Source organism: Erwinia sp. MMLR14_017, assembly GCF_033657285.1.
Classification (GTDB): Bacteria; Pseudomonadota; Gammaproteobacteria; order Enterobacterales; family Enterobacteriaceae; genus Erwinia.
The window spans coordinates 1-115,343 of the sequence record NZ_JAWVWP010000006.1 but is presented as its reverse complement, the minus strand read 5'-3'; the positions used below and the strand labels follow the sequence as shown (position 1 = coordinate 115,343).

The window sequence follows — 115,343 nt, the reverse complement described above, 5'->3', positions numbered from 1 at the left end:
CGACGTTTTGCTCTGCTTTGCAAAACGCCTCTGCTCCCATCAAACAGACGGCATAAGCCCTGAGCGAGAAAATCATGCCAAAGACCATTATTACACCACCGGGAACGGGTATCCCGATTGCACCTTTTGTCCCTGGCACGCTCGCGGATGGCATCGTGTATGTCTCCGGAACGCTGCCTTTTGATAAGGACAATAACGTTGTTCATGTGGGGAATGCCGCAGCACAAACCCGCCACGTTCTGGAGACCATCAAAAGCGTGATTGAGACCGCTGGCGGTACCCTGGATGACGTGACGTTTAACTCTATTTTTGTCACTGACTGGAGTAATTACGCCGCGATAAATAGTGTTTATGCGGAATATTTCCCCGGCGAAAAGCCGGCACGCTTCTGCATCCAGTGCGGCCTGGTTAAACCGGATGCGTTGATAGAAATCGCCAGCATTGCGCACATTGGTAAATAGCGGAGAACCCTATGCATATTGAGCTCTCTGGTTTGACTCACCCGGAAGCCACAACGCTGGTCCTCTCTGCCGGGCTTGGCGGTCTGGGGAGCTTCTGGCTGCCACAGATGAATGACCTGCGACAAAAGTATCGCGTGGTCACTTACGATCAGCGTGGAACCGGCCGCTCTCCCGATACGCTGCCGGAAGGATACAGTATGGCTGATATGGCTGCTGAACTGGCCACGGAGCTGGCCGCGGCAGGCATTGAGCGTTATGACGTTATCGGTCATGCATTAGGTGGCATGGTGGCGATGCAGCTCGCTCTGGACTATCCGCAGCGCGTTTCCAGGTTGGTTATCGTCAATGGCTGGCTGCGGTTAAATGCTCATACCCGCCGCTGCTTTAGCGTTCGTCAGGCGCTGCTGCTGAACGTTGGCGTAGAAGCCTATGTCCGTGCGCAACCGCTGTTTCTTTATCCGGCTGACTGGCTGGCAGAGAATCAGGCCCGTATTGAAGCTGAAGATGCCCTGCACGCTGCGCATTTTCAGGGGACAGAAAATCTGCTGCGTCGACTGAATGCGCTGATGGCCTGCGATTTCAGTCAGCTGGCCAGCCATATTACTCAACCTGTTCTGGTGATCTGTGCGCAGGATGACCTGCTGGTGCCCTGGCCCTGTTCGCAGGCGCTGTATGAAGCACTGCCGCAGGCGTGGCTGGAAAAAATGCCGTGGGGCGGGCATGCCATGAGCATTACGGATAGCGCACTGTTTAACCAATTGTTGGCGGCATGGCTGGAAGAGACCTCACCCGCTGCTACTCAGAGTCAACCTTCGCCGACAGAGCAGCCATGCCCTGTCTCCGTTGTTGCCCGCACGCTGTAATAAGGAACTGATTATGTCTCTGGCAACCCTGGCACCTGCTGTCACTGTGGGTGTGGAAAAACAAGATTTTCGTAACGCCATGGCGCGCCTGGGCGCAGCCGTCAATATCATTACCACAGACGGCCCGGCAGGCCGGGCGGGATTTACTGCTTCTGCCGTTTGCAGCGTCACCGATACCCCACCTACTCTGCTGGTCTGCCTGAACCGATCCGCTTCCGTTTATGAGGTTTTCAAAACCAATCAGCAGCTGTGCGTGAACACTCTGGCAGCGGGCCATGAATCCCTGTCAAACCTGTTTGGCGGCAAGACGCCGATGGCGGAACGTTTTATCGCGGCGGAATGGTCAACCAGCGTCACCGGCTCGCCTGTACTGGCCGGGGCCGTAGCCTCTTTTGACTGCAAAGTGACCCAGGTGATGAGCGTCGGCACTCACGATGTGCTGGTCTGTGAGGCGCAGGCGCTGATTTACAACGATCACACCCATGGCCTGATCTATTTCGATCGGGGCTATCACCGACTACAACGGCAGGAAGCCTGAAACGCCGCCCTGCGGTTAATGCTTTATTCACTTCTTTTGGAGAAGACGATGGCGAGTTCCTGGTTTCCTCAATGGCGTAAACAGTCCGCAACGGCGCAGGGTATAGTGGCGCCGGATGAAACATTACCGCTGGGACAAACGGTGATTATGGGGCTTCAGCACGCGGTGGCGATGTTTGGTGCCACGGTGCTGATGCCGTTACTGATGGGGCTTGATCCCAATCTTTCTATTCTGATGTCGGGTGTGGGGACGCTGCTGTTCTTCCTGATTACTGGCGGACGAGTGCCGAGCTATCTGGGGTCCAGCGCAGCATTTGTCGGTGTGGTTATTGCGGTTACCGGTTTCAATGGCCAGGGGATCAATCCCCATCTCGGCGTGGCGCTGGGCGGGATTATTGCATGCGGTCTGCTCTACATGCTGATCGGCTTTGTGGTGATGAAAGTGGGTACCCGCTGGATTGAAAAGCTGATGCCGCCAGTGGTGACGGGAGCCGTGGTAATGGCTATCGGGCTGAACCTGGCGCCGATTGCGGTACGCAGCGTTTCCGCCTCTATGTTCGACAGCTGGATGGCGGTAATGACCGTGCTCTGTATCGGTATTGTCGCCGTTTTCACCCGAGGCATGGTACAGCGCCTGCTGATTCTTGTCGGACTGATCGTGGCCTGTGCGATTTATGCCCTGTTGACCACTGGTCTGGGTTTGGGCAAAGCGGTAGATTTTAGCCTGCTTGCCGCCGCGCCCTGGCTGGGCTTCCCTACCACCACCTCGCCACTCTTCGACTCGCATGCCATGTTTCTGATTGCGCCGGTTGCAGTGATCCTCGTGGCAGAAAATCTTGGACATATTAAAGCCGTAGCCGGAATGACGGGTAAAAACCTTGATCCCTATATGGGACGCGCATTTGTGGGTGATGGTCTGGCAACGATGCTTTCTGGCGGCGTGGGCGGCAGTGGCGTCACCACTTATGCCGAGAATATCGGTGTGATGGCGGTGACGAAAGTTTACTCCACGCTGGTCTTTGTGGCGGCCGCGGTAATCGCCATTCTGCTGGGCTTCTCACCAAAATTTGGTGCGTTAATCCATACCATCCCCGCGCCGGTCATCGGCGGCGCATCCATTGTGGTGTTCGGACTGATTGCAGTGGCTGGCGCAAGGATTTGGGTGCAAAACAATGTCGATTTGGGGCAGAACAACAACCTGATTATGGTTGCGGTCACGCTGGTGTTAGGGGCTGGGGATTTCGCCCTGAAAATCGGTAGTTTCACCATGGGAGGCATTGGTACGGCGACCTTTGGCGCCATTATCCTCAATGCTATTCTGACCCGTCGCACTGCCGCGCTGAACAGCAGTGGCGTGGTGCATCAGGATAACTAGTTTACCTTTACGTCATCAGGCGAAGGCTGGTCCTTCGCCTTTTGTTTGCGCTTCAGCTTCAACTCGCTTATCAGCACGCCCAGAACGATAAGCGCTCCGCCCAGCAGCGCCGCTCCCGGAAGACGTTCACCCGCTATTCTACCCACAATACCCGCCCATACCGGTTCACCTGCATAGATAACCGTAGCCCGTGTGGGAGAAACGCTTCGCTGTGCCCAGTTCATGGTGACCTGAATAATCGCACTGGCAATGCCCAGTCCAACGGCGCTGACAAGTAAATAAGGCGAAAATAACGGCAGGGTTTCGCCGTTTGGCACCATCAGCATGAAAGCCAGTAACGATGCAAAGCCCAACTGGACCACGGTCACTCTTTTAACGTCTACCTTGCCGGCACTGGCGCTAATTAAAATGATTTCTGCTGCGATAGCCAACGTACTCAGCAGGGTAGCCAATTCACCTGCCCCAAAAGCCAGCGAGTCGCCCTCGGGGCCAGCCAGCAGCATCAGCCCGGCAAAGGCCAACGCCACGCCAATCCATGACATCACTCCCGGCAGCCGCCCAAGAAAGAACCACTGAAGCAGCGGGACCAGGGGGACATAAAGAGCGGTCAGAAAAGCGGATTTACTGCTGGTGATTGTTTGCATGCCGTAAGTTTGCAGCCCATAACCACAGCCGATAGCGGCCCCAATCAGGGCGCCTGCCTTAATTTCCTGCCATGTAATGCCTCGTAACGACCGCCAGGATACTGCGCCCAGCAACAGCGCAGCCGTTGCAAAACGCACGCCGACAAAAAAGAATGGACCACTGACACTCATTGCATGATGTACGGCCAGAAAGGTACCGCCCCAGATCATGGTGATGACAATCAGAATGATTTCCTGCGGCGAAAAAGCAAATTTATAGCGGGAGAGTAAGGCAGACATAGCAGGCTCAGATCGGAATTTAGCGTCAGTGTGCCGGGCAAGAGGGAGAGTGTCCAGACGTACCGCCGGAAAAACCGGCGGTTTCAGAAGGCGTTATGCATTATCGGAAGATTTAGTGCGACTTCCCCGGCTGTTACGCCCTCCTTTTTCACCCGCAAGAGAAGCGCGCTGAGGGTCATTTTTGAAATTTCCCCCGCTGGCTTTGCCCCCTTTGCGCCCTGCTTCTGATGCTCTTTTACGATCTTCAGCGAAATTTCCCGATCCACCACGATGTTCAGCCATTTCAACCCTCCAGATAGTTAAGAAATCATACTGCATTAGCACGGCCATTATCGTTCAGACCGCTTCAAAACAGAAGCGTGCGGGACGCTCTGCCAAGTGAATAAGCATAGATTATCCGCACTGACGTGCTAAGAAATTATACGGGAAAGCGTGCTTATGCTGTGGTGAAAAGCGCCAAACCCTCTGATGAATAATATTATTACCGCTAATATTTTTATTATTCACGAACGCCCCTCTGCTCAGCTTTCAGGCAAATGGACGGCATCCTTCTGCAGAGGCGGCAACCCTCTTCTATACTCTCTCAAAGGCTTACAAGCCATTTATGCACCAATGACGTTAGCGAGGGAACTGATGGCGAAAATTCTTGTGCTTTACTATTCCATGTATGGGCATATTGAAACCATGGCAAACGCGATAGCCGAAGGCGCTGGTCGCGTTAACGGTGCGGAAGTCACGATCAAACGCGTTCCCGAAACAATGGATGCAGAACGTTTCGCTCAGGTAGGGGGTAAAACGCATCAGGCTGCACTGGAAGCGACGCCCGATGAACTGCCGCAATATGATGCGATTATCTTCGGCACCCCCACCCGTTTTGGCAATATGGCCGGACAGATGCGCACCTTCCTTGACCGGACCGGAGGCCTTTGGGCTTCAGGCGCGCTGCACGGCAAACTCGCCAGCGTTTTCGCTTCAACCGGTACGGGAGGAGGCCAGGAACATACAATCTCTTCCACCTGGACCACGCTGGCGCACCACGGCATGCTTATCGTGCCGATTGGTTATGGTACCAAAGAACTTTTTGATGTTTCACAAGTACAGGGTGGAACCCCTTACGGCGCAACGACGATCGCCGGCGGCGATGGTTCCCGTCAGCCCAGTGAAGCGGAGCTGAATATCGCTCGTTACCAGGGTGAATATGTCGCCGGACTGGCCGTTAAGCTTAATTCATAACAGGAGATCATTATGGCAACGCAACAATCTAAAGAGCATCGTGTAGGCGAATGGGCAACCCTGCGGAATACTTCCCCTGAGATTGCTGAGGCCATTTTTGAAGTGGCCGATTATGATGAAAAGGTAGCAGAGGGCATTTGGGAACAGCAGGGAAGTGATGAAGTTCTTCTTCGCGCCTTTGATAAAACCGACAAAGATGTGCTGACCTGGGACAGCATCCCGGTTGAACGCAAAAACGTTTAACAGGTAAATTTGACAAAAAGGGCGGTTATTCCGCCCTTTTTGCCGTTTTAAGCGCCAGAAAAACGCCGATCAGCCCAGACGGTAACGTTGTGAAATTACAGGTTCTCTACCAGGCTTTAGCCATCTTTCTTTTTGCCTGAACGCCAGGCCGATTACACCAAGGAGCGAACTATGTCTTATCAGACAATAAATCCCGCAACTAATAAGTTGATTAAAACCTGGCCGGACCACAATGAACAACAGGTTGAGCAGGCGCTGAAAACTGCTGACGACCTTTATCATTCAGCCTGGTCTAAAGGCCCGATCCAGCCCCGTGTGCAGGTGCTGAAAAAGCTTGCCGATCTGATTGATGGGCGCGTTGATGAGCTGGCAAAAGCGGCCAGCGTCGAGATGGGTAAACTGATCAATCAGAGCCGCGGAGAAGTAAAACTTTGCGCGCAGATTGCCCGCTACTACGCTGAAAACGCAGAGCGTTTTCTTGCACCGACGCGCTATCCAAGCGATCTGGGTGAAGCATGGGTAGAGAATCATCCGATTGGCGTGCTGGTGGCGGTTGAACCCTGGAATTTCCCTTTCTACCAGTTGATGCGCGTGCTGGCGCCCAATCTGGCAGCGGGTAATCCGGTACTGGCCAAGCATGCAGCCAACGTACCACACTGCGCCACGCTGTTTGAAGAGCTGGTAACAGAAGCTGGCGCGCCAAAAGGTGCCTGGACCAATCTTTTCGTCAGCAACGATCAAATTGCTGCCCTGATAGCTGACGATCGGGTACAGGGGGCAGCCCTCACCGGTTCCGAACGTGCAGGCAGCGCCGTGGCACAGCAGGCTGGCAAATACCTCAAGAAAACCACGCTGGAGCTTGGCGGCAATGATGTTTTTGTGGTGCTGGATGACTGCGATCTGGATAAAGCCGTGAAGGCTGGCGCCGCTGCCCGTCTCAGCAACTGCGGACAGGTTTGTACCGCTGCCAAGCGCTTTATCGTGCATGAGAAAGTAGCCGATGCGTTCCTGGAGAAATTCAGCCAGGCGTTCCGCGAAATCAAAACGGGCGATCCGCTGGATGAAACGACCACGCTTGGCCCGCTCTCTTCCTCTTCTGCCCGCGATACGCTGGTGAAACAGGTTGATCAGGCTGTGGCGAAAGGTGCGAAGCTGCATCTGGGTGGGAAAGTTGTTGAGGGTGAAGGCTGTTTCTATGAGCCAACGATCCTCACCGGCATTACCCGCGATAATCCGGCTTATTTTGAAGAGTTCTTCGGTCCGGTTGCACAGGTCTATGTGGTTAAAGATGATGAGGAAGTGGTAAAACTCGCCAACGATTCTCACTATGGCCTGGGCGGTGCGGTATTTACGCAGAATATCGAGCGCGGTAAGAGTCTCGCCTCGCGTATTGAAACCGGTATGGTTTATATCAACTCTGCCAGCGATACTGCGGCCGAACTGCCGTTTGGTGGCGTGAAGCGTTCCGGTTACGGTCGCGAGCTTTCTGATTTGGGTATTAAAGAGTTTGTGAATCAGAAGCTGGTGGTTATCAGCGCCGATTAATCATCAGTAAAGAAAAAGCGGAGCGCCCTGCTCCGCTTTTTTTATGTCATAAAAATGGCGTGCTGCTGAGGGCTGAAGCTGAGGTAAAAAACCGCCCCAGAGCTGGGCGGTTTTAATGATTCCTCAGGCTGTCAGTTATTTCGCTTCACTGTTGCCTGCAGCAGCATTTTTGCTGCTGTCAGCTTTATCTGCATCAGCAGTTGCCGGAGCGGCATCGCTCTTTGGCTCTGCAGCAGAAGTTTTCTTCGCGTCAGCAGCTTTTTCGCTTACTGCGTTCTCCGCAGCCACCTTATCAACGCCAGCTTTCTCTTTCGCAGCCTGGCCGGCAGCCGCTTTGTCCGCTTCCGCTTTCGTTTTTGCAGCCTGCTCTGCTGCTGCTTTATCTGCAGCGGCTTTTTCTGCCGAGGCTTTAGCCTGTGCAGCTTTATCCGCAGCAGCTTTGTCAGCAGCGACCTTTGCCGCCGCTACTTTATCTGCGGCCGGTTCGCTGGTCTGTGTCGCTGCAGGCGCAGTGGCTGGCTGCGCGGCACTGACGGCCATTGGCGTGCCCTGAATCGCTTTATTCAGTACCTGAGTAAACTGATCCCATGAGCAGAAACCGTTGGCATCCGTTGGGCAACCGTTCATTTGCAGCGTGACACGCTCAGGTGGTGTATCCAGCGAAAGTGGCGTGGCATCACGTAACTGTTCGCTGCTCTGATAAACATATTCGACTTTGACCAGCTCACGATCGTTTTTCTTGTCATGCCAGCGCTGGAACTGGATCATCCCGCCAATAGGCGTGCGCTCATTCTGTCCTGGCAAAGTGTAAGGCTTGAAATCTAACGCTGTCAGCAGTGAAGCGATGTTGGAATCATGGCCAACCATCAGGGTTACCTTAGGCGCGCTGGCTTTATCTTCATCCACCAGCATACTGCGAATGTAGTCAACCAGCGGAGCCGCTATATCACGCGCCACTTCTGGCGAGGTGAACAGCGTATCCTGATAGCCATTTTTAATGGCAGAGAGTTCTTTCCACTGCTCAGGCGTTTTGATCTGGCCCCAGGCAACCTGATCCAGCGGCATACCTTCATAATATTGCAGAGTGAAGGCATCAACCAGCGAGTTGCCCACTTTCAGTGGGCCAGAGACGTTAGGCTCTTTGCCATTCTCAGCACTGAATTTGTTTTGATTGTCGCTGGAGAGATCGCACTGTTTCTTACCGTCACAGGCCGGGGCGTTTTTGTAATCGATGATCTTTTCAAGACGCTGGAAGGCGGGTTTCAGAGCCAGCTTCTCACCTGCGCCGTTCATTGCCGTCAACGCCTGTTTATTAAAGGTTTCGCTACCGTCAGTAATGACCGGATTAAACACCGGGTCCATCGTGCCCATCTCATCCTGATGCGAGACAGGAATATCGCAGCCAGGGAAAGCACCGGTAATAAAGAACTGAGCCGTAGCTACCGTGCGTTGCAGGCTGTTGGCATAAGCGTAAACTTCGTCAGAAGTCGGGCAAACATCCTGTTTCACCAGCCCCTGCTGAGCCAGCCATTCACGGGTATAGCGGCCCATATAGACTTCCAGCACGCCACCTTTAGTTGTTAACTGCCCACCCGGTACGTCCCATTTTGGCCAGGCCTTTTTGCTGGACTGCGCCAGAACGCTGCCATTATCGGCCAGCGGCGCACGCAGGTTGTGGCGGCTCATCATTAACACTTGCTCAAGCTGGTAATCGTCGTCAGCAGCGTAGGCTGAGGTCCCGGTCACTGCCGAGCAGACTGCTAACGCGCAAAGACTAAACTTTTTAATCATGTGTTTTTCCATTGATTCAAGGGTAAAGCACCCGGCCGTAAAATGGCGATGCGGTTGGAAAAAGGTTCGCAACGGCGTTCGCGACGGCGCCTGAAAAAGGAGCCAGGCATGGGCATTGGTGCTGAGAATATAGCAGAGTATCGCCTTTGACGTTCAGTCGCATCAGGAGATTGAAAAGAAACGATATGTTTTTTCGGAATGCTTAACCTGCAAGGAGTAGACAGCGATAACGGGCAGGAAAGAGACAAAGCAAAACGGGCCAGCTTACGCTGACCCGTCGAATTTGATGGTGGAGAGGCAGAGATTCGAACTCTGGAACGGTTTCCCGTCGCCGGTTTTCAAGACCGGTGCCTTCAGCCACTCGGCCACCCCTCCACGCTGTTACCAGCTGTTGTTATCGGGAAGTAGCTGACGCTTCCTGAACAACTGATGGCGCGCAGTATAGGGGATGCCGTTGGCTTTGCCAAGACTATTTTTAGCTATTTTGTTGAATCGATGCACTTTTATCCAACCCACAGGGAAAAGTTGACAGCTTCGCCTGTGGCGCTGTTTTTACCGCACATAGCAAAACGGGCCAGCTTATGCTGACCCGTCGAATTAGATGGTGGAGAGGCAGAGATTCGAACTCTGGAACGGTTTCCCGTCGCCGGTTTTCAAGACCGGTGCCTTCAGCCACTCGGCCACCCCTCCACAATGAGGCGAACTATAAACATCCTCCCAGGCGATGTAAAGTCTGTTTTGGATCGGTTGCCTGAAAAAGCAGCGAACAGGGTTTATTTGCTGTTAATATCACCATCCCGCTCACAGAAAAAGCAGCTGACCGCGTAAAGAAGGGTAAAACGCCTTCCCCCGCTTCGTTGCGCTCCTTATTCTCACAGGTAAATTGGTGACCCTGAGAGGCATTTTTATGGATCGCATTGTTTCAAGTACCCGCAGCAGTTCGTTAATTACGACCCACAAGGTGCTGCGCAATACCTATTTCCTGCTGGGGCTGACGCTGGCCTTCTCCGCCGTAACCGCAACCCTGAGTACCGTTTTCGCCCTGCCCGCACCCGGTTTTATTCTGATGCTGGCTGGTTTTTATGGGCTGATGTTCCTGACCTACCGTCTGGCTGACAGCCCTGGCGGTATTCTGGCGGCCTTCGCCTTTACCGGTTTCCTCGGTTACTGTCTGGGGCCGATGCTCAACTCGTTACTCTCGGCGGGCATGGGAGATGTCATTGGTCTGGCATTGGGCGGCACGGCGCTGGTGTTCTTTAGCTGTTCAGCCTATGTACTGACCACCCGCAAGGATATGTCGTTCCTCGGCGGCATGATGATGGCCGGTTTTGTGGTTCTGTTGGTTTCTGTAGTGGCCAACCTGTTCCTTAATATTCCGGCACTGCATATGGCCATCAGCGTGATGTTTATCCTGTTCTCATCAGGGGCTATCCTGTGGGAAACCAGTAACATTATCCACGGTGGTGAAACCAACTATATTCGCGCCACGGTCAGCCTGTATGTTTCGATCTATAACATCTTTGTCAGCCTGCTCAGCATCCTGGGTATGTCTCGCAGCAACTAAACCGTGCTTTATACACAAAAAAAGCCCCGCCTCTGCGGGGCTTTTTTTGTGTCACGTTCAGGCTCGTTTTATCATTCCTGTCGCCGGGACTATCCAGCTAATAAAACCCTTTGCTAAACTAGGGCGCTGAGTAAAACAACAGAGGCAATAAAGTGTTATTTCAGGGCAAAGAAATTGAACGTGATGCACAGGGTTATCTGAAATCCACTGCGGACTGGTGTGAAGAGATGGCGCCTCAGTTGGCCGAAGAAGAGGCCATTGAGCTGACAGAGGCTCACTGGGAAGTAGTGCGTTTTGTTCGCGCTTTCTATCTGGAATTCAATACCTCTCCGGCAGTCCGCATGCTGGTTAAAGCTATGGCGCAAAAATATGGCGAGGAAAAAGGCAACAGTCGTTACCTGTTCCGTCTTTTCCCCAAAGGTCCCGCCAAACAGGCTACCAAAATTGCGGGTCTGCCCAAGCCTGCAAAATGCCTCTGAACTTTTCAACACGGACCTGATAAGTACATTTTACTCCCTTCAGGGCAAAGTCTTTCCGATTTAACCAGTGGTAAATCTGTCCGGCATTTCCCGCGGTTTGTGTGGCTCTTCAAGCACTTTTTCAACATTTGCGCTTCGGGGGCCGCCTTCTTTCAGCCAGCTAATCAGCGCCTTTACCTCTTTTTCCTCGCCGCAGGCCAGCACTTCCACGCTGCCATCGTCCAGATTTTTAGCGTAACCTTTTACGCCCAGTTCCTTCGCCTGACGCTGAGTGCTGTAGCGAAATCCTACGCCCTGAACTGTGCCATGTACCCAGGCTCTTACGCAGACAGTAGTCATATTTTCTCTCCGATGTTGACGCAGATTGCAATTTACCGGCTTGCACCGGACAATAACCTCTGTTTTTCTGACTTTAAGCATAGCAAATATGACTGCTCGTTTGATTCTTGCCAAAGGACGTGAAAAGTCCTTACTCCGTCGTCATCCCTGGATCTTCTCTGGTGCGGTTGCCCGCCTGGAAGGAAAGGCCCACTCGGGTGAAACTATAGATGTTTGTGACAGCCAGGGAACCTGGCTGGCGCGCGCTGCCTGGTCCCCTGAATCGCAGATCCGTGCCCGCGTCTGGAGCTGGGAACAGGATGAGTCGATTGATGTCGACTTCTTTATCCGTCGTCTGCAGGCAGCACAGCCGCTACGTGACTGGCTCGCTGAGCGTGACGATCTTGACAGCTATCGTCTGATTGCCGGTGAGTCCGATGGCTTACCGGGGATTACTATTGACCGCTACGATAATTATCTGGTTCTTCAACTGCTGTCAGCGGGGGCAGAATATCAGCGCGCTGCGTTGATGGCTGCTCTGCAGCACTGTTATCCGGATTGTGCCATTTACGATCGCTCCGATGTGGCCGTTCGTAAGAAAGAGGGCCTTGAGCTGGTTCAGGGCGTGGTGCTGGGTGAGACGCCGCCAGAGCTGCTGCCGATTTCCGAACAGGGTATGAAGCTGCTGGTTGATATCCAGAGCGGCCACAAAACTGGCTACTATCTGGATCAGCGCGACAGCCGCCTGGCGACCCGCCGTTACGCCAAAGACCGCCGCGTACTGAACTGCTTTTCTTACACCGGCGGGTTTGCCGTATCCGCCCTGATGGGAGGATGTAAGCAAGTTATCAGCGTGGATACCTCACAGGGCGCGCTGGATGTCGCCCGCCAGAACGTAGAGCTGAACGGGCTGGATTTATCGAAAGCAGAATTTTTGCGCGATGATGTATTTAAGCTGCTTCGTCGTTACCGCGACAGCGGAGAGAAATTCGATCTGATCGTGATGGATCCGCCGAAATTTGTGGAAAATAAAAATCAGCTGGCCGGTGCCTGCCGGGGTTATAAAGATATCAATATGCTGGCGATGCAGCTGCTTAACCCGAACGGCATGCTGCTGACTTTCTCCTGCTCTGGTCTGATGCCAACTGATTTATTTCAGAAAATCATCGCCGACGCCGCGCTGGATGCCCAGCGTGATGTACAATTTATTGAGCAGTTCCGGCAGGCGGGCGATCATCCGGTGATCGCCAGCTACCCGGAAGGGCTGTACCTGAAAGGGTTTGCCTGCCGCGTACTGTGACTTGAAAACGCCGTTTCTGCCCCCACTTTGGTAGCAGAGCAATGTTTATCAGGAGGTCACGATGATAGCCAGCAAATTTGGACTCGGTCAGCAGGTGCGGCATAAGCTGCACGGTTTCCTTGGCGTGATAGTAGATGTCGACCCGGAATACTCTTTAGACGATCCGGAAATTGACGACGTAGCTGGCAGCGAATCGCTGCGGGATGCGCCCTGGTATCACGTCGTAATGGAAAATGAGGCGGGGGAAACTGTTCATACTTATCTGGCAGAAGCACAGTTATCCTGGGAATTGCCCGGCGATCATCCCGAGCAACCCTCAATGGACGAACTCGCTGCTTCAATCCGTGAACAGCTTCAGGCACCGCGTCTGAGAAATTAAATATAAAATCCCCGCTATGCGGGGTTTTTTTTCCCTTTTTTGCCGCCCCGGACGAGCTTTTTTACCTTTTATTCAGCCCCAGACGCGGTATCTCAATTTTTGGACAACGATCCATCACCACCTGCAACCCAGCCTCTCTCGCCAGCACCGCCGCCTGCTCATTAATGACGCCAATCTGTAGCCAGAGTGACTTTGCACCTACGGCTATTGCCTCCTGTGCCACTCCCCAGGCTGCTTCGGAGTTACGGAATACGTCAACCATATCGATGGGCTCAGGAATATCTTCAAGCTTCGCATAGACCTGCTGTCCCAGCAGAGTCTGCCCGGCCAGTTTTGGGCTGACTGGCGTGACTTTGTATCCCTGCGCCAGCAGATAGGCCATCACCCCATGACTGGCTCTGCCAGGTTTTTCGCTGGCGCCTACCAAAGCAATATGGCGGGTGGTGTTAAGGACATCAGCAATTATTTGGTCGTGCATACACTTCTCCTTTCAGGACGGATAATCCAGTGTATGCCGGTTTCAGGCAATGCCAGATTAATTCCCCTGAAGATGACAAATCCTTGAGATACAGCACGAATAAATATGTTAAAATGTTAATATTCTGCAATACTGAAAGACTTTGATACACTCGTTGTTATCGCGTCCCTGCCCCTCTGGAGAAAGAATGAAGCTGCGTTTGGTCATTGCAGGCGTTATGGCTCTGCTGGTTGCGGCAACTGCCCATGCAACCACGCTGAAGCTTGCCTCTGATATTGACCTGCTGGTGCTGGACGGCCGTAAAATTTCCGGTTCGTTACTGAAAGGTGCCGAAGGACTCGAACTTGAGCAGGGAGAGCATCAGCTGCTGTTTCGCGTCGAAAAAAGTCTGAATAAAGATGCGCAGAAGAGCACATCGTGGAGCTCCTCTCCCCTGATCGTTACTTTTACCACCCGGGCCAGAGCGATTACTATCACCCTTCCCCCGTTAACCACGGTTGCACAGGGAAAAGCGTTCGATAAGCATCCTGAATTTCAGCTTTTAAATGAGCATGGTGCGGTGATTGAGAGTCAACAAGATCGTCTGCTGACAAAGCCCGGAACCAATTACGAACAGGTGATGGTGATTTACAACCTGAAAGGCAACGTCGCTTCCGTGCCTCGTTTTGCCCAGCTGCATACCTCTGGCACATCCTCCGGTAGTGAGGGACAGGATTTCGCCAACGGCAACCTTCCGGGCAGCCGTATCCTGCAACTCTGGTATCAGCAGGTTGATTCCGCCACCCGTCAACGCTTTGTTATGTTAATGCGCGCGTTGCGTACCAGTTGATGTCCTCTCCCCTTTCAGCCTAAACTCGACTGGCTTTATCGGGCAGTTCCCTATTGGTTTGTGGTGAAATCAGGAAGCAGGCATGGATCAAACAACTCGCAGGATTCAGGAAAAAAAACATATTGCGCTGGTGGCGCACGATCATTGTAAAACCTCGCTGATGCAGTGGGTCGATATCCATAAAAATGTGCTGCAGGCGCATACGCTTTACGCAACCGGCACTACCGGTAACCTGATTCAGCGCGCTACTGGCCTGCCTGTAACCGCTATGCTGAGTGGCCCTATGGGCGGCGACCAGCAGGTTGGCGCACTGATATCAGAAGGCAAAATCGATGTGCTCTTCTTTTTCTGGGACCCGTTAAACGCGGTTCCGCACGATCCCGATGTCAAAGCGCTGCTCCGGCTGGCTACCGTATGGAATATCCCTGTAGCCACCAACCGCGCAACGGCCGATTTTATTATCCATTCCCCGCTGTTCGCTGAGCCTGTCGATATTATTATTCCCGACTATCAACGCTACTTGCAGGAAAGACTGAAATAAGCGTGCGCCTGCACGCTCTTTTTTATGGCTTTCGCAGAACCGGGACGCCCAATTGCTTAATCTCCTCAACAAATCCTGACGGATTCTCTTTATCAAAGAGCAGCCAGACCTGCTGTTTAGCGCGGGTCATTGCGACATAGGCGAGTCTGCGCTCCTCAGCATCGGGGAAGGTTTCTGGCTGAGGCAATAAAGCCTGCTCCATCACCGATTCTCTTGCCGCTGCAGGAAAACCCTCCTTCCCCGCCTGAAGCCCCAGCAACACCACATAATCTGCCTGCTGCCCTTTACTGGCATGGATGGTAGAGAAATCCAGCTTCAGTTTAGGCCAGCGCGTTTTGGCTTTTTCCAGCAGCGCCGGGCGCAAATAATGATATCGTGCCAGTAAAAGGACCCGCTCATCGGCTGTTGCGTAGCCGCTGATTTTATTCAGCAGCGCCTCCAGTTGCGCTTCAGGAAGCAGTGAGATCGACTTTTTATTGCCTTTGCTCAGACTGTTGAGCGGCTTTTTAAGCTGATAGGGGTTGCTCTGCACAAAGGTATTAGCAATCTCACCAATGCGATCGTTGAAGCGATAGGTGGTGTCGAGTACGCAGCGGTCCCCTTCGCCAAAATGGTGGTGAAATGCCGTGGTCAACGTCATCTCTGCTCCGCTGAAGCGGTAAATTGCCTGCCAGTCGTCCCCCACGGCAAACAGTGAGGTTTGTTTATTTTGCCTTCTCAGCGCGCTCAGCAGCAGCGCCCGTTGCGGAGAGATGTCCTGAAACTCATCCACTAAAATGTGTTTCCACGGACTGATAAACCGGCCTTTATCCAGAATATTGACCGCCTGATGGATCAGCCCGGAGAAATCTACCGCGCCTTCCTCTTTTAGCGCGTTTTTCCACGCCTTTAACAGCGGGGCCATTAATTTGACCCGTTTTGAGAAGAGCTCGCGCACCTCTTCGGGTGCAGAGTCAATCATCGCGGCCTGGGCACCGCCATGCATACGCATCAGCCCCAGCCAGCGTTCAAGGCGACTGGCGAGGCGTTTGGCAAGGCGCTCCTCTTGCCAGAAATCTCCTTCCCCCAGCTCCCATTCCAGCTCCTCCTTTAACCACTGACGCCAGCCATTGGCCTGAGCTTTCTTCTCACTGCATTGCTGACGCCAGGTCTCAATCAGCAGCTTATGCCGCAGTGAAGTATCCGTTTCCAGCTTACTGACTGAAGGCGATCTGTTGCTGCCCTGCTGGATAATGTGTAAAGCCAGTGAGTGGAAGGTACGGGCCTGGATGCCCTCGCTGTTCAGTCGCTGCTCATTGCGCTCATTCATCTCTTCTGCAGCCTGACGGCCAAATGCCAGCAGCAGGATCTGCTCGGGCGCTGCCTGCTTACGCAGCAGTAACCAGCCTGCCCGTGCCACCAGCACCGACGTTTTACCACTTCCGGCACCCGCAAGCACCAGTACCGCTTCTTCGCCATTAACCACGGCGGTGGCCTGAGATCTGTTTAACGGGGACGTTTCAATCGTGTTGAAGAAGTCAGCATAGTGGGCCACCATCTTCTCTGACCATTCTCTGTTACGTTTCTGCCGCTGAGCATCACTGCTCTCCAGCCAGGACAAACAGTAGCGGTAGGCCTCACGACAGTTTGCAAAATCATCCAGCCGTTCGACGGGCAGAGGCAAAGCGGAAAACGCTTCCAGGATCTCGCTACGCCATTCAGCTACATCGCGCCGTTTAAGCCACTTGTCCTGCCCTTCGCTCTCTTTTAACCTGACAACCTGCTGCTCCAGTACTCCGGCGGAGATTTGGCTCATCTCCTCGCTCCACTGCTGCCAGGCCTGATTCAGGTAGTGATAAAAACGCTGCGTTTCCTGCCATTCGGTACCATGCAGCCGCACCACTTTTTCCTCAGGCAGGGCAAATTCCAGCTCGCCCCAGACCATGCCACGTTTGCATTTGATGGCTAAGAGCTGATTGAACGGGATGAGATATTCATGCTTTTCACCGCTCACCTCGACGCCTGCCGTCAGCAGCCGCACCCGATTATAGGGATGTTGCGCCAGATGCTTACCTAACGACGTTGCTTTCAGTTCCATGTCCTGCCTCAGGCTGCGGTTATCTTTACTGTGGTAGTTTACCGGGCTGGAGTGTACCGCTCCAGACTTAAAACGCGCTACAATCAACGCATTGTATTATTGAGTTCCGCGCACTGTAAGGGAAGCGAACCTATGCGTACCGTTTTAAACATTCTGAATTTTGTTTTGGGTGGATTTTTAACGACCTTATCCTGGCTCTTTGCCACTCTGGTCAGCATCATCTTCATCTTCACCCTGCCGTTAACCCGCTCCTGCTGGGAGATCACAAAACTCTCTTTGCTCCCTTATGGGAACGAAGCGGTGCATGTGAATGAGCTGGAGCCAGGCAAAAAAAGCGTGTTGATGAATTCTGGTGGAACAGTGCTGAATATCATCTGGGTCATTTTCTTTGGCTGGTGGCTGTGCGTAATGCATATCATGACCGGTATTGCGCAGTGCATAACGATTATTGGCATCCCGGTCGGCATCGCCAATTTCAAAATCGCCGCGATTGCCCTCTGGCCCGTGGGTCGCCGCGTAGTGAGCGTTGAAGTGGCGCAAGCCGCACGCGAAGCTAACGCCCGCAGCAGGTATAACTGAGTTGATTTTATCGTTGAGTTCCGGCCTGCGGCGCTACGCCTACAACAGCGCCCTGCTCTACAACCTGCGCATCTTTATTGCGCTGTTGGGGAGTGCGGGTGTGCCCTGGTGGCTGGGGCAAATTACCTGGACCATTCCCCTGACTCTGGGGGTAGTGGCGGCAGCGCTGGCTGACCTTGACGATCGCCTCAGCGGCAGATTACGCAATCTGTTGATCACCCTGGTCTGCTTCTGTATCGCTTCAGTCTCTGTTGAATTACTTTCACCCTATCCCTGGCTTTTTATCGCGGGCCTGGCCGTTTCCACCTGGGGCTTTATTTTATTAGGGGCGCTGGGGCAGCGCTATGCCACCATCGCCTTCGGCGCGCTGCTGATCGCCATCTATACGCTTTTAGGGCTGGGCTTGTTCCCGCAATGGTACCTGCAACCCTTGCTCCTGCTGACAGGCGCTATCTGGTATAACCTGCTCACCCTGACCGGCCATGTGATTTTCCCCGTCCGTCCTTTACAGGAAAACATTGCGCGCAGCTTTGAGGGGCTGGCTCTCTATCTGGAGGCAAAAGCAGGCCTGTTCGATCCCGATACAGAAGAGAATGACAACGCCTCGCTGATTGAGGTCGCCATGGCTAACAGTAAGCTGGTTGCGATACTCAATCAGACTAAAATCTCTATCCAGTCCCGATTAAGAGGCGACCGTGGGCAGCGAAGCACTCGTCGGACGCTGCACTACTACTTTGTTGCCCAGGATATTCACGAACGTGCCAGTTCATCCCATGTGCAGTACCACGCACTGCGTCAGGAGTATCGTTACAGTGATATCCTTTTTCGCTTTCAACGGCTGCTCACGCTACAGGCAAAGGCGTGTCAACAGCTGGCAAACTGCATTCTTTTGCGAGAAACCTATCAGCATAACAGCCGGTTTGAGCGCGCTTTTGTCCATTTGAATGCGGCGATGGAGAGAGTTGCTGCCGCCAGACCAGGCAGCAGCGAAGTCAAAGCGATGCACTATCTGTTAAATAACCTTAAGGCCATCGACGCGCAACTGGCGACCATCGAGTCTGAACAGATCCTGGAAAATAATACGGAAAGTCACGATCAGACTCTTTCCAGCGAGGGACTGACCGGTTGGTCTGATATCCGCTTACGCTTCAGCAGGCATTTGTCGCCCGAGTCTCCCCTGTTCCGCCACGCTGTACGCATGTCGCTGCTGCTCTGTGCGGGCTATGGTTTTATTCAGTTAACCGGACTGGAACATGGCTACTGGATTTTGCTAACCAGCCTGTTTGTCTGCCAGCCCAACTACAATGCAACAAAACGCCGCCTGGCACTGCGTATCGCCGGGACGGTGGCGGGCATTATGCTTGGCCTTCCCCTGCTCTGGCTGGTTCCCTCCGTTGAAGGACAGCTGATTTTAATCGTCATCAGTGGCGTGCTGTTTTTCGCGTTCAGGCAGTCACAATATGCGCATGCAACCATGTTTATCACCCTGCTGGTGCTGTTCTGCTTTAATCTGCTGGGTGAGGGTTTTGAGATTGCCCTGCCGCGTATTATCGATACGCTTCTGGGTTGTGGCATCGCCTGGCTCGCCGTCGCCTTTATCTGGCCTGACTGGCGATTCCGGCGGCTCTCCTCGGTTGCAGAACGCACGCTGAATGCTAACTGCCGCTATCTGGATGCTATTCTGGTTCAGTATCATCAGGGCAAGGACAATCGTCTCGATTACCGGGTTGCGCGTCGTGATGCCCATAATGGCGATGCTGAGCTGGCCTCCGTGGTTTCTAATATCTCGGCTGAAAAGAATGCCACAGCAAGCTTAAAAGAAGCCGCTTTTCGCCTTATGTGTCTCAACCACTCCTTTCTTAGTTATATCTCTGCCCTGGGAGCACATCGCGAGAAAATAACGCGGCCCTCTATGCTGCAATTAATGGATGATGCGGTTTGTTACGTCGATGATGTGCTGCATATCGATGTGACAGATGAAACTAAGGCAAAGCGGTTGCTGGCCAATCTCTCTGAACGTTTAGCGGCAACGGAAGCCGACCCGGAAACGAAAGAACCTCTGGTATTGCAACAGGTCGGCCTGTTAATAGCGCTTTTACCGGAAATTGCCCATTTGAAAAAAAAAGTGCTGGCAGATTAGGTTTTACGGGGCTGACTCTGCGTCTGGTAGCGCATCGTTTCGTTGTACCAGACGCGTAACTCTTCCCTGGTAGCTACCGGCAGCGCTTCGTAATGCAATCCTTGTATAGCGCCGTGCAAGGCAAAGAGAATATTCACGCCCAAATTTCTGTTCATGGCATGCAGCTTGAGCCAGCAGCGTTTTGCCCCCTGCTGTTTGAGCATTTCTACGGTACAAATCCCGGCTCGTCTGAGTTGCACTTCCAGTTTCAGGGTGAGATTGGGAAGATCTTTGAGCCTGCGGATTTTATTTTGTTTGGCCCTCTCCTGGGCAGCCCCCTGTAAACATTTTTGCGAAAGCGCAATCAGCTCTTCGGGCTTCTGCCATAACGGTTCATCTACCCGATAGTATTCAAGCTCAACGGGGATCCCTCGTTTAGTGAACAGCAATGGCTTCATGTTGTGTTCAATAATATAAGGTCTGACTTCCTCACAAGCCCGCAGATAGAGTTCCCCTTCACTGACGAGCGCAAAGACCACGCTCTGGACCGACAGGCTGTATCCGCCAAACTGACTTCGGCTATTGATCTCCCCCAATGCTGAAAGCTGCTGTTTAGCGCTGGCAATTTTACTTTTTGAATCTCGCATAATCCGTCCTTTTCCTTGTAAATTACCCTGATAAATCCTCCATTTAGGAAATAAAAAAATAAGCAATCACTGTTACAAGTTCAATGAATAAATCCTCCTGCGCCGCTCTGCGTTGATATTTTGCGAGACGTTTCCAGGAAAAATAAGGTTGATCTTTGGACACCCGCGATATACTGTACATTCATACAGTAACCCCTGAGAGCGAAGCCATTATGCAAACGCATTCCCTGAAATCTTCTTCTGTTAAGGCGGGCCGTCGTCAGGCCGTGGATTGTGCGTCAGCACAGCCTGGTTCCATGACAGGATTAATCAGTGAGCTGATCTACAGCGAGGATCAGCCTGGTATGACACAGATGTTGTTACTGCCTCTGCTGCAGCAGTTGGGTATGCAGTCGCGCTGGCAGCTCTGGTTAACCCCGCAGCAGAAATTGAGTCGTGAATGGCTGATTCAGTCCGGCCTGCCGCTGGATAAAGTGATGCAGATCCATCAGCCGGGTGCTATTACTACGGTTGAGGCGATGATTAAAGCTTTGCAGACGGGTAATTACAGCGTGGTATTAGGCTGGTTGCCGGAAGATATTTCTCTGGCCGATCGGCAAAGGCTTCAGGCTGCTGCGGAGATGGGACAGGCTTTAGGGTTGATTATGCGTCCGGATCGGATCATCAGCGCCTCCTCCAGACCGTTTCGCGGGTTAAAAATTCACTCTACTTTGTATCATTAAGTAAAAATAAGATTTTTCTCATGAGAAAATTCTCCTGATGCCCGGATAACCCTCTGATTATGCTATGAGCCTGCGGGACAATGGCTTAGCGCCCTTTTTACCCCCTGGTTTTCAGACGGAACCTGTCTGAAGATGTGTAAATTTGTGTACGAAACGCTGTTTTTTTGCTGACCTCCATCACATCATACTTGTAAGTTTGCTGGTACGTTGTAGACTTTACGTCGCCAGGGTGCTCAATAATCTCCCTTTTTTGGATGAGTCATAATCGAGCGTCATAACCCGGCGAAGGATTAATCAAAGAGCTAATTAAAGCTCATTGCCTATTTGGATGATAACGAGGCGCAAAAATGAAAAAGACAGCTATCGCAATTGCAGTGGCACTGGCTGGCTTCGCTACCGTAGCGCAGGCCGCTCCTAAAGATGACACTTGGTATACCGGTGCAAAACTGGGTTGGTCTCAGTACCATGACACTGGTTACTACGGTAACAATTATGTCAACAACGACGGCCCAACCCACGAAAGCCAGCTTGGTGCTGGTGCGTTCGGTGGCTATCAGGCTAATCAATACCTGGGCTTCGAACTGGGTTATGACTGGCTGGGTCGTATGCCTAACAAAGGCAACAACGTAAACGGCGCATTCAAAGCACAGGGCGTTCAGCTGGCAGCTAAACTGAGCTACCCAATTGCTGACGATCTGGACATCTACACTCGTCTGGGCGGCATGGTATGGCGCGCAGATTCAACGCAGAACAACAACGGTACTCGTATCAGCGATCACGACACCGGCGTTTCTCCACTGGCAGCAGTGGGCGTTGAATATGCTCTGACTCAGAACTGGGCTACCCGTCTGGACTACCAGTGGGTTAACAATATCGGTGATGCACAGACCGTTGGTGCTCGTCCAGATAACGCCATGTTGAGCCTGGGTCTCTCCTACCGTTTCGGTCAGGACGAAGCTGCTCCAGCACCAGCGCCAGCGCCAGCACCTGCGCCAGTTGTTGAAACCAAGCGTTTCACTCTGAAATCAGACGTTCTGTTCACCTTCAACAAAGCTTCTCTGAAGCCAGAAGGTCAGCAGGCTCTGGATCAGCTGTACACCCAGCTGAGCTCCCTGGATCCTAAAGATGGTTCTGTAGTTGTTATGGGTTACACCGACCGTATCGGTTCTGACCAGTACAACCAGAAACTGTCTGAGAAACGTGCTCAGTCCGTAGTTGACTACCTCGTTTCTAAAGGCATCCCTTCTAACAAGATCTCTGCACGCGGTATGGGTGAAACCAGCCCAGTTACCGGCAACACCTGTGACAGCGTGAAAGGCCGTAATGCCCTGATCGATTGCCTGGCACCGGATCGTCGCGTAGAAATCGAAGTTAAAGGCATCAAAGATGTTGTAACTCAGCCACAGGGCTAAGTTCACTTTGATGAAAAAACCCCGCTAAGGCGGGGTTTTTTTATAGCTGTTGCCAGCAACAGCAGACTGTGAAAGCTGGCCTGGCAATCTTAATAGCGTCTTACTCTGGTTTACCCAAAATAGCTTTTAAATCCTGCTTAAGAGAAGACATCTGGTTAGCGTATTTCTCTTTACGTTCCGCATCTTCTATCAGCTGAACAATAGTTTCAGAAAGCGTGCTGTTACGGCGCTGCGCCAGGCCGGCCAGTCTTTGCCACACCAGATATTCCAAATCGATAGATTTTTTACGCGTGTGCTGATGTTCAGCATTAAAGTGGCGTTTACGGCGGGCACGAATAGTTTGCTTCATGCGATTTTCAAGGGCTGGATTAATATGTTGCACAATCCAGGCAAGCACATCTACCGGTCTGTTTTCCATTGCCAGCAGTTCATCAACCGCAACCTGAGCAGCGCTAAATTCCAGATAGCGCGTGATTGCTTCGCCCTCCCGGTGTTTTTTCACCAGGTATTTCCATTTCCAACCGCTTTCAAGATTTTCGAGTTGTTGATATTTCATCGGAATCTCATGCTGATTTCGTGACGCGTTTAGAATAACAGCTTTTATTGACCCTGCCGTAAAGAAAACGGGCAAACACCACATTCTGCGACTGAACCCAGGCTGATATGCATCTCTACGGTGCTTAACAGGCTGAAATCTTGTATAATGCCGCTTTTACTCCATCAGAAAAATACGATAACTTTGACCAACAATCGACTTGAATGGCGTGCCCTACAGCCCGATACAGAGAGTGTCCAGCCTCTTTGCCAGCAGACACCTGAAGAGGACTTAAGCTGCTTTGATGCCGTACAGGCGCGCCTGTTTAACGGCCTGAGTCTGCTGCTGCAAACGCCTGCTAAAATACCGTTGATGTTGATTAAAACTGCTGAAAACGTTGAATATCAGGCTTTACTGCAGAGTGTCCTGACTGAACTCTCCGAAGAGGCTGAGGTAACGCTGGCAGGAAGTCACTATCATGTGGACGGTTTTTCAGTCAGCCTGCGGCCTGCGGAAAATGCAGCGGATAATTTTGCCAGTACAGGCGGCGTGCATTGTGCAGACTGGATTGAAGCGGAGCAGCTGCTGGGTTGCGTTCGTCTGCATAACAATACTCTGGTACTTGAACCCGGGCTTGTGCATAAAGCTAATGGTGGAATCTTAATTCTTTCCTTGCGCACGCTGCTGGCTCAGCCGCTGTTGTGGTTACGCATCAAACAGATCCTCACTACCCAACGCTTTGACTGGCATTCACCGGACGAAACGCGCCCGTTGCCCGCCTCCATCCCTTCAATGCCACTTCATTTTCGTCTGGTCCTGACGGGCGATCGTGATGTGCTGGCCGATTTCCAGGAGATGGAACCAGAGCTGGCCTCCCTTTGCCTCTATGGTGAATTTGAAGAAAATATTCAGATTGTGGATGCTGAAGATTTCAGCCTGTGGGTGAAATGGCTGCTTTCGGTGGCTGCAACCGAAGGATATGGTCCGTTTAGTGATGATTTCTGGCCGGTGCTAATCCGGGAGGCGGTCCGCTATACTGGCGATCAGGATACGCTGCCGCTCTGCCCCTCCTGGATTATCCGTCAGTTGCAGGAGGCTTCCCTCTACAGTCCCGACAACTCTGTCAACGGTGAGCAGTTGCAAACGGCGCTGGAAACCCGTTTCTGGCGCGAAGGTTTCCTTGCGGAACGCGTGCGGGATGAGATCCTTCTCGACCAGATTGTGATCGAGACGGAAGGCGAAATGATCGGCCAAATCAACGCCCTGTCTGTGATCGAATTCCCTGGTCACCCGCGTGCCTTTGGCGAGCCTTCCCGCATCAGCTGCGTGGTGCATGTGGGTGACGGTGAGTTTACGGACGTCGAGCGCAAAGCGGAACTGGGTGGCAACATTCATGCGAAAGGCATGATGATTATGCAGGCCTGGCTTATTTCTGAACTGGAGCTGGAGCAGCAACTCCCTTTTTCCGCCTCAATTGTATTTGAACAATCCTATTCAGAGGTGGATGGCGACAGCGCCTCACTGGCCGAACTCTGTGCGCTGATCAGTGCGCTGTCGGGCCAGCCGCTGACGCAACAAATTGCCGTGACAGGTTCAGTCGATCAGTTTGGCCGTGTGCAGCCGGTCGGTGGACTGAATGAAAAAATTGAAGGTTTTTTCCATATCTGTCATCAGCGCGATCTCAACGGCAATCAGGGCGTGATTATCCCTCTTGCTAACGTTCGCCATCTCTCTCTGCAACAGGAGGTGGTGGATGCCGTTCGGGAAGGAAAATTCCATATCTGGGCAGTCAGCAGTGTGGAAGAAGCCCTGCCATTACTGACAGGCGCAGAGTGGGACAAGGAAGAAGGCCCTTGTCTGCTACGATTAATACAGGAGCGCATTGCGCAAATCACCCAGCTGGATGGGCGTCATCGCCCGTGGCCGCTGCGCTGGCTAAACTGGTTTAACCAGAGCTGATCGGACTTGTTCAGCTTACACCTGTTAGCTAACCTTCGTGATTCATTAAAATAAGGCTTATTGAAAACATGGTAGATAAACGCGAATCCTATACAAAAGAAGACCTGATCGCATCTGGTCGCGGTGAGCTGTTTGGTGCAGAAGGCCCGCCTTTACCATCAGGTAATATGTTGATGATGGACCGCGTGGTCAAAATGACCGAAGACGGCGGTAACTACGGCAAAGGTTTCGTTGAAGCGGAACTGGATATTAATCCGGATCTCTGGTTCTTTGGCTGTCACTTTATTGGCGACCCGGTGATGCCTGGCTGCCTGGGTCTGGATGCCATGTGGCAGCTGGTTGGCTTTTACCTCGGCTGGCTAGGCGCTGAAGGGAAAGGGCGTGCTTTGGGAGTAGGTGAAGTCAAATTTACCGGCCAGGTACTGCCAACGGCGAAGAAAGTCTCTTACCGCATTCATTTCAAGCGCGTAATTAATCGTAAGCTGGTAATGGGTGTGGCAGATGGTGAAGTGCTGGTAGATGGCAACGTAATCTATACGGCTACCGATTTGAAAGTGGGTCTGTTCAAAGATACTACGGCTTTCTGACGGTTCCTGAAATGGAAACCTCCGCTTCAGCGGAGGTTCTCTTCCTTTGATATTGAACAGGCTGATTACGCGGTAACCGTCCTGTCCTCCATGGCTTGTCGCCAACCTCCCAACCAGTGAGATCTCGCATCAATTAACTGATAGGGACACATCTCTTTTGAGCGTCCGGTAATACCGGCCTGATAACCCCTTGAATGTGCCCGTTCGAGCCGATCTCGTTTCTGTCTCTTCATCATGCCTGTAATCCCCTCTTCAGGTCAGGTGGAATCTGGTGGAAAGAAATCTGTGGTCATATAATGTGCAACCACTCTTAAGTTCTACCGCCTGTTGGCATAAAGATCAATGCACAAATTTCACGCCAATATCATATTACTGTACAAAAGTATGGTGTTGTCAGGCTGCGCAGAGCTTCTGTCGGACCTGTAACCTGCTGTTAAGAAAAAAAAAGCCCCTGATCGTGAAAGCGCCAGGCTGCCGACAATCAGAGGCTTGGTTTTAAATATTAATTTTACTTAATTAATACCACGTACAGCATTAGCCATATCCCCAGCTTCCTGCTGCCAGCCTTTAGCCAGCGTTCTGACTAATGCATCGTAACCATCTTCCGTTTGCGGTAGCGCCAGGGCGAAAGAACGTTTGATAATTTGCCCCTGATGTTCAAGAACCCAGTCTCCGCTGATTACCACATGCCCATCATAACGTCCGTGAAAACCGGTCACATTGACGTTCAGCGTGGCTTGCTGCTGGCCCAATGGCGTGGAAGAGACCAGCCAGCCTGGCAGCTCCTCACCGAGATTAGCGACCAGCGTCTGCTGCAACTGCTGATCCAGAGGGCTGGCCCACAGATTATTGCTGGCAATGACATATTTTACGTCGCTGCTCTGGTAAACCAGGCCGTTTCCGGCCAGGTAATCCGGAACTGAGACATGTTCCACAAACACTGCCGGACGCCCACTCTCCACCTGGCTGCTGGCAGAGCCGCTTTTACTGGCTGCCGGCAACTGGTAGTAAGTGGTATCCGTCGTGCTGCTACAGCCAGCGAGCGCCAGTGCCAGCGCAACGGGAATCCATTTCATCATTATTTCGCCCTCTTCGGCTGTGGGTCCTGGCCTGGTTTGGCTTCAAACACCAGAGCATTGCTCTTGCTGTTCAACGTTTTCAATACCGGTTGCAGTTCACGCATAACCTGATCCAGCCGCTGCATATCTCCCACCAGTTTGCTGTAGGCAGGCGAACCAGGCTGGAAGCCTTTCATGCTGCGGTTCAGCTCGCGAAGCGTTTTCTGCATATCCTGCGGCAGATCTTTCATCGACTGGCTGGAGGTGATCTGATTGATGTTATCCAGCGTTTTCTGCAGATCGCGCAGCGTCTGCTGACTCTGTTTCAGCGTTCCCGTAGCCTGATTAAGCAGCGGATTAAGCGGCAGATTGTTGACCTTATCCAGCACGTCCATCAGTTTCTGCTGGATCTGCGCCAGTCCACCGCTGGTAGTAGGGATCAGCTCATAACCAGCGAACTTCTGCGGCCCGGTAACAGGCCTGGCGTTCTTAATAAAATCGAGATCAATATAGAGCGAACCCGTCAACAAGTTTGCCGATTTCAGAGAAGCACGAAGCCCATTTTTGATGCCATCCCTGAGATGCTGTTCAATATTAAAATCTTTACCCAGCATGCTCTGGAAGCGGTCAGGTTCGATACGTATCAGGACCGGAATACGGTAGTCGTTATCCAACTGCTGAGCCACTTCTTTCGATTTATAGGGCACTTCTGCCACCGTGCCCAGGCGAATGCCGCGGAACTCAACGGGCGCGCCGGGTTGCAGGCCACGTATAGAGTCGCTGAAGAACATCAGGAAGTCTTTATGTACCGTGTAGAGCGAGTCCTGGATACTACGCTGATCGTCAAACAGCTTATATTCTGACTGATTCTGCGCGACCTTGCCTAATTCCCAACCATCCGGCACATCAAAGCTGACGCCGCCGCTGAAGAGCGTAGTGAGCGATCCCATCTCCACCCGCATGCCAGAAGCCGACATATCCACGGCGATGCCGCTGTCTTTCCAGAAGCGGACATTGGTGGTGACAAGACGATCGTATGGCGCAGCAACAAACAGTTGATAGGTCATCATGCGCTTATCTGCGTCAAAGTTACTGGTCTCAACGGAACCTACGCGGTAGCCACGGAACAGAACCGGATCGCCCGGATTGAGCTGCCCTGCTTTCGCGCTGTCCAGAGTAATGCGGATACCTTTAGCATCTGGCGGTGCCAGTGGCGGCGAATCCAGTAAGTCATACTGCTTTTTTTGCTCGCCTTTCGCGCCGGGCTGTAATTCAATGTAGGCGCCGGAGAGAAGCGTCCCCAGCCCCGTTACGCCTTCCTTACCGATGGCCGGTTTCACTACCCAAAAAGCGCTGTCGCTTTTTAGCAGCTTCTCCATACCAGAATTGAGCCGGGCGGTGATCTCCACATGGTGCAGATCGTCCGTCAGCACCGCACTCTCCACTACGCCAACATTTACGCTGCGGCTTTTAATCGCCGTTTTACCGCCCTCTATACCTTCGGCATTGGTGGTAATAAGCGTGACCAGCGGCCCCTGATGGCTGAAGTGGTAAAACAGGATCCATGCTCCAATCAGAATGGTGACAACAGGGATGATCCAGACCGGTGACCAGCGTTTGATTTGATCAACCGTCGCCACGCCGTGATTATTTTCCTTCAATGCTTGGCTCCTCAAGACTTTTTTCACGTACACGATCCCAGGTCAGACGAGGGTCAAAAGTCATCGCTGCAAACATGGTTAAAATCACCACCATCGCAAACAGCAGCGCCCCCGTCGCGGGATAAATACTCATTAATTGCCCCATGCGCACCAGCGCGGAGAGCACAGCGATCACAAAGACATCAATCATCGACCAGCGGCCAACAAACTCAACGACTTCGTAAATTTTATGCATACGTTCACTGTCCTGATGCCCCTCGCCTTTTCTGCTCGCGTCCCAGCACAGCCAGCCAATGGCCATCATCTTCAGCGAAGGCACCATGATACTGGCGATAAAGATAACCATCGCAACCGGATAGGAGCCATCGCCCCACAGCAACACTACCCCAGCCATAATCGTTGAGGTGGTCTTACTGCCCAGCGCATCGGTGATCATAATCGGCAGTAAGTTAGCCGGCACATAGAGCAATATCGAGGTGAACAGCAACGCCAGTGTCCATTGCAAGCTGTTTTTACGCCGCGCATGCCCTTTGGTGCCACAGCGTGGGCAGACAAGCTGATTAGCAGGAAGAATGGCGGTACAGCAGCTGCACGACCGTAACCCCTGATGAAGGCCACTTATGGCCGGCACGGGGTCAGCAGGTAACACCGGCATCGGCTGGATGCGGTTCCAGAGCCAGCGACGATCGACGCACTGAAATGCGCGTAACTGCAACACGCAAAACAGGCACCAGGGGACAAAGCTGGTGCCGATGCCGATATCGCCATAAGCCATTAGCTTGACGAAACTGACCAGGACACCCGCCAGAAAGATCTCTGCCATCCCCCAGGTTTTAATCTGGAAAAGCAGGCGCGCCATCACGCGTTTCAGCGGTAGCGCGATGCGGAACGGATTAACCAGCAGCAGAATGATAATCATACAGCAGGCAGGCACCGCCTGAACAAAAAGCATAAATAAGGTTGCCAGGCTACTGTAATCCTCAGAAACCATGACCTGAGGAATACGCATCAGGGTGATTTCACTGCTCAGCCCCGCTACATGCATATTGACGAACGGGAACAGGTTCGCCAGAACCAGCATAAACAGCGCGGCCAGCGCATAGCCAGTGGGCCGCTTCTGCGGCTCCACCCAGTTTGCTGTCAGCGTAGTATCGCAGCGTGGACAGCTGGCTTTACTGCCCGGCGGCAATGCTGGCAATTGTGTCATCAGGTCACACTGCGGGCAAAGCATCCAAAGGTCTGCGTGGTGCGATGAACACATACCTACCTCATACTTATACATCAGCCGTTTTTCAACGATTCCAGGTATTCCCAGCGTTCGAAGGCGACTTCCAGCTCCTGCTCAGCAGCAGAAAGCGCATCCAGCACGGGCTGAGTAACATCATGAGGCTGGCTGAAGAACTCGCCATCCGCCACTTTTGCCTGCAATGCTTCCAGCTTGCTCTCCAGCTCTTCCATTTTTTGCGGCAGCTGTTCCAGCTCTCGCTGTAGGTTATAGCTTAGCTTACTGGCAGCACGTTTCTCTGGCTCTGCTTTACTGTTTTCCTGACGGGTAACCGGCGCGGCTTTTCCCTGGGCGCGGGTTTGCTTATAGGCTGCACGCTGCCGTTGCGCATCATGATAGCCGCCAACAAAAGAGCCGATCTCGCCGTTGCCTTCAAAAATCCAGCATTCGGTTACGGTGTTATCCACAAACTGGCGATCGTGGCTCACCAGCAGCACGGTGCCCTGATAACCATCCACCAGCTCTTCCAGCAGCTCTAACGTTTCTACGTCCAGATCGTTGGTAGGCTCATCGAGGATCAGCAAGTTGCTTGGCTTCAGGAACAGACGAGCCAGCAACAGACGGTTACGCTCCCCGCCTGATAATGCACGAACCGGCGTCATCGCACGTTTTGGATGGAACAGGAACTCCTGCAGGTAACCCAGCACATGGCGTGGCTTACCGTTAACCATCACTTCTTGCTTACCTTCTGCCAGGTTATCCATCACCGTACGGTCCGGATCCAGCTCGGCACGGTGCTGGTCGAAATAGGCGACTTCCAGCTTGGTACCAATGTGTACACGGCCGCTGTCAGCTTTGAGCTGACCCAACATCAGCTTCAGCAGCGTGGTTTTCCCACAGCCGTTGGAGCCAATCAGGGCAATCTTATCGCCACGCTGCACCTGTGTGGAGAAGTCACGTACCAGCTGCTTACCGCCAACGCTGTAGTTAAGGTTTTCCATCTCAAAGACGATCTTGCCTGAGCGGGAAGCCTCCTCAACCTGCATATTGGCTTTGCCCATCACTTCACGGCGTTCTGAACGTTCGTTACGCAAGGCTTTCAGCGCCCGGACACGACCTTCATTACGCGTGCGGCGAGCTTTAATGCCCTGACGGATCCACACTTCTTCCTGCGCCAGCTTGCGGTCGAATTCCGCATTTTGCATCTCTTCAACGCGCAGCGCTTCTTCCTTGCTGGCCAGATAGAGGTCGTAGTCGCCTGGCCAGGAAACCAGCTTGCCACGATCGAGATCCACAATGCGGGTCGCCATGTTGCGGATAAAAGAGCGGTCGTGGGAAATAAAGATGATGCTGCCCTGGAAGGTTTTCAGGAAGCCTTCCAGCCAGTCAATGGTTTCGATATCCAGGTGGTTAGTGGGTTCATCCAGCATCAGCACGCGCGGATTGCTCACCAGCGCACGACCCAGCGCGGCTTTACGTAACCAGCCACCGGAGAGCGAGGACAACGGCGCATCGGCATCCAGGCCAATCTGTTTCAGCACGTCATGAATGCGGGTTTCCAGCTGCCACAGATTCTGGTGATCCAGAATAGTTTGCAGGCGGCCCATCTCATTCAGGTTTTTGTCGCTGGGATCGGTCATCACCAGGTGAGAAATCGCATGATAGGCCTTCAGGTATTCGGCCTGTTCATCCACCCCTTCTGCCACAAAGTCATAAACAGATCCCTGAACGTTACGCGGTGGATCCTGCTGCAGACGAGCCACTACCAGGTCCTGCTCATAAATGATGCGGCCATCATCCAGTGGCTGTTCGCGGTTGATGATTTTCATCAGCGTGGATTTCCCCGCGCCGTTACGTCCCACCAGACAGACCCGCTCATTCTCTTCAATGTGCAGTTCTGTGTTATCCAACAACGGGGCGTCACTGAAGGAGAGGTACGCACCATGAATACTGATTAATGACATAAAATCTTATTCCTTACCGGCATGAGTTATCAGCCAGCAGTTATGTATTTGACGGTTACGGGCAAAATCCTGCGACTGGGTTTTGGCGGTGATATCCTGCGCAGCAAGATTCAGCTCGGCCAGCCCGTCGTGGTCCATTTTGAAACCGCGTTTGTTATTAGAGAACATAATGGTGCCGCCTTTACGCAGCAGCCTTTTCAAATCTTTCATCAGCAGCAGATGATCGCGCTGAACGTCAAAACTCTCTTCCATACGTTTGGAGTTGGAGAAGGTTGGCGGATCAATAAAGATCAGGTCGAACTGCTCATCCGACTCTTTCAACCAGCTCAGGCAGTCTGCCTGCATCAGGCGATGCTGACGGCCCGTCAGGCCATTCAGACGCAGGTTACGCTCTGCCCACTCCAGATAAGTGCGTGACATATCTACCGTGGTGGTGCTTTTCGCACCGCCCAGCCCGGCATGAACGCTGGCGCTGCCGGTGTAGGCGAACAGGTTCAGGAAATCTTTCCCCTTACTCATCTGACCAAGCATCTTACGGGCGATACGGTGGTCGAGGAACAGGCCAGTATCCAGATAGTCGGTGAGATTTACCCACAATTTGGCATTGAATTCGGAGACTTCGAAGAAGTCGCCCTTCTCACCCAGCTTCTGATACTGGCTTTTGCCTTTCTGACGCTCACGGGTTTTCAGCACCAGCCGGTTAGAAGGTAGCTCCAGCACGCTGAGCGTGGCAGAGATCACATCAAACAGCCGCTGGCGCGCTTTTGCGGGTTCGATGGTTTTGGGCGGTGCATACTCCTGTACCACTACCCAGTCGCCGTAGCGATCTACAGCGGCATTGTAATCTGGCAGATCGGCATCATAAATGCGATAGCATTCAATGCCTTCCTGACGCGCCCACTTTTCGAGCTTTTTAAGGTTTTTACGCAGGCGGTTAGCATAATCTTCCGCAATCTGCCCGTTTGCCCCAGCAGAAGGATTGATGGCCAACTGGTAATTTTTCTGCACGCAGTCCAGCGGGCCATTTTTCGCTTTGAACTGACGATCGGCACGCAGTTGCAGGCAGCTTAAAAGCTCTGGAGAGGCGCTAAATAAAGAGAGATTCCAGCCCCCAAAGTGACTTTTCACAATCCGGCCAAGCTGGCTGTGAAGCGCAATCAGCGCCGGTTCGCTTTCCAGACGCTCGCCATAAGGCGGGTTGCTGAGCAGTGTGCCCACCGGGCCTTCTGGCAACGGGTTGTTCAGCTTCAGCACATCCTGCACGGTAAAGCTTATTACTTCGCCCAGACCGGCACGACGCGCATTGGCACGAGCGCGTTCAATCACCCGTGAATCGTTGTCATAACCGTAAAACCGTGAGGGGGTTTCCTGAAGACCGCGTCTGGCACGGACCTGCGCCTCGCTGGTGACTTCGCGCCATAACGCCTCATCAAATTTCGCCCAACCGGTAAAGCCCCAGTGCGGGCGATGCAGGCCCGGCGCGCGATCGCTGGCGATCATCGCCGCTTCAATCAGTAAGGTTCCCGATCCACACATCGGATCGATCAGCGGCGTACCCGCCTGCCAGCCGGCACGGAGAACGATGGCGGCTGCCAGGTTCTCTTTTAATGGCGCCTGACCGGTTTGCTGACGGTAGCCGCGCTGGTGCAGGCCTTCTCCGCTTAAATCGAGCGCAATACTGGCGGTGTCTTTATTAAGCCAGACGTTGATACGAATATCGGGCTGCTCGCGATCCACATCAGGACGCGGCAAATTTTTGCGGGTGAAGCTGTCCACAATCGCGTCTTTCACTTTTAACGCGCCATACTGGCTGTTGCGGATCACCTCGTTCAGGCCGCTGAAGTGCACCGCAAAGGTTTTGTCGCTGCCGAACATTGCTGGCCAGTCAATCGCCTGCACGCCCAGATAGAGGTCCAGATCGCTATAGACGCCGCATTCAGTCAACGGCAGCAGAATGCGCGAGGCCAGACGGCTCCACATCAAACTTTGGTACATCAGACGATCGTCACCCTGATAATGTACGCCGCCCTGGACGATCTGGCAGCTTTGCGCGCCCATCGCTTCCAGTTCACTTTTTAACAGCTCTTCGAGCCCACGCGCCGTACTGGCAAACAGAGAATTCATAGTGTCACTTATCGTCTTCAGAAAATTGCTGCGCATTATAGCTAATCGCAGGCACATGTCATAAAGTTAGCTTCTTTTCAGCAGGCACCCCGCCGCTTTTCTTGCCTGTCGTCTGTTTTTTCCGCTTTATCTGCCCGGAGAGCACCATGATTAGCCTGTCTCGTCTGTACATTCACCCGGTGAAATCAATGCGTGGTACGCAGGTTTCTCATGCGCAGGCGCTGGAGAGTGGGCTGGCATTTGACCGCGTCTTTATGATTACGGACACGGATGGCACCTTTATTACTGCGCGCCAGTATCCGGAAATGGTGCTCTTTACCCCGGCGCTGATCCCGGAGGGACTCTTTCTCTCAGCCCCCGATGGCACCAGCGCCACAATCCGTCTGGCGGACTTTGCCCGCGAGGGTGCGCCTACTGAAGTATGGGGCAACAACTTCACCGCACTGATAGCGCCGGCTGCGATCAATCAGTGGCTCAGCATCTTCTTTCCCCGTCCCGTTCAGCTCCGTTGGGTCGGCCCGGAGATGACGCGCCGGGTGAAACGCTTTGAACAGGTGCCGCTGGGCTTTGCGGATGGCTTTCCGTTTTTGCTGATTAACGAAGCCTCGCTGCACGATTTGCGTCAGCGCTGCCCGGCAGGCGTAAAGCTTGAGCAATTCAGGCCTAACATTGTGGTCACCGGCGCTACGGCATGGGCGGAAGACAGCTGGTCAACCGTGCGCATTGGCGACATTCTCTTCGACGTGCCAAAGCCCTGCAGCCGCTGCATCTTTACCACCGTCAGCCCCGAGCGCGGCCGCAAGCATCCCAGCGGTGAACCGCTCTCCACGCTACAAAAATTCCGCACCGCGATGGATGGCAGTGGCGACATCGATTTTGGCCTTAATTTGATCGCCCGAACCAGCGGTATTATGCGCACAGGAGACGAACTTCAGGTTGTGGCCAGCAAGCCACCTCGCCCCTATGGTGCGGGCCAGGTCACTGAATCACTGGAAGTTGAAAACAGCAGTGCGGAAAACATCACCATAAGCTGGCAGGGTGAAAGCTTCACGGGGAATAATCAGCAGGTGCTTCTGGAGCAGCTGGAAATGCAGGGCTACCATATTCCCTACTCTTGCCGGGCCGGGATTTGTGGTAGTTGCAGGATGACGCTGGTTTCAGGGGAAGTGAAGCCGATGAAGAAAGGTGCCGTTCGTGATAACGGTACGATCCTCAGCTGCAGCTGTATTCCAGCGAGTAATATCATCCTGACTGAATAAACTTAAACCGCCTGCGCCAGCTGTAAAAAGCGTGATTGCGCGTGCGGCTGTAACCGATCATGCATGACTTTGATCGCATCACCCAGCACCATACCGCGTCCTGCCAGCGTTAGCTGAGGCTGAGCAAGCAGACAGAGTGCAGCATTCTCACCGCTTTCCACCACCAGCAACACGGCCTGTTCGCCATTTTCACACAGCTTCACGCTGACCAGCTCACCCGCTGTCGGCGTCCAGCCATCCTGCCGGTGCGTTTCAAAATGCCAGCTTTTTGGCATCAGCGGCTTCAGGAAACGGCAGGCGATCAGCGCGTTCAGTACCAGCTCTGCACGCTGATCTGCATTCAGCTCGCAACAGCGACAGTTTTCTTCAAAAGTAAAAAAAAGTGCCGCATCATCAACGCAGAATCCTGAGGTGGTAAACGCATCAGGGGAGAGCATCTTGCGAGGAAAACGGGAGCGGAACAGCATCCCATCAGCCAGGTCCAGCATCATGCGGTCGTGTTCTGTATCAAAAAACCAGCGCCAGCTGTCGTCAGGTTTAATTCTCATGATGGATCCCGTTGTATTAATATGGCCCTTCTCAGCGTTCTCGCTCTGAATTTGAAAATTAATGTCAGCTCGCCAGCGGGTCAAATCAGGCTAAATAGTGGATAAACAGGAGAAAATATAAACGAGCCAGCGGCGAAAATAAAGCCCCTGGCCGGTTTAACTAAGAATTATCTCAGAGATGGGTCACAATTTCTTTTATCAGAGGTGGCCCTTTATAAATAAAGCCGGAGTAGATTTGTACCAGCGAGGCACCCGCCGCGATTTTTTCACGGGCAGAAACCAGAGAGTCAATGCCGCCCACCCCAATAACAGGCAGCCTGCCCTGCAACTCTTTCGACAAGCTGCGAATAATTTCGGTACTTCTCAACTGCACCGGGCGACCGCTTAAGCCCCCTGCTTCTTCGGCATATTTCAGGCCGCTAACCAGTGAACGATCCAGCGTAGTATTAGTGGCTATCACACCATCGATATTATGACGCACCAGACTGTCGGCCACCTGCACCAACTCTTCTTCTGTCAGGTCGGGGGCAATTTTTACGGCGACGGGAACATATTTATGATGCAGCGCTTCAAGGTCTTTCTGCTTTTGTTTAACCGCACTTAACAGATCGTCCAGTGCCTCGCCATATTGCAGCGTGCGCAATCCCGGCGTGTTCGGTGAGGAGATGTTGATCGCAATATATCCGGCATAGGCGTAGATTTTGTCCATGCAGGTAAGATAATCCTCTTTGCCGGTTTCTACCGGGGTATCTTTATTCTTGCCGATATTAATTCCTAACACGCCATCAAAATGGGACTTTTTCACATTCTCTATCAGGTTATCCACGCCAAGATTATTAAATCCCATGCGATTAATAATGCCCTCGGCTTCCAGCACGCGGAACATGCGGGGTTTATCGTTACCCAGCTGCGCACGCGGCGTGACGGTGCCAATTTCAATAAACCCGAAGCCCATTGCGCCAAAAGCGTCAATACATTCCCCGTTTTTATCCAGACCAGCAGCAAGGCCCAGCGGATTTTTAAACGTCAGGCCCATACAGTTAACCGGTTTGAAAGGCAGAGACTGGCGCACCAGATGCATTAAAGGGGTACCTGTAACGCGCTGCAACTGCTGTAACGTCAGCTCATGGGCACGCTCCGCATCAAGCTGAAACAGCGCCTTACGGACAAAGGGGTAGTACATGATCGCTCCTGAATGCCCGGGATAGCAGGCCTGGATAGGACAAAAGTTGTTATCGCCTGGCGACAGCAACCCTGAAAAATGCGTTTTGCGTCACTCTACAGCGCTCCCCTTTATTTTTAGTGTCGGAGGGCCTGAACGGCCAAAGTACGGTGCAGTGACGCTGCAGGCGCGGGGGAAAATGGTAAAGTCCTTTACCCGGAAAGTAAAACGTTAGCGTTTAATAATCCTGCTTCTTAGGCGCTATTGCCAAAAATTGACTTAAATATGCCGGATAAATCATTTAAGCCTCCTTCTCCTCTCTGTCAGGATAGACCTCACAGTTACCGAATTTCTTAGTTCAATAACTTTTGGTTATAAGGAGAGGTTATGCGCGTTATTACTCTGGCGGGAAGTCCTCGCTTTCCTTCACGCTCTACCGCCCTGCTGACGGTCTGCCAGCAGCTGCTTGAACAACGCGGTGTGGAAGTCATTCCCTGGAATCTGCATAACTTTGCTCCTGAAGATCTCTTATACGCCCGTTTTGACTCTCCGGCGTTGCTGGCGCTGAAAGAGGATTTAGCCCAGGCTGACGGGCTTATTGTGGCGACGCCCGTTTACAAAGCCTCTTTCTCCGGTGCGCTAAAAACGCTGCTGGACCTGCTTCCTGAACGCGCTCTGGAACACAAGGTGGTGCTGCCACTGGCTACAGGCGGTACTGTCGCCCATATGCTGGCCGTCGATTACGCGCTTAAGCCTGTTCTGAATGCCCTTAAGGCGCAGGAAGTGCTGCATGGGGTGTTTGCAGATGACACCCAGATCACCCACTACGATCGCACGCCTGAACTCTCCCCTGTTTTAAAAGATCGTATCGATGAATCCGTTGAGACTTTCTGGTCTGCACTGGCTCGCCGTCATCAACCGTTTGCCGTCGCGGTATAAGGAAAAGAGATGACGCTTTTAGCCCGTATTTTTTCTGCCCTGGCGCTGACCAGCGTGCTGGCAGGTTCGGCAGTTGCTGCCGAAACAGACGCACCAAAAACGTTTCGCATCGGCTACCAAAAAGGGTCGGTGAGTATGGTGCTGGCCAAATCGCATCATCTGCTGGAGAAGCAGTTCCCGCAGACGCAGATTAAATGGGTGGAATTCCCGGCAGGCCCGCAAATGCTTGAGGCATTAAACGTCAACAGCATCGATCTGGGCAGTACGGGTGATATCCCGCCAATCTTTGCTCAGGCGGCCGGCGCGGATCTGCTTTACGTCGGTGCAGAACCGCCAAAACCCAAAGCAGAAGTGATCCTGGTACCGAAGAACAGCCCGTTTAAGACGGTGGCCGATCTGAAAGGACATAAAGTGGCCTTCCAGAAAGGTTCCAGCTCACACAATTTGCTGCTTAAAGCGCTGCAAAAAGCGGGATTGTCATTTAAAGATATCCAGCCCGCCTACCTGACGCCTGCCGATGCCCGTGCAGCCTTCCAGCAGGGTGATGTGGATGCCTGGGCTATCTGGGATCCCTACTATTCCGCCGCGTTACAGCAGGGCAGCGTCCGGGTGCTGACTGACGGTAGCCAGCTCAATCAGACCGGATCTTTCTATCTGGCAACGCGCCCGTTTACACAGGCAAACGGGCCGTTTATCAGCAAGGTACTCGCCACCTTCAGTCAGGCTGATGCGCTGACGCTGAGCGACAGATCGCAAAGTATTGACCTGCTGGCCCAGGCGATGGGATTGCCGAAGCAGGTTGTGGCAAGTTATCTGGATCATCGTCCACCGACCAGCATCAGCCCGGTCAGCGAGAAAACGGCACAGGCGCAGCAGCAAACAGCCGACCTGTTTTATGCCAACCATTTAATGCCGGTAAAAGTTGAGATCGCCAGTCGTATCTGGCAGCCCACCCGCGCAAACTAATCAGGAGTTCACCATGAGTCTTTCCGTTTTCTGGTTTTTACCCACCCACGGTGATGGCCACTATTTAGGCACGGCAGAAGGTGCCCGCCCGGTTGATCACGGCTATTTACAGCAGATTGCTCAGGCTGCCGATCGCCTGGGTTTCGGAGGCGTGCTGATCCCTACTGGTCGCTCCTGTGAAGATGCCTGGCTGGTTGCCGCCTCGCTGATCCCTGTGACGCAGAGACTGCGCTTTCTGGTGGCTTTACGCCCCGGCGTGATTTCGCCCACTCAGGCCGCGCGCCAGGCCGCTACGCTGGACCGTCTGTCGAATGGCCGTGCGTTGTTCAACCTGGTCACCGGCGGAGATGCTGAAGAGCTGGCCGGTGATGGCGTGTTCCTCGATCACACAGAACGTTATGCAGAATCGGCAGAATTCACCCGCATCTGGCGCCGGGTGCTGGAAGGCGAAACGGTCGATTATGAAGGCAAGCATGTACACGTTCGCGGCGCCCGATTAATGTTTAAACCCGTACAGCAACCGCGCCCGCCTTTATGGTTCGGCGGCTCGTCAGACCCGGCTCAGGACCTGGCGGCTGAACAGGTTGATGTCTATCTCACCTGGGGCGAACCGCCTGCCCAGGTGAAGGAAAAAATCGATCGGGTACGGGCCAAAGCGGCAGCCCAGGGACGGACCGTAAAGTTCGGCATTCGTCTGCACGTCATTGTGCGTGAAACTAATGAAGAGGCCTGGCTGGCTGCGGATCGCCTGATTTCACATCTGGATGATGCCACCATTGCTAAAGCGCAGGCCGCCCTGGCAAGGACAGATTCAGTGGGCCAGCAGCGTATGGCCGCTCTGCACGGCGGCCGCCGGGACAAACTGGAAATCAGTCCTAACCTCTGGGCTGGCGTAGGCCTGGTTCGCGGAGGCGCGGGAACGGCTCTGGTGGGTGACGGCGAAACCGTCGCCGCAAGAATGCAAGAGTATGCCGATTTGGGGATAGAAACCTTTATTCTTTCCGGCTATCCGCACCTTGAGGAAGCGTATCGCGTGGGTGAGCTGCTCTTCCCGCATCTGGATTTAGCGGTGCCTGAAGTGCCGCAGCCTCGAGTTGTTTCCGCTCATGGCGAAGCGGTAGCGAACGATTTCACACCGCAAAAAGTTTCTCAGAGTTAGAGGTGAAAATGAACAAGCCGCTTTCACGTTTGGCTAATCAGCTGGTGCCCTGGGCGCTTCCGGTGCTGCTGATTGTGGTCTGGCAGATTGCCTCTCAGAGTGGCTGGCTTTCCACGCGGATCCTGCCCTCTCCTGAAGCCATTCTGATTACCTTCTGGAAGCTCTCCGCCAGCGGCGAGCTCTGGCAGCATCTTGCTATCAGCAGCTGGCGCGCTGCCGTAGGCTTCTCCATCGGCGGCTCGATTGGTCTGATACTGGGGCTGATCACCGGGATGTCGCGGCTTGGCGAACGCCTGCTGGATACCTCGGTACAGATGTTGCGTAACGTGCCGCATCTGGCGCTGATCCCGCTGGTGATCCTCTGGTTTGGTATTGATGAGTCAGCCAAGATTTTTCTGGTGGCGCTCGGGACGATGTTCCCGATCTACCTGAATACTTATCACGGCATTCGTAACATCGACCGCGGGCTGGTTGAGATGGCCCGCAGCTATGGCCTCTCTGGCTGGAGCCTGTTTATTCAGGTGGTGTTGCCGGGCGCCCTGCCCTCGATCATGGTAGGCGTGCGTTTTGCGCTGGGCCTGATGTGGCTGACGCTGATTGTGGCTGAAACCATCTCCGCTAATTCAGGGATCGGTTATCTGGCCATGAATGCCAGGGAGTTCCTGCAAACTGACGTGGTCGTGGTGGCCATTATTCTTTATGCCCTGCTCGGAAAACTGGCTGATGTCAGCGCGCTGTTACTGGAACGCGTCTGGCTGCGCTGGCATCCCGCTTATCAACTGAAAGAGGAAAACGCATGAGCGAGTTAACGCCTTCTCCGGCACGCCTTAATGCCGGAACGCCGCTGGTGATCGGCGGCGTCAGCAAACAGTACAGAGGCCGGACGGTACTGAACAATATCGACCTGCATATTCCCTCCGGACAGTTTGTGGCGGTAGTAGGCCGCAGCGGCTGCGGCAAAAGTACGCTGTTGCGCCTGCTGGCGGGCCTGGAGAAAACCACTTCAGGTAGTTTACTTGCCGGAAACGCGCCGCTGAGTGAGGCGCAGGATGACACCCGCCTGATGTTTCAGGATGCGAGATTGCTGCCCTGGAAAAGTGTCATTGATAACGTCGGGCTGGGTCTTAAAGGTAAGGCGTGGAAACAGAACGCGCTGGAAGCGCTGGAAGCGGTAGGACTGGCCGACCGGGCAAAAGAGTGGCCAGCCGCGCTTTCCGGTGGGCAAAAGCAGCGCGTAGCGCTTGCCCGTGCGCTAATCCATCGTCCTGGTCTGCTGCTGCTGGACGAACCGCTGGGGGCGCTGGATGCCCTGACCCGCATCGAAATGCAGGATTTGATCGAGTCACTCTGGCAGAAGCACCACTTCACCGTACTGCTGGTAACGCATGACGTTAGCGAAGCGGTAGCGATGGCTGACAGGGTACTGCTGATAGAGGAAGGCAATATCGGGCTGGACCTGCAGGTAGATCTTCCTCGTCCGCGCCGTAAAGGGTCGGTCAGGCTGGCAGAGCTGGAGGCAGAAGTGCTGGATCGGGTGATGAAACGTTCACCGCTGGAAGCGGAAAAACGTTACGCTCAGCGTTAAAAGAAGAAGGTTCGGCACAGCTGGCATGAACTGTTCACAAAGAGGCAAAGAGCGTCATCCCTGACAGCCCGTGCCGCGCCCTCCATAGCGCGGCACGCTTTGTTCCCGGCTTATGCCAGCCGTGCTTCAAGTCCAACGATAGCCTGTCACAGGCCGGAAAAGTCATTTGTTCTCAAGTTTAGCGAGAGCAAAGGCCCGATTGGCACCTGTGCCCGATCTTCTGCAATAGCCTGTCTGAGAGAAAAGTCATTTGGCTCAGGTTCAGCGATAACCTTTCAGGGGCGGAGCCTTACCGCCCCTTTGCTCAGCCAGTATCAGGCAGAGAGCGCTTTACTGATTTTCTCGTAAAGGTCGCCAGAGAGTTTATCCAGCCCTTTCAACTGCTCCAGCGCCTTACGCATCAGTGCCTGACGGCCAGCATCATAGCGTTTCAGACGAATCAGCGGTTCAATCATCCGTGCCGCAACCTGTGGGTTACGCGTATTGAGATCGGAGAGAATCTCCACCAGAAACTGATAACCACTGCCGTTAGCGGCATGGAAGGCTGAAGGATTAGCCGACGCAAATGCGCCAATCAGCGCACGGATGCGGTTTGGATTGCTGAGCGTAAAGGAGCGGTGACTCAGTAAGGCACGAATGCGGTTCAGCACGTCTGGCGCCGGACTGGTAGCCTGGAGAGCGAACCATTTATCCATTACCAGCCCATCCTGATGCCAGCGCTCATCGAACGCCACCAGCAACGCCTCACGGCAGGGAAGCTGCGCCGCTACGGAAGCTGCCATTGCCGCCAGCGAATCGGTCATGTTATTCGCCTTGCTAAACTGCGCCTTAACCAGCCTGTCCGCCAGTTCAACATCGCCAAAGGCGAGATAGCCCAGGCAGACATTTTTCAACGCGCGCTTGCCAATCTCCGCATGTTCAATACGGTAATCTGTGCTCTGGTTGGCGTTGTAAACCGCCAGCCACTCATCAGCCAGCTCCGTCGCCAGCAGGCGCACCAGCGAAGCACGCACATCTGCAATCGCCTGTGGATCGATGATATCAAACAGCTCGGCTATCTCATTTTCACTTGGAAGCGAAAGGATCAGCGCCATCAACGCCGGGTCGCTGTTCTCTTCCAGCAGCACCGCACGGAAAGCGTCGGCGACATGCAGCGGCAGCGAAAGCGGCTGGCCCTGTTGTTGCCGGGCGACATTCAGCTTGATATAGGTCGCCAGCAGGCTCTGCGCCGCATCCCAACGGGCAAAGTCATTACGTGCGTGGCGCATCAGGAAAGTAAGCTGCGCATCGCTCCAGTTATAGTCCAGCTTCACCGGCGCGGAAAATTCCCGCAGCAGAGAAGGCACCGGCTGGAAATAGACGTTATCGAAGATGAAGCTCTGGAACTCTTCAGTGACGTTGAGCACGTTATGGACCGGATGGCCGTTGTGCTGCAGAGGAATAACCTTGCCCTCGCCATCATAGAGTTCAATATCCAGCGGAATATGCAGCGGCAGCTTCTCTTTTTGATCGGCAGTGGCTGGCGTTCTCTGCGTGACATGCAGCGTATACTGCTCCAGCTCCGGGTTGTAATCGTCGCGAATGGAGAGGATCGGCGTGCCGGACTGACTGTACCAGCGGCGGAACTGCGAAAGATCGACATTAGAAGCATCTTCCATCGCCTGCACAAAGTCATCACAGGTGGCCGCGCTGCCGTCATGGCGCTCAAAATAGAGCTGCATACCTTTCTGGAAATTCTCTTCTCCCAGCAGCGTATGCATCATACGGATCACTTCTGAACCTTTCTCATATACCGTCAGGGTATAGAAGTTGTTCATTTCGATCACCTGCTCAGGGCGGATCGGGTGCGCCATCGGGCTGGCATCTTCTGCAAACTGAGCGCCGCGCATAATGCGGACATTATCGATACGATTAACCGCACGGGACCCCAAATCGGAGCTGAACTCCTGGTCGCGGAATACCGTCAGTCCCTCTTTCAGGCTGAGCTGGAACCAGTCGCGGCAGGTCACGCGGTTGCCTGTCCAGTTATGGAAATATTCGTGGCCGATCACCGCTTCAATGCCGAGGTAATCTTTATCGGTGGCTGTTTCCGCCTTCGCCAGCACATATTTAGAGTTAAAGACGTTAAGGCCTTTGTTCTCCATGGCGCCCATGTTGAAGAAGTCCACGGCGACAATCATAAAGATGTCCAGGTCATACTCCAGACCAAACCGTTCCTCATCCCATTTCATGCTGTTTTTCAGCGAGGTCATCGCCCAATCTGCACGGTCCAGGTTGCCACGGTCGACAAAAATTTCCAGCGCAACGTCACGGCCTGAGCGGGTTTTAAAGCTGTCGCGCAGCACGTCAAAATCACCTGCCACCAGCGCGAACAGGTAACAAGGTTTCGGGAAGGGATCTTCCCATTTCATCCAGTGACGGCCATCTTCCATCTGGCCACCGTCGATGCGGTTACCGTTAGAGAGCAGATAAGGATAGAGTGTCTGTTCGGCAATAATGGTGGTGGTAAAACGGGCCAGAACATCCGGACGATCGAGGTACCAGGTAATATGCCGGAAGCCTTCGGCTTCACATTGCGTACAGAGCGCTTCACCCGATTTATAGAGGCCTTCTAACGCGGTATTCTTGTCAGGATGAATGTCATTGACGATTTTCATCGTGAAGGTTTCAGGCAACTGCTCAACGATCAGCGCCCCCTCTTCAAGGCGGTAGTGCGGCCAGGCACCCTCGTTTATCTCAAGCGAGATAAGCGTGAGATCTTCCCCATCCAGGCGCAGCTCTGCCCCTTCAGCGCCCAGTTTTTTGACGCGGCTGATGGCGGTCACCCTGGTAGTGCTGGCATCCAAATTGAAAGTCAGATCGATATCGGTAATGGTAAAATCTGGAGCACGATAATCATGGCGATTTTTGGCTTGTGGCAGTTGCGTCATAAGTCCTTCTCACGTCGATAATTAGTTAACCTTTTCAAGTCTATTCCTGTTAGCGCGATGTTGCCACGACGAATCGCGCTGCGGGCGGAATAGCGCCTTAAAAGACACATCCCATTAACAAGCGCACGGATTGCCCTCGACCTTATCCGCTGAATTGTGCTGTGATCGGGTTCAATAAATGAGTAATCAAGTTATACTCCTGCGTCATTTCTTTTTTTTATAACCAGGGATAACGCTCTTCGCCAGAGGATGCTGAAACGCACCATGACACGACATGCTACCCCGATCCTGACCACGTTGCTGGACACGGACGCCTACAAGCTGCATATGCAGCAGGCCGTGTTCCACCGTTATAAAAAAGTCTCCGTGGTGGCCGAGTTCCGCTGCCGGGGCGACGACCTGTTGGGTATTTATGCGGATGAGATTGGCCAGGAGATAGCCGCAATGCAGGCGCTGGCGCTGACGGATGAAGAAGCCGACTATCTCGCCACCCTGCCTTTCTTTAAGGCGGACTACCTTGCCTGGCTGCGCCAGTATCGGTACGATCCTGCACTCGTCCGTGTTCGCAACCATCAGGGCAAGCTGGATATTCGTATCAGCGGTTCATGGCTGGATGTGATCATGTGGGAAGTGCCGCTTCTGGCGCTGATCAGTGAGGTAGTGCATCGCCACCGCTCGCCGCAGGTGACCGCAGCGATGGCCGTGGAGCATCTGCAGACCCGGCTGGCCGATTTCAAAATAATGACAGCCGATCTGGATATGTCACGCTTTAAACTGATGGACTTCGGTACTCGTCGTCGCTTCTCCCGCGAAGTACAGCAGGCGATTGTCGGCACGCTCAAGCAGGAATTCCCATGGCTGGTAGGGTCCAGTAATTATGATGTTGCCCGTCAGCTAAACATCGCGCCGGTGGGCACTCAGGCGCATGAGTGGTTTCAGGCGCATCAGCAGATCAGCCCGGTTCTGGCAAACAGCCAGCGGGCGGCGCTACAGGCCTGGCTCGATGAATATCCTGACAGCCTGGGAATAGCGCTAACGGACTGTATTACTATGGATGCTTTCCTGCGTGATTTCGGCGAGAACTTTGCCACCCGTTATCAGGGGCTGCGCCATGATTCGGGCGACCCGGTTGAATGGGGGGAGAAAGCTATTGCGCATTACGAGAAGCTTGGTATCGATCCTCGCAGCAAAACGCTGGTCTTCTCCGACAACCTCGACCTGGAAAAAGCCGTGGCGCTTTACCGCCACTTTGGCCAGCGCGCTAACGTTATTTTTGGCATCGGCACCCGCCTCACCTGCAATATCCCGCAGGTTAAACCGCTGAATATCGTCATTAAGCTGGTTGAGTGTAACGGCAAGCCGGTGGCCAAACTCTCTGACAGTCCGGGCAAAACTATCTGCCAGGATAAAGCCTTCGTTCGCGCCTTGCGTAAAGCCTTCGATCTGCCGCTGGTGAAAAAAGCCAGTTAGTCCCGGCTTTAAAAGAGGAGAGGCTCCCCCTCTCCTCTTCTTAACACCGCTCAATATCCGAATAAATCTCCCGCAGAACAACGAATTCTTCTTGTGTCTCGCCTGTCGGCAAGTAACATAGCACTACCCCAAATTCGGGGTAATTTTCTTTAATCCTGATTAATAGTGAGAGACTTTTATGAGCGTTGTGCCTGTAGCGGATGTACTGCAAGGCCGGGTCGCGGTTGACAGTGAAGTCACCGTACGCGGCTGGGTACGTACAAGAAGAGATTCAAAAGCTGGTATTTCCTTCATCGCCGTGTATGACGGCTCCTGCTTTAATCCCGTCCAGGCTGTGGTCAATAATTCTCTGAATAATTATCAGGACGAAGTGCTGCGACTCACTACCGGCTGTTCCGTAGCGATCACCGGTAAAGTGGTGGAGTCACCGGGCGAAGGCCAGAGCTTTGAAATTCAGGCGACCCATGTGGAAGTGGTGGGCTGGGTTGACGATCCGGACACCTATCCAATGGCCGCCAAGCGCCACAGCATTGAGTATCTGCGTGAAGTGGCTCACCTGCGCCCGCGCACTAACCTGATTGGCGCGGTAGCCCGCGTTCGTCATACGCTGTCACAGGCTTTGCACCGCTTCTTTGATGAGCAGGGCTTCTTCTGGGTTTCCACGCCGCTGATCACCGCTTCCGATACCGAAGGTGCCGGCGAAATGTTCCGCGTTTCCACCCTGGATCTGGAAAATCTGCCGCGCACGCCTGAAGGGAAAGTCAATTTTGACGAAGATTTCTTCGGCAAAGAGGCGTTCCTGACGGTTTCCGGCCAGCTGAACGGTGAAACTTACGCCAGCGCCCTGTCCAAAATTTATACCTTTGGCCCGACTTTCCGCGCAGAGAATTCCAACACCAGCCGCCACCTGGCTGAGTTCTGGATGCTGGAGCCGGAAGTTGCTTTTGCCGATCTGGCAGATAACGCCGCGCTGGCTGAAGCGATGCTCAAGTACGTGTTCAAAGCCGTTCTGGAAGAGCGCGCTGACGATATGGCTTTCTTTGCCGAACGCGTAGACAAAGAGGCGATTACTCGCCTGCAGCAATTTGTAACCACTGATTTTGCTCAGGTTGATTACACCGACGCGGTTGAGATCCTGATTAACTGTGGCGAGAAGTTTGAGAATGCCGTTTCCTGGGGTATCGATCTCTCTTCCGAACATGAGCGCTATCTGGCAGAAAAACACTTTAAAGCGCCGGTGGTGGTTAAAAACTATCCCAAGGATATCAAGGCATTTTACATGCGCCTGAATGACGACGGCAAAACCGTTGCGGCGATGGATGTTCTGGCTCCGGGTATTGGTGAAATCATCGGCGGTTCTCAACGTGAAGAGCGCCTGGATGTGCTGGATGCCCGCCTGGCTGAAATGGGTCTGAATAAAGAAGATTACTGGTGGTATCGTGATCTGCGTCGCTATGGCACCGTTCCTCATTCCGGTTTTGGATTAGGTTTCGAACGGTTAATCGCCTATGTCACCGGTGTACAAAATGTAAGGGATGTTATCGCCTTCCCAAGGACGCCGCGTAACGCCACCTTCTGATTTAACGCATTAAATATAAGAAATTCATATATATACTTAAGGTCAGCTCTGCTGGCCTTTTTTTATTTTTGTAAATTTAGAGATAGTTCACAAAGTTCCGTGTTTTTTACATTTTGTAATACATATTTTCCTACTGTAACCAGAATAGGAGATTAGTAGCATTTTCGGGCTAGATAATCGTCTCAGTGAATGGAAAGATGCGTGCAGACACAGGAAGACACCAAACTCTCTTCAGGGTTCTGTAAAGAATGATTGACGGCAGTGGCAGGTGTCCAAATAACTCCAATGAGGGTAATAAAAAATGATGAAGCGCAACATTCTGGCACTGGTTATCCCGGCCCTGTTAGCAGCTGGTGCAGCCAATGCAGCAGAAGTTTATAACAAAGACGGCAACAAGCTGGACCTCTATGGTAAAGCTGTTGGTCTGCACTATTTTTCTCATGGCGATAATGGCTATGCTGGTGACGGCGACCAGACCTACGCTCGTTTAGGCTTTAAAGGCGAAACGCAGATTAACGATATGCTGACCGGCTATGGTCAGTGGGAATACCAGTTCAATGCTAACAACTCTGAAGGCGACGATGCGCAAGACGGTAATAAAACTCGTCTGGGCTTCGCAGGTCTGAAATTCGGCGACGCGGGTTCATTCGACTACGGTCGTAACTATGCCGTAGCTTACGACGTGCTGGGCTGGACCGATATGATGCCTGAGTTCGGCGGCGACTATGCGCAGTCTGACTCAATGGGCGGCCGTACCGGTGGCGTTGCAACTTACCGTAACACCAACTTCTTCGGTCTGGTTGATGGTCTGGATTTCGCTGCTCAATATCAAGGCAAGAACGATCGTGATGATTTGCAGCGTTCTAACGGTGACGGCTACGGCTTCTCTGCTTCCTATACCGCACCAATCGGCGTAGGCGTTGCAGCGTCTTACAGCTCTCAGGACCGTACTGATTCGCAGAATGCTCCAGGCGTGTTGGGTGATGGCGAGCGTGCAGAACTGTGGACCGCTGGTCTGAAATATGACGCTAACAACATTTACCTGGCAGCAACCTATGCTGAAGGTCGTAACGAATACCGCACTTCTGGCACCACTACTGCTGGCGTCGATGTATCAGGTTACGCTAACAAAACTCAGGATATTGAAATTGTTGCACAGTACCAGTTCGACTTCGGACTGCGTCCGTCTATCGGCTACGTGCAGACCAAAGGTAAAGACATCGAAGGCGTGGGTGATGTTGACCTGACCAAATACTTTGAAGTGGGCGCAACTTACTATTTCAACAAAAACATGTCTACCTATGTTGACTACATCATCAACCAGATTGATGATGATAACGCACTGGGTATAGCTTCTGATGACACTGTAGCAGTTGGTCTGGTTTACCAGTTCTGATTGCCTGCCGGGGTGATTTCTCACCCTGCGCAAACTCTAAACGGGGCTTCGGCCCCGTTTTTGTTTACTGTACTTCGCTAATCCCTTCTCCTTTGATCTTCCCCCGCTTCTTTCCCGTAATTTAAAACGCAAACGGTTGGCATTTTGTGCGCTGTGGCGGTAACCTGAGTGCACATTTCGCTCCAGATTACGCTAACGGACTCCGACTATGTTTGAACGCATTGCAGCTGCACCCGCCGACCCCATTCTTGGTTTAGCCGACCTCTTCCGTGCCGACGATCGCCCAAATAAGATCAACCTGGGTATTGGCGTCTATAAAGATGAAACCGGTAAGACGCCGGTGCTGACCAGCGTGAAGAAAGCTGAGCAGTACCTGTTAGAGAATGAGACTACCAAGAACTATCTCAGCATTGATGGCCTGGCCGATTTTGGGCAGTGCACTCAGGAGCTGTTGTTCGGTAAGGATAGTGCCCTTGTCGGTGCCAAACGCGCCCGTACGGCGCAGACCCCTGGCGGTACCGGCGCCCTGCGTGTTGCGGCTGACTTTATTGCCACCCAGACCAGCGCTAAGCGTATCTGGGTAAGTAATCCAAGCTGGCCTAACCATAAGAACGTCTTCGAGTCTGCTGGTTTAGAAGTCTGTGAGTATCAGTATTACAATGCGGCTAACCACTCGCTGGACTTTGCCGGCATGATTAACGCGCTGCGTGAAGTTCAGGCCGGTGATATTGTGCTGTTCCACGGTTGCTGCCATAACCCAACCGGCATCGACCCTACAGCTGAACAGTGGGCGGAGCTTTCTGAGATGTCACTGGCTAACGGCTGGCTGCCGCTGTTTGACTTCGCTTATCAGGGCTTTGCCCGTGGGCTGGAAGAGGATGCTGAAGGCCTGCGTATCTTCGCCGCAAGCCATCAGGAGCTGATTGTTGCCAGCTCCTACTCCAAGAACTTTGGCCTGTATAACGAACGCGTTGGTGCATTCACGCTGGTAGCCAGCGAGGCCGCCGTGGCGGACACCGCCTTCAGTCAGGTTAAAGCCACTATTCGTGCTAACTATTCCAATCCGCCCGCGCACGGTGCCGCTGTCGTTGCCACTATACTGAGCAATAACGCGCTGCGTGCGCTCTGGGAGCAGGAGTTAACGGATATGCGTCAGCGTATTCACCGCATGCGCCAGCTGTTTGTGAACACGCTGCAGGAGAAAGGCGCGAAAGGCGACTTCAGCTTTATCATCAACCAGAACGGCATGTTCTCGTTCAGTGGGCTGACTAAAGATCAGGTTATTCGCCTGCGTGAAGAGTTTGGCGTCTACGCGGTGAATTCCGGGCGTGTTAACGTGGCAGGAATGACGCCAGATAACATGGCTCCCCTGTGCGAAGCTATCGTGGCCGTACTTTAAGCCCGGCGTTATCCCGAAAATGCATAAAAAATGCCTGCTTACAGCAGGCATTTTTATTGGGCTTTTCGGTTCAGGCTTCAGCAAGCGTTGTCGCCAGAGAGCGGCTGAACGTGCAAAAAAAGACTGCACTACTACTGCAAAAAAGGATTGGCGATCCGCTCCCGTCCCAGGGTAGACATTGGTCCATGTCCCGGCAGGAAGGTTACATCATCGCCCAGCGGCAGCAATTTATTCATGACAGAGGCGATCAGATCCTCATGGCTGCCCTGCGGGAAATCTGACCGTCCCACGCCACCGTTGAAAATCACATCGCCAGAGATCAGCAGACGCGAAGCGCGATCGAAAAAGACGATATGCCCTGGCGTATGGCCCGGACACAACAGGATCTCCAGATTGATCTGCCCCAGCTGCACGGTTTCACCCTCTTCTAACCAGCGATCGGGTGTCAGCGGCGCGCAGTAGGGTAAACCAAACATCTGACTTTGAGCAGGCAGGCCTTCAAGCCAGAACGCATCCGCTTTATGCGGGCCAATAACCGGCACCTGATAAAAAGCGGCAAGTTCGGCAGCGGCACCGACGTGATCCAGGTGACCATGCGTCAGCAGGATTTGCGTCACCTTTACGCCCTGCTCTGCCACCCTGGCCTGAATAGTCCCGGCGTCACCACCGGGGTCTACCACGGCGGCTTCCAGCGTGGAGGGGCACCAGATCAACGAGCAATTCTGTGCGAATGCCGTCACCGGGATAATTTGATAATCCATAACGCTCCGTTACCGGCGAACCGTGGCCCTGCCGGAATATCATTTTACCAGTGCCGCGTTGGCCCGGTATCAATATGCACAAAGTTACTACTCGGGTAGTATCCTACACCACCCGCGCGCATGGAAAGCGCCGCTTTGCGTACATTGCTCAATGAAATTCCTTCGATATGAAAATCCATCGCCTGGCCCAGGGTGTGATAACTGTGTTTCGCCACCCCTTTACTGTGTGCCCGCAGGGAGTTGTTAGTCGCCAGAGAGCGATAGCCGGAAATCAGCTGAACCGGTTTACGCGTATCCAGCATCGCCTGCAGCCGGTAGAGCTGGTCGAAAAGCCTGGTATCGATGCTCTTGATTTTATTGGCCCGGTAATCACGGAAAAAATGGTTAAGGCGCGTCAGCTCATCCTTGTCGTAACTTTTGCCGTTAAAAAACTCCGTTTTGAGCGTTTCACCGGTATGCAGGTTATTCAATGTTAATACGCGTGGACGTGAAGTGGAAAGCGAAGCGAAAGCCTGGCCGGGAAGCAGCGCAAAACCCAGCGCAGCTCCGCCCAGAGCAAGCCACTTACGGCGATGAGAGTCGAAACTATTCATTAATCTGTGTTACCCAGCTAAATTGTTCTGAAAGGGTGCAAAAGGACACCGTCGGGAACCATAACTGGGGATAAGTACTGAGTCAACACGCTAAATGTGACAGGCAAGGCAATTCAAAGATTCATTGCCCTGCCTGTATAAAGCCCGCACATTTGACTTAGTGAGGAAAACCTGAAGAATCAATCGTTAGAGCATTAATTGACCAGCAGCAGTCATGCTCTGCACGCCCGAACGCGCCGTCATATCATAATTGTAAATATCTGTTCGATATTGCGCCTTGCCATCTTCCGCTACCCAGGCTGTCAGATAGTAGAGGTTAACCGGAATGCGGTGGCGGATAGGTACGTAACGCGTCTCACCTTCCTTGAGCGTGCTGGAGATTCGGGTGTCGTTCCAGCCCGCATCCTGCAGCAGAAGATTGGCGAGATCGGACGCCTTATTCACGCGTACACAGCCTGAACTCAGAGCACGGATATCCTTCTGGAACAAGTTATGGTTCGGCGTATCGTGCAGGTAAATCGCATCAGAACTTGGCATATTGAATTTATACCGTCCCAGGGAGTTCGTTGCGCCTGGTGCCTGGCGGATGCGATAAGGGAAGGACGCTGCAGAGACCATGCTCCAGTCTATCATTGAGGGATCGATCACCTCAGCATCATTACTCCAGCCTGAAAGCAGCGTGTAGTTATGCTTATAGAGATAAGTGGGATCCTGCTTCACTTTCGGCACAATATCTTTGCGCACCAGAGTGGTAGGTACATTCCAGGGCGGATTCAACACCACGTTATTCAGCGCGCTACGCATCAACGGCGTTTTACGATCCGGCCGCCCTACGATAACGCGCGAGGCCAGAATCTGATTACCGTTGAGATAATAGATCAAAGAATAGTTGGGAATGTTTACCATAATGCCGTTATGCATATCGTCCGGCAGCAAGCGCAAACGTTGAATATTCAGAGCCAGTAACGAAGCACGAAGCTGAGGGGAAACATTCAACCATTCGCGGGTTCTTGGGCCAATAGCGCCATCCGGCTCTAAACCCTGCCAGCGCTGGAAACGCTTAACCGCTTCGACAAGGTCAGCAGAATAGATTGTTGTGGGATCGGCTGGTGCAACTTCGCCCTGAACCTGACCAACAGCTTCCGGAATGACAGGCTGAGTATTGGGATCCGGTGGCACAGCGGTTGCAGAAGGACTGACCGCAATCTCTTCATCAACAAACCCGGCGGGAACCTTTGTCGTGGGCACACTATCTTCTGTTGGTTTAGGCGTTTCACTACCTGGCACCATCATCCCGGTACGCTGCAAAATTTCACGCAGTGAAGGAACGTCATCACTTAACTGTCCAGGTTTAAGCGTCTGCTTATCCGCCAGCTGCGGCCAGGGATGATTGTCCGCCAGCAGCGTTTTCAGCGCCTGATGCATCAGCATATATTGGGGATGCTGAGGGGCTAAAGAGTTGACGAAAACGGCTGTTCCGCCCTGATTAACCGCCCGCTGCCACTGGTTGATCACCGAGAGCGACGGGACTTCAAGTTTATAAGGGACGTTGCTGTAAAGCCATGTCTCTCCTTTTGCCGGCACTGTAGAGACAAACTGCAAATAACCCATCATTGCGTCAGAGAGCACCACATCCCGCGCCATACCCGTTATCGCTGGATTAGTCAGCAGTTTAACCCACTGCGTAAACTGTGGCTGTACGCCCGAAATGGCCACTTCCGCCAGCTGCTGCTGGAACTGCTGGACGGCCTGTCGATCCTGCCACATCGGTTGCATATTATGGGCGGCATATAGCGGTGCGAGTGCGGAGAGATAAAAAGGTTTATAGCCAGCGGGCAGCGTGGAGAGCAACTCTCCACGGGCCTGTGTGGCGGTATAGCTGGCGGGAGCAGAGACCGGTGGGATGCCTGCCACAGCAGGCTGCATCTGCCCCAGGGCCATCACCAGACCGGCGCTGAGCAGCGTCACTCTTGCACTATTTAATGTTGTCAGCAACATCCCTTGCCCCCTGTTTGATTGCCAAAACAGATGAAGCGCATCTGTTTAAAAGTCATTGTTATCAGTATAGAAAAAGAAAGCGGCATTCGCTGTAAATAGAGCCAATGCCGCAGTAAAGAGTAATCCGCTGCCTGATTTTTTGCTATATCTGCCAGCGGAATATTTATCAGGCCCGCCGATCTTCCTCAGACGTTAACGTGTTGGCGGCTGCAGGTTCCGCTGCAAACCCACGCAGGCCGACAACATGCACATGTTCTGTGTTATTGACCACTTTACGGACCAGTTTATAGGTAGTGCCCTTCTCCGGACTGATATTTTCCGGGGCCGCAATAATCAGCTGCATCTCCAGGCGGTCACACAGCTCAAACAGCGTGGCGATCGATTTTGCATCCAGACGGGCTGCTTCATCCAGGAACAGTAAGCGACAGGGAGAGATATCCTTGCCGCGCAGTCGGCGAGACTCCTCTTCCCAGCTTTGCACTACCATCACCAGAATCGACATCCCGGTGCCGATCGCTTCACCGGTAGAGAGTGCGCCACTCTCAGCACGCAGCCAGCCATCTGAACCGCGATTCACCTCAACTTCCATTTCCAGGTAGTTACGGTAATCCAGCAGCTCTTCGCCGATGGTCTGCGGCGTGCGCTGCCCCATATCGATTTGCGGATTAAGGCGCTGATAGAGCTTCGCCAGCGCTTCCGAGAAGGTCAGGCGGTTACTGTTAAACAGATCCTGATGCTGCTCATGCTGTTCAGAGAGTACATCCAGTAGCGTCGAATGCGTTTCGCGCACGTTGACGTTCAGACGAACGCTTTTCACCTGACCAAAGCTTACGGCCTGCAGGCCCTGGTTCAGCTGACGAATACGGTTCTGCTCACGCTGGATGGTTTTGCGGATGATATTTGCCACGCTGCGCGAACTGATAGCCAGCATCTGTTCACGAGCGGTCAGCTCTTCCGTAAGACGGCCCAGTTCGATCTCCATCTGTTCGATAGCTTCTACCGGATCGTCCGTGCGGATAATGTCCTGACGAATACGTTCACGCAGATGCTGATAGACCGCAATAAAGAACTGAATTTTACGCTCAGGACGTTTTGGATCTTCAGAGAGACGCAGCACATCACGCAAATGCTCATTGTCTGCCACTGCCAGACGCAGTGCACCGAGCGCTTTATCCGACATAGAGCGCAGTTCGTCGCCGCCCAGGTAGGCCAGCTCGCGGCGGTGCAGCCTGCGCTCGACGCCATTGTCTTTCACCAGACGAAGCACGGCTACCCAGCCCGCTTTAGCGTGCACAACCTGTTCACGCCCCTGATGATAGTCGCGCTCCACACGCTTCAGTTTCTTCTGCAGCGCATCCATTTCGGCTTCACAGAAGGTAATTTGTTTCTCAAGCTGATTACGACGGGCGCGATTGTTGCTCAGCGCGGCGTAAAGCTCATCGCGACGAAGACGGGCACGCTCCTCCGCGCTGGCATCCGCCTGAACGCCGATATCCTGCATCTCCTGCTGAAGTTCTTTCAGCATGTCGCGCTTGGCGTCATAAGAGCTTTTCAGCGACGCCAGCAGTTGGGTGTACTGGGTAAACTGCGCCTGATGAGCACGCAGCTGTTCACGGGCGCGGGCGCGCTCCGATTCAGCCTGTTCCAGACGCTTACGCAGCTTCGCATTGAGATCGCTGCTGCCGTCCAGCATGCCTGCGGAATCGACATAACCGAAGTGCGCACGTCGCTGCACCACTTCGGTAATAGCAAAGGCCTGCTGGCGGGCATGACGCTGAGCCTGCTGTGCCTGCTGATAATCGAGCTTCAGCTGCTCGTACTGTTCCGGATCGCTCTGCAGTACGGCGATCAGCGTTTCCAGTTTTGCCAGATGATTGCCATGCTGCTGCAGGAAGCGCGCGGCTTCCTGAGCTTCATCAAGCCGTTCAAGCAGCTCGTCGTAACGATCCTGTAGCGTGTCGTCCTGCAGCAGAGTGATACGTGGTATCAGGCGGTTTAGCTGCGCAACGCCTTCTTTAGCCTGATCGAACTGCTGGCGCTGCTGCTGATTTTCACTTTCGTGCGCGGCCAGACCGCGCTCCAGCTCACCCCGGCGAGCATTAAGCGTGCGCAGCTCTACTTCCGGATCTGCCTCGAAAGCTACCGCAAGATGGCTGCCGATAAAGCGGCTGAACGCCTGATGCAGGCGCTGGGTTTTCTGCACGTCAAAAGAGAGCGTGGCGTAACGTTCTGCCAACGTTTCCCGTTCAGCGTGTAACAGCTCCAGCTGCTTTTCACGCGCCGCACGGCCAAACAGTGGAACTTTCGGGAAGCGGGAATAACGCCACTGGCGCTCGCCAGACTTCACCACTACCGCTTTCTGCAACTCTTCTACGTTGAACACGCTGTCATCGAAGGATTGCGGGTCACCCTCGATCAGATAGAGATCTTCCGGGCACTCTTCAAGACCGTTCAGCAGATCCTGCACCAGCGAGAGATCCGGCACCACGATACCGTGACGCGCAGGCCCGTAAAGCGCAGAGAAGTACGGCGCATCTTCAATAGTGACATCATCATAGATTTCCGACAGCAGCACGCCGCCGAAACGCTCGGCAAGGGCATTCAGGCGGGCATCTTCCGCGCCGCCCGGCTGGCTGAGGCGTTCAATCTGTTTCTCAGCATCGCGCTTGCGGGCAGCGACTTCATCACGCGCCACCGTGGTTTCGCGCTCCCGCTCCAGCAACTGCTGCATGAACTCGGTTACTTCCTGGCTGTTTTCCAGCGCCTGCCCGGTCTGCTCGCTAAGCTGCGTCAGGATCTCCTGAGCAGCATGCCACTGCGGCGCCTGCTTCGTCAGGCGGGCGATGCGCTCACGCACCTGCTCCAGCTCCTGGCGCATCTCCATCCGGCGTTCACCGGCATCAGAAACGCTTTCTGAGAGCTGCTCAATACGCGCTTCCAGTTCATACTGATAACTTTCCAGATCCTGCGGCTCGAACTGCTGTCCGTGACGCTTGCAGAACTCATTCAGCAGGCGCTCCGCCTCCTGCTGTTCACGCAGGCGCTGCTCCATTTCAGCCAGTCGGGAACGCAGGGAGTGAACCTGTTCAGCGTGATAGCGCTGGTTGGCGGCATCACGCAGCAGGTCCCGCCCCGTTTGATAAGCCTCTGAACGGCTGACCGGACCGGCAATGCGCCCCACCAGCTCAAACGCCTGCTCAAACTGGCTGTGTGCGGCCTGCGCCACGCTCATTTTCTGTTCAAGCTGCAGCAGTCTGTCGGTGGCTTCCTGCTCTTTAGCACGGAAGATCTCCTGCCAGCTCTCGGCATTCTCCACGTTCAGCTCGTCAATCTGGCAAATTTCCTGCGCGCGCTGCAAAGCGCCCAGCGCCTGCTGGTACTGAATAGCACGAGTCTGCTGCACATCCAGCGCCTGCTGGTAGTCTGCAAGCTGGCTTTTCAGCTCATCCACTTCCAGCTCTGCGGCTTCGCTGCGTGCCTCGTTCTCTTCCTGCACTTCGCGCGCTTCCGCCACCACTTCGTTCTGCTCTTCCAGACGATAGGTCAGCTCATCGATATCGCCTTCGTAACGCTCTATTTTTTCCTGCTGGCGCATAGCGGTCTGCACCAGACTCAGGTGGTCGCTGGCGCTCTGGTAGTCGGTTTCCAGATCGCTTTCTGCGCCGTTGTGTTCTGCCAGTTCACGCGCCATTTCGACGTGGCGATACTGCTCGGCCGCCAGCTGTTTGCGGCTGCTGAACAGCTCATTGCGATGCTGCATCGCGCTATCCAGGTGAATGCGACGTTCGTTGGCATGGCGCATATAGTCAGCGGCAACGTAGTTAGTTGCCTCGGAAATCAGATGCTTAAACAGGTCGCGGTCGGACTGCGTGACGCGAATCGCTTCCAGCGTCATGCGATTTTCCCGCAGCGCCGCCTCCATATCCTGGAAAGCTTTACGCACGCCGCTGTTTTCAGGCAGCAGGTAATCGCGCAGCGAGCGGGTAATGGCGCTGGAGATCCCGCCATACAGCGAGGCTTCAATCAGGCGATAGTATTTGCTGCGATCGGAAGCTGAGCGGAGGCGACGCGCCACAATCCCCAGATCGAACATCAGCGAGTGATACTCGGTGATAGAGTTGAACTGCTTAAACTGCACGCTCTCCATCGCTTCGAACTTCTCTTTCAGTTCGCTAAGCGGCAGGACGCGGGCCTGACGGGCGTTAACCGTTTCGGTCAGGATCTCCGTGGGGTTGATGGAGCTGGGCAGACCGTGAATGCTGAACGGCTTGATATCCACCTTACGATCGCGCCCTGCCACCTGCTGCAGGCGCACACCCACAATAACGCGCTGGTGAACCGAATTCACCACGTCCAGCGCCGCATAGCAGACGCCCGGACGCAGTTTTCCGTGTAATCCTTTGTCACGGGAACCAGAGGTTGCTCCGGCTTCGGTGGTGTTACGGAAGTGCAGCAGCGTCAGATCGGGGATCAGTGCGGTGATAAACGCCGCCATGGTGGTGGACTTACCTGCCCCGTTACCGCCAGAGAGTGTGGTAACCAGCTCATCCAGATCAAAGGTGCGGGCGAAAAAACCGTTCCAGTTGATAAGCGTTAGCGAGCGAAATTTGCCGCGTTCAATCATTGTTCATTCTCCGCGTTATCAGATGAGTCGCGCTGCGCCTCATTCTCATCATCGCCTTCATCATTCAGCGCCAGCCCACCCTCGATTGGCATCGCTTCACCATCCCGGATCATACGTAGCTGCGCTTCGCGGGCGTCATCGCCACTGCGCACATCGGCGCCAAAACGAAACACAGACTCGATAATGCGGAATTTGCTGCTGTCATTACCCATAAACCACACCATGCCAAGACGGCGCAGACGGTTCAGCGAGGCGCGCATTTTCTCCTGCAGCTTTTGCCGATCGAGATCCGAACCGGTAGAGCGCTGGTTCACCAGCTTCAACAGCCTGTTCTCGTCGGCCAGCGTCAGCAGCTCGTCATAGAGCTCCTGCTGGGTGAAAATGCCTTCATTCGCCAGCCGCTCTGGGCTGAGGTAGAGATAGCAGAGAATTTTTCCTACCATCATATCCAGTTCGGAAAGCACCGAACGCGGGATCAGCGTGGTAGAACGGGGACGCAGATAGAAGAAGCCTTCCGGCGCGCGGATCAGCTCAACGTTGTAGCGCGCATAAAACTCTTCCAGATACTCCTGATAATCCATCAGGAAAGCGTGCTGATCTAACTCTTCAATGCCAATATGGCGGCCGGCGCGTAACTGGCTGTCCAGCGCCGGGAAAAGGGAATTGGCCAGTGCCTGTGCCAGCTTAACCGGCATCACTTGTTCAATATTTATCGATGACATGCGCCTGCACCTTGGCTCCGTAATCATTAATGACCTGCCATTCAGCTGGCAGGCCGGAGAAATCTGCTTCGGCCACGCCTAAACGCACGGCCTGATCGACAACGATACGCGCTACGTCAAAATGACGCGCGCGGGGATACTGTTCGAGATAATCACGCATTACCGTGCCGAGGTTCAACGGCTTCTGCTGCGCTTTATAGATGGCTAATGCCTCTTCAATCATGGCGGCCAGCTGTTCACGAATTTCGTTGAACTCTTCATATTCCAGTTCGGAAGGCAGCTCGCCCGTTACCTCTTCATTGCGCAGCACCAGCTCTTCGTCGCGCACATCATAAAGGCGGTCAGCGTTGGCGTAGGTTAATGTCCAGGGATGATCAAAATAGGTCTGCACAGATTGGCGAAGCCGCTGAGCAAAGACGCGGTTTTTATCCATATCAATAGCGGTACGGATAAATTTATGGACGTGGCGGTCATAGCCAATCCACAGATCGATCGCCTGTTGGCCCCAGCTGATAATGCGGTCCAGCTTGTTCTGCAGGTCATACACCAGCTTGTCGATAAAGCCCAGATCCGGGCTGCTCATCGTGGCATCCTGAATGCGCAGCAGATTCGCCTGCAGCTTGTCGCCAGCGGCTTCCAGCGTGTCCTGCAGCTCTCTGAGGGTGCCGGACGTCTCATTCAGCAGCATTTCACAGCTGGAGATAGCGGCGCGCCAGTCTTTGTTCAACAGCTGGGCGATATCATCTTTCACCGCCTGCTGCTGCTCATCCATGCTGCGCTGGGTAATGTCGATGCTGTCAAAAATTTCGGCTACCGAATATTTCAGCGGCGCAAAAACGTTGCGGTGCCAGTGGAACTCATCCCCATCCTCATCAGCCGCATCGGCAGCCCGCTTCAGCTCGCCCGCCACAATCGAGAGCTGCATAGAGAGCCGGAGGGTGGAGAACTCGCGCTGGCGGATGTAATAGTCGGTAATGCCGATAGCCAGCGGGGTCAGGCGATAGATAGCATTGCCTTCCGCCTGCTCGCTGACAAAACGGTTGAGCAGACGCTGACGCACCATATCATTGATGGCGTTATTGGCCCGGACGCCAACGGTTTCACTGGTCTGATCAAATCCTTCACTGACGTGACGGAAAGCGTCGGTCAGTTCGCCTTCGCTCATTTCACCGTCCATGCGCTCCCCGTTCAGGGTGGCGATGGCCAGTAAAAACGCCAGACGTTCGGTTGGCAACGTGACGGAAAAGTCATTTTTTCGCGCCCAGGCAACCAGTTCCGGTACTGTCTGGGAAAATTCACTCATGGTTCGTCCTGTTTATGGGTTTCCGCGCGGTCACGTGGATATAGCGGCCCAAACTTAAAAATGGTTCCTGGCGGCAGAAGCGTTTTTCCAGCGCCAGCACTTCCTCAAATCGTTCAGTCTGTCGGGTTTTATCACGCATATAGTCATGGAACACGCGGATACCAGTTTTGTTCTCTACCGTGAAACCCGCTTCCTGTAACCAGCGATAGACCTGTTCCGGCTCCCGGGGATGATCAGGGGATAGCGTTTTCCGCTTGCGCTTACGCAGGTCGGCCTGCATGTAGCCGAAATTGCCCAGCACCAGCGTCTGCATTATCAGCCCGTTGATGTTATAAAACATCAGCGACAGCACGCCACCTGGGGCCAGGGCATCATAGAGTGCGGCCAGTACGGCTTCCGGGTCGGCGACCCATTCAAGCACAGCGTGGAACAATACCAGATCGACGGGCTTATCCAAATGTTGCGGGGCTTCCTGCGCGCTAATTTGTTTAAATTGCATGTTCCCGCTCACACCTTTTTCTTCGGCATGCGCCCGGGCGCGCTGCAACATTTCTTCGGATAAATCGCAGAGTAAAACGTCATGGCCCAGTGCGGCAACGCCGCAGCCGGTTTGCCCCTCTCCGCCTCCGGCATCAAGCACCCTTAAAGGGCCTTGTGGCAGCGTGGCCAGAATCGCCTCCAGCTCCTGCCAGACGATGGCCTGGCGAATACGCCCTTTGGTGGTTCCGTAGATATTCTTCGAAAATTTTTCGGCTATATCATCAAAGTTGCGATCCTGCATAGACGTTTCCAGGCTGGTGAATGGGTGAAACCGGCGGCTATTTTGACATACACTGACCAGGAATGAACCTTTCACTCATCACCAGGCTCTCGGGTGGTGTTTTTTCGGACAAAAGGAACCCGTTTCCATGCTTTTTGCGCTAAAAAAAGTCGTTGGTGGCCTGCTGCTGCCCCTGCCTTTGCTGATTGTGGTGATGGCAATCGCCCTTTTCTTACTCTGGTTCAGCCGCTGGCAGAAAACTGGCAAAATTATCCTCTCTTTCGCCTGCCTGATCTTGATGCTGATCAGCCTGCAGCCTGTTGCCGATACTCTGCTTGCCCCGACGGAAAATCGCTATCCAACCTGGCAGAACCGGCAAAAAGTCGACTATGTGGTCGTGCTCGGTGGCGGCTACACCTGGAACCCTGACTGGGCGCCCGGCTCCAATATGATCAATAACAGCCTGCCGAGACTGGTGGAAGGAATACGTCTGTGGCGCGCCAACCCCGGCGCAAAGATGATTTTTACCGGCGCTGCAGCGCACAGCAATCCGGTAAGCTCAGCAGAGGTGACGTCACGAGTGGCGCAATCACTTGGCGTGCCGCGGAGTGATATTATTACGCTGGATAAACCGAAGGATACGCGTCAGGAAGCGGAAGAAGTGGCCAGAATAGTGGCAGATCACCCGTTTCTGCTGGTGACTTCCGCTTCACATTTACCGCGTGCGATGATCTTTTTCCAGCAGCGGGGATTACATCCATTTCCTGCGCCAGCCAATCAGTTGGCTATCCGTTCACCGCTGAATTTCTGGGAACGGGCACTTCCTTCGCCGCTCTGGCTTGAACACAGCGACCGGGCAATCTATGAATGGCTGGGCAGAGCCTGGCAGGCGCTCACCTCCCGGGAGAGTTCATCAGGCGAGCCAGGGGAGCAGTGAGTTTGCCGCCTGCTGGAAACGCATTTTGTCAAACTGGCCGGTGTGGATCAGGCGGTCGATCTCATCCCACAGCCGGTAGAGCCAGCGCCGGGCGACGAACCCCTCAGCCACAGGTGCCTGTCTGAGATAGTGAAACAGCAGCGATTCTGCCAGCCCTTCGTCGCACAGCCGGAAGAGTTCATATTCACGCGGCGCCCAGAGCATCATGCCTGGGTTGATCATCGACAGCAGTTGGTCGCTCCAGGCTTCTTTCAGCATACTGCTCAGAGAGAGATTACCGTGCACCAGCACGCAGGAATCGTTGAAATCAGCCAGCAGATTACCAAGATTTTCACGGCTGCGATAAAGCACCCGCCGGTTTTCCATCGTCAGCTCTTCGGTACGCATAAATCCCAGCGTTGACCAGAGCACTTCCACTCTTTGAGCGTACCAGGCTACCCAGTTATTCTCCTGCGTACTGTCAACGCGGCCCACCAGCCCGTGGCTGTCGATGCGGTGCCAGGCGAGCAAAGCTTCCACAATCTGATCCTGCAGCTGAAGCCAGCGACCAGGCGTACGGCTTGGTGCTTCTACCGAGACGCCACCCATGCGCTCAATCAGCAAGACCTCATGCTGCGGTTGCTGCTGGCTGACAATCAGCCCGTAAACCGCAGGCATGCGCAGGGCGCTCTCGCGTGCCAGCATTGAGAGCTTATAGGCTTCCTGTGCGGCCACACCTTTTATGTTGAAGTATTTAGCTACCAGAGGGAGGGAATAACCCTGCTGGTCATAAAGCGAATAGAGGTTTGCCCAGGGTTGCTCGCTGATACATTCGAGGCGACTCAGGGGTTCGCCCAATATCAGTGACAGTTCTGAGCGTAAATGTTCCATCTCCTCCTCCTTTGTTAAAAGTGGAGAGGGGGCCTGTCACAGCCCCAACAGCATTACTGCATGGCTGCGCGCACTCGCGCAAGATCTTCAGGTGTATCTACCCCGACGCTCGGGATCGCTTTCGCCACGGCAACATGGATTTTTTCGCCGTACCAGAGTACGCGCAGCTGTTCGAGCAGCTCTATTTGCTCCAGCGGGCTGGGTTCCCAGCTCACATAGCGCCGGATGAAGCCTGCACGATAGCCGTAAATTCCGATGTGGCGCAGGAAGTTTTCTCCGATGGTTTCGCGTGAGGCGGCAAAACGCTCACGATCCCAGGGGATGGTGGCGCGGGAAAAATAGAGCGCATAGCCTTTAGCATCCATGACTACTTTTACCGCGTTGGGATTAAAGGCCTCTTCTGCCGACTCAACCGGCACCGCCAGCGTCGCCATACCCGCTTCGCTGTTCGCCAGGTTTTCAGCTACCTGACGAATAATGACCGGCGGGATCATCGGCTCATCACCCTGCACGTTCACGATGATGGTGTCATCGGCAAACTGATAGCGATCGATGACTTCTGCAAGTCGCTCGGTACCGGAATGGTGATCGGCACGGGTCATACAGACTTCACCGCCTGCTGCTTCAACAGCGCGGGCAACCTCTTCATTGTCGGTGGCCACGATCACGCGATCGGCACCCGACTCCAGCGCCCGCTCCATCACATGCACCACCATCGGCTTGCCCTGGATATCGACCAGCGGCTTGCCTGGCAGGCGCGTGGAAGCAAAGCGTGCCGGAATAATAGCGACAAAACTCATGGGTGGCTCTCTTCCAGCGTCAGTGCACGCGCTTCGGTCTCCAGCAGGACTGGAATGCCGTCGCGCACAGGGTAAGCCAGACCATCAGGTTTGCAGATAAGCTCCTGCTGATCTTTGATGTAATAGAGTTTGCCGTGGCAAACAGGACAGGCAACAATTTCGAGTAAGCGATGATCCATGGTTTCTCCCTGGTGGACCCGGTCAGACAGGCCCCTAGAATATCATAGCTGTGAAGCCAGTGGGGACTTCACAATGGGTTGTTGCTACAGCGGCCACCCTTTTTGCCACAGGCTGGCGAGCGGCTCTGGCAGCTGCTCCAGCACAACCGCGTCGGCTCCCTGCCAGCGGGCAAAACGCGAAAGGGCCAGTTTCAGATCGTCGATCAGCGCCTGGCTAACCCGGACGCCCTGCTCCAGCCAGAGCTGCTTCACTTTAAGCACTTTTTCCTTACGCAGCATTTTTGCATCAAGCCGCCCTTTCAGCTCACCGCGATGCAGAATGGGCAGCACAAAATAGCCATATTTGCGTTTGGCTTCTGGCGTGTAGCATTCGAGCCGGTAGTCGAAACTGAACAGTTCCAGCGCGCGCTTCCGGTCCCACACAACGGGGTCAAAAGGTGAGAGCAGTGCGGTGTGGGTTGCCCTCGGCCCCTGTTCCAGTAACGGCAATAGTGAGGCATGCAGATAACAGGGGCCTAAAGATTCAACCTCAACGGCTGCCACTTCCCCACTTTCCAGCCACTCCGTCAGCACTTCTCTGACGGGGGCGCGTTTCAGGCGGTAGTAGTCGGCCAGCCAGACATCGCGAAACAGGCCCAGACTCACTGCGCTGTTACGCAACATTTGCCGCACGGCATCTTCTTCCGTAAGCGCATGAAGAGTGTCGTTCCAGTCAGGCATGACGCGCTGGCGCAGATCGTAAACGCGCTGGAAATTGCGTCGTTCAGTCACCATCAGTTCGCCGGCAGAGAACAAACTTTCCAGATGTTTTTTGTGCGGTTTCCACGCCCACCAGCCAGATTTCTGGCCGGGAGGCGCGGCGAAATCGGCAGATCGTACCGGCCCGGTCTGTTCTATGTGCGTCAGCAGTTCGCTGATTTCATGCTGCCAGCTGGTCACCCATTCAGCATTATATTTCCAGCCAAGACGGTGAGGATTCAGCATTCGGTGACGCAGCAAGGGATAATCTTCAGTGGGGATAAAACAGGCTTCATGCGCCCAGTATTCAAACAGCCTGCCGCTGGCTAGCGCCTCCCCCAGCCAGGACTGCGGATAGTCACCCAGCCGACTGAACAGTACCAGGTAAGGACTGCGGGCAACCACATGGATAGTATCTATCTGCAGCAGCGACATCTGGCGAATGGCGCACAGCAACTCTTCGAAGCACGCCTTACGTTTAGCGGGGCGCAATAACCCCTGAGCAGCAAGGTGAAGCTGACGGGCCTGTGAGAGTGAAAGCTGAATAGAGGACATAGCGCACCTTTGTAGCAAAGATGCATTGAGTTTATACCCTTTCAACAGGGCCGGGGATGGAAACAGCGCCTTTATTCAGGGCGTTAGCGTCAAGGGCGGGTAGTAAGTGCAGTAATCCGGTTCAGCAATGTTTCTGCCGTACCCGGTGGGAACTCAGCATCAACAGGCAGGAACCACCAGTTTTGACGGGCAAAAGAGCGTGCCTTCACCGCATCTTTCTCGGTCATCAGTAGTATCTGATCTGGCGATACCAGCCCAGCCAGCACCTCTGCCCGATAGTTCTGATGGTCGGAAAAAGACACTTCTTTCACCGGAACCACTCCCTGCTGTCGAAGTGTGGCAAAAAAACGGGGCGGATGACCAATTCCAGCCATCGCGACCACATTTTTAAGGGCAGATACCGGGCAGGTTATGCCGCTCTTCAGGTTGACCGCCCTTCCCGGAATCAATTCCATCGCCAGCTCGCCAGCCTGCGCTTCACCACCGTTAACAATTGTGGCATCCACACTTGCAAGCCGGGAGGCTCTCTCCCGCATGGGTCCTGCAGGCAGCCACCAGCCGTTGCCGAAGCGACGCTTACCATCCACCACAACGATTTCAAAATCCCGGGCCAGCGCATAATGTTGCAGCCCGTCGTCGGTAATGATGATGTCGATATCGCCCCGATCGGTCAGCGCTTTTACCGCCTCCTTTCTGCGGGGAGATACTGCAACCGCTGCTCCGGTTCTCTGGTAAATCAACACCGGCTCGTCACCTGCCTGCTGCGTAGTAACCTGTTCATGCAAAACCAGCGGATAGCGTTCAGCCTTGCCGCCATAACCTCTGGAAACCACGCCTGGACGCAAACCACGCTGCTGCAATGCCTGAACCAGCCAAATCACCACTGGCGTTTTGCCATTCCCTCCGGCAGTGAGATTCCCCACCACCACCACCGGAACGGGCGCGCGCCATGCTTTACGCCAGCCCCAGCGATAGCTAAGGCGGATCAGGTTGCTGACCAGGCCATACAGCCAGCTCAGCGGCAGCAGCAGCAGATAAAGCGCAGAGCGGCCGCTCCAGATGCGTTCTGTCATTGCCCGAACTGCATCTTATGTAGCTGCGCGTAGACGCCTTTGTGCTCCAGCAGTTCGCTGTGGCTTCCCCTTTCTACAATGTAGCCATCCTCAACCACCACAATTTCATCCGCCTTCTCAATGGTAGAGAGACGGTGAGCAATCACCAGTGAGGTGCGGTTTTTCTGCAGTTCATCCAGGGCAGACTGAATGGCGCGTTCAGATTCCGTATCCAGTGCGGAAGTGGCCTCATCCAGAATCAGTATCGGACTGTCACGCAGTAAGGCACGAGCAATGGCGATACGCTGACGCTGACCGCCTGAGAGCAGCACGCCATTTTCACCGATAACCGTGTCCAGCCCATTATCCATCTTATTAATGAAGTCCATGGCGTGGGCCATGACGGCCGCTTTCTCAATATCTTCACGGCTGTACTGTTCGTTGCGGGCGTAAGCGATATTGTTAGCTACGGTATCGTTGAACAGATGCACGTTCTGTGAAACCAGCGCCACCTGATTACGCAGCGAGCTGAGCGTGTATTCGCGCAGGTCGTGACCATCCATCAGGATCTCGCCCTGCTGAATATCATAAAAACGGGTCATCAGGCTGGCGATAGTCGATTTACCCGAGCCAGAGCGGCCAACCAGCGCTACCGTTTTACCCGCAGGAATAGCGAGATTGATATTATGCAGCGCAGGCGTTTCACGCCCCGGATAGGTAAAGGTGACATTGCGGAACTCGATGTCTCCTTTCGCACGTTCAATCACGCGGGTTCCTTTATCCTCTTCCTGCTCGCTATCCAGAATAGTGAAAAGCGTCTGGCAGGCAGCCATACCACGCTGGAACTGGGCATTAACGTTTGTCAGTGATTTTAACGGACGCATCAGCGCAATCATTGATGAGAACACCACAGTAATGGTACCGGCGGTCAGGGTTTCCATCACGCTGGGGAAACTGGCGGCATAGAGCACAAAGGCCAGCGCCAGTGAGGCGATCAGCTGAATAATCGGGTCAGAGATAGAAGAGGCGGAAACCAGCTTCATGCCCTGCTGACGCATACGATTACTGACGCGGTTAAAGCGTTCATTCTCGACTTCCTGGCCACCAAAAATCAGCACCTCTTTATGCCCTTTCAGCATCTGTTCGGCGCTGGTGGTCACGTGGCCCATGGTGTTCTGCATACTCTTACTGATGTTTCTGAAGCGCTTTGACACGGTACGAATGGCAAAAGAGACAATCGGTGCCAACAGGATCAGGATCAGCGAGAGTTGCCAGCTGTAGTAGAACATCATGATGAACAGGCCGATGATTGAGGCCCCTTCACGTACCACCGTGACCAGCGCGCTTGAGGAAGAGGAAGCCACCTGTTCAGAGTCATAGGTAATGCGTGAGAGCAGCGTCCCGGTTGACTGCTGATCGAAGAACGCCACCGGCATCCCCATCATATGGCCAAACAGGCGGCGACGCATACTCATCACCACGTTTCCGGATACCCAGGAGATGCAGTAGCTGGAGATATAGCTGGTAATGCCACGGATTAACATTAACCCAATAACCGCAAGAGGCATCCAAAGCAGCACGGAAGAGTCGGCCTTGCCAAAGCCGTCATCAAGTAACGGTTTCAGCAGTGACAGCATTAATGTATCTCCCGCTGCGTTCACTATCAGTGCTACTGCAGCCACAATTAAGCCCGGTTTAAACGGCTTGATCATTGGCCAGAGGCGACGGAATGTTTGCCAGGTGGAGAGATCTTTTTCCTGATGCATTATTTAACCAGCTTTAATTGAAATAGCCGCTTATTCTACCTGGAATCACGTGGTACGCCAAACCACTGATGATACCAACGGCCCATTATTTGCGTTCTGAAACCCCTAACCTGCCAATTTTGCTGGTAAAACGCTATGCTTACCTGTCCTTCAAGGGCGGTGTCGTACCAGTGATAGTGGTTACTTTTATAGCGGGAGATCACTTTATCAGCGGGTAATTTCCATGCGCTGTAACGTGCGGCAGAGGCAAGCGCGACCTCGCCCCGCACGGCCCGGAGAAAGGGTGGAACCGAAGAGGTTTTGCTGCCGTGATGGGGAACCTGCAGAATATCCGCCCGCAATTTTTTACGCTTCAGCCTTACCAGTTCAAGCTCAGCTCTGGCTTCAATATCCCCGGTCAGCAGCACCTGCCGTCTGCCGTCGGAGATTTTAATGACGCAGGATTGATTATTTTCCGCCTCTTTTTGCCCTGGCGGCGGCCAGAGGACCTCAAATGAGAGCTGCTGCCAGCGCCAGCTTGTTCCCTCTTCGCATGGCTGCTCGCCGTTTTTTCCTCCCCCGCGATGTATCGTTGCGCCAGGAAAGGCTGAGTGAAGGGTGTCGAGACCACCGATATGGTCGAGATGATTGTGGCTGAGGATAATGTGTTTAACTTCCAGCCCCTGCCAGCGGAGCCAGGGCAGGATCTGGCTTTGTGCCGCATCCCCGCCCGGCCAGCGATTGCCGGTATCATAGACCAACGCTTCTCCCCGCGCTGAGATCACTACTGCCAGGCCGTGACCGATATCCAGCATATCCATACGCCATTCAGGTTTTACCGCGCTCAGCCGCCAGCAAGCCACAGAAAGGCATAATCCCAGCACGGTAGCCGGAGAAGTACGCCACCAGCAGAATCGCCAGGCAAGGACTCCTGTCCACGCCAGAAGACTGAACAGCAGAGCGTGATAATTCAGCTCCACCCAACCAGTGGGAAGATGGCTGAGAGGAGTGAATACTCCTTGCAGAGAAAAGTCTGCCAGCCACCAGAACAGCTGGTTCAGAACAGGGACAGGCAACGACGCCAGCGCACAAAGTATCAACGGCACAGTCACCAGGGTAACCACCGGAACCGCCCAGAGGTTAGCCAGCAAGGCAGTGAAACTTATGCCATGAAAAATCAGTAACTGCACGGGCATCAGTAACAGAAACAGCCCGACCTGCAGATGCAAAAGCTGAAGCAGCAGCCAGCGTTTTTTATGGCTAAACCGGCAGGGTAAGGGAAACCAGCTAAACCATAACATCAATCCGGCGACCGCTATGGCCGAAAGCCACAAACTCTCTGAAAGGATGCTTAAGGGATCAAAAAACAGGATTAAAGCGATGCAGATCCCCCAGACCTGCCAGTTATCGCACCGCACGCCTTTTAAGCGGATCATGTACCAGAGGGAAACGGCAAGCATGGCCCGCATCGCTGGCGGGTTACAGCCTGAAAGCCAGGTGTAAGTCAGGGCGACCAGCAGGCCACAAAATAGCGGGAAGCGATAGCCTATCCAGCGTACAGGAAAACCAAGCTGTAATCCCCGGGCAAACAGCCAGCCGACGCTGGCGGCCAGGCTGATATGCATGCCGGAAATCGCCATCAGATGCGCTGTTCCGGTCTCTTTCAGTAACTGAGTAATCCCTTTGCTCAGCTCTCCCCGTTCGCCAAATGCCAGAGCTGAAAGGACAGCCTGCCAGCGTAATTCACCGTAGATCATCCGGCTTCGCTGAATAATATTTTGGCGCCAGCCGCATTCGCTGTTCAGCGCCCTCAGGCTGAGGACCCTGCCTGTAAGCGGCGTACCCTTAGCTACGGCAAAACGCTGGGCGTCAAATCCGCCTTCATTCAGTCGGGCATGAACCGGCCTGAGATTAAGCGCCATTAGCCACTTCTGGCCGCTACAAAATTTGTCGGCCATGCCCCTGGTACTGACCAGAACATAAATTGGTGGGAAAACCTGTTTACCGGCCAGGCTGGTGATGCGGAGCTTTAGTCGCTCAGAGTCTGGCAGAACCTGCTCTACTTTAACGGTAACGTCTGAGTGTTTACCTGTAAGCGCATCAATCTGCCCTGCCAGCGTTCTTGCAGCCATCACCCCCCAGACAAAAAGTAAAAGAAGGAGGGCAATATCTTTCGCTCCTTTAACTCCCGACAAAAGCAGCAGGCACGCAAGCACGATCGCTAAGATGTCGTAACGTGCCGCAGGAAGCCGTGGCAGTATAAGCAAAGGTAACGTAGCGATAATCGTCCAGATCGCCAGTCGGCTGAGGCTGTAGGGCATAACGGCTCTCCTTTTCCGTTCGGCCACTCTATCGTGCTGCTTTTAACTCTGCAGCAGGGGAAATAAAAACCCTGAAGCTGCGCCACATACAGGCGAACCAGATTTCATGCTTATCATTTTCAATGCGCGCCCACCCGCACACCGCTCTCAGATTGCAGGCAAAAAAAAACGACACCGAAGTGTCGTTTTATTGCGTAATGCTCAGCGTTAGCCGTAAATATTTGCACGGTCACGCAGCTCTTTACCTGGCTTGAAGTGTGGAACGTATTTACCTTCCAACTCCACTTTGTCACCCGTTTTCGGGTTACGACCAGTGCGGGGTGCGCGATAGTGCAAAGAAAAACTGCCGAAACCCCGGATTTCAATGCGTTCGCCCTGCGCCAAAGTGGTCGCCATGTGCTCAAGCATCTCTTTAACCGCATCCTCAACGACTTTCGCCGGAATATGAGAGTGCTGGCCAGCAAGTCTTTCAATAAGTTCTGACTTGGTCATAAATCCTCCGGTTAATTCCTGTTGGAAAAGCTCTGACAGTATCGGCTATATCAGGGCAGCTTGCACTGCCCTGTTGCAAAAGCAATTACTCGCCTTTAGCTGCTTTGAATGCTTCAGCCATAGCGTTAGAGAAGTTACCGTCTTCCTGTTTAGTGTTGTTAACAGTAGCGATGGCTTCTTTCTCGTCAGCCTGGTCTTTAGCACGTACAGAGAGGCTAACAACGCGGTTTTTACGATCAACACCGGTGAATTTGGCTTCAACATCGTCACCAACATTCAGAACCAGAGTTGCATCTTCAACGCGGTCAACTGAAGCTTCAGAAGCGCGCAGGTAACCTTCAACGCCGTCTGCCAGTCCAACCGTAGCGCCTTTCGCGTCAACAGCAGTTACTTTACCGTTAACAATAGCACCTTTCTTGTTCAGAGAGATGTAGTTGTTGAACGGATCTTCTGCCAGTTGCTTAACGCCCAGGGAGATGCGCTCGCGCTCTGCGTCAACCTGCAGAACAACAGCAGCGATTTCGTCGCCTTTCTTGTATTCACGCACTGCTTCTTCTCCGGTAGCGTTCCAGGAGATGTCAGAGAGGTGAACCAGGCCGTCGATGCCGCCGTCCAGGCCGATGAAGATACCGAAGTCAGTGATTGACTTGATTTTACCTTCAACACGGTCGCCCTTGTTGTGGGTTTCTGCAAACTGCTGCCATGGGTTAGATTTGCACTGCTTCAGACCCAGGGAGATACGACGACGTTCTTCGTCGATATCCAGAACCATAACTTCAACAACATCGCCAACGTTAACAACTTTGGACGGATGGATGTTTTTGTTGGTCCAATCCATTTCTGAAACGTGTACCAGGCCTTCAACGCCTTCTTCGATTTCAACGAAGCAGCCGTAATCGGTCAGGTTGGTCACGCGGCCAGTCAGGCGGGTGCCTTCCGGGTAACGCTTAGCGATAGCGACCCATGGATCTTCGCCCAGCTGTTTCAGACCCAGAGAAACACGGGTACGCTCGCGGTCGAATTTCAGCACTTTAACAGTGATTTCGTCGCCAACGTTGACAATTTCGCTTGGATGCTTAACGCGTTTCCATGCCATGTCAGTGATGTGCAGCAGGCCATCAACGCCGCCCAGATCAACGAATGCACCGTAGTCAGTCAGGTTCTTAACGATACCCTTAACTTCCATGCCTTCCTGCAGGTTTTCCAGCAGCTGATCGCGCTCTGCGCTGTTTTCGGATTCGATAACCGCACGACGTGAAACCACCACGTTGTTACGCTTCTGATCCAGCTTGATGACTTTGAATTCAAGCTCTTTGCCTTCCAGGTGCAGCGTATCGCGCACTGGACGAACATCAACCAGGGAACCTGGCAGGAACGCACGAATGCCGTTCAGCTCAACAGTGAAGCCGCCCTTGACTTTGCCGTTGATAACACCGGTAACGGTTTCAGCTTCTTCATAAGCTTTTTCCAGCGTGATCCAAGCTTCGTGACGTTTAGCTTTCTCACGGGACAGCAGAGTTTCACCGAAGCCGTCTTCTACAGCATCCAGAGCTACGTCAACTTCGTCGCCAACCTGGATTTCCAGTTCGCCAGCTGCGTTTTTGAACTGCTCTGCAGGAATTGCAGATTCAGATTTCAGGCCCGCATCAACCAGAACGATGTCTTTGTCAATAGAGACAACAACACCACGAACGATGGAACCCGGACGGGTTTCGATTTCTTTCAGGGACTCTTCAAAGAGTTGAGCAAAAGATTCAGTCATATTGATAATCTTATGGATTCTTCAATTTAACGTCCACCTGACATCCTGCCGGGTGGGGTTGTTTCACATGCCCCATGACGTCCATATCAAAGGGTTAAAGGATTCTGTTGGGCCCTGAGGCCCTGTTTTCACTGCGGCAACGATAACGTTTTACGCGCATAATTGAGCGCAGTTTCAATAACTTGCTCAATTGACATGCTGGTTGAATCCAGCACCAGCGCATCGTTTGCCGGTATCAGCGGCGCAATGGCGCGATTACGATCGCGATCATCACGTTCTTTTATCTCAGATAAAAGGCGCTCAAAGTTAACACTAAAGCCTTTTTCCTGCAACTGTAGCATACGCCTGTGCGCTCGCTCTTCCGAACTGGCATCAAGGAAGATTTTTACTGGCGCATCCGGAAAGACCACGGTGCCCATGTCACGCCCATCAGCAATTAAGCCTGGCGCATCACGGAAGGCGCGCTGGCGACGAAGCAGAGCTTCGCGTACACGGGGAAAAGCCGCTACTTTAGAGGCTGTGTTGCTGACATCCTGAGTGCGAATTTCGCTCGTTACATCTTCCCCTTCCAGGATGACCTGCATTTCTCCCCCGGTAGAGACAAAGCGAACGTCAAGATGCGCCGCTATCGGCACTAATGCCTCTTCAGAAGTGATATCCACCTGATGATGCAAAGCGGCCAGCGCCAGTACGCGATAAATCGCGCCCGAATCCAGAAGGTGCCATTGCAAGGCTTCCGCCATCGCTTTACACAAGGTCCCTTTACCCGCACCACTTGGGCCATCAATGGTGATCACCGGGGCTATAGCCGTCATGTCGTTCTCCTGTCGGTGGAATGCCTGTTGCCTGCTCAGACAAATATCGACGCGCATTATACGCTGCTATAGCTACGATCGTTACCCTTTAAGCATAGTCGCGATCAAATTAATCAGATGAAATAGCGTGTTTCAGGAGGGAGAAACCTTGCAGGACGTGAGTCAGCTCGCAATCCGCTGCACCGAAATGCAGCGGTTTTGCAGATTTATGCCAGTTTGCTGATGCGGGCCAGCTGCTCAAAATAATCGGGGAAAGTCTTTGCCGTGCATTTTGGATCAAGAATGGTTACCGGCGTGGAGGACAACGCCACCAGCGAGAAACACATCGCCATACGGTGATCATTATAGGTGCCAATTTCAGCAAACTTAATCGTTTCAGGCGGCGTCACACGGATGTAATCGTGCCCTTCCTCAACTTCAGCGCCTACCTTACGCAGTTCATTGGCCATCGCAGCCAGGCGGTCCGTCTCTTTCACGCGCCAGTTATAGATGTTACGCATCACCGTGGTGCCTTTGGCAAACAGCGCTGCGGTAGCGATAGTCATCGCGGCATCCGGAATATGATTCATATCCAGATCGATGGCGTTCAGTTCACCGCGGGTACAGGCAATATAGTCATCGCCCCACTCAACGATTGCACCCATTTTCTCCAGTACGTCAGCAAAGCGAATATCACCCTGCATACTGTTGCGGCCAATACCGGTTACTTTTACCGTTCCGCCCTTGATGGCCGCCGCCGCCAGGAAATAGGAGGCAGAAGAGGCATCGCCTTCCACCAGATAGTCTCCCGGCGAAATATAGTGCTGATTACCGCTAATCTGAAACACGCCGTAGCTGTCGTTCACGACTTCCACGCCGAAGGTCCGCATCAGGTTCAGCGTGATATCTATATAGGGTTTTGAAACCAGATCGCCTTTAATAACAATTTTGGTGTCATTCGGTGCCAGCGGCGCGGTCATCAGTAGCGCTGTAAGGAACTGGCTTGAAACGCTGCCATCCACTGAGACTTCGCCACCTGTAAAGCCGCCCTTAAGATGCAGAGGGGGATAATCAGTCTGCTCAAGGTAGTCGATTTCAGCCCCACCCTGACGCAATGCATCAACCAGATGTCCAATTGGACGCTCTTTCATCCGTGGCTCACCGGTCAACACAATATCGTTCCCACCCAGGCAAAGTGCCGCGGCCAGAGGGCGCATGGCCGTTCCCGCATTGCCTAAAAAGAGTTCTGTTGGGCCTTCTGCATGCAGAGGAGCGCCCTGACCCACCACTTCGCAGACAGTCCGGTCTTGTGAGAGCGTAAAGCTGACGTTAAGCGCTTTCAGCGCCGTCAGCATATGGCGTACATCATCGCTGTCCAACAGGTTGGTCAGACGCGTGGTGCCTTTTGCCAGTGCTGCCAGCAGTAAAGCGCGGTTAGAAACGCTTTTCGAGCCGGGCAGATTAACGGTGCCGTCTACCAGCGCAATAGGTTGTAAGGTCAGGGATTCCTGCATGTGAAACATATTCTCCATATAAAATGCAATGAAACCCCGCAGCTTCGCAGGGTTTCAGACTTTAAACGCCAGCGCCGGGTGCTTAACCGTGGCGGCGCTCAAAATCAATCATGAAATCAGTCAGTGCCTGCACGCCTTCCAGCGGCATCGCATTGTAAATTGAGGCGCGCATTCCGCCCACCACACGGTGGCCTTTCAGCGCATGCAGCCCGGCGGCAAAAGATTCCTCCAGGAAGGTGTTATCCAGAGCGGCATCCGCCAGCTGGAAAGGCACGTTCATGCGTGAACGGTTAGCCAGAGCCACTTCGTTGCGGTAGAAATCGCTGCTATCAATAGTGCCATACAGCAGGTCTGCTTTAGCCTGGTTACGCTTGTCGAGCTCACTGACGCCACCCTGCTCTTTCAGCCATTTAAAGACTAAACCAGAGAGATACCATGCAAAGGTTGGTGGCGTATTAAACATCGAATCATTGTCGTTGAGCACCTGATAATCCAGGATGGAAGGCAGCTCTTTTTTCGCCTTGCCCAGCAGATCTTCACGTACCACAACCAGCGTCAGGCCGGCAGGACCGATATTTTTCTGCGCGCCGGCATAAATCACACCGTAACGGTTGATATCCAGAGGCGTGGACAAAATGGTTGAGGAGAGATCGGCCACCACTACTTTATCGCCGAAATCTGGCTCTTCATTAATGGCGATGCCGTCAATGGTTTCATTCGGGCAATAGTGGACATAGGCCGCGTCGTCAGAAAGGGCCCAGCTACTCATCGGGGTGATAGCTCGCAGGCCGTCAACCGTGGTTTTCGCTTCAATGACGTTTGGCGTGCAATATTTCAGCGCTTCTTTTATTGCGCTGTGTGCCCAGTAACCGCCATCAACATAGTCGGCAGTGGTCTTGCTACCCAACAGGTTCATGGGAATAGCGGCAAACTGCGCACGCGCGCCACCGTGACAGAACAGGACTTTATAGTTCGAAGGGATTTTCAGCAGGTCGCGAAAATCCTTTTCAGCCTCTTCAGCTACCTGCATAAATTCTTTGCTGCGATGGCTGATCTCCATAACGGAGGTTCCCAGGCCCTGCCAGTTACGCAGTTCCTGTTCAGCGCGACGCAGAACTTCTGCCGGCAGCATCGCCGGGCCGGAGCTAAAATTGAAAACCTGACTCATTTCCCCTCACCACTTTCTCAGTTCAATCGATGTCGATTCAGCTATCGGTTTTATCATTGCCCTTCTCTGGCTGCAATGTTTTATCCGGTCAGCCGACCAGTTGCGGAAAGATGCGCTGTGGAGCAGGCAGGAATTTCCCCCCTCGCATAGCGAATCCAGAAGAAACCCCGTATCATTGCGCCCTTTCTGCACAACCCAAAACAAGTGGGCACTATGACGCAAACGTATATTCCAGGCAAAGACGCCGCGTTGGAAGACTCCATCGCACGCTTTCAGCAAAAATTAGAGGATCTGGGCTTTAATATTGAAGAAGCCTCCTGGCTGAACCCGGTTCCTCATGTCTGGTCGGTACATATCCGCGACCGTGACTGCCCGCTCTGTTTTACTAACGGTAAAGGCGCCAGCAAAAAAGCTGCCCTGGCCTCTGCGCTGGGCGAATATTTCGAGCGCCTTTCCACTAATTACTTTTTTGCCGATTTCTGGCTGGGCAACAAAATTGCTAACGGTGATTTTGTTCATTATCCCAACGAAAAATGGTTCCCCCTGCCGGAAGATGACAGCCTGCCTGCCGGTATCCTGGATGAGCGCCTGAAAGCTTTTTACGACCCTGAACAGGAAGTCAGCGCCAGCGATCTGATCGATCTGCAGTCCGGCAACGCCGATCGTGGGATCTGCGCCCTGCCTTTCACCCGTCAGTCCGATCTGCAAACCGTCTATATCCCGATGAACATCATTGGCAATCTCTACGTTTCTAACGGGATGTCTGCCGGGAACACCGCTAACGAAGCTCGCGTGCAGGGGCTTTCTGAAGTCTTTGAACGTTACATTAAAAATCGGATCATTGCGGAGTCCATCAGCCTGCCGTTGATCCCGCAGGCGGTGCTGAATCGTTACCCTGGCGTGGTGGAGGCTATTGCCAGACTGGAAGCCGAAGGTTTCCCCATTTTCTCTTATGATGCTTCCCTGGGCGGCCACTATCCGGTGATTTGCGTGGTGCTGTTTAATCCGGCAAACGGCACCTGCTTCGCCTCCTTCGGCGCGCACCCGGACTTTGGCGTCGCGCTGGAACGTACCGTGACTGAACTGCTGCAGGGCCGCAGCCTGAAAGATCTGGATGTCTTTACGCCGCCTACGTTTGACGATGAAGAGGTGGCAGAGCATGCCAATCTGGAAACGCACTTTATCGATTCAAGCGGCCTTATTTCCTGGGATATGTTCAAAGATGAGGCTGACTATTCCTTTGTGGACTGGCGCTTCAGCGGCACGACCGAGGAAGAATTCGCCACACTGATGGCGATTTTCAAAGCGGAAGATCGGGAAGTGTACATTGCCGATTACCAGCATCTGGACGTCTATGCCTGCCGTATCATCGTGCCGGGGATGTCTGACATCTATCCTGCTGAAGATCTGCTGCTGGCGAATAACAGCATGGGCGCTTATCTGCGCGAAACCTTGCTCTCCCTGCCCGAAACGCAGTGGGAAAAGGAAGATTATCTGGCGCTGATCGAGCGGCTGGATGAAGATGGTCACGACGACTTTACCCGCGTTCGTGAACTGCTTGGCCTGGCGACGGGGAAAGATAATGGCTGGTATACTCTGCGTATCGGCGAGCTGAAAGCGATGCTGGCGCTGGCTGGCGGCGACCTTGACCAGGCGTTGATCTGGACCGAGTGGACCATGGAGTTCAACAGCTCAATCTTCACCCCAGCCCGCGCAAATTATTATCGCTGCCTGCAAACCCTGCTGCTGTTAAGTCAGGAAGAAGAGCGCGATCCGGTACAATACCATACTGCATTTGTCCGCATGTACGGTCTGGATGCGGTAGAAGCGGCCTCTGCCGCCATCAGCGGTGAAACGCCTTTCTATGGCCTGCAAACTGTTGATGAAGATCTGATGGCCTTCCCTGCTCATCAGTCGCTACTGGCAGCCTATGAGAAACTCCAGCAGGCCAAACGCCTTAACTGGAAGTAACTTCTTCAGGCGGTCGGTGATTCATTTAGCCGACCGCTTGCCTGTCTTTTTTAAAACCTTTCATCAAAAGTTAATGAAAGGTGAATTGAAAATTCGTTTTTATAAGTTCCTTAACCTTCCAGAAACAATCAAGCTGATAACCGGGCTTTAATAAGGCGCATCCTGTGCCTTTTTCAACTTATTTTTAGACTTTTAAAAAGTATTTATCCATTAAATATCAAAAAGATAAAGTTAAAACCTTACAAAATAAGGGTATTTGGCGCCCACTACTCTGAACCAATATGATCCATATCAATTTCTAACCTATACTCCTTTGTTAGTATCTCGTCGTTGACTAATTTTGGGAGTAGTTAGTGTGAAAGCTGGCAACCCGTTTGACTTAATCGTCCCGTCTGAGATGGCTAAAATAGCCGAAGAAGCTGGCGTCTATAAAGCAACCAAAAAACCCTTCACCACCTTTTTCCTGGCCATCACGGCTGGCGTCTTTATCTCCATTGCTTTTGTCTTCTATATCACCGCAACGACCGGTTCAGTGCCTTCAGGCCTGACCAAACTGGCAGGCGGCATCTGTTTTTCACTGGGTTTGATGCTGGTAGTGGTCTGTGGTGCCGACCTCTTTACCTCCACCGTCCTGACCATAGTGGCAAAAGCCAGCGGACGCATCAGCTGGGCTCAGCTGGCGCGTAACTGGATCAACGTTTATGTGGGCAATTTTTTTGGCGCGATGTTTTTTGTTGCCCTGATCTGGTTTGCCGGCCAGGCGATGACAGCCAATGGTGCATGGGGGTTAAATGTTCTGCAAACGGCTGACCATAAAATGCACCATACTTTTATTGAAGCGGTTTGCCTGGGGACGCTGGCTAATCTGATGGTTTGCATGGCGATCTGGATGAGTTATTCCGGTCGTACTCTCACTGACAAAATGCTGGCGATGGTGCTTCCGGTTGCGATGTTTGTCGCTAGCGGGTTTGAGCACAGCATCGCGAATATGTTTCTTATCCCGCTGGCGATTATCATCCGCGACTTCTCTGGCCCCGAATTCTGGCAGGCTACTGGCGCAACGGCTGCCCAATTTTCACATCTGACCGTCGGCAACTTTATCACCGATAATCTGATCCCCGTCACTATCGGCAATATCATCGGCGGAGGGTTCCTGGTAGGACTGACCTACTGGGTTATCTATCTGCGCGACGGCGACCAGCACTGATTAAAGTTCTCCTGATTAAGCACCTGCGGCTTAACACAGCGGCAGGAACGACAGAACTCCACGTAATTAAGGTAGGTATCAAATGAGCGAGCACAACGAAAAACAGGTTGCGGCCTGGGAAAGCTTTGCACAGGGCGAATGGCAGAACAGCGTCAACGTGCGTGATTTCATTCAGAAAAACTATACCCCCTATGAAGGCGATGAAGCGTTTCTGAGCGGTGCTACTGAAGCCACTACCGCCTTGTGGGATAAGGTGATGGAAGGCATCAAGCTGGAAAACCGTACCCATGCGCCGGTTGATTTTGATACCGACCTTGCCTCTACTATCACCTCTCACGATGCGGGCTACATCGATAAAAGTCTGGAAACCATTGTTGGCCTGCAGACTGAAGCTCCGCTGAAACGCGGTCTGATTCCGTTCGGCGGCATCAAAATGGTGGAAGGCTCCTGTAAAGTGTATGGCCGTGAGCTGGACCCGGGTCTGAAAAAAGTCTTTACCGATTACCGCAAAACCCATAACCAGGGGGTGTTTGACGTCTATACGCCGGACATTCTTCGCTGCCGTAAATCTGGCATACTGACTGGTCTGCCGGATGCCTATGGTCGTGGTCGTATCATTGGTGACTACCGCCGCGTGGCGCTTTACGGCATTGATATGCTGATGAAGGACAAATTTGCACAGTTCGCCTCGCTGCAGGCCGATCTGGAAAATGGCGTGAACCTTGAAGCCACCATCCGCCTGCGTGAAGAGATTGCCGATCAGCATCATGCGCTGCAGCAGATTAAAGAGATGGCGGCAAAATATGGCTGCGATATCTCAGGCCCCGCTACCACGGCTCAGGAAGCGGTGCAGTGGACCTACTTCGGCTATCTGGCGGCGGTGAAATCTCAGAACGGCGCGGCGATGTCGTTTGGTCGTGTATCAACCTTCCTGGACATCTACATTGAACGTGACCTGAAAGCGGGCAAAATCACCGAATTGCAGGCGCAGGAGTTAATTGACCACCTGGTGATGAAACTGCGTATGGTTCGTTTCCTGCGCACCCCTGAATATGATGAACTCTTCTCCGGCGACCCGATTTGGGCCACAGAATCGCTGGCCGGTATGGGCGTTGATGGTCGTACTCTGGTTACTAAAACCAGCTTCCGCTTCCTGAATACCCTCTACACTATGGGGCCTTCTCCGGAACCGAACATGACCATCCTGTGGTCTGAAAAGCTGCCGCTGAATTTCAAAAAATTTGCGGCTAAAGTCTCTATCGATACATCATCCGTGCAGTATGAAAATGATGATCTGATGCGTCCTGACTTTAACAATGATGATTACGCCATCGCCTGCTGCGTCAGCCCAATGATCGTCGGCAAACAGATGCAGTTCTTTGGCGCCCGCGCTAACCTGGCAAAAACCATGCTCTACGCTATTAACGGCGGCGTGGATGAAAAAATGAAAATGCAGGTGGGTCCGAAAGAAGCCCCAATGATGGACGAAGTGCTGGACTACACCAAAGTGATGGAGCGCATGGATCACTTTATGGACTGGCTGGCTAAGCAGTACGTGACCGCGCTGAATATCATTCACTATATGCATGACAAATACAGCTACGAAGCCTCGCTGATGGCGCTGCATGACCGCGACGTCTATCGCACTATGGCTTGTGGTATTGCGGGCCTTTCTGTAGCGGCGGACTCTCTCTCCGCGATTAAATATGCCAAAGTCTCCACCATTCGCGATGAAGATGGTCTGGCAGTAGACTTTAAAATTGAAGGTGAATACCCGCAGTTTGGTAACAATGATGCGCGCGTGGATGATATCGCCTGCGACCTGGTCGAACGTTTTATGAAAAAAATTCAGAAACTGCAGACTTACCGTAACGCGGTACCAACCCAGTCGGTGCTCACTATCACTTCTAACGTGGTGTATGGTAAGAAAACAGGTAACACTCCGGATGGCCGCCGCGCTGGCGCACCGTTTGGACCAGGTGCCAACCCTATGCACGGCCGTGACCAGAAAGGAGCTGTCGCCTCTCTGACTTCCGTGGCTAAACTGCCGTTTGCCTACGCAAAAGACGGCATCTCTTATACTTTCTCCATCGTGCCAAACGCGCTGGGTAAAGATGATGATGTACGTAAAGCGAATCTGGCCGGTTTGATGGATGGTTACTTCCACCACGAAGCCAGTATTGAAGGCGGTCAGCACCTGAACGTCAACGTCATGAACCGTGAGATGCTGCTGGAGGCGATGGAAGATCCTGAAAAATATCCACAGCTGACTATCCGCGTATCAGGTTATGCCGTTCGCTTTAACTCTTTAACCAAAGAGCAGCAGCAGGATGTGATTACCCGTACCTTTACTCAGAGCATGTAATTTTCTGAGTTATCAGAGGCTCCACTTCGGTGGAGCCTCACAAGTCTTGTTTGCCAGCCCTACCGGTTTGGTGAGGCTGGCAAAACAGACTTAACGCAGCTTAAAGACTGCGTACCTGCCTGATGGCGGGTCTACCGTGGAGAATTCATCGCAATGTCAGTCAAAGGTCGCATCCACTCATTCGAATCCTGCGGTACCGTTGACGGTCCCGGCATCCGTTTTATTACCTTCTTCCAGGGCTGCCTGATGCGCTGCCTCTATTGTCATAACCGCGATACCTGGGATACGCACGGCGGCAAAGAGATTACCGTTGAAGAGCTGATGAAGGATGTTGTCTCCTATCGGCACTTTATGAATGCCTCTGGCGGCGGCGTCACCGCTTCCGGAGGTGAGGCCATTCTTCAGGCTGAGTTTGTCCGGGACTGGTTCCGTGCCTGCCATGCGGAAGGCATCCACACCTGTCTGGATACCAACGGCTTTGTCCGCCGCTACGATCCGGTAATTGATGAACTGCTTGAAGTTACCGATCTGGTGATGCTTGATCTCAAGCAGATAAACGATGAAGTGCATCAAATCCTGGTTGGCGTATCCAACCATCGCACGCTGGATTTCGCCCGCTATCTCTCTAAGAAGAAAATCCGCACCTGGATCCGCTATGTTGTGGTGCCGGGCTATTCCGATGACGATGATTCAGCCCATCGTCTGGGTGAGTTTACCCGTGATATGGGTAACGTGGAAAAAATCGAGCTGCTGCCCTATCACGAACTTGGCAAACATAAATGGGTGGCAATGGGCGAGGAATATAAGCTGGATGGCGTCCATCCCCCGAAAAAAGAGACCATGGATCGCGTTAAAGGCATCCTGGAAGGTTACGGCCATAAAGTGATGTACTGAATTATCAGCGACTGAATAAAAAAATGGAGCCTGAAGGCTCCATTTTTTTCGTCTGTCAATCAGGCATGAGCCACAGGTGTGGCCTGCTTGTCCGCTTTGCGTAACAGCATCATCAGGTAGATAAATGCGACCGCAGCGATCATCACAAACAGCACGCGATCGGAGTAGTTTTGCATCAGCACAGAGGTCATAGCCGGGCCTGTCAGGCTGCCAATGGTGTAGCTCAGCAGTAAAGCCTGATTCATTGCCACCAGCTCATGGTGCGCAACCTTTTCGCAAGCCCATGACATTGCCACCGGATAAAGCGTAAAACCAGCACAGCCCAGCACAAACAGAGCGGGAGCCATAGCGGCGTTACCCAACATCGCAATGGCACCCAGGATCACCACAAAGACCTGAACGCGCAATACCAGCAGGCGGCCATAGCGGTCGGCCAGTCGCCCTACCGGCCACTGCCCCACTATACCAGCGCTGACCATCAGCGCCATCCAGTATCCCACTGTGGCATCGTTCATGCCCTGGTGAGACAGATAAAGCGGCATCAGACCATACAGCGATCCCAGCAAAATACCTGAAATAATGCAGCCATTAATGCCCAGTCTCGCAGTGCGGCGGCGCAACATTGGCCACATGCGGCCAGGCGCTGCTTCTTCGTCATCACCTTTCGCAGTGATCCTGGCGAAAACCAGCGGCAGGAGAGCCGCCAACACCACGCCCGTTACCCACGGCAATACATGCAGCAAATCTGTAGAAACTTTACTTACTAACAGCTGGCCCGCTACGGTGCCGAGGTAATAAACAATCATATAGGCGGCAAGCAGCTGCCCACGGTTGCGAAGCGTACCGCTGCATAACAGCGCGCTTTCCACTACCACCCAGATCACAGCACAACCGATACCGGCAACGAACCGCCACAGCGTCCAGGCCCAGAAACCGCTCTCCAGCCCCAGCGCCGCAGTCGCTACGGCGAACAGTATTGAAGCGATATAATAACTGCGATTAAAGCCAAGCGTTTTTATTGTCCAGCCTGCCAGCAGCGTTCCGGCCAGGTTTCCGGTGTAATAAGAAGAGCTTACGACGCCAACCTGCCAGGTAGGCAACAGATCATGGGTCAGCCAGAGCGGAACCAGAGTATTCAGCACGGCAATAGAAACCGTCATCAGCAAAAGGCCGCAAAGCAGCACAATAACAGGGCGTGACCAGATGGACATTTTTAGTGGGAATACCAGGGAGGAGAAGATTTTGCGCGAATAATGCCATCAGCAAAAATATTGTCAACGGCACACCTTTTACCGCAGCACAATTTGCTGTGAACCGATTTAATTTTTTTATCTACAGTAACTTAGAAGATAGGATTATTCGCAGCGGCAACCTGTTATCTTAATGAAAAATTAGGCTTTTAGCCTTTACAGCCCGTTTGCTGTCGATAACATTTCTTTTTGATAGTTAAAAAAAAACCTGCGGCTTGTCCACAGGTTTTTAGCAGTAAAAATCAGACGTTAGCCGATGAAATCCAGGCCTTTCATATAAGGCTTCAGCACTTCAGGAACCGCAATACGTCCATCAGCCTGCTGATAGTTTTCCAACACTGCCACCAGCGTACGGCCTACAGCCAGGCCAGAGCCGTTAAGAGTATGCACCAGACGGGGTTTCTTCTCGGTTTTACTGCGGCAGCGAGCCTGCATACGACGCGCCTGGAAATCACCCATATTGGAACAGGAAGAGATCTCGCGATAGGTATCCTGGGCTGGCAGCCAGACTTCCAGATCGTAGGTTTTGCAGGAGCCAAAGCCCATATCGCCGGTGCACAGCAGCACTTTACGGTAAGGCAGGTTCAGCAGCTGCAATACTTTCTCAGCGTGGCCCACCAGCTCTTCAAGCGCATCCATGGACTCTTCAGGGCGGGTGATCTGCACCATCTCAACCTTGTCGAACTGATGCATACGAATAAGCCCACGAGTATCACGACCATAGGCGCCCGCTTCAGAACGGAAGCAAGGCGTATGAGCGGTGAACTTCAGCGGCAAAGACTCTTCTTCAAGGATCTCATCACGCACCATATTGGTCAGCGGCACTTCAGAAGTTGGGATCAGCGCATAATCACTGCTGGAGGCCTCTTCTTCAAGCGGACGGGTATGGAACAGATCCTCACCAAACTTAGGCAACTGACCGGTACCGTACAAAGAGGTATGGTTCACCAGATAAGGCACATAAGTTTCCAGGTAACCATGCTGCTCTGTATGCAGATCCAACATAAACTGGCTCAGGGCACGATGCATCAGCGCAATCTGCCCTTGCATCACCACAAAGCGTGAACCGGTGAGTTTAGCACCCATGGCAAAATCCAGGCCGGAAGCCATTTCGCCCAGCTCTACGTGGTCACGCACGGCAAAATCAAAGGCACGCGGCGTTCCCCAACGGCTGATCTCCAGATTTTCACTGTCGTCTTTACCCAGCGGGACTTCATCAACCGGGAGGTTAGGGATAGCTGAGGCCATTTCACGAATGGCGTTCTGAAGTTCGTCCAGTTCCGCTTTGGCCGCGTCCAGGCGTTCGCCCAGCGCGTTCACTTCCTGACGTAATGGCTCGATATCTTCCCCACGCGCCTTGGCCTGCCCGATAGATTTGGATCGGGAGTTACGTTCCGCCTGCAAAGATTCCGTTTCTACCTGCAGAACTTTGCGACGTTCTTCATGAGAACGTAGCGTTTCAACGTCAAGCTTAAAGCCCCGGCGTGCCAGTTTTTCAGCGACTGCGTCTGGCTCATTACGCAGCAGATTGGGATCGAGCATGCTTGTCCTGTGAATATTTTTTTGAGTGAATGAGGGGCGCATCCGGCGCGCGAATGCGTTGAATTCCTTGCTAACCTTACCGCAACGTCACATTCAACGATAGCGTTTTGTCGGGCTATTTTGATCCTGCTCAGCCAGCCAGGCGAGCTTTTCACCAATCTTTCCTTCAAGGCCACGGGAAGTTGGTCGGTAGTAGCGCGTTTGTGCCATTTCGGGCGGGAAGTAATCCTCGCCTGCGGCGTAGGCATTGGGTTCATCGTGTGCGTAACGATACTCTGCCCCCAACCCCATCTCTTTCATTAGCTTAGTGGGCGCGTTACGCAGATGTTCAGGTACGTCAAAATCGGGGTTATCACGCGCATCGCGCATGGCTGCCTTGAACGCGGTGTACACAGCATTGCTTTTCGGTGCGCATGCCAAATAGACAATAGCCTGCGCAATAGCCCTTTCCCCCTCTGCGGGGCCTACGCGCGTAAAGCAGTCCCAGGCTGAGATAGCAACCTGCATGGCGCGTGGGTCCGCATTGCCTACATCTTCAGAGGCGATTGCCAGCAAACGCCGCGCCACATACAGGGGATCGCCACCCGCCGTGATGATGCGGGCATACCAGTAGAGAGCGGCATCCGCAGAAGAGCCGCGCACGGATTTATGCAGCGCAGAGATCAAGTCGTAATAACGATCGCCTTTATTATCAAAACGGGCGCTGCGCTCGCCAGAGACTTCATTAAGTAATTTAGCCGTCAGCTCGCGTTTGCCCTTGCTGTTCACCTCGGCCATGTCCGCCATCATCTCCAGCGTATTCAGGGCGCGACGGGCATCGCCATTGACTAACTCAGCCACCATGCGCCGGGTATCCGCAGGCAGAACAATGTTCTCCTTACCGTATCCACGCTCGCTGTCTTTCATGGCCTGTTCCAGCACAATTTCGATGTCGTCACTGGTCAGGGATTTCAGCAGATAGACGCGCGCGCGCGAAAGTAGCGCCGAGTTGAGTTCGAAAGAGGGGTTTTCAGTAGTAGCACCAATAAAGGTGATGGTGCCATCTTCAATATGCGGCAGGAAAGCATCCTGCTGGCTTTTATTAAACCGGTGGACTTCATCCACAAACAGGATGGTGCGGCGACCAGCGTCCCGATTCTGTCTGGCTCGCTCAATCGCCTCGCGGATCTCCTTTACCCCCGAGGTTACGGCAGAGATGCGTTCAACATCAGCCTGACCATAGCGACCAATAATTTCTGCCAGCGTGGTTTTACCGGTGCCTGGCGGCCCCCACAGGATCATCGAGTGAAGATGTCCAGCCTCAATCGCACGCGGCAGAGGTTTTCCTGCAGCCAGCAAGTGTTGCTGACCGATATATTCAGCCAGGGTGCGTGGCCGCATACGGGCGGCCAGAGGCTGAAATTCGTTGTGGGAGAAGTCCAGAGACATATTGCTCAAGCTAACCTCACTGACGCTGATCGTCCACCGTCACGCCTTTTGGCGGTGTAAACTGGAATTTGCTGGCTTCAACAGCTCCATTTTGCTGGGTTTTAAGCGTATAGCTGCTGCGCTGTCCATCCTGCTCTACGGCGCTGAACTGATTAATGGTGCCGTTGCCAGAGACATTGATAGTGAACTGTTTCAGGTTGCCGTCAGCGGATTTAGGTGTCAGTTCAAAGCTGTCACCCTGCTGCCTGATATTGTACTGCTTCCAGTCGCTGCCCTGGTTACGCGCAATCAGCATAAAAGGCGTGTTGCTGGTAGCATCTTTCAGCCAGGTAGCGCTGACCTGCTCAACAAACGGATTATAGAACCACAGCGTTTTACCGTCAGAGATCAGTACGCTTTCATCCGGTGCGGTCATATGCCAGTTAAAGAGGTTAGGACGCTTAACCCACAGCTCTCCTTCTCCATCCTGAACGGACTGGCCGCTACCGTCGGTCACTTTCTGCGTGAAGCTGGCGTGGAAGCTTTTTACTTTACCCAGCCGCTGCTGCAGGTCGGATGACGCATCAGCCAGCACGCTGGCGGAAGCAAAAGCGGCAATCAGAGAGCAGGAGATCATTAACTTTTTCATTACGGCATCCTTATTAAAACTTTTCTATCCCGAAGAGCGGGTAAGCCCGGAGGATAACTGTAACCAGGCACAGGCGAATGCAACAGGGGATCCGCCTGAATATTTCGTGCAATTAAGTGAGATATGGGGACATAGTGCCGAAACTCAACGGGCCGGGTTTCCCCGGCCCGTTATTTACAGCAGCACTACATCTCATGCGGCGGCGGTGAAAGTACCTCGCGGTTGCCGTTATGGCCTGGCGAGGAAACAATACCCTGCGCCTCCATCTGCTCAATGATGCGCGCCGCCCGGTTATAACCGATACGGAACTGACGCTGTACGCCCGAAATAGAGGCCCGACGTTTTTCCACCACAAAGCCAACGGCCTGATCGAACAATGGATCCAGCTCTTCATCGCCATCAAGGCCCGCACCGCCTTCACTCTCTTCGCCAGCGGTGATGCTTTCGATGTACTGTGGACGTCCCCGCGCTTTCCAGTCCTGCACTACCGCATGCACTTCCTGATCGCGAACGAATGCGCCGTGAACACGCACCGGCATTGAGGAGTTTGGCGGCATATACAACATATCACCCATGCCCAGCAGCGACTCTGCGCCAGCCTGGTCAAGAATGGTACGTGAGTCGATTTTACTGGAAACGGTAAAGGCGATACGCGTCGGGATATTGGCCTTAATCAGACCGGTGATCACATCCACGGACGGACGCTGCGTAGCCAGCACCAGGTGGATCCCTGCCGCACGCGCTTTCTGTGCCAGACGGGCAATCAGCTCTTCAACTTTTTTGCCCACGGCCATCATCAGGTCGGCAAATTCATCCACCAGCACCACGATGTAAGGCAGTTTTTCCAGCACCGGTGGCGTGGCGTCCATGCTGTCACCCGGCTTCCAGAACGGGTCCGGGATCGGGCGGCCCATCGCTTCTGCCTGCTCCACCTTCTCGTTATAACCGGCAAGGTTACGAACGCCCAGTGCGGACATCAGCTTATAACGACGCTCCATCTCACCCACACTCCAACGCAGCGCGTTCGCCGCATCTTTCATGTCAGTTACCACCTCGGTTAACAGGTGAGGAATGCCTTCATAGACCGAGAGTTCCAGCATTTTCGGGTCAATCATGATAAAGCGCACTTCTTCCGGCGTGGCTTTATAAAGCATGCTGATAATCATGGCGTTAACGCCAACTGACTTACCGGAACCGGTAGTACCGGCAACCAGCAGGTGCGGCATCTTCGCCAGATCTGCAACCACAGGCTGACCTGCAATATCTTTACCCAGCACCACCGCCAGCGGTGAAGGGTTGTCACGGAACTGAGGACACTCCAGCACTTCACGCATGTAAACCGTCTGACGATGTTTGTTCGGCAACTCCAGACCAACGTAAGGTTTGCCCGGTATCACTTCAACTACGCGCACAGCCACTGCGGAGAGAGAGCGTGCGAGGTCACGGGAGAGATTCGAAATACGTGCGGCCTTGACGCCAGGCGCCAGATCAAGCTCAAAGCGGGTGATAACCGGCCCTGGTGATATGCCAACCACTTCCGCTTTAACGCGATAATCACCCAGGCGCGCTTCAACCAGACGTGCCGTTTGCTCCAGTGCAAACATATCTACCGGTTCGGCTTCTGCTGGCGGAGCGGTCAGCAGATCCAGCGTTGGCAGCGGCGTGGTGGGCCTTTCCAGCGGTTGTTCATGGCGTACCAGGAACGGATGGAACAGGCTGTCATGGGCAGGCTTCACCGGCTCAGGTTCAGCCACTGGCACCGGCACGGCTGGAGGTGACTGCCACGAAGGCGCAGCGGCTGGTTGCTGCGTACCGCCCTGAGGCTGAGCATCCTGCCACGTAGGCGCAGCAGCTGGCAGCTGCGTACCGTCCTGAGGCTGAGCCTCCTGCCACGAAGGCGCAGCGGCTGGCTGATGCACTTCAGGTTGTGGCTGAGAAGCCTGCCACGGCGGCGCTTCAGCAGGCTGCTGTGCTGCCCCGACATGTGGTTGAACGTCTACGGGCTGCTGCGCCGGAGAAGCGTGCCACGAAGGCGTTACCGATGGCTGTTGCTGAGAAGCCTGTTGAGGCTGTTGCCATTGCGACGGTTCGGCCGCCGCTTCCGCAGGCAGCGTAAATAGCGGTTCAGTTGGGCCATCATCAACCAGATCGTCAAGAGGAGAGAAATCGAAGGCACCGGCGGTATCCAGCTTAAAGGCAGATGAGGTTTCCTGCTCTGCTTCCTCGCCATAACGCTGATTCTGTTGCATCGCAAACTGGCGTGCCAGGGCAGCCTGTTGCAACGCCTCTTCATCCTCTTGCGCAAATTCCTCACCATAGCGGGTCTGCTGTTGAGTCATGAATGCCTCACGCAGATGCAGTTCGTCCTGCGCTGCATCCTGTTGCTCAACTGTCGGAGATGCTGAGGCGTGTTGCTGTTCCTGCTCTTTGGCTTTTTCTTCAGCCATACGCTGAGAAGGCAGCTTAATCCCATAAGAAGCCAGCTCACGACGGGTAGGTAATTTCACCGGGTTAGGGCGTGGCAGCGCCGGGCCAATACCCTGCTTAACCTGAGGATTGCCTGCCTCGCTGGTAGCGCTGAAGCCAGGCATGAAAGGAGCAGAAGCCGCAGCGACTTTCGCGGCATCGGCCGCGCCCTGCATTCCCGCTGCCGTCTCCATGGCTGGTGCAGGCTGCGAAGAGAAATCAAACGGCGATGCAGAAGAGGCATCACGCCAGTTCCCCATCCGCGGCCCTTCATCCTCATCCTCGACCTGTACTGAAGGCGCTGGCGTCCCGGCTGGCATCTCAAACCGATAAAGCTCAGGCTTTTCAACTACCGCTGCCGGTTGCAGAGATGGAGAAACAGCAGGAGCGGTGGCGGCCGGTAATGCAGGCGCTGCAGAGAGAGCGACATCAGATAAAGGCTCGGCTGTAGCTGAAGAAGCCGCAGAGTGAGGCGTTGCCGGGGTTACCGCTGCCGGAGCCGCTGAAGACGTTGCCGCTGCCGCAGAAATGCCTGCGGATGCGGTAGCTGGCTGGCTAAACAGAGGATCGTTTTCTTCTTCTGCGGCGCTATGCTCTGTACGCGGTGCCGTGAACAGCACATCATCGTGCTGAACAAGCGGATCTTCTGCCCGCTCGCTACTCTGTTCATCTTCCTCTTCATGCCAACGTTCATCGGTACGGGTGCGGTTACTGGCGAAAGTAAGCACGCCCATTACCACACCGCCGATCTTCTCAGCAATGGTCAGCCATGACCAGCCGGTATAGAGCGTCAGCCCTGCCGCCCAGACGCAGAGCAGGGTTAAGGTACCGCCTGCGCCACTAAACCAGGGTGCCATCGCATTACTTAACAGGCTGCCAATCACGCCGCCCGAAGCAAAATACCAAATGTCATCAGCATTGAGCGCGGCCAGACCACAGGAGGTGATCACCAGTGCCAGTACGCCAATCAGCCGCAACGCGACAGCAAAGTAGTCAATATATTCCTGAGAATGGCGCTGCCGGAAGGTGATCCAACAAAGCCCAAGAATAACGGGAGGTATGGCATAAGCCATTACGCCGAAAATGAAGAACAGGGTATCCGCAAGCCAGGCGCCAACGCCGCCGCCCACATTATGGATAGGTTCATGCCAGGCGGTCTGGGACCAGCTGGGATCGGAAGGATTGAAGCTCACCAATGCCACCATCAGATAGACGGCGAAAAGAGCAACAATAATCAGTAACGCTTCCAGCAGACGACGTCCACTGCTCAGCGGTTGTAGGGATACTTCTTTATCTTCTGTGTATTCCTGGCTCAAGAGTACTCTCCAGGTGCCTGTAAACTATGGAGGCAACAGCGCCGGGCAAGCCCGACGCTGAACCTGTATGAATTCACAGGAGTGTACCGAAATCTCTCAGGTTTTGCACCTGCCCTGTGTTACCGCGTTTTAATGACTAAGCGGTTACTTTGTTTCACTTCTTCCATGACCACATAAGTCCGGGTGTCGTTCACGCCCGGCAGACGCAGCAGGGTCTCGCCCAGTAATTTGCGGTAGGCTGACATATCGGGAACGCGCGTTTTCAGCAGGTAGTCGAAATCGCCTGAAACAAGATGACACTCTTGAGTTTCCTCAAGTTTTTGTACGGCGGCGTTAAATTGCTCAAACACATCCGGTGCACCACGATTCAGAGTAATCTCAACAAATACCAGCAGTGAAGCATCCAGATAGTGAGGATTCAACTGAGCGGTATAGCCGAGAATAAAGCCCTGTCGCTCCAGACGGCGGACGCGCTCCAGGCATGGAGTCGGTGATAAGCCCACGCTTTTGGAAAGGTCGACGTTGGAAATTCGCCCATTCTTTTGCAGTTCATTAAGGATGTTGCGGTCGATCCTGTCGAGATCTTTACCGGGTCGTTTTTTATTGTCTACCATTATTATTGTCTCTCTAAATGCCTTCCCTTTACTTGCCATACCCTGAATATGTTCGGTTCCAGGGTTGTTCTAAGTGAAGTCAGGAGCCTGCTGCGCCGCTGTCGGGCGCCCATCCGTATGACGCATGTTGTCTGTCCACACCATGCGTCATGACCAATGACAGACTGCGTTTATGCCGCCGGATTACTTAAACATGGAATGAAACCCTGTTTTGACAGCTTAAACGCCCTCTGCTTCCTACACTGTTTTCGCAAAAGCGCAGCCGATTGTCAAAGCAAAACAAACAAAACCAGTACAACATGCCAGAAGTATCGCTGCGTGACTGTTTTTAAATAGATATTTTTCTTTGCAACGCACTATGAAGCAACACGTTTTGCCCTGTTTTCGCGCATCTCTCCCTGTTGTGGCGCAGACCCTCATTGGTCAAACCTTTTGCAATCATCGTTAACAAAATTGCAGAACGCTTTTGTTGCCGCATTAAATTCCCTACAATCGAAACATGTTTGCCAGACAAAAAATGAGGGTCTCATGAGCACGGCCAGACACAGTAAATTACTTATCCTGGGTTCCGGCCCGGCTGGTTATACCGCTGCAGTGTATGCGGCGCGCGCCAACCTGAATCCGGTGTTGATTACCGGCCTTGAAAAAGGCGGACAGCTGACCACCACTACAGAAGTGGAAAACTGGCCTGGCGATCCTCACGATCTCACCGGTCCACTGTTAATGGAGCGGATGCAGGAACACGCTGAAAAATTCAATACTGAGATCATTTTTGACCATATCCACACGGTAGATTTACAGACTCGTCCGTTCCGTCTGACGGGCGACAGCGCTGAATACACCGCGGATGCGCTGATCATCGCCACGGGCGCGTCAGCGCGCTATCTGGGATTGCCTTCTGAAGAGGCGTTCAAAGGACGCGGCGTTTCCGCTTGCGCAACCTGCGACGGGTTTTTCTACCGTAATCAGAAAGTAGCGGTGATTGGCGGCGGTAATACTGCCGTGGAAGAAGCGCTGTACCTGGCGAACATCGCTGCTGAAGTCCATCTGATCCACCGTCGGGACAGCTTCCGTGCCGAAAAAATCTTGATCGATCGGCTGATGGAAAAAGTGCACAACGGTAACATCGTGCTGCATACCAATCAGACGCTGGATGAAGTCATGGGCGATCAGATGGGGGTCAGCAGCCTGCGCCTGCGCTCTGCGCTGGACAATCAGCAGACTGAAGAGTTGAGCGTTGCCGGTCTGTTTGTGGCGATCGGCCACAGCCCGAATACCGGCATCTTTAAAGATCAGCTTGAACTGGAAAATGGCTATATCAAGGTTCAGTCAGGCCTGCAGGGTAACGCCACGCAAACCAGTATCCCAGGCGTATTTGCCGCAGGCGACGTCATGGACCATATCTACCGTCAGGCGATTACTTCTGCCGGTACCGGTTGTATGGCCGCGCTGGATGCCGAGCGCTATCTGGATGGATTAGTTAAAAACTCTCAGTAAGTTGTTAACTTCCTGCATCTATCTTGCTTAAGGCGGCCTTCTCAGGTCGCCTTTTTATTTTCCGCATTGTACCATTACCAGCCTGTTCCCCCCGGTGGGACGTTCCCTCTGTTTCGTTAACCGCTCAGCTGGAAAGGCATGAACAAAACACGGCAGCAACATTTACTTCGCTGGCTGAAAAGTCAGACAGGCCATGGTAAACGCTGGTTACGACTTTCACTGGTGTTGGGGCTGGGTAGCGCCCTGGTGATGGTCTGTCAGGCCTGGTTACTGGCAACACTCCTCCAGTCACTGATTGTTGAACACCGTCCTCGCGAAACGTTATTGGTACCCTTTATTCTGCTGTTCAGCTGTTTTGTGCTCAGAGGCATTCTGACCTGGCTGCGTGAAAAAGTCGGTTTCGAATGCGGCAGAGCGATTCGCGCCACGCTCAGGCAGAGGGTTCTTGATCGGCTTGGTGCCCTGGGACCAGCCTGGATCAAAGGTAAACCGGCAGGGAGTTGGGCAACGCTGCTGCTTGAGCAAATTGAGGAGATGCAGGATTACTATTCCCGCTATCTGCCACAAATGTTGCTGGCCCTCTTCGTCCCCTGTTTTATTCTGATTGCGCTTTTCCCGGTGAACTGGGCTGCGGCCCTGATCCTGCTCTGCACCGCGCCGCTGATCCCGCTGTTTATGGCGCTGGTAGGCATGGGTGCCGCCGATGCCAATCGCCGTAATTTTCTTGCGCTCGCCAGGCTTAGCGGCCATTTCCTCGACCGTTTACGCGGCCTGGAGACACTGCGACTATTTCATCGTGCAGAGTCTGAAACCGAAAGCATTCGCGCCGCGTCGGAAGATTTCCGTCAGCGCACGATGGAAGTACTGAGGTTGGCCTTTCTCTCTTCTGCCGTGCTGGAATTTTTCGCTTCTTTGGCGATAGCCGTAGTCGCGGTCTATTTTGGTTTCTCCTATCTTGGCGAGCTGAATTTTGGGCATTATGGCCCTGGAGTCACCCTTTTTGCCGGTTTTCTGGCGCTGATCCTGGCACCCGAGTTCTTCCAGCCGCTGCGGGATCTCGGGGCGTTTTATCATGCAAAAGCCCAGGCCGTAGGTGGCGCTGACTCGCTGGAGACGTTTTTAACCAGCAGCGATACTCAGGCCCACGAACGAGGCGATCGGGTTATTGACATCCAGCATGGCCTTACCGTGCGCGCAAAGGATCTACAAGTTCTGTCACCAGAAGGTCAGGTGCTGGCAGGCCCGCTGAGCTTCACGCTTGAATCGGGCCAGCGTGTTGCACTGGTGGGACAGAGTGGCGCAGGCAAATCCTCGCTGCTGAATGTGCTCTCGGGGTTTCTGCCTTATCAGGGTTCACTGCAGATTAACGGCGTTGAGTTGCGCGAGTTGGATCCTGCTTTCTGGCAACAGCAGCTGGCCTGGGTTGGACAGAACCCTCACCTTCCTGCATCAACCCTTCGACAGAATATTGTGATGGGTGAAAATGATGAGCATGAAAGGCTACTCCGCGTTTGTGAACAGGCTGGCGTAACTGAATTCCTTCCCCGCCTTTCTGCGGGGCTGGAGAGCGAAACAGGTGAGCAGGCTTCAGCCCTCTCCGTAGGCCAGGCACAACGGGTTGCAGTTGCCAGAGCGCTGTATAAGCCCTGTCGTCTGCTGTTGCTGGATGAGCCGGGTGCCAGTCTGGACAGTCACAGCGAGCGCCATGTTAACTCGGCCTTGTTGCAGGCTTCCTTTAACCAAACAACGTTGTTAATAACCCATCAGCTGGATCAGCTTGAAAAGTGGGACGAGGTCTGGCTGATGCGTAACGGATCTCTTATTCAGCAGGGTTCGCATACTCAGCTGCTGCGCAGCCCCGGCGCTTTTGCCGACCTGGCAGCTCAGCGTAAGGAGACGGTGGAATGAAAGAGTTATTGCCCTTCCTGGCGCTCTACCGGCGTCATTTCTGGCGGCTTTCACTGGGAATTTTACTGGCTATCGTCACGCTGCTGGCCAGCATTGGGTTACTGACGCTCTCCGGGTGGTTCCTCGCTGCCTCTTCACTTGCCGGCGTGGCCGGGCTTTACAGCTTTAACTATATGCTGCCAGCCGCTGGCGTGCGCGGCGCGGCTATTACCCGGACGGCCGCGCGCTACTTTGAGCGCCTGGTCAGCCACGACGGTACCTTCCGGGTGCTCCAGCATTTACGAACCTTCACCTTCAGCAAGCTGCTCCCGCTCTCGCCTTCTGGCCTGACCGGTTTTCGTAAAGGCGACCTGCTAAACAGACTGGTTGCCGATGTCGACACGCTTGACCACCTCTATCTGCGGGTTCTCTCTCCGCTTATCGGGGCGTTGCTGGTTATCCTGACGGTGACGCTGGGTCTGGGCTGGCTGGACTGGCCGCTGGCACTGACCCTGGGGGGCTTGATGCTGGCAACATTACTGGTACTGCCTCCCCTCTTTTACCGCGCAGGGCGGCCTGCCGGGCTGGCCATCACCACTTTACGTGGCGAGTATCGTAGCCAGCTCACCGACTGGCTCCAGGGCCATGCAGAACTCTCTGTTTTTGGTGCTGAACCAGGTTTTCGTCGGGATCTGGATCAAACAGAAAAACGCTGGCAGGCCGCGCAACAGCGCCAGGCGAGTCTGATGGGTCTTTCTCAGGGTTTACTAACGCTGATTACCGGCGTAGCCGTAGTGGTCATTCTCTGGCTGAGTGCCAGAGGCGTAGGGGGTAATAGCCAGCCCGGCGCGTTGATTGCACTGTTTCTCTTTTGCGCTCTGGCTGCCTTTGAAGCACTGGCTCCGGTGGGCGGCGCCTTTTTACATCTGGGGCAGGTGATGGCCTCTGCCCGCCGCGTTACCGACATTATCAGCCAGAAGCCAGCGGTTGAGTTTACGCAGACTCCCCGCGAGCCTCTGCCGGGTATCAGCCTGAGCGTGCAGGATCTCTCGTTCAGTTATATACCGGGTCAGCCTGCGCTGGACGCCTTTTCCCTGCAGGTGGCGCAGGGTGAACATATTGCGCTGCTGGGCCGTACCGGCTGTGGGAAATCTACCCTGTTACAGCTTTTGACCCGCGCCTGGGATCCGCAGCAGGGAGAGATCCTGCTGAACGGCGAGCCGCTGAAAGAGTGGGACGAAGCAGCGTTGCGCGCCACCACCAGCGTGGTCACTCAGCGCGTCCATCTGTTCAGCAATACGCTGCGGGAAAATTTACTGCTGGCTTCGCCGGGAAGCAGTGATGCTGAGTTAGCAGAGGCGCTGGAGCAGGTTGGCCTGAACGTTCTGCTGGAAAACGAACAGGGACTGAATGCCTGGCTTGGCGAAGGCGGACGCCAGCTGTCAGGCGGAGAGTTAAGAAGGCTTGGGCTGGCACGCGCGCTTCTTCATGATGGCGATCTGTTGCTGTTAGATGAACCTACCGAAGGGCTGGATGCTGAAACCGAACAGCAAATCCTTGCCCTGCTGCGCCGGGTCGCAGAGCACAAAACGCTGATCATGGTGACGCACCGTTTACAGGGGCTGGAACACTTCGACAAAATTTGCGTTATGGATAACGGCTCCATTACGGAGCAGGGAAATCACCTCGAATTAATCTCAAAACGCGGACGTTACTGGTATTTCCACCAGCGCTTTGCGCTATAGTCATAGCCTCTTGAGCCTTAGAGTCTGTCACTATGCGCCTGATCCAACTCTCCAGGGAGTCCCTTAACTTTCCGCCGCCGGAAATGGCGTTGCGTGAACCTAACGGCCTGCTGGCTATGGGTGGCGATCTCAGCCCTGCTCGCCTGTTGAGCGCTTACCATCGCGGCATTTTTCCCTGGTTCTCGCCGGGCGATCCTATATTGTGGTGGTCACCCGATCCGCGTGCCGTGCTTTACCCTGAAAAATTTCACCTGAGCCGGAGTATGAAGCGCTTTCATCAGCGATCGCCCTACCGCGTCACGCTGAATGAAAATTTTTACGAGGTGATTGAAGGCTGCGCCAGCGACCGTGAAGAAGGAACCTGGATAACCCATGAGGTGCGTCGCGCCTGGCTGAAGCTGTATGAAGCGGGTCATGCTCAGTCGATTGAAGTCTGGCATGAAAATGAACTGGTAGGCGGAATGTACGGTCTGGCGCTGGGTAAAATTTTCTGCGGTGAATCGATGTTCAGCCGCCGGGAGAACGCCTCTAAAACTGCTCTGCTGGTTTTTAGCCGCTATTTTCATCAGGTGGGCGGAAAAGTGATCGACTGTCAGGTTCTTAATCCACACACGGCTTCTCTGGGAGCAGAAGAGATTGCCCGCACAGATTATCTGCACGAGGTCAATTCTTTGGCAGATCAGCCAATTGCAGAGAACTGCTGGCAGCCGCGCACCCTTTTTTAATGCTATTTTTCGATGTTTTCCACGCAAGCAGAGATAACAGTGATATAATATGCGCGTTTGGTATGTCGTCCGCCCTTCGCCTCCTGTTTGTGGCGAGCCGGGATTGGCCTGGCTGGGACTCTGTCACCGTTTGCATTGCGCACAGGAGCGAATGCGATACTCATTCTTAGCCCGCAACTCCCCCACGCTGACGTCGATACACTACTCATTTTTATTTGTGAGCTTCTCTGCGCAAAGCGCGTAACAGAGGGGCCGTTGCTGGTGAAATCACCAACAATACTTTACATAATACTTGAAATTCGGCATTATTTTGCCGGTTCAAAACTAAGGTTGTAACACCTAGAGGATTCGATGGCCAAAGAAGACAATATTGAAATGCAGGGTACCGTACTGGATACGTTACCCAACACCATGTTCCGCGTCGAGTTAGAAAATGGACACGTGGTTACCGCTCACATCTCCGGTAAAATGCGCAAAAACTATATCCGCATCCTGACGGGCGACAAAGTCACTGTAGAGCTGACCCCGTACGACCTGAGCAAAGGCCGCATTGTCTTCCGTAGTCGCTAATTAGCATTCAGTCGTGCTGCCGCCCGTTGCGCAGCACCCATAAAAAAAGGCCGAATTCTCATCCGGCCTTTTTCATATCCACCTCAGGTTAGTGCACTGAGCCTTCTGTCTTGCGCTTTTCAGCGCTGACAAATTGGTAGGTCAGCTCGTTGTTCTCTTTATCGAGCGCAACCGACACCGAACCGCCATCCACCAGAGAACCAAACAACAGCTCGTTCGCCAGCGGTTTTTTCAGGCTTTCCTGCACGGTACGAGCCATTGGGCGTGCGCCCATCGCTTTATCGTACCCTTTCGCTGCCAGCCAGTCGCGAGCCTCATCGCTGACCTCCAGCGAGACGCCTTTCGCATCCAGCTGCGCCTGCAGTTCGACAATAAACTTGTCGACCACCTGGTGAATAACCTCAGTATCGAGGTGTTTAAACCAGATAATATTGTCCAGACGGTTACGGAATTCTGGCGTAAAGATCTTTTTGATCTCTTCCATCGCATCAGTGCTGTTGTCCTGATGGATCAGACCAATCGATTTACGCTCTGTTTCACGCACACCGGCATTGGTGGTCATTACCACTACCACGTTACGGAAATCAGCTTTGCGGCCGTTGTTATCGGTCAGCATGCCGTTATCCATCACCTGCAGCAGAAGGTTGAAGACATCCGGGTGTGCTTTTTCAATCTCATCAAGCAGCACAACCGCGTGCGGATGTTTGATCACCGCATCCGTCAGCAGCCCGCCCTGATCGAAGCCCACATATCCCGGAGGCGCACCAATCAAACGGCTGACAGTGTGACGCTCCATATATTCCGACATATCGAAACGCAGCAGCTCAATGCCCAGCGCTTTCGCCAGCTGAACCGTGACCTCTGTTTTACCCACACCGGTAGGCCCGGCAAAGAGGAAAGAGCCCACAGGTTTACGATCCTGACCCAGACCGGCGCGGCTCATTTTGATCGCTTCGGTTAAGGCTTCAATCGCATTATCCTGACCAAACACCAGCATTTTCAGGCGATCGCCCAGCGTTTTCAGCGTATCGCGGTCGGTCGCAGAAACACTCTTCTCTGGAATACGCGCGATGCGGGCAACCACAGATTCGATATCTGAAACGTTAACCGTTTTCTTACGCTTGCTGATCGGCATAAGACGTGCGCGTGCGCCCGCCTCATCAATGACGTCAATGGCCTTGTCAGGCAGATGGCGATCGTTGATATATTTCACTGCCAGCTCTACCGCAGCCCTGACCGCTTTAGCGGTATAGCGAACGTCATGGTGCGCTTCGTACTTCGGCTTCAGGCCGTTCAGGATCTGTACCGTTTCATCAACTGAAGGTTCAGTGATGTCGATTTTCTGGAAACGACGAGCCAACGCCCGATCTTTTTCAAAGATATTGCTGAACTCCTGATAGGTAGTAGAACCCATCACGCGGATTTTCCCGCTGGAGAGCAACGGTTTGATCAGGTTTGCCGCATCAACCTGGCCGCCAGAAGCGGCGCCGGCACCGATGATGGTGTGGATCTCATCGATAAACAGAATGCTGCTGTTATCCTGCTCAAGCTGTTTTAACAACGCTTTGAATCGTTTCTCAAAATCACCACGGTACTTGGTGCCCGCCAGCAACGAACCGATATCCAGCGAGTAAATCGTGGCATCTTTCATCACTTCCGGCACGTCGCCCTGCACAATGCGCCAGGCCAGGCCTTCAGCAATGGCCGTTTTACCTACGCCAGACTCACCCACCAGCAGCGGATTGTTTTTACGGCGACGGCAAAGCACCTGAACAGTGCGCTCCAGTTCTTTCTCGCGCCCGATCAGTGGGTCTATCCCACCTACGCGAGCAAGCTGATTAAGATTGGTGGTGAAGTTTTCCATACGTTCCTCCCCGCCTGCTTGCTCTTCGTTAACCGGATTTTCCGCGCCAGAGGCCGGTCCCGGTTCATCTTTACGAGTGCCATGAGAAATGAAATTCACCACGTCAAGGCGGCTGACTTCATGCTTACGTAACAGATAAGCAGCCTGCGACTCCTGCTCGCTGAAAATAGCGACCAGAACGTTGGCACCAGCCACTTCGCTGCGGCCGGACGACTGCACGTGAAAGACTGCGCGCTGCAAGACGCGTTGGAAACTGAGCGTCGGCTGAGTGTCGCGCTCTTCTTCGCTGACCGGCAAGACCGGGGTGGTTTGTTCGATGAAGGCTTCGAGCTCCTGCCGGAGAGCCACGATATCGACGGTACAGGCTTCCAGTGCCTCTCTGGCCGACGGGTTACTGAGCAGAGCCAGTAACAAATGCTCGACGGTCATAAACTCGTGTCGGTGCTCGCGCGCTCTGGCGAAAGCCATGTTTAAACTGAGTTCCAGTTCTTGATTGAGCATAGGCACCTCCCCCAATTATTGCCTTATTCAGGCTTTTTCCAGCGTACACAGCAACGGATGCTCGTTCTCCCTGGCATACTTATTTACGTGAGCGACTTTGGTCTCTGCCACTTCGGCAGTAAAAACACCGCAGATCGCCTTTCCCTGGTAATGGACCGCAAGCATCAGTTGCGTTGCACGTTCAACATCATAAGAAAAGAACTTTTGCAGTACGTCAATAACAAATTCCATAGGTGTATAATCGTCATTGTTCAGAATAACTTTATACATCGAAGGCGGCTTAAGCCCTTCCCGGAGCTTGTCATCTGCAAGGTGTTCAAAGTTAAGCCAATCGTTAGCGTTTCCCATACGTACCCAGTCTCGACTCGTTACTCGCTCAGGCCAGACTAGCATTATTAAGGGTAAGTTTAACATGCCCAGAATGCTGGCCCGCGCCGGTGATTTTTTGCAGTAAACTGCTGCTACGCGACCTTCATCACACTTTTGGCAATAGCGTTAACTGCCTCAAAGTTTGACGATTTCGTCCCCCTTCACACGCCCCATTTGCTTGACGCTTTATGCCATTTCTCTACAGTACAGGCATAGCTGAATGCGATTTAACCAGCTTAGAGGCTATACGCCTTGTCACCTCACTCATTCGACTGTCTTGCGAGGGATGTAGAAGCATGGAGACGGGTACTGTTAAATGGTTCAATAATGCCAAAGGCTTCGGCTTTATCTGTCCAGTCAGTGGCGGCGAGGATATCTTCGCGCACTACTCGACCATCCAGATGGATGGCTACAGAACGCTGAAAGCCGGGCAACAAGTCCAGTTTGATGTGCATCAGGGACCGAAGGGCAATCATGCCAGCCTCATTGTCCCTGTGGAAACGGAAATGGCAGTCAGTGCCTGACCCTTCCTCACGTCATTCTGAACAATCCTGCAGTTAAATGCCAGCCATGCACGCTGGCATTTTTATGGCTGACGTTCAGCGATTCTTCTAAGATTGGGCTGCTTCAATTCTTTTCAAGGGGCCACTTTAAGAAATCCCCCGGCCCTCTTTCACGCCTTTGCCTGCCATGATAGCGCTCTGTGCCAACCAGCTTATGCAGGAAATGCTCTATACCTCGCGCGGGTATGGCTGCGGAAACCTCTTCTTAACACGCTTTACTCCGCCGGGGAATTTCGCTAGCTTGACGCCTTGATTTGTTTCCACGGACGACCAGCACCATGTATTCGGGACTGTTTATCATTCTTGTGCCTCTGATTGCGGGCTACCTTTTACCTGCCAGAAATCTCTCCCTGCTGCGGCTGGTCAACAAGCTTCTTAGCTGGATGGTCTACGTCATTCTCTTTTTTATGGGCATCGGCCTGGCCTTCCTGGACGATCTCAGCCACAACCTGCTGGCTATTTTTCACTACTGTCTGGTGAGCGCATTCTGCATTCTGCTCTGTAACCTGCTGGCGTTGCGGCTGCTTGAGTCACGTCGTCCCTGGATACATCAGCATCGTCAGGAAGTGTTGCCCTCTCGTTTACATATGGCGCTGGAGTCGCTGAAACTGTGCGGCGTGGTGGTGGCAGGCTTCGCCCTTGGTCTCAGCCAGTGGACGCCGCTGACGTTTGCCTCTCAGGCGAGCGAATATGCACTGCTGTTTCTGCTGTTTCTGGTCGGGCTGCAGTTGCGCGGCAGCGGTATGACTCTGCGTCAGATCTTACTCAACCGACGTGGAATGCTGGTGGCGCTAACCGTCTTTGTCAGCGCGATGGCAGGTGGCCTGCTCGCGGCAGTGGCGCTGGGTTTGCCGTTGAAAACCGGTCTGGCGATGGCTTCAGGCTTTGGCTGGTATTCCCTTTCTGGCATTCTGATGACCGAATCTTTTGGCCCGGTGATCGGCAGCGCGGCCTTCTTCAACGATCTGCTGCGTGAACTGCTGGCGATTATGTTGATTCCGGCACTGATAAGCCGCCACCGCTCCAGTGCCCTTGGGCTGTGCGGCGCGACTTCAATGGACTTTACTCTGCCGGTGTTACAACGCAGCGGCGGCACCGAGATTGTGCCTGCGGCTATCGTGCATGGTTTTGTTCTCAGCCTGTTTGCCCCTGTTTTAATAGCGCTATTCTCCTCCTGATCTCTCTGGCAGCGTTCCGGCTGGAGTCTGCCGCACGCTTCCCTTCCCTGCCCGGCCTGACAACGCTTCGCCTTCGACTATGCTTTACTCTGACTAAATTAAGCCAAACGGAGAAGGGCATGAAACAGACAGTAGCCGCGCTGGTGGCGAAGACTTTAGAAAACGCCGGGGTAAAACGTATTTGGGGAGTGACAGGAGATTCGCTGAACGGGCTGACCGACAGCCTGAATAAAATGGGTACTATTGAGTGGATGCCGACCCGCCACGAAGAGGTTGCCGCTTTTGCTGCCGGTGCCGAGGCGCAAATCAGCGGTGAGCTGGCGGTGTGTGCTGGCTCCTGCGGGCCGGGCAACCTGCATCTCATTAATGGCCTGTTCGACTGCCACCGCAACCGCGTGCCGGTCCTGGCGATTGCGGCACACATTCCCTCCAGCGAGATTGGCAGCGGCTATTTTCAGGAAACGCATCCGGAAGAGTTGTTCCGGGAGTGCAGCCATTATTGTGAGCTGGTTTCCAACCCTGAACAGCTGCCGCAGGTGTTGGGCATTGCGATGCGCAAGGCTATTCTGAACCGTGGCGTTTCCGTGGTAGTGCTGCCGGGCGACGTGGCGCTGAAACTCGCGCCTGAAGCGGCGAAAGGTAACTGGTATGCCCCGCAACTACCGGTGATCCAGCCCCCTGCCAGCGAACTGGCAAAGCTGGCAGAATTACTCAATGATTCCCATAATATTACGCTGATGTGCGGCAGCGGCTGCGCTGGTGCCCATGCGGAAGTGGTGAAGCTTGCGGAAACGCTTAAAGCGCCAGTGGTTCATGCGCTGCGCGGTAAAGAACACGTTGAGTATGATAATCCTTATGATGTGGGAATGACCGGGTTGATTGGCTTCTCTTCCGGTTTTCACGCCATGATGAACGCCGACACGCTGCTGCTGCTTGGCACCCAGTTCCCCTACCGCGCCTTTTATCCGGCGGACGCCAGGATCATTCAGATTGATATCAATCCGGGCAGCATTGGCGCCCACAGCCATGTAGATATGGCCCTTATTGGCGATATCAAAACCACGCTTTCTGCCCTGCTGCCGCAGTTGGAAGTAAAGCATGATCGTGATTTCCTGGATAAGGCGCTGGAGCACTATGTCGATGCGCGTAAGGAGCTTGACGATCTCGCTACGGCTAACGATAAGCAGGCTATTCACCCGCAGTATGTTGCGCAGCAGCTCAGCCGATATGCGGATGAGGATGCTATTTTTACCTGCGACGTCGGCACGCCAACCGTCTGGGCTGCCCGCTATCTCAGGATGAACGGCAAGCGGCGCCTGCTGGGTTCATTCAATCATGGGTCAATGGCTAACGCCATGCCGCAGGCGCTTGGGGCACAGTCGGTAGATAAGCAGCGTCAGGTTATCGCTATGTGTGGCGACGGCGGCTTCAGCATGCTGATGGGCGATTTTCTCTCAGTGGCGCAGCTTAAGCTGCCGGTAAAATTAGTGATATTTAATAACAGCGTGCTGGGCTTTGTGGCGATGGAGATGAAAGCCGGGGGCTACCTGACAGACGGCACCGAACTGGAAAATCCGAACTTCGCAGAAATTGCTGCCGCCTGCGGCGTGAAGGGGATCCGCGTGGAACGCGCTTCCGAACTGGATGATGCTCTGCAGGAAGCGCTGGCTCACGACGGACCGGTGCTGGTTGACGTGGTTACCGCGAAAGAAGAGCTGGCGATGCCGCCGCAAATCAAGATGGAGCAGGCCAAAGGTTTCAGCCTCTATATGCTGCGGGCGATCATCAATGGCCGGGGCGACGAAGTGGTTGAACTGGCAAAAACCAACTGGCTGCGGTAAAACATTTGCAGGTCTTTTTGCGGACGCTACGGCGTCCGTTTTCCTTAAAGGAGCGCAAGTGTGATTGATTTACGCAGTGATACGGTAACCCGCCCCAGCGCAGCAATGCTTTCTGCAATGATCTCCGCAGAAACCGGGGATGATGTCTATGGCGACGATCCAACCGTCAACGCGCTCGAAGCCAAAGCGGCAGCGCTGAGCGGCAAAGAAGCCTCCCTTTTTGTACCTACCGGCACCCAGGCTAACCTGATTGCGCTTCTCTGTCATTGCCAGCGCGGCGAAGAATATATTGTGGGTCAGCTTGCGCATAACTATAAATATGAGGCTGGCGGCGCGGCAGTGTTGGGTAGCATTCAGCCACAACCCCTTCTGGCCGCTGCAGACGGTACGCTGCCGCTTGATGTGGTGGCGCAGTTTATCAAACCCGATGATTTTCATTTCGCTATCACCCGCCTGCTGAGCCTGGAGAACACGCACAACGGCAAGGTTCTCCCTCTCAGCTATTTACAGGATGCCTGGACCTTTACGCGCGAGCGTAAACTGGCGCTGCACATTGATGGCGCGCGTATTTTTAATGCGGCGGTGGAGCTTGGGGTGGAGCTGAATGCGCTTACGCGCTACTGCGATACGCTGACAATCTGCCTGTCAAAAGGCCTGGGCACGCCGGTGGGATCGCTGCTGTGTGGCAGCGCGGAGTTTATTCAGCGGGCGCGCCGCTGGCGGAAGATGACCGGCGGCGCAATGCGTCAGTCTGGTATTCTGGCGGCTGCGGGCTTATATGCACTGGAGCACAACGTGGCCCGTCTGAAAGAGGATCACGACAATGCGGCATGGCTGGCCGGGCAGCTGCGTGCGATTGGCGTGGATGTGTCGCGTCAGGACACCAATATGGTGTTTGTCCGCCTGCCTGAAGCACAAATTGCACCGCTCAGAGCCTGGATGAAGCAGCATGAGATCCTGCTCAGCACCGGCGCAGTGACGCGACTGGTCACCCATCTCGATATCGACCGTTCCGCGCTGGAAAAGCTGGTTGGTCAGTGGAAAGCTTTTTTGCAGTCGCAGGCTTAACGCCTGTTGTCAGAGAGAGGTACAACTGATGTTATACCATTGAAAATTAGAGATTAAATTTTCAACAACCTCACCTAACCCGCGCCATATTTCTCTAAAAGCGCCTTCACGATAGCTTCACTCTCCGCGTCCGGCAGTCCCTGAAAGTCTGCCGCGCGGAAATGCATCTGAAAGGCGGCAATCACTTTCTGCTGTTCGCCTGGCGTCATTTCAGTTGAAGCCTGATAGCCGTAAAGCGACAGCAACGTTAACAGATGCGCCTGATCCACCGGCTCTCCCGCCTCGCGCCCTGCCAGATAGAACTTTACGCGTGACGCTTCAGGCCAGGCGCCAATCCCCTGCTTTGCCAGTGTTTGCCAGGGAAAGAGCGGGCCAGGGTCTTGTTTACGCTGTGGCGCAATATCGCTGTGTCCTACCACATCCTGCGGCAGAATGTGGTAGTGCTGAATGATATCGCGCGCCAGCGGAGTGAGCGTAGCGATCTGCTGACGGGCGAAAGGAAACCAGACCTTACCTGCCGCTGAGCGCTGATAGCCCTGATTTTCCAGTTCGATGCCTATTGAAGTGTCGTTCAGGCGGGTAGCCCCGCGCCAGAAGCTGGGGCCGGCATGCCAGGCCAGTTGGCTTTCCGGCACCAGGCGTAATATTACCGGCTGATGCTGTTTCAGTTGAGGCGTGGCCGGAATAAGATAGTGGGCGCTGACGTCACGGTCGGTCAGGGTAGCCAGTGCCGTGGGGAAATCTTCTGCGGTGTAATGCAAAACCAGCACTTTGATACGCGGTCGGGCGCCAAAGGCCGAATGGCGCGTGTCCAGGGTGTAGCCCTGATGAGGCTCAAACCCCGATGGAGTACAGGCACTCAACAGCAGCACTGCCGTCGCTAACGCTAACGCTTGCTTCATCAACTGATTTTGACCGCGGTGCCGCTTACGCTGACCATCAGCATACTGCTATCTTTACCTACCGTTTCGTAATCGATATCAATCCCTACTACGGCATTCGCCCCCAGCGCCTTCGCCTGCTCTTCCAGCTCTGCGAAAGCTATCTGACGCGCTTTACGCAACTCTTTTTCATAGGCGCCGGAACGTCCGCCCACGATATCGCGGATACCAGCGAAAAAATCACGAAAGATGTTGGCACCAAGAATAGCTTCGCCTGTCACCACGCCGCAGTAGTCGGTAATCGCGTGCCCTTCCAGGGTTGGGGTAGTGGAAAATTTCATTATCTGAGCTCCTTTTGCTGTTCTTTGGGAGTGTAGCCCTTCTGGTTAAACAGAGCGGCTATACTTTATGCTAAAAACCGTCATCCAGAAACAATAAGGAAATCAAGATGAAATACCTAGCGATTGCTGCACTGGCTCCAATGGCGCTGCTGCTCAGCGCCTGTACTACCGTTGAACCCGCGTATAAGGACATTGGTACACGTATGGGTCCTTGTGTTGATGGCGGCCCCGATTCTGTTGCGCAGCAATTTTATGACCTGCGTATTCAGCAGCCAACTCAGGGCTTACCTGGGGCACAGCAGCTGGCAAAATATCGCCCTTATCTGAGCGATAAGCTTTACGCGACGCTGGTGAAAGCCAGCAGTGAAGGCAGTAAAGATCCTGCGCTAAATCAGGGTGATATTTTCTCCAGTCTGGCCGCCGGCCCCACCTCGGCCAGCGTAGCGGACTCTTCGACCATTCCGAATACTGATGCACGCAATATTCCACTGCGCGTTACCCTGACCCGCGATGGCAGCAAACCTGTCGAGTGGCAGGATGAAGTTTTAATGGTACGGGAAGGAACTTGCTGGAGCGTAGATGATGTGCGCTATGCCAGCCCTAATCCTCACCTGAAAGGCGGCTCACTCAGCCAGCTTCTGCTGAAATAACGCTTTTCCCTCGTGCCATCTCCGGATGGCACGATCTCTTTGCGACGTTGTGGCGCACAGTTGCAAAAATTCTTAAACTGCACGATCATCTGCCACTCTTTCAGCTGCCCGCCACTCATAAAGTAATTTTCTCCGGCGATGATTGCATAAGTATGCCGTCAACGTTAAAATCCGCAGCATTAATTACTATTCACTTTTAGCGCATGAGTATTCAACTAAACGGTATTAACTGCTTTTACGGTGCCCATCAGGCGCTGTTCGACATTCAACTGGCGTGCCCGGAGGGCGAGACGCTGGTTCTGCTGGGTCCAAGCGGTGCCGGTAAAAGCTCTCTGCTGCGCGTATTAAACCTGCTGGAGATGCCGCGCTCCGGCACATTGAGCATTGCTGGTCATCAGATTGACTTCAGTAAAAGACTATCAGACGCGGCCATCCGTGAACTGCGTCAGAATGTAGGCATGGTTTTTCAGCAATACAATCTCTGGCCGCATCTCACCGTGATGCAGAATCTGATTGAGGCGCCCTGCCGCGTCTTAGGCTTGAGCCGGGAACAGGCCCATGCCCGCGCCGGAAAGCTGCTCGATCGCCTGCGTCTGGTGAAATTTGCCGATCGGTTCCCGCTGCACCTTTCCGGGGGACAGCAGCAGCGTGTGGCCATTGCCCGTGCGCTGATGATGGAACCGGCGGTACTGCTCTTTGATGAACCTACTGCCGCCCTCGACCCGGAAATTACTGCCCAGATCGTCTCGATCATTCAGGAACTGGCTCAGACCAACATCACGCAGGTCATCGTGACGCACGAAGTGGAAGTGGCGCGAAAAACGGCCAGCCGCGTGGTCTATATGGAGAATGGTTACGTGGTCGAACAGGGCGACGCCAGCCGCTTTACACAGCCGCAAACCGATGCGTTTGCCAATTATCTATCGCACTAATGCAGGGTATAATGATGAAAAAAGTCGTACTTGCCGCACTGTTAGCGGGTTTAAGCCTGAGCGCAAGCGCCGCGCAGACCATCCGCTTTGCCACCGAAGCCTCCTATCCTCCTTTTGAATTTGTAGATTCTGATAACAAAATTCAGGGCTTTGATGTGGATCTGGCTAATGCGCTGTGCCGCGAAATGAACGCCACCTGCACCTTTACGAATCAGGCCTTCGACAGCCTGATCCCCAGCCTGAAATTCCGCCGTTTTGATGCGGTGATGGCCGGTATGGACATCACGCCTGAGCGCGAAAAGCAGGTGCTTTTCTCCAAAACTTATTACGACAACTCCGCGCTGTTTATCGCTCAGAAAGGCAAAGTAGCCTCTGTTGACGCGCTGAAAGGCAAGCGGGTAGGCGTGCAGAATGGCACCACTCATCAGAAATACCTGACCGAAAAACTCACGGGCGTCAACGCCATTCCCTACGACAGCTATCAAAATGCCATCCTCGACCTGAAAAATGGCCGTATTGATGCGGTGTTTGGCGATACTGCAGTGGTTAACGAATGGCTGAAGCAAAACAGCAATCTGGCTGCTGTAGGTGAGAAAGTAACCGACAAGTCTTACTTTGGTACGGGCCTGGGCATTGCTGTTCGTCAGGGCAATGCGGAACTGCAGAGCAAGTTCAACACCGCTCTGGATAAAGTGAAAGCTGATGGCACTTACAAGACCATCTACAGCAAATGGTTCCAGCAGTAATATCTGAATGAATGAACTCTATCCTTTAGCAAGCGCCGCCGGCATGACCGTCGGCCTTGCCGTTTCTGCCCTGGTCGTGGGGCTGATACTGGCGATGATTTTCGCCGCCTGGGAATCGGCCCGCTGGCGGCCGGTAGCCTGGCTGGGAACAGGTCTGGTGATGCTGTTTCGCGGCCTGCCTGAAATTCTGGTGGTGCTGTTCGTCTATTTTGGCGCGTCGCAGCTGTTGCTCACCCTCTCTGACGGCTTTACCGTTAATCTGGGTGTGATCAGTTTCCCCATACAGATAGCCATTGAAAATTTTGACGTCAGCCCGTTTCTTTGCGGGGTGATTGCGCTCTCAATTCTCTACGCTTCCTACGCTTCTCAGACGCTGCGGGGCGCGCTTAAAGCGGTACCTCAGGGGCAGTGGGAATCTGGCCAGGCGCTGGGAATGAGAACAGCTGCCATCTTTTTCCGTCTGATTATGCCGCAGATGTGGCGCTATGCGCTGCCGGGGTTAGGCAATCAGTGGCTGGTATTACTGAAAGATACCGCCCTGGTGTCGCTGATCAGCGTGAACGATATTATGTTGCAGACCAAAAGTATTGCCGCCCGTACGCAGGAGCCGTTTACCTGGTATCTGATGGCCGCAGCCCTCTATCTGGCGATCACGCTGCTGAGCCAGCAGGTATTAAAGCGAATAGACGCGCGCGCTACGCGGTTTGAGCAGGGGAATATCTGATGCTGAGCTATTTACCCGAGCTGCTTAAGGGGCTGCATACCAGCCTGACGCTGACGGTGGCATCGCTGCTTCTGGCGCTGCTGCTGTCGCTTATTTTTACCGTAATTTTATCGCTGAAAGTGGCGGTACTGCGGCATGTTGTGCGGGGTTATATCACCCTGTTTACCGGTACTCCGCTACTGGTGCAGATATTCCTGATTTATTACGGTCCGGGGCAATTTCCCTCGGTTCAGGCCATTCCGTGGCTGTGGCATCTCCTTTCGCAACCCTGGCTTTGTGCGCTGCTGGCGCTCTCTCTTAACAGTGCCGCCTATACCACTCAGCTGTTTTATGGCGCTATGCGGGCGGTACCTAAAGGGCAATGGGAATCCTGTTCCGCACTGGGTATGAACCGTAAAGAGACGCTGCGCATCCTGCTGCCCTATGCGTTTAAGCGTGCCCTCTCCTCCTATTCAAATGAAGTCGTCCTGGTGTTTAAAAGTACTTCTCTGGCTTATACCATCACGCTGATGGAAGTCATGGGGCATGGGCAGATGCTGTATGGCCGCACCTATGACGTCACCGTATTTGCCGCCGCCGGTCTGATTTATCTTTGCGTCAACGGCGTGCTGACCATGATGATGCGTTTTATTGAGCGTCGTGCGCTGGCCTTTGAACGCCGCAGCTGATTTTCCAGCGATCGCCGCCGGAATCCCGCAGAAAAAGCCCATCTTTTACGGTTAATCAGCGGATAACCCCGGCATTATGGACGCCATAATAGCCGGGTTAAGTGGCAGCAAGGACGGTACGTGATGCATAAGCTTGTTTTGACCCTTCTGATAACCTGGATTTGCGGCTACGCGCAGGCTGCCGATCCTCTGCGTTTTGCTTCTGTAGCCAATAATCCGCCCTTTGAGTTTTTGAACGCAGATAATCAGCTGGTGGGATTTGATATCGATTTAGCGAAAGCCTTGTGTGAGCGCATGCAGCAGCAATGTATCTTCACCAGTAATAATTTTGAGCACCTGCTCCCCTCACTCAAATTTCGCCGTTATGACGCGGTCATTTCCGGTCTGGACATCACTGAAGAGCGTAAAACGCTGGTAGACTTTACCGATCCCTATTACAGCAATTCCGGTACGCTGGTAGCGGGGAAAGGGCTTTACAGCAATATTGAGCAGTTGAAAGGCAAAAGAGTGGGCATTGGTGCAGAAACGACCCAACAGGCCTATTTAAAGGCCGCGCGGCCTGAAATTGTGGCGGTGATTTATGATAATTACCAGAACGCGCTGCTGGATATGCGTAACGGCAGGCTCGATGGCATTTTTGGTGACACGCTGTCGATACAGCAGGTGCTGGAATCCAATCCACAGCTGGGGAAAGTAGGTGCGCCCATTACCGACAGTCGTTTTTTCGGCTTCGGGCTGGGGATTGCCGTCCGAAAAGGCAATAGTGACCTGCGCAAGAGCCTTAATGAAGCGCTGCAAAGTCTGAAAGATGACGGTACGCTCCACCAGCTCAGCCTGCGCTGGTTTGGTCCATCCGCTTAGTCTTGCCTGCGCTTCAGGAGTGTCAGGACTTCGCTATGAGACGTATGCGGGAAGAGATCAAATAGCTGGACCCTTTCGGCCTGATATTCACTCAACCGCGCAATGTCGCAGGCCAGGGTCTGTGCATTACAGCTTGAGTAGAGAATATAAGAGGGCGACATGGCGCTGAGATAGCGACAAAGCTCCTCACCAATTCCACGACGAGGGGGATTGACCAGCACCAGATCCGGAACGGCCTCCTCACCGGTGGCAAAGGCTGTGGAGTCCAGCGCGGCAAAGCTGACATTGTTCATTCCCATTTGTTGGGCAGAACGCCGGGCGCAGGCGATAGCCTCAGCACTGATTTCAATGCCGGTCAGCTTCATTTCTGGCGTGGCGCAGTGCAACCCAAACCCACCAACTCCGCAAAACAGATCCCACATGCTGTGAATATTCAGCTCGCTTACCCAGCTACGTGCGGCGGCGTAAAGTTTCGCTGCTACCTCAGGATTAGTCTGGAAGAAGCTCTGCGGACGTATCCACAGCGGCACATCGTTAAATTTTTCAGCAAGCGACTGGTTTTCAGTCAGGGCAATTTCCCGCTCCCCTTCCAGAATTGCCATATGTACCGGCTGCAGATTAGCCGATACTACGCTCAACTCCGGTAGATCCTGCAACAGAGCAGGTAATGCACGTTTAACCTGTTCGAGTTTTGCTTCAGAACGCAGCACAAAACGCAGCATCATCCGCCCATCAAGCGTGCTTTGCGTCAGCAGAATGAATTTCAGCTCTCCCCGCTTACGCGCCACATTATAGGGCGTCAGGCCAGCCTGAGCGATAAAGGGCTTCAGCCGGGCAAAGACTTTGGCGAAACTGGCGGGATAGAGCGGACAGCTGCTTAAATCTACCGGCAGGCCATCACGGTGCATCAGTCCAAAGACCGGACGCTCCACGCTGCCGCTGACCACCATTTTGGCTTTATGACGAAAGCCCTCCGCAGCCGAGACGACCGGCGGCAGCCAGGTTCCAACACGTTGATCGGCCAGCAGTTGGTGAAGCCGATCCTGTTTCTCTGCCAGTTGCCGGGAATAGGGAACGTTGAGCCACTGGCAGGAGCGGCAGCGGTCGGCGTCATAGAGCGCGCAGTGCATAATGAAGTTGATTAGTCCGTGAAACGAAAAGCGGGCGGGGATTGTAGCATTGTGGCATCAGCGTTGCCGAAAAAATTGTCGACAGCTTGCAGGAACAAACAGCAGAAAGACCAGCACTAAATCTGGCAGCTTTTGCACCATCAACAGCGGGATCACCTGCGCACTGCTCTCGCCATTAATGCTGAAAAGTTCCGGGTAGATCCAGCCCATTGAGGCGCAGAACATGTAAAGCAGAGCGACAATTTCAGCCGCGACAAAGCCCCAGCGCGCCCAGTTTCTGCCGTGTATCAGCGCCACGGCGCAGCGTAGTTCAAAGAAAAAAATAAACTGGCTGGCGATAAAGATCAGTGTTGAATCCCAGGCCTGAGCGCTGCGATAGACAAAACTGGTGATCCCCTCAACGCCTGCATCCTCTATCTGCAGGAGCACGCTCAGCAGTCGCGTGGCAATAATAGCAATAGCCCCCACCAGAACCGGAACCGGGACTGATGATTCAGCTATCCCCTTACCTTCTCTGAGTACCTCTGACATAACGCTCTCCTGCCGGCTACCCTTTATGCTCCATAACGGTGCGCGTGCGCCATCATGGGGTTCCTCCTGTTTCAGCCATTAGCGGCAAAAAAGAGGAGTGAATAATCACCGAGTGCTTAATCATTACGATCTCATTAAATGAGCCGCCAGACAGAAGGATTTCTGCTTAAGCACGCTGTCGGCAGCACTTTCGTTTAATTGAGTCACTCTGGCATGAACAGTGCAATTGTTCTAAGTGTCTCACCTTGCGGGTTATTTTTAGCGCAATTAAGGGAATATATCCACCGGGACAGCGCCCTTTTATCGCGTAATTAGCATTTTCTTTTTTTGACTGGAGGTCAATTGATGAAGGAAGACAATTTTAGCTCAGCGAGCAGGCATTCCGCAGGCTTCGGCGCTTTTCTGGCGCTGCTGGTAGCGATATTATTTTTCTCCGGCCTGTTTTATAAAGTTGAGGGAATGAAGTGGCTGGGTGCCTTTGATTTCACCACCCTGGGCGGAAAATTCGGCAGCATAAAAGATGCCGCCACAACCTTTGTGGGCGAAGGAGGGTCAGGCGCCAAAGCGGGCTTCCTGTTTGCTTTGTCGCTGGTACCTACGGTCATGCTGGCGCTGGGGTTGCTGGAGATTTTTACTCATTACGGCGCAATACGCGCCGCGCACCAATTGCTCACGCCGTTGCTGAAACCTGTTTTAGGCATTCCCGGCCGCTCCGGGCTGGCTCTGATAACGGATCTGCAGAGTACCGATGCCGGCGCTGCCTTAACCAAAGAACTTTATGATGAAAAACAAATTTCCAAAAAAGAGGTGATTATTATGGCCGCCTGGCAATATTCCGGTGCCGGGCTGATCAATAATTATTTCGCCATCGGTTCTGCGCTGTTTGTTTCCTTATCCCTTCCCGTACTGATCCCATTAGTGGTGATGTTCGTGCTGAAATTTGTGGGGGCTGCTTTTGTCCGCCTGGTTTTGAACACCCTCTATAAACGAGATTTCCCGCATGCAGAATAAACCGCTTACCAGTCAGAACCCCTTCGATATCTTTGTTATTGGCGCGCGTAAAGGTTTCCATATCGCCATCCATAATTTAATGCCTAACGTGATCATGGCCTATGTGATTGCTGAGATGCTAAATTTGCTGGGTGTTATGGGGTTTATAGGGCAGATTTTCGCCCCGGTAATGGGACTTTTCGGCCTGCCGGGTGAGGCCATTACCGTCCTGCTTACGGCCTGGCTCTCCTCTTCTGCCGGCACCGGCGTTGCGGTGAGCTTGCTGGCCAAAGGCGTGCTAAGCGGCGCGGATATCACCATCCTGACGCCCGCCATTTTTCTGATGGGTTCCCAGCTCCAGTATATGGGACGGCTGTTAGGCGTGTCGGACGTACCGAAAAAATACTGGCCCCTGCTGATGGTGACCAGCATTGTTAATGCGGCGATCTCAATGTTGATCATGCGAGTCGTAGCCTGATTCTTGATAAATGGAGTGTTTAACGTGTTAAAAGTTTTGGAACATTACGCTTATTTGCATGAGATCCCGGAACTGGGGTTTCAGGAATTTAAAACCTCGGCCTATATCAGCAGTCAGTTGAAAGAGGCAGGCTATGCGGTTCAGGATAACTTCAACGCAACGACCGGCATTGTCGCCGTACTGGATAGTGGCGTGCCGGGGCCAACGCTCGCCCTGCGAGCGGATATGGATGCGCTGGGACATGTGATCAATGGTGAAGCCTGCGCGCGTCACACCTGTGGGCATGATGGCCACTCGTCCGTGGTGCTGACCGCTGCACAGGAGCTGATTGCGGAAGGCGCGGTGAAGAAAGGCCGTCTGAAAGTCATTTTTCAGCCTGCTGAAGAGCTGGGCACAGGCGCACTGGCGATGATCGCCGGAGGCGCTATAGACGATGTGGATATGATCCTCGGCTTCCATCTGCGCCCTGCAGAAGAGTGTGCCGTGGGAACGGCTATTCCTGCCGTCTACTATTCCGCCTGCGTGACAATTGAAGCCACAGTGCGCGGACAGACTGCGCACGGCGCTCGTCCACACCTGGGCATTAATGCGCTGGATGCCGCCGTCAGTGCGGTTCAGGCCGTTAACGCGGTGCATATGGCGCCGGGAAAGAGCTGGAGCGCCAAAGCGACGCGCTTTCTGTGTGATGCAGGCGTTACCAACTCGATTCCAGACGAAGCGCGTGTGGTATTCGATCTGCGTGCCGCTGAAAACGAAGATATGGAAGTATTAAAAGCGCGCGTGGAGAGAGCGATTCAGCACAGCGTGGCGGCGTATGGCGCAACAGCTGAGATTATGGTGCTGAAATCGATGCCAGCAGCTGAAATTGATCAGGAGATGACGACATTAATTTCTGAGTCAATTACAGAGGTGCTGGGGGAAGAGGCGCTGATGCCGGTGCGCTCCACGCCTGGCAGTGAGGATTTCTTCCATTATGCCGTTGAGCGTCCTCAGGTGAAGTCAGGTTTCTGGGGTTTAGGGACCGGGCTGGTGCCGGGGCTGCATCATCCCGATATGCATTTTGATCTCAATTCGCTGCCGGTTGGGATCCGCATATTTAAGACCTGTGTGAAAAAGGTATTAGGTTGAGGGCAAATTGTCTGGGGTTCAGTGTTCTGGTCAGTAGAAGCCGAAGGGCACGTTGTCTGGAGGATGAGTAGTCAAGTCAGGGAGAGGGGGCTGAACACAAAAACGCCGTGAACCCATCCGTGGGGGCTGCGAAGCGGCGTCCATGCCGCTTAGCTTTTGCTTATCAGCCCCCTCTCCCTTCCCCAC

100 protein-coding genes, 2 tRNA genes and 2 pseudogenes (1 of these 104 running past the window's edge) are annotated in these 115,343 nt (G+C 53.7%); 53 read left to right on the top strand and 51 right to left on the bottom strand.

Translation table 11 applies throughout. The features are described 5' to 3' along the window. The 5 genes in view from rutB to rutG are tightly spaced (at most 48 nt apart) and all read left to right on the top strand, a layout consistent with a single transcriptional unit that may run on beyond the window. Positions 1 to 56: the end of a pyrimidine utilization protein B gene (gene rutB, locus SD961_RS11950; RefSeq protein WP_318790588.1), read on the top strand. Its footprint begins 691 nt before the window's first position; only the last 56 of its 747 coding nucleotides appear in the window; its start codon lies off the left edge, out of view; the stop codon is at positions 54 to 56. Positions 57 to 74: 18 nt separating this feature from the next. After that, positions 75 to 461, top strand: coding sequence for a pyrimidine utilization protein C (gene rutC / locus SD961_RS11945; RefSeq protein WP_318790587.1), 387 nt, complete (start codon positions 75 to 77; stop codon positions 459 to 461). Positions 462 to 472: 11 nt separating this feature from the next. After that, a complete protein-coding gene (gene rutD, locus SD961_RS11940) occupies positions 473 to 1,324 on the top strand; it encodes a pyrimidine utilization protein D (RefSeq protein ID WP_318790586.1) in 852 nt (283 codons plus the stop codon). A 13-nt stretch (positions 1,325 to 1,337) separates the two neighbouring features. Then, positions 1,338 to 1,862 carry an NADH-dependent FMN reductase RutF gene (gene rutF, locus SD961_RS11935; RefSeq protein WP_318790585.1) on the top strand — a complete coding sequence of 175 codons (525 nt, stop codon included), beginning with the start codon at positions 1,338 to 1,340 and terminating at the stop codon, positions 1,860 to 1,862. 48 nt (positions 1,863 to 1,910) lie between these two features. After that, on the top strand, positions 1,911 to 3,236 hold the full coding sequence (gene rutG, locus SD961_RS11930; RefSeq protein ID WP_318790584.1) for a pyrimidine utilization transport protein G: 1,326 nt from the start codon (positions 1,911 to 1,913) through the stop codon (positions 3,234 to 3,236). On the opposite strand, the gene SD961_RS11925 is transcribed toward rutG, so the two are convergent. Together SD961_RS11925 and SD961_RS11920 are read right to left on the bottom strand one after the other, a co-directional pair. Continuing rightward, positions 3,233 to 4,159: a DMT family transporter gene (locus tag SD961_RS11925; RefSeq protein WP_318790583.1), complete on the bottom strand. Its 927-nt coding sequence runs from the start codon at positions 4,157 to 4,159 to the stop codon at positions 3,233 to 3,235. The two genes, rutG and SD961_RS11925, sit on opposite strands and share 4 nt — an antisense overlap. A gap of 93 nt (positions 4,160 to 4,252) precedes the next feature. After that, positions 4,253 to 4,441, bottom strand: coding sequence for a general stress protein (locus SD961_RS11920; RefSeq protein WP_318790582.1), 189 nt, complete (start codon positions 4,439 to 4,441; stop codon positions 4,253 to 4,255). Positions 4,442 to 4,792: 351 nt separating this feature from the next. On the opposite strand from SD961_RS11920, the gene wrbA reads away from it, so the two are divergent. The 3 genes from wrbA to SD961_RS11905 all read left to right on the top strand — a co-directional run bounded on the left by wrbA (position 4,793) and on the right by SD961_RS11905 (position 7,180). Beyond that, positions 4,793 to 5,392 carry an NAD(P)H:quinone oxidoreductase gene (gene wrbA, locus SD961_RS11915; protein WP_318790581.1) on the top strand — a complete coding sequence of 200 codons (600 nt, stop codon included), beginning with the start codon at positions 4,793 to 4,795 and terminating at the stop codon, positions 5,390 to 5,392. A gap of 12 nt (positions 5,393 to 5,404) precedes the next feature. Beyond that, entirely contained in the window at positions 5,405 to 5,635 is a 231-nt protein-coding gene (locus tag SD961_RS11910; RefSeq protein ID WP_318790580.1) for a YccJ family protein, read from the top strand. Positions 5,636 to 5,806: 171 nt separating this feature from the next. Then, positions 5,807 to 7,180, top strand: a complete 1,374-nt coding sequence (locus tag SD961_RS11905; RefSeq protein ID WP_318790579.1) for an NAD-dependent succinate-semialdehyde dehydrogenase — start codon at positions 5,807 to 5,809, stop codon at positions 7,178 to 7,180. Between the two features lie 135 nt (positions 7,181 to 7,315). Here SD961_RS11905 and agp read toward each other — a convergent pair whose 3' ends face one another. The 3 genes from agp to SD961_RS11890 form a co-directional block, all read right to left on the bottom strand. Then, complete coding sequence (gene agp, locus SD961_RS11900) at positions 7,316 to 8,971, bottom strand: bifunctional glucose-1-phosphatase/inositol phosphatase (RefSeq protein WP_318790578.1); 1,656 nt, start codon at positions 8,969 to 8,971, stop codon at positions 7,316 to 7,318. A 287-nt stretch (positions 8,972 to 9,258) separates the two neighbouring features. Continuing rightward, positions 9,259 to 9,346: transfer RNA gene (locus SD961_RS11895), tRNA-Ser, on the bottom strand. A 227-nt stretch (positions 9,347 to 9,573) separates the two neighbouring features. Continuing rightward, positions 9,574 to 9,661 (bottom strand) — tRNA-Ser (locus SD961_RS11890). Between the two features lie 217 nt (positions 9,662 to 9,878). Here SD961_RS11890 and yccA point away from each other — a divergent pair. Then, the gene (yccA, locus tag SD961_RS11885) at positions 9,879 to 10,535 is read left to right on the top strand and encodes an FtsH protease modulator YccA (RefSeq protein ID WP_318790577.1); all 657 of its coding nucleotides are present in this window, start codon (positions 9,879 to 9,881) and stop codon (positions 10,533 to 10,535) included. Between the two features lie 152 nt (positions 10,536 to 10,687). Then, complete coding sequence (gene tusE / locus SD961_RS11880; protein ID WP_306206556.1) at positions 10,688 to 11,014, top strand: sulfurtransferase TusE; 327 nt, start codon at positions 10,688 to 10,690, stop codon at positions 11,012 to 11,014. A gap of 60 nt (positions 11,015 to 11,074) precedes the next feature. Here the strand turns inward: tusE and yccX are convergent, their stop codons facing one another. Then, positions 11,075 to 11,353: an acylphosphatase gene (yccX, locus tag SD961_RS11875; protein ID WP_318790576.1), complete on the bottom strand. Its 279-nt coding sequence runs from the start codon at positions 11,351 to 11,353 to the stop codon at positions 11,075 to 11,077. An 88-nt stretch (positions 11,354 to 11,441) separates the two neighbouring features. Here yccX and rlmI point away from each other — a divergent pair, with 88 nt between their 5' ends. Both rlmI and hspQ read left to right on the top strand, forming a co-directional pair. Next, complete coding sequence (gene rlmI, locus SD961_RS11870; RefSeq protein WP_318790575.1) at positions 11,442 to 12,632, top strand: 23S rRNA (cytosine(1962)-C(5))-methyltransferase RlmI; 1,191 nt, start codon at positions 11,442 to 11,444, stop codon at positions 12,630 to 12,632. 61 nt (positions 12,633 to 12,693) lie between these two features. After that, a complete protein-coding gene (hspQ, locus tag SD961_RS11865; protein WP_306213208.1) occupies positions 12,694 to 13,011 on the top strand; it encodes a heat shock protein HspQ in 318 nt (105 codons plus the stop codon). A gap of 61 nt (positions 13,012 to 13,072) precedes the next feature. On the opposite strand, the gene SD961_RS11860 is transcribed toward hspQ, so the two are convergent. Beyond that, a complete protein-coding gene (locus SD961_RS11860) occupies positions 13,073 to 13,489 on the bottom strand; it encodes a CoA-binding protein (protein ID WP_318790574.1) in 417 nt (138 codons plus the stop codon). 187 nt (positions 13,490 to 13,676) lie between these two features. Here SD961_RS11860 and SD961_RS11855 point away from each other — a divergent pair, with 187 nt between their 5' ends. Both SD961_RS11855 and SD961_RS11850 read left to right on the top strand, forming a co-directional pair. Next, a complete protein-coding gene (locus SD961_RS11855) occupies positions 13,677 to 14,318 on the top strand; it encodes a DUF2057 family protein (protein WP_318790573.1) in 642 nt (213 codons plus the stop codon). 82 nt (positions 14,319 to 14,400) lie between these two features. Then, positions 14,401 to 14,859, top strand: coding sequence for a methylglyoxal synthase (locus SD961_RS11850; protein ID WP_318790572.1), 459 nt, complete (start codon positions 14,401 to 14,403; stop codon positions 14,857 to 14,859). A gap of 22 nt (positions 14,860 to 14,881) precedes the next feature. Here SD961_RS11850 and helD read toward each other — a convergent pair whose 3' ends face one another. Continuing rightward, a complete protein-coding gene (helD, locus tag SD961_RS11845; protein WP_318790571.1) occupies positions 14,882 to 16,936 on the bottom strand; it encodes a DNA helicase IV in 2,055 nt (684 codons plus the stop codon). Between the two features lie 132 nt (positions 16,937 to 17,068). Here helD and SD961_RS11840 point away from each other — a divergent pair, with 132 nt between their 5' ends. After that, a complete protein-coding gene (locus SD961_RS11840) occupies positions 17,069 to 17,515 on the top strand; it encodes a YccF domain-containing protein (protein WP_318790570.1) in 447 nt (148 codons plus the stop codon). Between the two features lies 1 nt (position 17,516). After that, on the top strand, positions 17,517 to 19,655 hold the full coding sequence (yccS, locus tag SD961_RS11835; protein ID WP_318790568.1) for a YccS family putative transporter: 2,139 nt from the start codon (positions 17,517 to 17,519) through the stop codon (positions 19,653 to 19,655). Here the strand turns inward: yccS and SD961_RS11830 are convergent. After that, entirely contained in the window at positions 19,652 to 20,281 is a 630-nt protein-coding gene (locus SD961_RS11830; protein ID WP_318790567.1) for a TfoX/Sxy family DNA transformation protein, read from the bottom strand. The genes yccS and SD961_RS11830 overlap by 4 nt on opposite strands. A gap of 212 nt (positions 20,282 to 20,493) precedes the next feature. Here SD961_RS11830 and sulA point away from each other — a divergent pair, with 212 nt between their 5' ends. Beyond that, entirely contained in the window at positions 20,494 to 21,003 is a 510-nt protein-coding gene (gene sulA, locus SD961_RS11825; protein ID WP_318790566.1) for an SOS-induced cell division inhibitor SulA, read from the top strand. Between the two features lie 347 nt (positions 21,004 to 21,350). Then, complete coding sequence (gene ompA / locus SD961_RS11820; RefSeq protein WP_318790565.1) at positions 21,351 to 22,415, top strand: porin OmpA; 1,065 nt, start codon at positions 21,351 to 21,353, stop codon at positions 22,413 to 22,415. A 100-nt stretch (positions 22,416 to 22,515) separates the two neighbouring features. On the opposite strand, the gene matP is transcribed toward ompA, so the two are convergent. Further along, the gene (gene matP, locus SD961_RS11815) at positions 22,516 to 22,971 is read right to left on the bottom strand and encodes a macrodomain Ter protein MatP (RefSeq protein ID WP_318790563.1); all 456 of its coding nucleotides are present in this window, start codon (positions 22,969 to 22,971) and stop codon (positions 22,516 to 22,518) included. A 147-nt stretch (positions 22,972 to 23,118) separates the two neighbouring features. Here matP and SD961_RS11810 point away from each other — a divergent pair, with 147 nt between their 5' ends. Continuing rightward, positions 23,119 to 24,909 carry a Lon protease family protein gene (locus tag SD961_RS11810; RefSeq protein WP_318790562.1) on the top strand — a complete coding sequence of 597 codons (1,791 nt, stop codon included), beginning with the start codon at positions 23,119 to 23,121 and terminating at the stop codon, positions 24,907 to 24,909. Positions 24,910 to 24,977: 68 nt separating this feature from the next. Continuing rightward, a complete protein-coding gene (gene fabA / locus SD961_RS11805) occupies positions 24,978 to 25,496 on the top strand; it encodes a bifunctional 3-hydroxydecanoyl-ACP dehydratase/trans-2-decenoyl-ACP isomerase (protein ID WP_056236835.1) in 519 nt (172 codons plus the stop codon). A 65-nt stretch (positions 25,497 to 25,561) separates the two neighbouring features. Here the strand turns inward: fabA and rmf are convergent, their stop codons facing one another. The 6 genes from rmf to rlmKL form a co-directional block, all read right to left on the bottom strand. Then, on the bottom strand, positions 25,562 to 25,729 hold the full coding sequence (rmf, locus tag SD961_RS11800; protein ID WP_306213209.1) for a ribosome modulation factor: 168 nt from the start codon (positions 25,727 to 25,729) through the stop codon (positions 25,562 to 25,564). Between the two features lie 279 nt (positions 25,730 to 26,008). Continuing rightward, entirely contained in the window at positions 26,009 to 26,575 is a 567-nt protein-coding gene (gene pqiC / locus SD961_RS11795; protein ID WP_318790561.1) for a membrane integrity-associated transporter subunit PqiC, read from the bottom strand. Further along, on the bottom strand, positions 26,575 to 28,215 hold the full coding sequence (pqiB, locus tag SD961_RS11790) for an intermembrane transport protein PqiB (protein WP_318790560.1): 1,641 nt from the start codon (positions 28,213 to 28,215) through the stop codon (positions 26,575 to 26,577). The genes pqiC and pqiB overlap by 1 nt, the downstream gene beginning before the upstream one ends. Next, complete coding sequence (gene pqiA / locus SD961_RS11785) at positions 28,202 to 29,476, bottom strand: membrane integrity-associated transporter subunit PqiA (RefSeq protein WP_318790739.1); 1,275 nt, start codon at positions 29,474 to 29,476, stop codon at positions 28,202 to 28,204. The genes pqiB and pqiA overlap by 14 nt, the downstream gene beginning before the upstream one ends. Before the next feature lie 20 nt (positions 29,477 to 29,496). Then, complete coding sequence (locus SD961_RS11780) at positions 29,497 to 31,404, bottom strand: ABC transporter ATP-binding protein (RefSeq protein ID WP_318790558.1); 1,908 nt, start codon at positions 31,402 to 31,404, stop codon at positions 29,497 to 29,499. Between the two features lie 6 nt (positions 31,405 to 31,410). Beyond that, complete coding sequence (gene rlmKL / locus SD961_RS11775; protein WP_318790557.1) at positions 31,411 to 33,528, bottom strand: bifunctional 23S rRNA (guanine(2069)-N(7))-methyltransferase RlmK/23S rRNA (guanine(2445)-N(2))-methyltransferase RlmL; 2,118 nt, start codon at positions 33,526 to 33,528, stop codon at positions 31,411 to 31,413. Positions 33,529 to 33,674: 146 nt separating this feature from the next. On the opposite strand from rlmKL, the gene SD961_RS11770 reads away from it, so the two are divergent. Beyond that, positions 33,675 to 34,787 carry a YcbX family protein gene (locus SD961_RS11770; protein ID WP_318790556.1) on the top strand — a complete coding sequence of 371 codons (1,113 nt, stop codon included), beginning with the start codon at positions 33,675 to 33,677 and terminating at the stop codon, positions 34,785 to 34,787. Positions 34,788 to 34,789: 2 nt separating this feature from the next. Here the strand turns inward: SD961_RS11770 and SD961_RS11765 are convergent, their stop codons facing one another. Beyond that, positions 34,790 to 35,335, bottom strand: a complete 546-nt coding sequence (locus SD961_RS11765) for a cell division protein ZapC (RefSeq protein ID WP_318790555.1) — start codon at positions 35,333 to 35,335, stop codon at positions 34,790 to 34,792. Positions 35,336 to 35,507: 172 nt separating this feature from the next. Next, the gene (gene pyrD / locus SD961_RS11760) at positions 35,508 to 36,518 is read right to left on the bottom strand and encodes a quinone-dependent dihydroorotate dehydrogenase (protein ID WP_318790554.1); all 1,011 of its coding nucleotides are present in this window, start codon (positions 36,516 to 36,518) and stop codon (positions 35,508 to 35,510) included. 366 nt (positions 36,519 to 36,884) lie between these two features. Between pyrD and ssuE the strand changes: the two genes are divergently transcribed. From ssuE to ssuB, 5 genes are read left to right on the top strand one after another with little or no spacing between them, the layout of a single operon-like run. Then, entirely contained in the window at positions 36,885 to 37,436 is a 552-nt protein-coding gene (gene ssuE, locus SD961_RS11755) for an NADPH-dependent FMN reductase (protein ID WP_318790553.1), read from the top strand. A 9-nt stretch (positions 37,437 to 37,445) separates the two neighbouring features. Continuing rightward, a complete protein-coding gene (locus SD961_RS11750; RefSeq protein ID WP_318790552.1) occupies positions 37,446 to 38,402 on the top strand; it encodes a sulfonate ABC transporter substrate-binding protein in 957 nt (318 codons plus the stop codon). 13 nt (positions 38,403 to 38,415) lie between these two features. Further along, positions 38,416 to 39,561: an FMNH2-dependent alkanesulfonate monooxygenase gene (gene ssuD / locus SD961_RS11745; protein WP_318790551.1), complete on the top strand. Its 1,146-nt coding sequence runs from the start codon at positions 38,416 to 38,418 to the stop codon at positions 39,559 to 39,561. An 8-nt stretch (positions 39,562 to 39,569) separates the two neighbouring features. Further along, entirely contained in the window at positions 39,570 to 40,361 is a 792-nt protein-coding gene (gene ssuC / locus SD961_RS11740; RefSeq protein ID WP_318790550.1) for an aliphatic sulfonate ABC transporter permease SsuC, read from the top strand. Continuing rightward, positions 40,358 to 41,146 (top strand): aliphatic sulfonates ABC transporter ATP-binding protein, encoded by a 789-nt coding sequence (gene ssuB / locus SD961_RS11735; protein WP_318790549.1) that lies wholly within the window; start codon positions 40,358 to 40,360, stop codon positions 41,144 to 41,146. Before ssuC ends, ssuB begins: the two co-directional genes overlap by 4 nt. A gap of 314 nt (positions 41,147 to 41,460) precedes the next feature. On the opposite strand, the gene pepN is transcribed toward ssuB, so the two are convergent. After that, positions 41,461 to 44,076, bottom strand: coding sequence for an aminopeptidase N (gene pepN, locus SD961_RS11730; RefSeq protein ID WP_318790548.1), 2,616 nt, complete (start codon positions 44,074 to 44,076; stop codon positions 41,461 to 41,463). Positions 44,077 to 44,340: 264 nt separating this feature from the next. Here pepN and pncB point away from each other — a divergent pair, with 264 nt between their 5' ends. The 4 genes from pncB (at position 44,341) to SD961_RS11710 (ending at position 49,920) form a co-directional block, all read left to right on the top strand. Further along, positions 44,341 to 45,546 (top strand): nicotinate phosphoribosyltransferase, encoded by a 1,206-nt coding sequence (gene pncB, locus SD961_RS11725; protein WP_318790547.1) that lies wholly within the window; start codon positions 44,341 to 44,343, stop codon positions 45,544 to 45,546. 178 nt (positions 45,547 to 45,724) lie between these two features. Then, positions 45,725 to 47,125, top strand: coding sequence for an asparagine--tRNA ligase (asnS, locus tag SD961_RS11720; protein WP_318790546.1), 1,401 nt, complete (start codon positions 45,725 to 45,727; stop codon positions 47,123 to 47,125). A gap of 301 nt (positions 47,126 to 47,426) precedes the next feature. After that, positions 47,427 to 48,521, top strand: a complete 1,095-nt coding sequence (gene ompF, locus SD961_RS11715) for a porin OmpF (RefSeq protein ID WP_318790545.1) — start codon at positions 47,427 to 47,429, stop codon at positions 48,519 to 48,521. A gap of 208 nt (positions 48,522 to 48,729) precedes the next feature. Continuing rightward, a complete protein-coding gene (locus tag SD961_RS11710; protein ID WP_318790544.1) occupies positions 48,730 to 49,920 on the top strand; it encodes an amino acid aminotransferase in 1,191 nt (396 codons plus the stop codon). A gap of 131 nt (positions 49,921 to 50,051) precedes the next feature. Here SD961_RS11710 and SD961_RS11705 read toward each other — a convergent pair whose 3' ends face one another. From SD961_RS11705 to cmoM, 7 genes are all read right to left on the bottom strand, one after another. Continuing rightward, on the bottom strand, positions 50,052 to 50,681 hold the full coding sequence (locus tag SD961_RS11705) for an MBL fold metallo-hydrolase (protein WP_318790543.1): 630 nt from the start codon (positions 50,679 to 50,681) through the stop codon (positions 50,052 to 50,054). A gap of 44 nt (positions 50,682 to 50,725) precedes the next feature. Then, positions 50,726 to 51,274 (bottom strand): YcbK family protein, encoded by a 549-nt coding sequence (locus SD961_RS11700; RefSeq protein ID WP_318790542.1) that lies wholly within the window; start codon positions 51,272 to 51,274, stop codon positions 50,726 to 50,728. Positions 51,275 to 51,460: 186 nt separating this feature from the next. Then, entirely contained in the window at positions 51,461 to 53,272 is a 1,812-nt protein-coding gene (ldtD, locus tag SD961_RS11695) for a L,D-transpeptidase (RefSeq protein ID WP_318790541.1), read from the bottom strand. Between the two features lie 166 nt (positions 53,273 to 53,438). Then, a complete protein-coding gene (gene mukB / locus SD961_RS11690; RefSeq protein ID WP_318790540.1) occupies positions 53,439 to 57,896 on the bottom strand; it encodes a chromosome partition protein MukB in 4,458 nt (1,485 codons plus the stop codon). Next, positions 57,893 to 58,618 (bottom strand): chromosome partition protein MukE, encoded by a 726-nt coding sequence (mukE, locus tag SD961_RS11685; protein ID WP_318790539.1) that lies wholly within the window; start codon positions 58,616 to 58,618, stop codon positions 57,893 to 57,895. The genes mukB and mukE overlap by 4 nt, the downstream gene beginning before the upstream one ends. Then, complete coding sequence (gene mukF / locus SD961_RS11680) at positions 58,599 to 59,921, bottom strand: chromosome partition protein MukF (RefSeq protein WP_318790538.1); 1,323 nt, start codon at positions 59,919 to 59,921, stop codon at positions 58,599 to 58,601. Before mukF ends, mukE begins: the two co-directional genes overlap by 20 nt. Next, positions 59,914 to 60,702 (bottom strand): tRNA uridine 5-oxyacetic acid(34) methyltransferase CmoM, encoded by a 789-nt coding sequence (cmoM, locus tag SD961_RS11675; protein ID WP_318790537.1) that lies wholly within the window; start codon positions 60,700 to 60,702, stop codon positions 59,914 to 59,916. The genes mukF and cmoM overlap by 8 nt, the downstream gene beginning before the upstream one ends. Positions 60,703 to 60,829: 127 nt before the next feature. Here cmoM and elyC point away from each other — a divergent pair, with 127 nt between their 5' ends. Then, a complete protein-coding gene (gene elyC / locus SD961_RS11670; protein ID WP_318790536.1) occupies positions 60,830 to 61,618 on the top strand; it encodes an envelope biogenesis factor ElyC in 789 nt (262 codons plus the stop codon). On the opposite strand, the gene SD961_RS11665 is transcribed toward elyC, so the two are convergent. From SD961_RS11665 to serC, 12 genes are all read right to left on the bottom strand, one after another. Further along, complete coding sequence (locus SD961_RS11665) at positions 61,595 to 62,488, bottom strand: YcbJ family phosphotransferase (RefSeq protein WP_318790535.1); 894 nt, start codon at positions 62,486 to 62,488, stop codon at positions 61,595 to 61,597. The genes elyC and SD961_RS11665 overlap by 24 nt on opposite strands. A 53-nt stretch (positions 62,489 to 62,541) precedes the next feature. Beyond that, positions 62,542 to 63,288: a 3-deoxy-manno-octulosonate cytidylyltransferase gene (gene kdsB / locus SD961_RS11660; RefSeq protein ID WP_318790534.1), complete on the bottom strand. Its 747-nt coding sequence runs from the start codon at positions 63,286 to 63,288 to the stop codon at positions 62,542 to 62,544. Continuing rightward, the gene (locus SD961_RS11655) at positions 63,285 to 63,467 is read right to left on the bottom strand and encodes a Trm112 family protein (protein WP_318790533.1); all 183 of its coding nucleotides are present in this window, start codon (positions 63,465 to 63,467) and stop codon (positions 63,285 to 63,287) included. Before SD961_RS11655 ends, kdsB begins: the two co-directional genes overlap by 4 nt. Positions 63,468 to 63,551: 84 nt before the next feature. Then, on the bottom strand, positions 63,552 to 64,760 hold the full coding sequence (locus SD961_RS11650) for a winged helix-turn-helix domain-containing protein (RefSeq protein ID WP_318790532.1): 1,209 nt from the start codon (positions 64,758 to 64,760) through the stop codon (positions 63,552 to 63,554). An 89-nt stretch (positions 64,761 to 64,849) separates the two neighbouring features. Beyond that, on the bottom strand, positions 64,850 to 65,833 hold the full coding sequence (gene lpxK, locus SD961_RS11645; RefSeq protein ID WP_318790531.1) for a tetraacyldisaccharide 4'-kinase: 984 nt from the start codon (positions 65,831 to 65,833) through the stop codon (positions 64,850 to 64,852). After that, positions 65,830 to 67,578 (bottom strand): lipid A ABC transporter ATP-binding protein/permease MsbA, encoded by a 1,749-nt coding sequence (gene msbA / locus SD961_RS11640; RefSeq protein ID WP_318790530.1) that lies wholly within the window; start codon positions 67,576 to 67,578, stop codon positions 65,830 to 65,832. The genes lpxK and msbA overlap by 4 nt, the downstream gene beginning before the upstream one ends. 35 nt (positions 67,579 to 67,613) lie before the next feature. Beyond that, a complete protein-coding gene (locus tag SD961_RS11635) occupies positions 67,614 to 69,878 on the bottom strand; it encodes a ComEC family protein (RefSeq protein ID WP_318790529.1) in 2,265 nt (754 codons plus the stop codon). 207 nt (positions 69,879 to 70,085) lie between these two features. After that, entirely contained in the window at positions 70,086 to 70,370 is a 285-nt protein-coding gene (ihfB, locus tag SD961_RS11630) for an integration host factor subunit beta (RefSeq protein WP_013201528.1), read from the bottom strand. A gap of 85 nt (positions 70,371 to 70,455) precedes the next feature. Then, positions 70,456 to 72,132: a 30S ribosomal protein S1 gene (gene rpsA, locus SD961_RS11625; RefSeq protein WP_318790528.1), complete on the bottom strand. Its 1,677-nt coding sequence runs from the start codon at positions 72,130 to 72,132 to the stop codon at positions 70,456 to 70,458. A 128-nt stretch (positions 72,133 to 72,260) separates the two neighbouring features. Then, entirely contained in the window at positions 72,261 to 72,947 is a 687-nt protein-coding gene (gene cmk / locus SD961_RS11620) for a (d)CMP kinase (RefSeq protein WP_318790527.1), read from the bottom strand. 206 nt (positions 72,948 to 73,153) lie between these two features. Continuing rightward, positions 73,154 to 74,440, bottom strand: coding sequence for a 3-phosphoshikimate 1-carboxyvinyltransferase (gene aroA, locus SD961_RS11615; RefSeq protein ID WP_318790526.1), 1,287 nt, complete (start codon positions 74,438 to 74,440; stop codon positions 73,154 to 73,156). 82 nt (positions 74,441 to 74,522) lie between these two features. Further along, the gene (gene serC / locus SD961_RS11610) at positions 74,523 to 75,608 is read right to left on the bottom strand and encodes a 3-phosphoserine/phosphohydroxythreonine transaminase (protein WP_318790525.1); all 1,086 of its coding nucleotides are present in this window, start codon (positions 75,606 to 75,608) and stop codon (positions 74,523 to 74,525) included. 213 nt (positions 75,609 to 75,821) lie between these two features. Between serC and ycaO the strand changes: the two genes are divergently transcribed. The 4 genes from ycaO to pflA all read left to right on the top strand — a co-directional run bounded on the left by ycaO (position 75,822) and on the right by pflA (position 82,045). Further along, positions 75,822 to 77,579, top strand: coding sequence for a 30S ribosomal protein S12 methylthiotransferase accessory factor YcaO (gene ycaO / locus SD961_RS11605; RefSeq protein ID WP_318790524.1), 1,758 nt, complete (start codon positions 75,822 to 75,824; stop codon positions 77,577 to 77,579). 355 nt (positions 77,580 to 77,934) lie between these two features. Further along, positions 77,935 to 78,786, top strand: coding sequence for a formate transporter FocA (focA, locus tag SD961_RS11600; RefSeq protein WP_318790523.1), 852 nt, complete (start codon positions 77,935 to 77,937; stop codon positions 78,784 to 78,786). A gap of 82 nt (positions 78,787 to 78,868) precedes the next feature. Beyond that, the gene (gene pflB, locus SD961_RS11595) at positions 78,869 to 81,151 is read left to right on the top strand and encodes a formate C-acetyltransferase (protein ID WP_318790522.1); all 2,283 of its coding nucleotides are present in this window, start codon (positions 78,869 to 78,871) and stop codon (positions 81,149 to 81,151) included. 153 nt (positions 81,152 to 81,304) lie between these two features. Continuing rightward, positions 81,305 to 82,045 carry a pyruvate formate lyase 1-activating protein gene (gene pflA / locus SD961_RS11590; protein WP_318790521.1) on the top strand — a complete coding sequence of 247 codons (741 nt, stop codon included), beginning with the start codon at positions 81,305 to 81,307 and terminating at the stop codon, positions 82,043 to 82,045. A 59-nt stretch (positions 82,046 to 82,104) separates the two neighbouring features. Here the strand turns inward: pflA and SD961_RS11585 are convergent, their stop codons facing one another. The 7 genes and pseudogenes from SD961_RS11585 to lrp all read right to left on the bottom strand — a co-directional run bounded on the left by SD961_RS11585 (position 82,105) and on the right by lrp (position 91,289). Then, on the bottom strand, positions 82,105 to 83,256 hold the full coding sequence (locus SD961_RS11585) for an MFS transporter (protein WP_318790520.1): 1,152 nt from the start codon (positions 83,254 to 83,256) through the stop codon (positions 82,105 to 82,107). Positions 83,257 to 83,544: 288 nt separating this feature from the next. Then, a complete protein-coding gene (gene serS / locus SD961_RS11580; protein WP_318790519.1) occupies positions 83,545 to 84,837 on the bottom strand; it encodes a serine--tRNA ligase in 1,293 nt (430 codons plus the stop codon). A 93-nt stretch (positions 84,838 to 84,930) separates the two neighbouring features. After that, complete coding sequence (locus SD961_RS11575) at positions 84,931 to 86,274, bottom strand: replication-associated recombination protein A (protein WP_318790518.1); 1,344 nt, start codon at positions 86,272 to 86,274, stop codon at positions 84,931 to 84,933. Positions 86,275 to 86,281: 7 nt separating this feature from the next. After that, positions 86,282 to 86,893 carry an outer membrane lipoprotein chaperone LolA gene (gene lolA, locus SD961_RS11570; RefSeq protein ID WP_318790517.1) on the bottom strand — a complete coding sequence of 204 codons (612 nt, stop codon included), beginning with the start codon at positions 86,891 to 86,893 and terminating at the stop codon, positions 86,282 to 86,284. A 185-nt stretch (positions 86,894 to 87,078) separates the two neighbouring features. Continuing rightward, a pseudogene (locus tag SD961_RS11565) lies at positions 87,079 to 89,574 on the bottom strand (DNA translocase FtsK); the annotation flags it as partial. A 473-nt stretch (positions 89,575 to 90,047) separates the two neighbouring features. Further along, a pseudogene (locus SD961_RS21705) lies at positions 90,048 to 90,675 on the bottom strand (DNA translocase FtsK 4TM domain-containing protein); the annotation flags it as partial. Between the two features lie 119 nt (positions 90,676 to 90,794). Then, positions 90,795 to 91,289 (bottom strand): leucine-responsive transcriptional regulator Lrp, encoded by a 495-nt coding sequence (gene lrp, locus SD961_RS11560; RefSeq protein WP_013201514.1) that lies wholly within the window; start codon positions 91,287 to 91,289, stop codon positions 90,795 to 90,797. Positions 91,290 to 91,817: 528 nt separating this feature from the next. Between lrp and trxB the strand changes: the two genes are divergently transcribed. The 5 genes from trxB (at position 91,818) to infA (ending at position 97,713) form a co-directional block, all read left to right on the top strand. Next, positions 91,818 to 92,786 carry a thioredoxin-disulfide reductase gene (trxB, locus tag SD961_RS11555; protein ID WP_318790515.1) on the top strand — a complete coding sequence of 323 codons (969 nt, stop codon included), beginning with the start codon at positions 91,818 to 91,820 and terminating at the stop codon, positions 92,784 to 92,786. 138 nt (positions 92,787 to 92,924) lie between these two features. Continuing rightward, complete coding sequence (gene cydD, locus SD961_RS11550) at positions 92,925 to 94,694, top strand: heme ABC transporter permease/ATP-binding protein CydD (protein WP_318790514.1); 1,770 nt, start codon at positions 92,925 to 92,927, stop codon at positions 94,692 to 94,694. After that, positions 94,691 to 96,418 carry a heme ABC transporter ATP-binding protein/permease CydC gene (cydC, locus tag SD961_RS11545; protein WP_318790513.1) on the top strand — a complete coding sequence of 576 codons (1,728 nt, stop codon included), beginning with the start codon at positions 94,691 to 94,693 and terminating at the stop codon, positions 96,416 to 96,418. Before cydD ends, cydC begins: the two co-directional genes overlap by 4 nt. A 32-nt stretch (positions 96,419 to 96,450) precedes the next feature. Beyond that, positions 96,451 to 97,143, top strand: coding sequence for a leucyl/phenylalanyl-tRNA--protein transferase (aat, locus tag SD961_RS11540; protein ID WP_318790512.1), 693 nt, complete (start codon positions 96,451 to 96,453; stop codon positions 97,141 to 97,143). 351 nt (positions 97,144 to 97,494) lie between these two features. Further along, entirely contained in the window at positions 97,495 to 97,713 is a 219-nt protein-coding gene (gene infA / locus SD961_RS11535; RefSeq protein ID WP_002211347.1) for a translation initiation factor IF-1, read from the top strand. 88 nt (positions 97,714 to 97,801) lie between these two features. Here the strand turns inward: infA and clpA are convergent, their stop codons facing one another. Beyond that, complete coding sequence (clpA, locus tag SD961_RS11530) at positions 97,802 to 100,078, bottom strand: ATP-dependent Clp protease ATP-binding subunit ClpA (RefSeq protein WP_318790511.1); 2,277 nt, start codon at positions 100,076 to 100,078, stop codon at positions 97,802 to 97,804. A gap of 27 nt (positions 100,079 to 100,105) precedes the next feature. Then, positions 100,106 to 100,426: an ATP-dependent Clp protease adapter ClpS gene (gene clpS / locus SD961_RS11525; RefSeq protein WP_306206619.1), complete on the bottom strand. Its 321-nt coding sequence runs from the start codon at positions 100,424 to 100,426 to the stop codon at positions 100,106 to 100,108. Between the two features lie 317 nt (positions 100,427 to 100,743). Between clpS and cspD the strand changes: the two genes are divergently transcribed. The 4 genes from cspD (at position 100,744) to ltaE (ending at position 105,097) form a co-directional block, all read left to right on the top strand. After that, the gene (cspD, locus tag SD961_RS11520; RefSeq protein ID WP_306206620.1) at positions 100,744 to 100,971 is read left to right on the top strand and encodes a cold shock-like protein CspD; all 228 of its coding nucleotides are present in this window, start codon (positions 100,744 to 100,746) and stop codon (positions 100,969 to 100,971) included. Positions 100,972 to 101,288: 317 nt separating this feature from the next. Beyond that, on the top strand, positions 101,289 to 102,188 hold the full coding sequence (locus SD961_RS11515) for a lysine exporter LysO family protein (protein ID WP_318790510.1): 900 nt from the start codon (positions 101,289 to 101,291) through the stop codon (positions 102,186 to 102,188). A gap of 119 nt (positions 102,189 to 102,307) precedes the next feature. After that, the gene (poxB, locus tag SD961_RS11510; protein WP_318790509.1) at positions 102,308 to 104,029 is read left to right on the top strand and encodes a ubiquinone-dependent pyruvate dehydrogenase; all 1,722 of its coding nucleotides are present in this window, start codon (positions 102,308 to 102,310) and stop codon (positions 104,027 to 104,029) included. Positions 104,030 to 104,089: 60 nt separating this feature from the next. Then, the gene (gene ltaE, locus SD961_RS11505; protein ID WP_318790508.1) at positions 104,090 to 105,097 is read left to right on the top strand and encodes a low-specificity L-threonine aldolase; all 1,008 of its coding nucleotides are present in this window, start codon (positions 104,090 to 104,092) and stop codon (positions 105,095 to 105,097) included. 74 nt (positions 105,098 to 105,171) lie between these two features. Here the strand turns inward: ltaE and SD961_RS11500 are convergent, their stop codons facing one another. Both SD961_RS11500 and SD961_RS11495 read right to left on the bottom strand, forming a co-directional pair. After that, a complete protein-coding gene (locus SD961_RS11500) occupies positions 105,172 to 105,999 on the bottom strand; it encodes an N-acetylmuramoyl-L-alanine amidase (RefSeq protein WP_318790507.1) in 828 nt (275 codons plus the stop codon). Then, positions 105,999 to 106,319 (bottom strand): heavy metal-binding domain-containing protein, encoded by a 321-nt coding sequence (locus SD961_RS11495; RefSeq protein ID WP_318790506.1) that lies wholly within the window; start codon positions 106,317 to 106,319, stop codon positions 105,999 to 106,001. Before SD961_RS11495 ends, SD961_RS11500 begins: the two co-directional genes overlap by 1 nt. 107 nt (positions 106,320 to 106,426) lie before the next feature. On the opposite strand from SD961_RS11495, the gene SD961_RS11490 reads away from it, so the two are divergent. The 6 genes from SD961_RS11490 (at position 106,427) to SD961_RS11465 (ending at position 110,900) form a co-directional block, all read left to right on the top strand. After that, positions 106,427 to 106,969: a lipoprotein gene (locus SD961_RS11490; RefSeq protein ID WP_318790505.1), complete on the top strand. Its 543-nt coding sequence runs from the start codon at positions 106,427 to 106,429 to the stop codon at positions 106,967 to 106,969. Positions 106,970 to 107,172: 203 nt separating this feature from the next. After that, positions 107,173 to 107,901 (top strand): arginine ABC transporter ATP-binding protein ArtP, encoded by a 729-nt coding sequence (artP, locus tag SD961_RS11485; RefSeq protein ID WP_318790504.1) that lies wholly within the window; start codon positions 107,173 to 107,175, stop codon positions 107,899 to 107,901. A gap of 14 nt (positions 107,902 to 107,915) precedes the next feature. Continuing rightward, positions 107,916 to 108,647 carry an arginine ABC transporter substrate-binding protein gene (artJ, locus tag SD961_RS11480; protein ID WP_318790738.1) on the top strand — a complete coding sequence of 244 codons (732 nt, stop codon included), beginning with the start codon at positions 107,916 to 107,918 and terminating at the stop codon, positions 108,645 to 108,647. Between the two features lie 7 nt (positions 108,648 to 108,654). Continuing rightward, positions 108,655 to 109,371 carry an arginine ABC transporter permease ArtQ gene (artQ, locus tag SD961_RS11475; RefSeq protein WP_318790503.1) on the top strand — a complete coding sequence of 239 codons (717 nt, stop codon included), beginning with the start codon at positions 108,655 to 108,657 and terminating at the stop codon, positions 109,369 to 109,371. After that, positions 109,371 to 110,039: an arginine ABC transporter permease ArtM gene (gene artM, locus SD961_RS11470; protein ID WP_318790502.1), complete on the top strand. Its 669-nt coding sequence runs from the start codon at positions 109,371 to 109,373 to the stop codon at positions 110,037 to 110,039. The genes artQ and artM overlap by 1 nt, the downstream gene beginning before the upstream one ends. 123 nt (positions 110,040 to 110,162) lie before the next feature. Beyond that, positions 110,163 to 110,900: a transporter substrate-binding domain-containing protein gene (locus SD961_RS11465; protein WP_318790501.1), complete on the top strand. Its 738-nt coding sequence runs from the start codon at positions 110,163 to 110,165 to the stop codon at positions 110,898 to 110,900. Here the strand turns inward: SD961_RS11465 and rlmC are convergent. Both rlmC and SD961_RS11455 read right to left on the bottom strand, forming a co-directional pair. Beyond that, positions 110,897 to 112,030, bottom strand: a complete 1,134-nt coding sequence (rlmC, locus tag SD961_RS11460) for a 23S rRNA (uracil(747)-C(5))-methyltransferase RlmC (RefSeq protein WP_318790500.1) — start codon at positions 112,028 to 112,030, stop codon at positions 110,897 to 110,899. The two genes, SD961_RS11465 and rlmC, sit on opposite strands and share 4 nt — an antisense overlap. A 57-nt stretch (positions 112,031 to 112,087) precedes the next feature. Continuing rightward, positions 112,088 to 112,561, bottom strand: coding sequence for a YbjO family protein (locus SD961_RS11455; protein WP_318790499.1), 474 nt, complete (start codon positions 112,559 to 112,561; stop codon positions 112,088 to 112,090). Positions 112,562 to 112,906: 345 nt separating this feature from the next. Here SD961_RS11455 and SD961_RS11450 point away from each other — a divergent pair, with 345 nt between their 5' ends. From SD961_RS11450 to SD961_RS11440, 3 genes are read left to right on the top strand one after another with little or no spacing between them, the layout of a single operon-like run. Continuing rightward, positions 112,907 to 113,572: a nucleoside recognition domain-containing protein gene (locus tag SD961_RS11450; protein ID WP_318790498.1), complete on the top strand. Its 666-nt coding sequence runs from the start codon at positions 112,907 to 112,909 to the stop codon at positions 113,570 to 113,572. Next, positions 113,562 to 114,029: a YjiG family protein gene (locus SD961_RS11445; protein WP_318790497.1), complete on the top strand. Its 468-nt coding sequence runs from the start codon at positions 113,562 to 113,564 to the stop codon at positions 114,027 to 114,029. Before SD961_RS11450 ends, SD961_RS11445 begins: the two co-directional genes overlap by 11 nt. A 24-nt stretch (positions 114,030 to 114,053) precedes the next feature. Further along, positions 114,054 to 115,157: a M20 peptidase aminoacylase family protein gene (locus tag SD961_RS11440; RefSeq protein ID WP_318790496.1), complete on the top strand. Its 1,104-nt coding sequence runs from the start codon at positions 114,054 to 114,056 to the stop codon at positions 115,155 to 115,157. Positions 115,158 to 115,343 lie beyond the last annotated feature (186 nt).

Coding starts and splice junctions, on each gene's coding strand:
- rutC (WP_318790587.1), top strand. CDS start 75: ATGCCAAAGACCATTATTACACCACCGGGAACGGGTATCCCGATTGCA.
- rutD (WP_318790586.1), top strand. CDS start 473: ATGCATATTGAGCTCTCTGGTTTGACTCACCCGGAAGCCACAACGCTG.
- rutF (WP_318790585.1), top strand. CDS start 1,338: ATGTCTCTGGCAACCCTGGCACCTGCTGTCACTGTGGGTGTGGAAAAA.
- rutG (WP_318790584.1), top strand. CDS start 1,911: ATGGCGAGTTCCTGGTTTCCTCAATGGCGTAAACAGTCCGCAACGGCG.
- SD961_RS11925 (WP_318790583.1), bottom strand. CDS start 4,159: ATGTCTGCCTTACTCTCCCGCTATAAATTTGCTTTTTCGCCGCAGGAA.
- SD961_RS11920 (WP_318790582.1), bottom strand. CDS start 4,441: ATGGCTGAACATCGTGGTGGATCGGGAAATTTCGCTGAAGATCGTAAA.
- wrbA (WP_318790581.1), top strand. CDS start 4,793: ATGGCGAAAATTCTTGTGCTTTACTATTCCATGTATGGGCATATTGAA.
- SD961_RS11910 (WP_318790580.1), top strand. CDS start 5,405: ATGGCAACGCAACAATCTAAAGAGCATCGTGTAGGCGAATGGGCAACC.
- SD961_RS11905 (WP_318790579.1), top strand. CDS start 5,807: ATGTCTTATCAGACAATAAATCCCGCAACTAATAAGTTGATTAAAACC.
- agp (WP_318790578.1), bottom strand. CDS start 8,971: ATGATTAAAAAGTTTAGTCTTTGCGCGTTAGCAGTCTGCTCGGCAGTG.
- yccA (WP_318790577.1), top strand. CDS start 9,879: ATGGATCGCATTGTTTCAAGTACCCGCAGCAGTTCGTTAATTACGACC.
- yccX (WP_318790576.1), bottom strand. CDS start 11,353: ATGACTACTGTCTGCGTAAGAGCCTGGGTACATGGCACAGTTCAGGGC.
- rlmI (WP_318790575.1), top strand. CDS start 11,442: ATGACTGCTCGTTTGATTCTTGCCAAAGGACGTGAAAAGTCCTTACTC.
- hspQ (WP_306213208.1), top strand. CDS start 12,694: ATGATAGCCAGCAAATTTGGACTCGGTCAGCAGGTGCGGCATAAGCTG.
- SD961_RS11860 (WP_318790574.1), bottom strand. CDS start 13,489: ATGCACGACCAAATAATTGCTGATGTCCTTAACACCACCCGCCATATT.
- SD961_RS11855 (WP_318790573.1), top strand. CDS start 13,677: ATGAAGCTGCGTTTGGTCATTGCAGGCGTTATGGCTCTGCTGGTTGCG.
- SD961_RS11850 (WP_318790572.1), top strand. CDS start 14,401: ATGGATCAAACAACTCGCAGGATTCAGGAAAAAAAACATATTGCGCTG.
- helD (WP_318790571.1), bottom strand. CDS start 16,936: ATGGAACTGAAAGCAACGTCGTTAGGTAAGCATCTGGCGCAACATCCC.
- SD961_RS11840 (WP_318790570.1), top strand. CDS start 17,069: ATGCGTACCGTTTTAAACATTCTGAATTTTGTTTTGGGTGGATTTTTA.
- SD961_RS11830 (WP_318790567.1), bottom strand. CDS start 20,281: ATGCGAGATTCAAAAAGTAAAATTGCCAGCGCTAAACAGCAGCTTTCA.
- sulA (WP_318790566.1), top strand. CDS start 20,494: ATGCAAACGCATTCCCTGAAATCTTCTTCTGTTAAGGCGGGCCGTCGT.
- ompA (WP_318790565.1), top strand. CDS start 21,351: ATGAAAAAGACAGCTATCGCAATTGCAGTGGCACTGGCTGGCTTCGCT.
- matP (WP_318790563.1), bottom strand. CDS start 22,971: ATGAAATATCAACAACTCGAAAATCTTGAAAGCGGTTGGAAATGGAAA.
- SD961_RS11810 (WP_318790562.1), top strand. CDS start 23,119: ATGCCGCTTTTACTCCATCAGAAAAATACGATAACTTTGACCAACAAT.
- fabA (WP_056236835.1), top strand. CDS start 24,978: ATGGTAGATAAACGCGAATCCTATACAAAAGAAGACCTGATCGCATCT.
- rmf (WP_306213209.1), bottom strand. CDS start 25,729: ATGAAGAGACAGAAACGAGATCGGCTCGAACGGGCACATTCAAGGGGT.
- pqiC (WP_318790561.1), bottom strand. CDS start 26,575: ATGATGAAATGGATTCCCGTTGCGCTGGCACTGGCGCTCGCTGGCTGT.
- pqiA (WP_318790739.1), bottom strand. CDS start 29,476: ATGTGTTCATCGCACCACGCAGACCTTTGGATGCTTTGCCCGCAGTGT.
- SD961_RS11780 (WP_318790558.1), bottom strand. CDS start 31,404: ATGTCATTAATCAGTATTCATGGTGCGTACCTCTCCTTCAGTGACGCC.
- rlmKL (WP_318790557.1), bottom strand. CDS start 33,528: ATGAATTCTCTGTTTGCCAGTACGGCGCGTGGGCTCGAAGAGCTGTTA.
- SD961_RS11770 (WP_318790556.1), top strand. CDS start 33,675: ATGATTAGCCTGTCTCGTCTGTACATTCACCCGGTGAAATCAATGCGT.
- SD961_RS11765 (WP_318790555.1), bottom strand. CDS start 35,335: ATGAGAATTAAACCTGACGACAGCTGGCGCTGGTTTTTTGATACAGAA.
- pyrD (WP_318790554.1), bottom strand. CDS start 36,518: ATGTACTACCCCTTTGTCCGTAAGGCGCTGTTTCAGCTTGATGCGGAG.
- ssuE (WP_318790553.1), top strand. CDS start 36,885: ATGCGCGTTATTACTCTGGCGGGAAGTCCTCGCTTTCCTTCACGCTCT.
- SD961_RS11750 (WP_318790552.1), top strand. CDS start 37,446: ATGACGCTTTTAGCCCGTATTTTTTCTGCCCTGGCGCTGACCAGCGTG.
- ssuD (WP_318790551.1), top strand. CDS start 38,416: ATGAGTCTTTCCGTTTTCTGGTTTTTACCCACCCACGGTGATGGCCAC.
- ssuC (WP_318790550.1), top strand. CDS start 39,570: ATGAACAAGCCGCTTTCACGTTTGGCTAATCAGCTGGTGCCCTGGGCG.
- ssuB (WP_318790549.1), top strand. CDS start 40,358: ATGAGCGAGTTAACGCCTTCTCCGGCACGCCTTAATGCCGGAACGCCG.
- pepN (WP_318790548.1), bottom strand. CDS start 44,076: ATGACGCAACTGCCACAAGCCAAAAATCGCCATGATTATCGTGCTCCA.
- pncB (WP_318790547.1), top strand. CDS start 44,341: ATGACACGACATGCTACCCCGATCCTGACCACGTTGCTGGACACGGAC.
- asnS (WP_318790546.1), top strand. CDS start 45,725: ATGAGCGTTGTGCCTGTAGCGGATGTACTGCAAGGCCGGGTCGCGGTT.
- ompF (WP_318790545.1), top strand. CDS start 47,427: ATGATGAAGCGCAACATTCTGGCACTGGTTATCCCGGCCCTGTTAGCA.
- SD961_RS11710 (WP_318790544.1), top strand. CDS start 48,730: ATGTTTGAACGCATTGCAGCTGCACCCGCCGACCCCATTCTTGGTTTA.
- SD961_RS11705 (WP_318790543.1), bottom strand. CDS start 50,681: ATGGATTATCAAATTATCCCGGTGACGGCATTCGCACAGAATTGCTCG.
- SD961_RS11700 (WP_318790542.1), bottom strand. CDS start 51,274: ATGAATAGTTTCGACTCTCATCGCCGTAAGTGGCTTGCTCTGGGCGGA.
- ldtD (WP_318790541.1), bottom strand. CDS start 53,272: ATGTTGCTGACAACATTAAATAGTGCAAGAGTGACGCTGCTCAGCGCC.
- mukB (WP_318790540.1), bottom strand. CDS start 57,896: ATGATTGAACGCGGCAAATTTCGCTCGCTAACGCTTATCAACTGGAAC.
- mukE (WP_318790539.1), bottom strand. CDS start 58,618: ATGTCATCGATAAATATTGAACAAGTGATGCCGGTTAAGCTGGCACAG.
- mukF (WP_318790538.1), bottom strand. CDS start 59,921: ATGAGTGAATTTTCCCAGACAGTACCGGAACTGGTTGCCTGGGCGCGA.
- cmoM (WP_318790537.1), bottom strand. CDS start 60,702: ATGCAGGATCGCAACTTTGATGATATAGCCGAAAAATTTTCGAAGAAT.
- elyC (WP_318790536.1), top strand. CDS start 60,830: ATGCTTTTTGCGCTAAAAAAAGTCGTTGGTGGCCTGCTGCTGCCCCTG.
- SD961_RS11665 (WP_318790535.1), bottom strand. CDS start 62,488: ATGGAACATTTACGCTCAGAACTGTCACTGATATTGGGCGAACCCCTG.
- kdsB (WP_318790534.1), bottom strand. CDS start 63,288: ATGAGTTTTGTCGCTATTATTCCGGCACGCTTTGCTTCCACGCGCCTG.
- SD961_RS11655 (WP_318790533.1), bottom strand. CDS start 63,467: ATGGATCATCGCTTACTCGAAATTGTTGCCTGTCCTGTTTGCCACGGC.
- SD961_RS11650 (WP_318790532.1), bottom strand. CDS start 64,760: ATGTCCTCTATTCAGCTTTCACTCTCACAGGCCCGTCAGCTTCACCTT.
- lpxK (WP_318790531.1), bottom strand. CDS start 65,833: ATGACAGAACGCATCTGGAGCGGCCGCTCTGCGCTTTATCTGCTGCTG.
- msbA (WP_318790530.1), bottom strand. CDS start 67,578: ATGCATCAGGAAAAAGATCTCTCCACCTGGCAAACATTCCGTCGCCTC.
- SD961_RS11635 (WP_318790529.1), bottom strand. CDS start 69,878: ATGCCCTACAGCCTCAGCCGACTGGCGATCTGGACGATTATCGCTACG.
- ihfB (WP_013201528.1), bottom strand. CDS start 70,370: ATGACCAAGTCAGAACTTATTGAAAGACTTGCTGGCCAGCACTCTCAT.
- rpsA (WP_318790528.1), bottom strand. CDS start 72,132: ATGACTGAATCTTTTGCTCAACTCTTTGAAGAGTCCCTGAAAGAAATC.
- cmk (WP_318790527.1), bottom strand. CDS start 72,947: ATGACGGCTATAGCCCCGGTGATCACCATTGATGGCCCAAGTGGTGCG.
- aroA (WP_318790526.1), bottom strand. CDS start 74,440: ATGCAGGAATCCCTGACCTTACAACCTATTGCGCTGGTAGACGGCACC.
- serC (WP_318790525.1), bottom strand. CDS start 75,608: ATGAGTCAGGTTTTCAATTTTAGCTCCGGCCCGGCGATGCTGCCGGCA.
- ycaO (WP_318790524.1), top strand. CDS start 75,822: ATGACGCAAACGTATATTCCAGGCAAAGACGCCGCGTTGGAAGACTCC.
- pflB (WP_318790522.1), top strand. CDS start 78,869: ATGAGCGAGCACAACGAAAAACAGGTTGCGGCCTGGGAAAGCTTTGCA.
- pflA (WP_318790521.1), top strand. CDS start 81,305: ATGTCAGTCAAAGGTCGCATCCACTCATTCGAATCCTGCGGTACCGTT.
- SD961_RS11585 (WP_318790520.1), bottom strand. CDS start 83,256: ATGTCCATCTGGTCACGCCCTGTTATTGTGCTGCTTTGCGGCCTTTTG.
- serS (WP_318790519.1), bottom strand. CDS start 84,837: ATGCTCGATCCCAATCTGCTGCGTAATGAGCCAGACGCAGTCGCTGAA.
- lolA (WP_318790517.1), bottom strand. CDS start 86,893: ATGAAAAAGTTAATGATCTCCTGCTCTCTGATTGCCGCTTTTGCTTCC.
- lrp (WP_013201514.1), bottom strand. CDS start 91,289: ATGGTAGACAATAAAAAACGACCCGGTAAAGATCTCGACAGGATCGAC.
- trxB (WP_318790515.1), top strand. CDS start 91,818: ATGAGCACGGCCAGACACAGTAAATTACTTATCCTGGGTTCCGGCCCG.
- cydD (WP_318790514.1), top strand. CDS start 92,925: ATGAACAAAACACGGCAGCAACATTTACTTCGCTGGCTGAAAAGTCAG.
- cydC (WP_318790513.1), top strand. CDS start 94,691: ATGAAAGAGTTATTGCCCTTCCTGGCGCTCTACCGGCGTCATTTCTGG.
- aat (WP_318790512.1), top strand. CDS start 96,451: ATGCGCCTGATCCAACTCTCCAGGGAGTCCCTTAACTTTCCGCCGCCG.
- infA (WP_002211347.1), top strand. CDS start 97,495: ATGGCCAAAGAAGACAATATTGAAATGCAGGGTACCGTACTGGATACG.
- clpA (WP_318790511.1), bottom strand. CDS start 100,078: ATGCTCAATCAAGAACTGGAACTCAGTTTAAACATGGCTTTCGCCAGA.
- clpS (WP_306206619.1), bottom strand. CDS start 100,426: ATGGGAAACGCTAACGATTGGCTTAACTTTGAACACCTTGCAGATGAC.
- cspD (WP_306206620.1), top strand. CDS start 100,744: ATGGAGACGGGTACTGTTAAATGGTTCAATAATGCCAAAGGCTTCGGC.
- SD961_RS11515 (WP_318790510.1), top strand. CDS start 101,289: ATGTATTCGGGACTGTTTATCATTCTTGTGCCTCTGATTGCGGGCTAC.
- poxB (WP_318790509.1), top strand. CDS start 102,308: ATGAAACAGACAGTAGCCGCGCTGGTGGCGAAGACTTTAGAAAACGCC.
- SD961_RS11500 (WP_318790507.1), bottom strand. CDS start 105,999: ATGAAGCAAGCGTTAGCGTTAGCGACGGCAGTGCTGCTGTTGAGTGCC.
- SD961_RS11495 (WP_318790506.1), bottom strand. CDS start 106,319: ATGAAATTTTCCACTACCCCAACCCTGGAAGGGCACGCGATTACCGAC.
- SD961_RS11490 (WP_318790505.1), top strand. CDS start 106,427: ATGAAATACCTAGCGATTGCTGCACTGGCTCCAATGGCGCTGCTGCTC.
- artP (WP_318790504.1), top strand. CDS start 107,173: ATGAGTATTCAACTAAACGGTATTAACTGCTTTTACGGTGCCCATCAG.
- artJ (WP_318790738.1), top strand. CDS start 107,916: ATGAAAAAAGTCGTACTTGCCGCACTGTTAGCGGGTTTAAGCCTGAGC.
- artQ (WP_318790503.1), top strand. CDS start 108,655: ATGAATGAACTCTATCCTTTAGCAAGCGCCGCCGGCATGACCGTCGGC.
- artM (WP_318790502.1), top strand. CDS start 109,371: ATGCTGAGCTATTTACCCGAGCTGCTTAAGGGGCTGCATACCAGCCTG.
- SD961_RS11465 (WP_318790501.1), top strand. CDS start 110,163: ATGCATAAGCTTGTTTTGACCCTTCTGATAACCTGGATTTGCGGCTAC.
- rlmC (WP_318790500.1), bottom strand. CDS start 112,030: ATGCACTGCGCGCTCTATGACGCCGACCGCTGCCGCTCCTGCCAGTGG.
- SD961_RS11455 (WP_318790499.1), bottom strand. CDS start 112,561: ATGTCAGAGGTACTCAGAGAAGGTAAGGGGATAGCTGAATCATCAGTC.
- SD961_RS11450 (WP_318790498.1), top strand. CDS start 112,907: ATGAAGGAAGACAATTTTAGCTCAGCGAGCAGGCATTCCGCAGGCTTC.
- SD961_RS11445 (WP_318790497.1), top strand. CDS start 113,562: ATGCAGAATAAACCGCTTACCAGTCAGAACCCCTTCGATATCTTTGTT.